Annotated in this window: 102 protein-coding genes and 2 pseudogenes (1 of these 104 cut by a window edge); 40 read left to right on the forward strand and 64 right to left on the reverse strand. The window is 61.5% G+C overall.

Annotated features, from left to right (window positions below; genetic code table 11):
* The 8 genes from CDO35_RS20400 to CDO35_RS20435 form a co-directional block, all read right to left on the reverse strand.
* Window positions 1–723, reverse strand: the 5' portion of a protein-coding gene (locus CDO35_RS20400; RefSeq protein ID WP_099526435.1) for an FAD:protein FMN transferase. Its footprint begins 201 nt before the window's first position; only the first 723 of its 924 coding nucleotides appear in the window; its start codon is at window positions 721–723; its stop codon lies off the left edge, out of view.
* Window positions 724–827: 104 nt separating this feature from the next.
* Window positions 828–2,051, reverse strand: a complete 1,224-nt coding sequence (nqrF, locus tag CDO35_RS20405; RefSeq protein WP_099526436.1) for an NADH:ubiquinone reductase (Na(+)-transporting) subunit F — start codon at window positions 2,049–2,051, stop codon at window positions 828–830.
* 15 nt (window positions 2,052–2,066) lie between these two features.
* Window positions 2,067–2,675, reverse strand: a complete 609-nt coding sequence (nqrE, locus tag CDO35_RS20410; protein ID WP_017677633.1) for an NADH:ubiquinone reductase (Na(+)-transporting) subunit E — start codon at window positions 2,673–2,675, stop codon at window positions 2,067–2,069.
* Window positions 2,675–3,349 (reverse strand): NADH:ubiquinone reductase (Na(+)-transporting) subunit D, encoded by a 675-nt coding sequence (locus tag CDO35_RS20415; RefSeq protein WP_208019980.1) that lies wholly within the window; start codon window positions 3,347–3,349, stop codon window positions 2,675–2,677. The genes nqrE and CDO35_RS20415 overlap by 1 nt, the downstream gene beginning before the upstream one ends.
* Complete coding sequence (locus tag CDO35_RS20420) at window positions 3,346–4,134, reverse strand: Na(+)-translocating NADH-quinone reductase subunit C (protein ID WP_099526438.1); 789 nt, start codon at window positions 4,132–4,134, stop codon at window positions 3,346–3,348. Before CDO35_RS20420 ends, CDO35_RS20415 begins: the two co-directional genes overlap by 4 nt.
* Window positions 4,127–5,338, reverse strand: a complete 1,212-nt coding sequence (locus CDO35_RS20425) for an NADH:ubiquinone reductase (Na(+)-transporting) subunit B (RefSeq protein ID WP_037000345.1) — start codon at window positions 5,336–5,338, stop codon at window positions 4,127–4,129. The genes CDO35_RS20420 and CDO35_RS20425 overlap by 8 nt, the downstream gene beginning before the upstream one ends.
* Before the next feature lie 3 nt (window positions 5,339–5,341).
* Window positions 5,342–6,679, reverse strand: a complete 1,338-nt coding sequence (locus tag CDO35_RS20430) for a Na(+)-translocating NADH-quinone reductase subunit A (protein WP_099526439.1) — start codon at window positions 6,677–6,679, stop codon at window positions 5,342–5,344.
* Between the two features lie 305 nt (window positions 6,680–6,984).
* Window positions 6,985–8,451 carry a glyceraldehyde-3-phosphate dehydrogenase gene (locus CDO35_RS20435; protein WP_099526440.1) on the reverse strand — a complete coding sequence of 489 codons (1,467 nt, stop codon included), beginning with the start codon at window positions 8,449–8,451 and terminating at the stop codon, window positions 6,985–6,987.
* 131 nt (window positions 8,452–8,582) lie between these two features.
* On the opposite strand from CDO35_RS20435, the gene mfd reads away from it, so the two are divergent.
* On the forward strand, window positions 8,583–12,020 hold the full coding sequence (gene mfd, locus CDO35_RS20440) for a transcription-repair coupling factor (protein WP_099526441.1): 3,438 nt from the start codon (window positions 8,583–8,585) through the stop codon (window positions 12,018–12,020).
* Between the two features lie 11 nt (window positions 12,021–12,031).
* Window positions 12,032–12,553, forward strand: a complete 522-nt coding sequence (locus tag CDO35_RS20445) for a CsiV family protein (protein ID WP_099526442.1) — start codon at window positions 12,032–12,034, stop codon at window positions 12,551–12,553.
* 53 nt (window positions 12,554–12,606) lie between these two features.
* Here CDO35_RS20445 and CDO35_RS20450 read toward each other — a convergent pair whose 3' ends face one another.
* From CDO35_RS20450 to CDO35_RS20465, 4 genes are read right to left on the reverse strand one after another with little or no spacing between them, the layout of a single operon-like run.
* Window positions 12,607–13,344 (reverse strand): S-methyl-5'-thioinosine phosphorylase, encoded by a 738-nt coding sequence (locus CDO35_RS20450; RefSeq protein WP_099526443.1) that lies wholly within the window; start codon window positions 13,342–13,344, stop codon window positions 12,607–12,609.
* 9 nt (window positions 13,345–13,353) lie between these two features.
* Window positions 13,354–14,352: a beta-N-acetylhexosaminidase gene (nagZ, locus tag CDO35_RS20455; protein WP_099526444.1), complete on the reverse strand. Its 999-nt coding sequence runs from the start codon at window positions 14,350–14,352 to the stop codon at window positions 13,354–13,356.
* Between the two features lie 11 nt (window positions 14,353–14,363).
* Window positions 14,364–14,891 carry a L,D-transpeptidase gene (locus CDO35_RS20460; RefSeq protein ID WP_099526445.1) on the reverse strand — a complete coding sequence of 176 codons (528 nt, stop codon included), beginning with the start codon at window positions 14,889–14,891 and terminating at the stop codon, window positions 14,364–14,366.
* A gap of 49 nt (window positions 14,892–14,940) precedes the next feature.
* Window positions 14,941–15,648, reverse strand: coding sequence for a TetR/AcrR family transcriptional regulator (locus tag CDO35_RS20465; RefSeq protein WP_099526446.1), 708 nt, complete (start codon window positions 15,646–15,648; stop codon window positions 14,941–14,943).
* Window positions 15,649–15,876: 228 nt separating this feature from the next.
* Between CDO35_RS20465 and lexA the strand changes: the two genes are divergently transcribed.
* Complete coding sequence (gene lexA / locus CDO35_RS20470) at window positions 15,877–16,491, forward strand: transcriptional repressor LexA (protein ID WP_099526447.1); 615 nt, start codon at window positions 15,877–15,879, stop codon at window positions 16,489–16,491.
* A 9-nt stretch (window positions 16,492–16,500) separates the two neighbouring features.
* Complete coding sequence (gene sulA / locus CDO35_RS20475) at window positions 16,501–16,974, forward strand: SOS-induced cell division inhibitor SulA (RefSeq protein WP_099526448.1); 474 nt, start codon at window positions 16,501–16,503, stop codon at window positions 16,972–16,974.
* A gap of 74 nt (window positions 16,975–17,048) precedes the next feature.
* Here the strand turns inward: sulA and CDO35_RS20480 are convergent, their stop codons facing one another.
* The 6 genes from CDO35_RS20480 to fadB all read right to left on the reverse strand — a co-directional run bounded on the left by CDO35_RS20480 (window position 17,049) and on the right by fadB (window position 24,491).
* Window positions 17,049–17,285, reverse strand: a complete 237-nt coding sequence (locus tag CDO35_RS20480) for a hypothetical protein (RefSeq protein WP_003462072.1) — start codon at window positions 17,283–17,285, stop codon at window positions 17,049–17,051.
* 80 nt (window positions 17,286–17,365) lie between these two features.
* Entirely contained in the window at window positions 17,366–17,884 is a 519-nt protein-coding gene (locus CDO35_RS20485; protein WP_099526449.1) for a DUF6586 family protein, read from the reverse strand.
* A gap of 80 nt (window positions 17,885–17,964) precedes the next feature.
* Entirely contained in the window at window positions 17,965–20,574 is a 2,610-nt protein-coding gene (topA, locus tag CDO35_RS20490) for a type I DNA topoisomerase (RefSeq protein WP_099526450.1), read from the reverse strand.
* 247 nt (window positions 20,575–20,821) lie between these two features.
* Entirely contained in the window at window positions 20,822–21,064 is a 243-nt protein-coding gene (locus CDO35_RS20495; RefSeq protein WP_099526451.1) for a DUF1653 domain-containing protein, read from the reverse strand.
* Window positions 21,065–21,137: 73 nt separating this feature from the next.
* Window positions 21,138–22,313 carry an acetyl-CoA C-acyltransferase FadA gene (gene fadA, locus CDO35_RS20500; RefSeq protein WP_099526452.1) on the reverse strand — a complete coding sequence of 392 codons (1,176 nt, stop codon included), beginning with the start codon at window positions 22,311–22,313 and terminating at the stop codon, window positions 21,138–21,140.
* Window positions 22,314–22,343: 30 nt separating this feature from the next.
* Window positions 22,344–24,491: a fatty acid oxidation complex subunit alpha FadB gene (fadB, locus tag CDO35_RS20505; RefSeq protein ID WP_099526453.1), complete on the reverse strand. Its 2,148-nt coding sequence runs from the start codon at window positions 24,489–24,491 to the stop codon at window positions 22,344–22,346.
* 468 nt (window positions 24,492–24,959) lie between these two features.
* Here fadB and CDO35_RS20510 point away from each other — a divergent pair, with 468 nt between their 5' ends.
* On the forward strand, window positions 24,960–25,781 hold the full coding sequence (locus tag CDO35_RS20510) for a hypothetical protein (protein ID WP_099526454.1): 822 nt from the start codon (window positions 24,960–24,962) through the stop codon (window positions 25,779–25,781).
* 149 nt (window positions 25,782–25,930) lie between these two features.
* Window positions 25,931–26,380 carry a universal stress protein gene (locus CDO35_RS20515; RefSeq protein ID WP_017361528.1) on the forward strand — a complete coding sequence of 150 codons (450 nt, stop codon included), beginning with the start codon at window positions 25,931–25,933 and terminating at the stop codon, window positions 26,378–26,380.
* Window positions 26,381–26,458: 78 nt separating this feature from the next.
* On the opposite strand, the gene CDO35_RS20520 is transcribed toward CDO35_RS20515, so the two are convergent.
* Entirely contained in the window at window positions 26,459–27,145 is a 687-nt protein-coding gene (locus tag CDO35_RS20520; RefSeq protein ID WP_099526455.1) for a DUF6901 family protein, read from the reverse strand.
* A gap of 18 nt (window positions 27,146–27,163) precedes the next feature.
* Window positions 27,164–29,089 (reverse strand): ATP-binding cassette domain-containing protein, encoded by a 1,926-nt coding sequence (locus tag CDO35_RS20525; RefSeq protein ID WP_099526521.1) that lies wholly within the window; start codon window positions 29,087–29,089, stop codon window positions 27,164–27,166.
* Between the two features lie 236 nt (window positions 29,090–29,325).
* On the opposite strand from CDO35_RS20525, the gene CDO35_RS20530 reads away from it, so the two are divergent.
* Window positions 29,326–31,257 carry a transglycosylase SLT domain-containing protein gene (locus tag CDO35_RS20530; RefSeq protein ID WP_099526456.1) on the forward strand — a complete coding sequence of 644 codons (1,932 nt, stop codon included), beginning with the start codon at window positions 29,326–29,328 and terminating at the stop codon, window positions 31,255–31,257.
* 139 nt (window positions 31,258–31,396) lie between these two features.
* Here CDO35_RS20530 and CDO35_RS20535 read toward each other — a convergent pair whose 3' ends face one another.
* The 3 genes from CDO35_RS20535 to yegS all read right to left on the reverse strand — a co-directional run bounded on the left by CDO35_RS20535 (window position 31,397) and on the right by yegS (window position 34,278).
* Window positions 31,397–32,203, reverse strand: coding sequence for an MOSC domain-containing protein (locus tag CDO35_RS20535; RefSeq protein ID WP_099526457.1), 807 nt, complete (start codon window positions 32,201–32,203; stop codon window positions 31,397–31,399).
* 132 nt (window positions 32,204–32,335) lie between these two features.
* Complete coding sequence (locus tag CDO35_RS20540) at window positions 32,336–33,268, reverse strand: chemotaxis protein CheV (protein ID WP_099526458.1); 933 nt, start codon at window positions 33,266–33,268, stop codon at window positions 32,336–32,338.
* A 92-nt stretch (window positions 33,269–33,360) separates the two neighbouring features.
* Window positions 33,361–34,278, reverse strand: a complete 918-nt coding sequence (gene yegS / locus CDO35_RS20545; protein ID WP_099526459.1) for a lipid kinase YegS — start codon at window positions 34,276–34,278, stop codon at window positions 33,361–33,363.
* A 176-nt stretch (window positions 34,279–34,454) separates the two neighbouring features.
* Here yegS and CDO35_RS20550 point away from each other — a divergent pair, with 176 nt between their 5' ends.
* Window positions 34,455–35,153, forward strand: coding sequence for a pirin family protein (locus tag CDO35_RS20550; RefSeq protein WP_099526460.1), 699 nt, complete (start codon window positions 34,455–34,457; stop codon window positions 35,151–35,153).
* Between the two features lie 137 nt (window positions 35,154–35,290).
* On the opposite strand, the gene CDO35_RS20555 is transcribed toward CDO35_RS20550, so the two are convergent.
* The 3 genes from CDO35_RS20555 to CDO35_RS20565 form a co-directional block, all read right to left on the reverse strand.
* Window positions 35,291–36,850 (reverse strand): FGGY-family carbohydrate kinase, encoded by a 1,560-nt coding sequence (locus CDO35_RS20555; protein WP_099526461.1) that lies wholly within the window; start codon window positions 36,848–36,850, stop codon window positions 35,291–35,293.
* 164 nt (window positions 36,851–37,014) lie between these two features.
* Window positions 37,015–38,586 carry a glycerol-3-phosphate dehydrogenase/oxidase gene (locus CDO35_RS20560; RefSeq protein ID WP_099526462.1) on the reverse strand — a complete coding sequence of 524 codons (1,572 nt, stop codon included), beginning with the start codon at window positions 38,584–38,586 and terminating at the stop codon, window positions 37,015–37,017.
* 2 nt (window positions 38,587–38,588) lie between these two features.
* Entirely contained in the window at window positions 38,589–40,184 is a 1,596-nt protein-coding gene (locus tag CDO35_RS20565) for an FAD-binding oxidoreductase (RefSeq protein ID WP_099526463.1), read from the reverse strand.
* A gap of 125 nt (window positions 40,185–40,309) precedes the next feature.
* On the opposite strand from CDO35_RS20565, the gene gliR reads away from it, so the two are divergent.
* Window positions 40,310–41,344 (forward strand): AraC family transcriptional regulator GliR, encoded by a 1,035-nt coding sequence (gene gliR, locus CDO35_RS20570; RefSeq protein ID WP_099526464.1) that lies wholly within the window; start codon window positions 40,310–40,312, stop codon window positions 41,342–41,344.
* Here gliR and CDO35_RS20575 read toward each other — a convergent pair.
* Genes CDO35_RS20575 through CDO35_RS20590 form a run of 4 tightly spaced genes read right to left on the reverse strand, consistent with a single transcriptional unit; the run spans window position 41,341 to window position 43,809 of the window.
* Window positions 41,341–41,940, reverse strand: a complete 600-nt coding sequence (locus tag CDO35_RS20575) for an HvfX family Cu-binding RiPP maturation protein (RefSeq protein WP_099526465.1) — start codon at window positions 41,938–41,940, stop codon at window positions 41,341–41,343. The genes gliR and CDO35_RS20575 overlap by 4 nt on opposite strands.
* Before the next feature lie 4 nt (window positions 41,941–41,944).
* Complete coding sequence (locus CDO35_RS20580) at window positions 41,945–42,655, reverse strand: HvfC family RiPP maturation protein (RefSeq protein ID WP_099526466.1); 711 nt, start codon at window positions 42,653–42,655, stop codon at window positions 41,945–41,947.
* Window positions 42,652–43,494 carry an HvfB family MNIO-type RiPP peptide maturase gene (locus CDO35_RS20585; RefSeq protein ID WP_099526467.1) on the reverse strand — a complete coding sequence of 281 codons (843 nt, stop codon included), beginning with the start codon at window positions 43,492–43,494 and terminating at the stop codon, window positions 42,652–42,654. The genes CDO35_RS20580 and CDO35_RS20585 overlap by 4 nt, the downstream gene beginning before the upstream one ends.
* Window positions 43,495–43,515: 21 nt before the next feature.
* On the reverse strand, window positions 43,516–43,809 hold the full coding sequence (locus CDO35_RS20590) for an HvfA family oxazolone/thioamide-modified RiPP metallophore (protein WP_013714751.1): 294 nt from the start codon (window positions 43,807–43,809) through the stop codon (window positions 43,516–43,518).
* 529 nt (window positions 43,810–44,338) lie between these two features.
* Here CDO35_RS20590 and CDO35_RS20595 point away from each other — a divergent pair.
* The 3 genes from CDO35_RS20595 to CDO35_RS22820 all read left to right on the forward strand — a co-directional run bounded on the left by CDO35_RS20595 (window position 44,339) and on the right by CDO35_RS22820 (window position 46,520).
* Window positions 44,339–44,839 (forward strand): hypothetical protein, encoded by a 501-nt coding sequence (locus tag CDO35_RS20595; RefSeq protein WP_099526468.1) that lies wholly within the window; start codon window positions 44,339–44,341, stop codon window positions 44,837–44,839.
* A 92-nt stretch (window positions 44,840–44,931) separates the two neighbouring features.
* The gene (locus tag CDO35_RS20600) at window positions 44,932–45,825 is read left to right on the forward strand and encodes a hypothetical protein (protein WP_099526469.1); all 894 of its coding nucleotides are present in this window, start codon (window positions 44,932–44,934) and stop codon (window positions 45,823–45,825) included.
* A 128-nt stretch (window positions 45,826–45,953) separates the two neighbouring features.
* Complete coding sequence (locus CDO35_RS22820) at window positions 45,954–46,520, forward strand: hypothetical protein (RefSeq protein ID WP_143507352.1); 567 nt, start codon at window positions 45,954–45,956, stop codon at window positions 46,518–46,520.
* Window positions 46,521–46,594: 74 nt separating this feature from the next.
* Here the strand turns inward: CDO35_RS22820 and CDO35_RS20605 are convergent, their stop codons facing one another.
* The 3 genes from CDO35_RS20605 to CDO35_RS20615 form a co-directional block, all read right to left on the reverse strand.
* Complete coding sequence (locus CDO35_RS20605) at window positions 46,595–46,828, reverse strand: anti-sigma factor family protein (protein WP_099526470.1); 234 nt, start codon at window positions 46,826–46,828, stop codon at window positions 46,595–46,597.
* Window positions 46,822–47,424, reverse strand: coding sequence for an RNA polymerase sigma factor (locus CDO35_RS20610; RefSeq protein WP_099526471.1), 603 nt, complete (start codon window positions 47,422–47,424; stop codon window positions 46,822–46,824). The genes CDO35_RS20605 and CDO35_RS20610 overlap by 7 nt, the downstream gene beginning before the upstream one ends.
* Before the next feature lie 215 nt (window positions 47,425–47,639).
* Complete coding sequence (locus tag CDO35_RS20615) at window positions 47,640–48,761, reverse strand: beta-ketoacyl-ACP synthase III (RefSeq protein WP_099526522.1); 1,122 nt, start codon at window positions 48,759–48,761, stop codon at window positions 47,640–47,642.
* A 237-nt stretch (window positions 48,762–48,998) separates the two neighbouring features.
* Between CDO35_RS20615 and CDO35_RS20620 the strand changes: the two genes are divergently transcribed.
* Complete coding sequence (locus CDO35_RS20620) at window positions 48,999–50,609, forward strand: FMN-binding glutamate synthase family protein (protein ID WP_099526472.1); 1,611 nt, start codon at window positions 48,999–49,001, stop codon at window positions 50,607–50,609.
* A 70-nt stretch (window positions 50,610–50,679) separates the two neighbouring features.
* Window positions 50,680–51,411, forward strand: a complete 732-nt coding sequence (locus tag CDO35_RS20625; RefSeq protein WP_099526473.1) for a substrate-binding periplasmic protein — start codon at window positions 50,680–50,682, stop codon at window positions 51,409–51,411.
* A 3-nt stretch (window positions 51,412–51,414) separates the two neighbouring features.
* Here the strand turns inward: CDO35_RS20625 and CDO35_RS20630 are convergent, their stop codons facing one another.
* From CDO35_RS20630 to pnuC, 5 genes are all read right to left on the reverse strand, one after another.
* Entirely contained in the window at window positions 51,415–52,506 is a 1,092-nt protein-coding gene (locus CDO35_RS20630; RefSeq protein WP_099526474.1) for an extracellular solute-binding protein, read from the reverse strand.
* A gap of 9 nt (window positions 52,507–52,515) precedes the next feature.
* The gene (gene aguA / locus CDO35_RS20635; RefSeq protein ID WP_099526475.1) at window positions 52,516–53,628 is read right to left on the reverse strand and encodes an agmatine deiminase; all 1,113 of its coding nucleotides are present in this window, start codon (window positions 53,626–53,628) and stop codon (window positions 52,516–52,518) included.
* Between the two features lie 97 nt (window positions 53,629–53,725).
* The gene (locus tag CDO35_RS20640) at window positions 53,726–54,613 is read right to left on the reverse strand and encodes a LysR substrate-binding domain-containing protein (protein ID WP_099526476.1); all 888 of its coding nucleotides are present in this window, start codon (window positions 54,611–54,613) and stop codon (window positions 53,726–53,728) included.
* Between the two features lie 247 nt (window positions 54,614–54,860).
* Entirely contained in the window at window positions 54,861–55,892 is a 1,032-nt protein-coding gene (locus CDO35_RS20645) for an AAA family ATPase (RefSeq protein ID WP_099526477.1), read from the reverse strand.
* A 1-nt stretch (window position 55,893) separates the two neighbouring features.
* Window positions 55,894–56,460, reverse strand: a complete 567-nt coding sequence (gene pnuC, locus CDO35_RS20650) for a nicotinamide riboside transporter PnuC (RefSeq protein ID WP_099526478.1) — start codon at window positions 56,458–56,460, stop codon at window positions 55,894–55,896.
* Between the two features lie 141 nt (window positions 56,461–56,601).
* On the opposite strand from pnuC, the gene CDO35_RS20655 reads away from it, so the two are divergent.
* The 8 genes from CDO35_RS20655 (at window position 56,602) to CDO35_RS20690 (ending at window position 62,462) form a co-directional block, all read left to right on the forward strand.
* Window positions 56,602–57,354, forward strand: a complete 753-nt coding sequence (locus CDO35_RS20655; RefSeq protein WP_099526479.1) for a tetratricopeptide repeat protein — start codon at window positions 56,602–56,604, stop codon at window positions 57,352–57,354.
* A gap of 150 nt (window positions 57,355–57,504) precedes the next feature.
* Window positions 57,505–59,022: a hypothetical protein gene (locus CDO35_RS20660; protein WP_158233730.1), complete on the forward strand. Its 1,518-nt coding sequence runs from the start codon at window positions 57,505–57,507 to the stop codon at window positions 59,020–59,022.
* 1 nt (window position 59,023) lies between these two features.
* The gene (locus tag CDO35_RS20665) at window positions 59,024–59,446 is read left to right on the forward strand and encodes a SitI3 family protein (protein WP_099526480.1); all 423 of its coding nucleotides are present in this window, start codon (window positions 59,024–59,026) and stop codon (window positions 59,444–59,446) included.
* 169 nt (window positions 59,447–59,615) lie between these two features.
* Entirely contained in the window at window positions 59,616–60,020 is a 405-nt protein-coding gene (locus CDO35_RS20670; protein WP_099526481.1) for a hypothetical protein, read from the forward strand.
* 40 nt (window positions 60,021–60,060) lie between these two features.
* The gene (locus tag CDO35_RS22885) at window positions 60,061–60,345 is read left to right on the forward strand and encodes a hypothetical protein (protein ID WP_158233731.1); all 285 of its coding nucleotides are present in this window, start codon (window positions 60,061–60,063) and stop codon (window positions 60,343–60,345) included.
* Window positions 60,346–60,353: 8 nt separating this feature from the next.
* Window positions 60,354–60,779: a hypothetical protein gene (locus tag CDO35_RS20675; protein WP_099526482.1), complete on the forward strand. Its 426-nt coding sequence runs from the start codon at window positions 60,354–60,356 to the stop codon at window positions 60,777–60,779.
* A gap of 627 nt (window positions 60,780–61,406) precedes the next feature.
* Window positions 61,407–61,712 (forward strand): hypothetical protein, encoded by a 306-nt coding sequence (locus tag CDO35_RS22975; RefSeq protein ID WP_208019981.1) that lies wholly within the window; start codon window positions 61,407–61,409, stop codon window positions 61,710–61,712.
* Window positions 61,713–61,982: 270 nt separating this feature from the next.
* Window positions 61,983–62,462, forward strand: coding sequence for a DUF2247 family protein (locus CDO35_RS20690; RefSeq protein WP_099526483.1), 480 nt, complete (start codon window positions 61,983–61,985; stop codon window positions 62,460–62,462).
* Window positions 62,463–62,689: 227 nt separating this feature from the next.
* Here the strand turns inward: CDO35_RS20690 and CDO35_RS20695 are convergent, their stop codons facing one another.
* The 3 genes from CDO35_RS20695 to CDO35_RS23120 all read right to left on the reverse strand — a co-directional run bounded on the left by CDO35_RS20695 (window position 62,690) and on the right by CDO35_RS23120 (window position 63,898).
* Window positions 62,690–63,295 carry a hypothetical protein gene (locus tag CDO35_RS20695; protein WP_099526484.1) on the reverse strand — a complete coding sequence of 202 codons (606 nt, stop codon included), beginning with the start codon at window positions 63,293–63,295 and terminating at the stop codon, window positions 62,690–62,692.
* Window positions 63,296–63,513: 218 nt separating this feature from the next.
* Window positions 63,514–63,684, reverse strand: a complete 171-nt coding sequence (locus CDO35_RS22890; protein WP_158233732.1) for a hypothetical protein — start codon at window positions 63,682–63,684, stop codon at window positions 63,514–63,516.
* 82 nt (window positions 63,685–63,766) lie between these two features.
* Window positions 63,767–63,898: a hypothetical protein gene (locus CDO35_RS23120; protein WP_279432792.1), complete on the reverse strand. Its 132-nt coding sequence runs from the start codon at window positions 63,896–63,898 to the stop codon at window positions 63,767–63,769.
* Window positions 63,899–63,986: 88 nt separating this feature from the next.
* Here CDO35_RS23120 and CDO35_RS23340 point away from each other — a divergent pair.
* Window positions 63,987–64,091 (forward strand): annotated as a pseudogene (locus tag CDO35_RS23340) (LysR family transcriptional regulator); the annotation flags it as partial.
* A 77-nt stretch (window positions 64,092–64,168) separates the two neighbouring features.
* On the opposite strand, the gene CDO35_RS20705 reads toward CDO35_RS23340, so the two are convergent.
* Together CDO35_RS20705 and CDO35_RS20710 are read right to left on the reverse strand one after the other, a co-directional pair.
* Complete coding sequence (locus CDO35_RS20705) at window positions 64,169–65,452, reverse strand: FAD-dependent oxidoreductase (RefSeq protein ID WP_099526523.1); 1,284 nt, start codon at window positions 65,450–65,452, stop codon at window positions 64,169–64,171.
* 83 nt (window positions 65,453–65,535) lie between these two features.
* Window positions 65,536–65,961: a 3-isopropylmalate dehydratase gene (locus CDO35_RS20710; protein ID WP_099526486.1), complete on the reverse strand. Its 426-nt coding sequence runs from the start codon at window positions 65,959–65,961 to the stop codon at window positions 65,536–65,538.
* Window positions 65,962–66,145: 184 nt separating this feature from the next.
* Here CDO35_RS20710 and CDO35_RS20715 point away from each other — a divergent pair, with 184 nt between their 5' ends.
* Window positions 66,146–66,412, forward strand: a complete 267-nt coding sequence (locus CDO35_RS20715; protein WP_099526487.1) for a DUF2790 domain-containing protein — start codon at window positions 66,146–66,148, stop codon at window positions 66,410–66,412.
* Between the two features lie 53 nt (window positions 66,413–66,465).
* Here CDO35_RS20715 and CDO35_RS20720 read toward each other — a convergent pair whose 3' ends face one another.
* A complete protein-coding gene (locus CDO35_RS20720) occupies window positions 66,466–66,903 on the reverse strand; it encodes an HIT family protein (RefSeq protein WP_099526488.1) in 438 nt (145 codons plus the stop codon).
* A 176-nt stretch (window positions 66,904–67,079) separates the two neighbouring features.
* On the opposite strand from CDO35_RS20720, the gene CDO35_RS20725 reads away from it, so the two are divergent.
* On the forward strand, window positions 67,080–67,781 hold the full coding sequence (locus CDO35_RS20725) for a glutathione S-transferase N-terminal domain-containing protein (RefSeq protein ID WP_099526489.1): 702 nt from the start codon (window positions 67,080–67,082) through the stop codon (window positions 67,779–67,781).
* 53 nt (window positions 67,782–67,834) lie between these two features.
* On the opposite strand, the gene CDO35_RS20730 is transcribed toward CDO35_RS20725, so the two are convergent.
* Together CDO35_RS20730 and CDO35_RS20735 are read right to left on the reverse strand one after the other, a co-directional pair.
* Complete coding sequence (locus CDO35_RS20730) at window positions 67,835–69,145, reverse strand: NTP/NDP exchange transporter (RefSeq protein ID WP_099526490.1); 1,311 nt, start codon at window positions 69,143–69,145, stop codon at window positions 67,835–67,837.
* A gap of 46 nt (window positions 69,146–69,191) precedes the next feature.
* Window positions 69,192–70,241, reverse strand: coding sequence for an SDR family oxidoreductase (locus CDO35_RS20735; RefSeq protein ID WP_099526491.1), 1,050 nt, complete (start codon window positions 70,239–70,241; stop codon window positions 69,192–69,194).
* A 294-nt stretch (window positions 70,242–70,535) separates the two neighbouring features.
* Here CDO35_RS20735 and CDO35_RS20740 point away from each other — a divergent pair, with 294 nt between their 5' ends.
* The 3 genes from CDO35_RS20740 to CDO35_RS20750 all read left to right on the forward strand — a co-directional run bounded on the left by CDO35_RS20740 (window position 70,536) and on the right by CDO35_RS20750 (window position 73,358).
* Complete coding sequence (locus CDO35_RS20740) at window positions 70,536–71,459, forward strand: LysR family transcriptional regulator (protein WP_099526492.1); 924 nt, start codon at window positions 70,536–70,538, stop codon at window positions 71,457–71,459.
* A 76-nt stretch (window positions 71,460–71,535) separates the two neighbouring features.
* The gene (locus CDO35_RS20745; RefSeq protein WP_099526493.1) at window positions 71,536–72,735 is read left to right on the forward strand and encodes an MFS transporter; all 1,200 of its coding nucleotides are present in this window, start codon (window positions 71,536–71,538) and stop codon (window positions 72,733–72,735) included.
* Window positions 72,736–72,800: 65 nt separating this feature from the next.
* Window positions 72,801–73,358: a COG3904 family protein gene (locus CDO35_RS20750; protein ID WP_099526494.1), complete on the forward strand. Its 558-nt coding sequence runs from the start codon at window positions 72,801–72,803 to the stop codon at window positions 73,356–73,358.
* 821 nt (window positions 73,359–74,179) lie between these two features.
* On the opposite strand, the gene CDO35_RS20755 is transcribed toward CDO35_RS20750, so the two are convergent.
* The gene (locus tag CDO35_RS20755; protein ID WP_041977936.1) at window positions 74,180–75,481 is read right to left on the reverse strand and encodes an SLC13 family permease; all 1,302 of its coding nucleotides are present in this window, start codon (window positions 75,479–75,481) and stop codon (window positions 74,180–74,182) included.
* A gap of 40 nt (window positions 75,482–75,521) precedes the next feature.
* Window positions 75,522–76,343 carry an amidohydrolase family protein gene (locus tag CDO35_RS20760; RefSeq protein WP_208019982.1) on the reverse strand — a complete coding sequence of 274 codons (822 nt, stop codon included), beginning with the start codon at window positions 76,341–76,343 and terminating at the stop codon, window positions 75,522–75,524.
* A 179-nt stretch (window positions 76,344–76,522) separates the two neighbouring features.
* Here CDO35_RS20760 and CDO35_RS20765 point away from each other — a divergent pair, with 179 nt between their 5' ends.
* Window positions 76,523–77,260 (forward strand): GntR family transcriptional regulator, encoded by a 738-nt coding sequence (locus CDO35_RS20765; protein ID WP_099526496.1) that lies wholly within the window; start codon window positions 76,523–76,525, stop codon window positions 77,258–77,260.
* Window positions 77,261–77,327: 67 nt separating this feature from the next.
* Here CDO35_RS20765 and CDO35_RS20770 read toward each other — a convergent pair whose 3' ends face one another.
* From CDO35_RS20770 to CDO35_RS20780, 3 genes are all read right to left on the reverse strand, one after another.
* A complete protein-coding gene (locus CDO35_RS20770; protein WP_021488506.1) occupies window positions 77,328–78,638 on the reverse strand; it encodes a CitMHS family transporter in 1,311 nt (436 codons plus the stop codon).
* Window positions 78,639–78,797: 159 nt separating this feature from the next.
* Window positions 78,798–79,541 carry an SDR family NAD(P)-dependent oxidoreductase gene (locus tag CDO35_RS20775; RefSeq protein WP_099526497.1) on the reverse strand — a complete coding sequence of 248 codons (744 nt, stop codon included), beginning with the start codon at window positions 79,539–79,541 and terminating at the stop codon, window positions 78,798–78,800.
* A 63-nt stretch (window positions 79,542–79,604) separates the two neighbouring features.
* Window positions 79,605–79,952: a hypothetical protein gene (locus CDO35_RS20780; RefSeq protein WP_099526498.1), complete on the reverse strand. Its 348-nt coding sequence runs from the start codon at window positions 79,950–79,952 to the stop codon at window positions 79,605–79,607.
* A gap of 254 nt (window positions 79,953–80,206) precedes the next feature.
* On the opposite strand from CDO35_RS20780, the gene CDO35_RS20785 reads away from it, so the two are divergent.
* A complete protein-coding gene (locus CDO35_RS20785) occupies window positions 80,207–80,968 on the forward strand; it encodes a carbon-nitrogen hydrolase family protein (RefSeq protein WP_099526499.1) in 762 nt (253 codons plus the stop codon).
* Here the strand turns inward: CDO35_RS20785 and CDO35_RS20790 are convergent, their stop codons facing one another.
* Both CDO35_RS20790 and CDO35_RS20795 read right to left on the reverse strand, forming a co-directional pair.
* Entirely contained in the window at window positions 80,969–81,499 is a 531-nt protein-coding gene (locus CDO35_RS20790; protein WP_099526500.1) for a DUF3087 domain-containing protein, read from the reverse strand. It abuts the gene before it with no gap.
* A gap of 65 nt (window positions 81,500–81,564) precedes the next feature.
* Window positions 81,565–82,179: a DJ-1/PfpI family protein gene (locus CDO35_RS20795; protein WP_099526501.1), complete on the reverse strand. Its 615-nt coding sequence runs from the start codon at window positions 82,177–82,179 to the stop codon at window positions 81,565–81,567.
* 83 nt (window positions 82,180–82,262) lie between these two features.
* On the opposite strand from CDO35_RS20795, the gene CDO35_RS20800 reads away from it, so the two are divergent.
* Window positions 82,263–83,597 (forward strand): aminotransferase-like domain-containing protein, encoded by a 1,335-nt coding sequence (locus tag CDO35_RS20800; RefSeq protein WP_099526502.1) that lies wholly within the window; start codon window positions 82,263–82,265, stop codon window positions 83,595–83,597.
* Here the strand turns inward: CDO35_RS20800 and CDO35_RS20805 are convergent.
* Window positions 83,591–84,421, reverse strand: a complete 831-nt coding sequence (locus CDO35_RS20805) for an AraC family transcriptional regulator (protein ID WP_099526503.1) — start codon at window positions 84,419–84,421, stop codon at window positions 83,591–83,593. The two genes, CDO35_RS20800 and CDO35_RS20805, sit on opposite strands and share 7 nt — an antisense overlap.
* A 122-nt stretch (window positions 84,422–84,543) precedes the next feature.
* Between CDO35_RS20805 and CDO35_RS20810 the strand changes: the two genes are divergently transcribed.
* The 4 genes and pseudogenes from CDO35_RS20810 (at window position 84,544) to CDO35_RS23350 (ending at window position 87,173) form a co-directional block, all read left to right on the forward strand.
* The gene (locus tag CDO35_RS20810; protein WP_099526504.1) at window positions 84,544–85,062 is read left to right on the forward strand and encodes a carboxymuconolactone decarboxylase family protein; all 519 of its coding nucleotides are present in this window, start codon (window positions 84,544–84,546) and stop codon (window positions 85,060–85,062) included.
* Window positions 85,063–85,080: 18 nt separating this feature from the next.
* Window positions 85,081–85,335: a glutaredoxin 3 gene (grxC, locus tag CDO35_RS20815; RefSeq protein ID WP_099526505.1), complete on the forward strand. Its 255-nt coding sequence runs from the start codon at window positions 85,081–85,083 to the stop codon at window positions 85,333–85,335.
* Between the two features lie 191 nt (window positions 85,336–85,526).
* Window positions 85,527–86,315: pseudogene (locus tag CDO35_RS23345) on the forward strand (MCP four helix bundle domain-containing protein); the annotation flags it as partial.
* 57 nt (window positions 86,316–86,372) lie between these two features.
* Window positions 86,373–87,173, forward strand: a complete 801-nt coding sequence (locus tag CDO35_RS23350) for a methyl-accepting chemotaxis protein (RefSeq protein ID WP_425048550.1) — start codon at window positions 86,373–86,375, stop codon at window positions 87,171–87,173.
* Window positions 87,174–87,176: 3 nt separating this feature from the next.
* Here CDO35_RS23350 and CDO35_RS20825 read toward each other — a convergent pair whose 3' ends face one another.
* The gene (locus CDO35_RS20825) at window positions 87,177–88,625 is read right to left on the reverse strand and encodes an alpha/beta hydrolase (protein WP_099526507.1); all 1,449 of its coding nucleotides are present in this window, start codon (window positions 88,623–88,625) and stop codon (window positions 87,177–87,179) included.
* A 296-nt stretch (window positions 88,626–88,921) separates the two neighbouring features.
* Between CDO35_RS20825 and CDO35_RS20830 the strand changes: the two genes are divergently transcribed.
* From CDO35_RS20830 to CDO35_RS20850, 5 genes are all read left to right on the forward strand, one after another.
* Entirely contained in the window at window positions 88,922–89,278 is a 357-nt protein-coding gene (locus CDO35_RS20830) for a metalloregulator ArsR/SmtB family transcription factor (RefSeq protein WP_099526508.1), read from the forward strand.
* A 9-nt stretch (window positions 89,279–89,287) separates the two neighbouring features.
* Complete coding sequence (locus tag CDO35_RS20835) at window positions 89,288–90,571, forward strand: arsenic transporter (protein WP_099526509.1); 1,284 nt, start codon at window positions 89,288–89,290, stop codon at window positions 90,569–90,571.
* Window positions 90,572–90,586: 15 nt separating this feature from the next.
* Window positions 90,587–91,057 carry an arsenate reductase ArsC gene (locus CDO35_RS20840; RefSeq protein ID WP_099526510.1) on the forward strand — a complete coding sequence of 157 codons (471 nt, stop codon included), beginning with the start codon at window positions 90,587–90,589 and terminating at the stop codon, window positions 91,055–91,057.
* Between the two features lie 10 nt (window positions 91,058–91,067).
* Complete coding sequence (arsH, locus tag CDO35_RS20845; protein WP_099526511.1) at window positions 91,068–91,757, forward strand: arsenical resistance protein ArsH; 690 nt, start codon at window positions 91,068–91,070, stop codon at window positions 91,755–91,757.
* Between the two features lie 83 nt (window positions 91,758–91,840).
* The gene (locus CDO35_RS20850) at window positions 91,841–92,395 is read left to right on the forward strand and encodes a nucleotidyltransferase family protein (RefSeq protein ID WP_099526512.1); all 555 of its coding nucleotides are present in this window, start codon (window positions 91,841–91,843) and stop codon (window positions 92,393–92,395) included.
* Window positions 92,396–92,493: 98 nt separating this feature from the next.
* Here CDO35_RS20850 and cyoE read toward each other — a convergent pair whose 3' ends face one another.
* The 9 genes from cyoE to CDO35_RS22830 all read right to left on the reverse strand — a co-directional run bounded on the left by cyoE (window position 92,494) and on the right by CDO35_RS22830 (window position 104,678).
* Window positions 92,494–93,450: a heme o synthase gene (gene cyoE / locus CDO35_RS20855; protein ID WP_099526513.1), complete on the reverse strand. Its 957-nt coding sequence runs from the start codon at window positions 93,448–93,450 to the stop codon at window positions 92,494–92,496.
* Window positions 93,450–93,785 carry a cytochrome o ubiquinol oxidase subunit IV gene (cyoD, locus tag CDO35_RS20860; RefSeq protein WP_099526514.1) on the reverse strand — a complete coding sequence of 112 codons (336 nt, stop codon included), beginning with the start codon at window positions 93,783–93,785 and terminating at the stop codon, window positions 93,450–93,452. Before cyoD ends, cyoE begins: the two co-directional genes overlap by 1 nt.
* Window positions 93,786–94,412, reverse strand: coding sequence for a cytochrome o ubiquinol oxidase subunit III (gene cyoC, locus CDO35_RS20865; protein WP_099526515.1), 627 nt, complete (start codon window positions 94,410–94,412; stop codon window positions 93,786–93,788).
* A gap of 2 nt (window positions 94,413–94,414) precedes the next feature.
* Window positions 94,415–96,403 carry a cytochrome o ubiquinol oxidase subunit I gene (gene cyoB / locus CDO35_RS20870; protein WP_059391862.1) on the reverse strand — a complete coding sequence of 663 codons (1,989 nt, stop codon included), beginning with the start codon at window positions 96,401–96,403 and terminating at the stop codon, window positions 94,415–94,417.
* Window positions 96,404–96,405: 2 nt separating this feature from the next.
* Window positions 96,406–97,323: a ubiquinol oxidase subunit II gene (gene cyoA / locus CDO35_RS20875; RefSeq protein ID WP_099526516.1), complete on the reverse strand. Its 918-nt coding sequence runs from the start codon at window positions 97,321–97,323 to the stop codon at window positions 96,406–96,408.
* Between the two features lie 607 nt (window positions 97,324–97,930).
* Window positions 97,931–98,506: a DUF6436 domain-containing protein gene (locus tag CDO35_RS20880; protein WP_099526517.1), complete on the reverse strand. Its 576-nt coding sequence runs from the start codon at window positions 98,504–98,506 to the stop codon at window positions 97,931–97,933.
* Entirely contained in the window at window positions 98,503–98,766 is a 264-nt protein-coding gene (locus CDO35_RS20885) for a hypothetical protein (protein ID WP_099526518.1), read from the reverse strand. Before CDO35_RS20885 ends, CDO35_RS20880 begins: the two co-directional genes overlap by 4 nt.
* Before the next feature lie 63 nt (window positions 98,767–98,829).
* Window positions 98,830–102,846: an ATP-dependent RNA helicase HrpA gene (gene hrpA / locus CDO35_RS20890; protein ID WP_099526519.1), complete on the reverse strand. Its 4,017-nt coding sequence runs from the start codon at window positions 102,844–102,846 to the stop codon at window positions 98,830–98,832.
* Window positions 102,847–103,028: 182 nt separating this feature from the next.
* Complete coding sequence (locus CDO35_RS22830; protein WP_143507356.1) at window positions 103,029–104,678, reverse strand: hypothetical protein; 1,650 nt, start codon at window positions 104,676–104,678, stop codon at window positions 103,029–103,031.
* Between the last annotated feature and the right edge of the window lie 470 nt (window positions 104,679–105,148).

Raw genomic sequence — 105,148 nt, forward strand, 5'->3', positions numbered from 1 at the left:
TGCCAGTTTGTGATTGACCGGTTTGCCGGTCAGCGGATCGAGCGTATGCGAGTAGCGCTGGCCGTTCTCTTCGAAGTAATTGCGATAGTCCCCCGAGGTGGAGATACCGTAACCATCGAGCTGCAAGATGCGCTGAGCGACACGCTGATCATCACGCGGCGCCTCCAGGCCGATACGCCAGTGGCTGCCATCGGGCTTGAAGCCAGCCGCCTTGAGCTCGCCGGTGGCCTCGACCAGGTAACTGGTAACGCCCAGCTCGCCCAGACGCGCGACGATCTGATCGACAGCGTAACCGGCAGCGATGCTGTTGAAGTCGACTTCCACGTCGACGTCCTTGCACAGCTGCTCGCCTTCGATGCTCAGGTGCTGCTGGCCAACCCGCTTACGCACTTCGGCCAGACGTTCGGCATCCGGTACGGTTTCGCCCTGCCCTTTGGGCCCGAAGCCCCAGAGGTCGAGCAACGGCTCCAGCGTCAGGTCGAAGTAGCCCTGGCTTTCCTCGTGCAAGCGATTGCCGGCACGCACGAGATCCAGCACGCCCTTGGGCATGGCCTGGCAGGTACCGGCCGGCGCCTGGTTGAACTGCTCGATCAGCGAATCATCGCGATAGGTGGACATCTGCAGATCGATCTCGGCGAGGATCGCCTCGGTCGCGGCCTTGAGTTCGGCTTGCGGCGCGACACCTTCACTGCGGACGTATTTGATCGAATAGGTGCTGCCCATGGTCGGGCCACCGAACTCTTCGATCCGTTCAGAATGCAAGCAGCCCGTTAGGGCTGCCGCCAGGGCGACAGCGATAACGGGCTGGAGTACAGCAGACCTCATGCTTAGCCGCCGAAGTCGTCGAGGAGGATGTTCTCCGGCTCGACACCCAGGTCGGTCAGCATCTTGATCACCGCGGCGTTCATCATGGGTGGGCCGCACATGTAGAACTCACAATCTTCCGGAGCCGGGTGGTCCTTCAGGTAGTTCTCGTACAGCACGTTGTGGATGAAGCCCTTGAGGCCGGTCCAGTTGTCTTCAGGTTGCGGATCGGACAACGCCAGATGCCACTCGAAGTTCGGGTTCTCTGCGGCGAGCTGGTCGTACTCTTCGTTGTAGAACGACTCACGCATGGAGCGCGCACCATACCAGAAGCTGATCTTGCGCGTGGATTTCAGGCGTTTGAGCTGGTCGAAGATGTGCGAACGCATCGGCGCCATGCCGGCACCACCACCGATGAAGACCATTTCGGCATCGGTGTCCTTGGCGAAGAATTCACCGAAGGGCCCGTACACGGTGATCTTGTCGCCCGGCTTGAGGCTAAACACGTAGGACGACATCTTGCCCGGCGGCAGATCGTCCTTGCCGGGGGGCGGCGAGGCGATACGGATGTTGAACTTCACCAGACCGCGCTCTTCCGGATAGTTGGCCATGGAGTAGGCACGGATCACGGTCTCGTCGACCTTGGACACGTACTTCCACTGGTTGAACTTGTCCCAGTCGCCGCGGTACTCCTCCTGGATGTCGAAGTCCTTGTAGTTCACGGTGTGCGGCGGGCATTCCAGCTGCACGTAACCACCAGCGCGGAAGTCGACGTTCTCGCCTTCCGGCAGCTTCAGCGTCAGCTCCTTGATGAAGGTCGCGACGTTGGGATTGGACTCGACGGTGCATTCCCACTTCTTCACGCCGAAGACTTCTTCTGGCACTTCGATCTTCATGTCCTGCTTGACCGCGGCCTGGCAGGACAGGCGCCAGCCTTCGCGGGCCTCACGCTTGGTGAAGTGCGACTCTTCGGTGGAGAGCATCTCGCCACCGCCGGACTCGATGATGCACTTGCACTGGGCGCAGGTACCGCCGCCACCGCAAGCGGACGACAGGAAGATGCCGTTGTCGGCCAGGGTTTGCAGCAGCTTGCCGCCAGCCGGGACCACAATGGTTTTTTCGCCGTTGATTTCGATGTTCACGTCGCCGCTGGAAACCAGCTTGGCGCGAGCAGCGAGGATGATCAGCACCAGCGCGAGAACGATGGCGGTGAACATGCCGATGGCGAGGAAGATTTCGTAATTCATCTGTTCATCCTTTCCTTACAGCTGCACGCCGGAGAAGGACATGAAGCCCAGCGACATCAGACCGATGGTGATGAAGGTGATGCCCAGACCCTGCAGACCAGCCGGTACATCGCTGTACTTGAGTTTCTCGCGGATACCGGCCAGCGCAGCAATCGCCAGCGCCCAGGACACACCCGCGCCAATACCGTAAACGGTGCTCTCGGCCAGGTTGTAGTCGCGCTCGACCATGAACAGCGAGCCACCCATGATGGCGCAGTTCACGGTGATCAGCGGCAGGAACACGCCGAGGGCGTTGTACAGCGACGGCACGTACTTATCCAGGGTCATCTCGAGGATCTGTACCAGTGCAGCGATCACCCCGATGAAGGTCAGCAGACCGAGGAACGACAGATCCACCTCAGGCAGGCCGGCCCAAGCCAGCGCACCATCCTTGAGGATATTGGTGTAGATCAGGTTGTTCACCGGCATGGTGATACCCAGCACCACGACCACGGCGATGCCGAGGCCGATGGCGGTTTCCACCTTCTTGGAGATGGCGATGAAGGTACACATGCCGAGGAAGAACGCCAGCGCCATGTTCTCGACGAACACCGCACGGACGAACAGGCTGATGTAATGTTCCATTAATAGGCCTCCTTACTGGATACCTGAGGCGCCATCTTGTAAGCATTGGCCTCGATCTGATCCTTCTTCCAGCTACGGATGGCCCAGATGAACAGACCGATCAGGAAGAATGCCGAAGGCGGCAGTAGCAGCATGCCGTTGGGCTGGTACCAGCCGCCGTCGTTGACCACCGAGAAGACCTCGTAGCCCATCAGCTTGCCCGCACCGAACAGCTCGCGAATGATGCCCAGGGCGATCAGCATGGCACTGTAGCCCAGACCGTTGCCGATACCATCGAAGAACGACAGCACCGGCGGGTTCTGCATGGCAAAGGCTTCAGCGCGGCCCATCACGATGCAGTTGGTGATGATCAGACCGACGAACACCGACAGCTGTTTGGACAGACTGAAGGCGTAGGCCTTGAGCACCTGATCGACCACGATCACCAGCGAGGCGATGATCACCATCTGCACGATCATGCGGATCGAGCTGGGGATCTGGCTGCGGATCATCGAGATGAACAGGTTGGAGAAACCGGTCACCAGGGTCAGCGCGGCAGACATCACCAGTGCGGTCTGCAGGTTCGAGGTGACCGCCAGGGCCGAACAGATCCCGAGAATCTGCAGGCCAATGGGGTTGTTGTTGAAGATCGGGTTGAGCAGGACTTCTTTAATAGTCGGCTGCGACATGATCAAGCCTCCCCTGCACGCAGGTTAGCGATAAACGGACCGAAGCCGTTCTGGCCGAGCCAGAACTTCAGCAGGTTGTCCACACCGACGCTGGTCAGCGTGGCGCCAGCCAGGCCATCGACCTGATGGGTAGCGTTCGGGCTTTGCGGATCGACACCGCCTTTGACCACCTGTACGGCCAACTTGTCGTTGTCATCGAACAGGGTCTTGCCCGGCCACTGGCCCTTCCATTTCGGGTTATCCACCTCGCCGCCAAGACCAGGGGTCTCACCGTGCTGGTAGAAGCCCATGCCCACGACAGTGTTCAGATCCCCTTTCACCGCGATAAAGCCGTGCAGGGTCGACCACAGCCCATAGCCGCGCACCGGCAGGATCAGGGTTTCGAGTTCGCCATCCTTCTCCACCATGTACACAGTGGTGTAACGCTCCTGACGCTTGATACCGGCGATGTCTTCGCTGCCCTTCAAAGCTTCGGAGGTTTTCGGATCCTTGGAGGCCTTGAGCGGATCGAAGGTGACCGGGTCGAACGCATCGGAGAAAGTGCCGCTCTCCAGATCCACCAGCTTGGCGGTGATGGTGGTGTCGAACAGTTCCTTGACCTTGGCACCGGACATGCCGGCCTCACCCAGGCCGGCAATGGCCAGGATGCTGCGCTGCTTGTCCAGCAGGCGGTTTTCAACCTGAGTCGGCTTCAGTGCGATGGCTGCGCCGGCGACGAATACCGAGCACACCAGACACACCAGCACCGCCACCGTCAGCGTACGGACGGTGGATTCTTTTTGACTAGACATTGCGTGCCAGCCTCCGCTTGATATTGGCTTGAACGACGAAGTGGTCGATCAGCGGTGCAAACAGGTTGGCGAACAGGATCGCCAGCATCATGCCCTCTGGGAAGGCCGGGTTGACCACACGGATCAACACCACCATCACGCCGATCAGAGCACCAAAGATCCACTTGCCGGTGTTGGTCATGGAGGCCGACACCGGGTCGGTGGCCATGAAGAACATGCCGAAGGCGAAGCCGCCCACTACCAGATGCCAGTACCAGGGCATGGCGAACATCGGGTTGGTGGTGGAGCCGATCAGGTTGAGCAGCAGGCTCAGGCCGATCATGCCCAGCATCACGCCGACGACGATGCGCCAGGAGGCAATGCGAGTCAGCAACAGGACCAGACCACCGATGGCGATGGCCAGCGTGCTGGTCTCACCCATCGAGCCGTGAATGGTGCCGACGAAGGCGTCCATCCAGGTGATGCCGTTGTTGATCACGTTCTCGATGCCACCGGAAGCAGCCAGGCTCAGCGAAGTAGCGCCAGCGAAGCCGTCGACCGCAGTCCATACCGCGTCACCCGACATCTGCGCCGGATAGGCGAAGAACAGGAATGCGCGGCCAGTGAGGGCCGGGTTGAGGAAGTTCTTGCCGGTACCACCGAACACTTCCTTGCCGATCACCACACCGAAGCTGATGCCCAGGGCGACCTGCCAGAGCGGAATGCTCGGCGGCAGAATCAGGGCGAACAGCACGGAAGTGACGAAGAAGCCCTCGTTGACTTCATGCTTGCGGATCGAGGCGAACAGTACTTCCCAGAAGCCGCCGACGATGAAGGTCACCGCGTAGACAGGCAGGAAATAGGCTGCGCCCTGAATGAAGTTGTCCCACAGGCTGTTCGGATCGAAACCGGCCAGCGAGCCGATCAGAGCGAAGCGCCAGCCTTCCTGGCTCGCCAGCAGCTCGGGGCTCTGGGCGAAGATCAGGTTGGCCTGGTAGCCGGTGTTCCACATGCCGAAGAACATCGCCGGGAAGGTGCACAACCACACGGTGATCATCATGCGCTTGAGGTCGATGCCATCACGCACGTGAGCAGTGGTCTTGGTCACGCTGCCAGGACGATAGAAGAAGGTGTCGATGGCCTCGTAGAGGGCATACCACTTCTCGTACTTGCCGCCCTTTTCGAAGTTGTGCTCGATCTTGTCGAGGAATGCACGAATGCCCACGGATTAACCCTCCTTCTCGATGCGGGTGAGGTTGTCCCGCAGGATCGGGCCATATTCATACTTGCCAGCGCACACGTAGGTGCACAGCGCCAGATCTTCTTCGTCGAGCTCCAGGCAACCCAGTTTCTGAGCCATCTCGGTGTCGCCAACGATCAGGTAGCGCAGCAGTTGAGTCGGCAGGATATCCAGCGGCATCACGGCTTCGTAGTTGCCCACTGGCACCATGGCACGCGGGCTGCCGTTGGTGGTGGTGGTGAAGTTGAACAGCTTGGCGCTGGCCAGCTTGGAGACGAACACGTTCAGTACCGAGTGCTTGTTAACCCCGGCACGCAGGTAATGCATCATCTCGCGGTCATTGCCTTCCACCAGGCAGGACACCTGGTTGTGGTAACGACCGAGGAAGGCGAAGGCACCCTGAGCGGTACGACCGCCGAACACCGAGCCGGAAATCACACGATTGAAACCTGGCTTGAGCTCACCGGCGGTGAGTTCTTCCAGGTTGGCGCCCAGGCGGGTGCGCAGCAGACGCGGCTGCTCGGCAACCGGGCCGCCGAGTGCGACTACGCGCTCGACGAACAGCTGACCAGTGGTGAACAGCTTGCCCACCGCGATCACGTCCTGATAACCGATCTGCCAGACGCTCTTGCCGATGCTGACCGGGTCGAGGAAGTGGATGTGAGTCCCCGGCAGACCTGCCGGGTGCGGGCCTGCAAAGGCTTCGCTCTGTACCTTGGCCAGTTTCTCGCCAGGCAGATTGGCGCCGTCGGCCTTGCACAGGAAGATCTTGGCCAGGTTACCGAGAACCTTGAGGCCGTTTTCGAAATCAGCGGCATGTTCACCGATGATCACAGCAGGATCGGCGGCGAGCGGATGCGTGTCGACTGCGGTCACGAAGATCGAACTCGGTACGGCATCGAGCGCCGGCACCTTGCTGAACGGACGGGTACGCAGGGCGGTCCAAAGGCCAGACTGCTGCAGGTTTTCGCGAATCTGTTCGTCAGTCAGCGAATCCAGCTGGTCGGCAGCATATTGAGCGAAGGTCTCCTGCTCGTCGCCATCAATGTCGATGACCACGGATTGCAGGACACGCTTCTCACCACGATGGATGGCGCTGATCACGCCGCCAGCGGGAGCGGTGTAGCGCACGCCGGGTGTCTTCTTGTCGGTAAACAGCAATTGACCGAGCTTGACCCGGTCACCGACCTGCACTTCCATCGTCGGCTTCATCCCGTGATAGTCGAAGCCGATGACAGCGACACTGCGTACGGGCCTGGCGGCCTCGATACGCTGTGCCGGCGCACCCGTTATGGGCAAATCAAGCCCATGCTTTAGTTTGATCATAGGTTTGCCTAACCACTGATTTAGAAAGCTTTTTATAGGACAGGCGGCGCTACCGAAGGTCTAATAGACCCGACCACGCCAATACGATATGGGCGTGGAGGAAGGCGCCAAACCTGGGTAAAAAATCCGCTTGATTATAAAGACGCCCCCCGGCACTGACCACCCAAGCGCTTGCTTTTTTTGGCCTTTCGGTAACAGGGCGCAACAAACTCGATACTGCTCGAGATCAACTCGACAACTTCGCCAGGCCAGATTTCAGGCATAAAAAAACGGGAGCCGAAGCTCCCGTTTTTTGACCCTGACGCTTAACGCGGGAAGGCTGGCGGATTGACCCCGGCCATGTCTTCCATCACGCGCACCACCTGGCAGCTGTAACCGAACTCGTTGTCGTACCAGACGTACAGTACAACGCGGTTATCGTTGGCGATGGTGGCTTCGGCATCCACTACACCGGCGTGACGCGAGCCGACGAAGTCGGTCGATACCACTTCCTGCGAGCTGACGAAGTCGATCTGCTTCTGCAGATCCGAGTGCATGGCCATCTGGCGCAGGTACTCGTTGATCTCTTCGCGCGTGGTGGCTTTCTCAAGGTTCAGATTGAGAATGGCCATGGACACGTTCGGCGTCGGCACGCGAATGGCATTGCCGGTCAGCTTGCCCTTGAGCACTGGCAGCGCTTTGGCAGCAGCGGTGGCGGCACCGGTTTCGGTGATGACCATGTTCAGCGCGGCACTACGACCACGACGACTGCCTTTATGGAAGTTGTCGATCAGGTTCTGGTCGTTGGTGTACGAGTGAACGGTCTCGACGTGGCCATTGACGATGCCGTACTGATCATTGACCGCCTTGAGCACCGGCACGATGGCGTTGGTGGTGCAGGACGCAGCGGAGATGATCTTGTCCTCAGCGGTGATTTCGCTGTGGTTGATGCCGTGCACGATGTTCTTCAGCGCGCCCTTGCCAGGCGCGGTGAGCACGACGCGATCGACACCCGGGCACGCAAGGTGCTGACCCAGGCCCTCGGCATCACGCCACACACCGGTGTTATCCACCAGCAGCGCGTTCTTGATGCCGTACTGGGTGTAGTCGACTTCCTTCGGGTCCTTGGCGTAGATCACCTGGATCAGGTTGCCGTTGGCCGTCAGGGTGCTGTTCTCTTCATCAATGGTGATGGTGCCGTTGAACTTGCCATGCACCGAGTCACGACGCAGCAGGCTGGCACGCTTGACCAGATCGTTACTGGCACCCTTGCGCACGACGATGGCGCGCAGACGCAGGCCATCACCACCACCGGTCTTCTCGATCAGGATGCGCGCCAGCAGGCGGCCGATACGACCGAAGCCATAGAGCACAACGTCGGTACCTTCACGACCAGCGCCGTTCTGCTTGCCTACCACATCGACCAGCTCGTCCTTGACGAACTGCTCGACGCCACGGCCAGCGCCTTCGGCCTTGAACTTGGCAACCAGCTTGCCCAGATCAACCGAGGCAGCGCCCAGCTTGAGCTCGCTCATGGCCTTGAGCATGGGGAAGGTGTCGTGCACCGACAGCTCGGCTTCTTCAGCCAGGCGATGACGGGCAAAACGGTGAGCCTTGAGGATGTCGATGACCGAACGATTGATCAGGCCACGGCCGTAGATCGAGGTCACCACATTGTTGTTGCGATAGAGCTGACCAATCAGCGGAATCATCGCTTCCGCGAGGGCTTCACGATCGATCCATTCACCGAGACACTGGTCGGGCTTCTGAGTCACGGGCAGTACCTTCCACATGTAGGGGCTGAAAAAAGGGGCTACATTATGACGGTGCGCGCGAGCATGAGCAATGCGCGCCTGTCGCGACTGACATTGACCAGCAAGCCCCGCTACAATTCCCGGCCTTTCGTCACGACCGTGAGCCGCCCGTGTCCGTACTGCGTCTTCCGTCTCTACCGGCCAGCGCCGGCAAACAACAGTGGGGCAACCTGCCCGGGGCCGCCCTGTCCCTGACCATCGCAGAAGCGGCCAGCGACGCTGGACGCTTCACCCTGGTGCTCACCGAAGGCAGCCAGAGCGCCGAGCGGCTACAGGAAGAGCTGGCGTTCTTCGCCCCCGACCTGCCAGTGCTGCACTTCCCCGACTGGGAAACCCTGCCCTACGATGTGTTTTCGCCGCACCAGGACATCATTTCGCAGCGTATCGCAGCGCTCTATCGTCTACCGCAGCTGAGCCGCGGCATCCTCGTAGTGCCGATCACCACAGCCCTACACCGCCTCGCACCGAAGCGCTTCCTGCTGGGCAGCAGCCTGGTGCTGGATGTCGGCCAGAAACTCGATGTGGAGCAGACGCGCACGCGCCTGGAGGCGGCCGGCTACCGCTGCGTGGACACGGTGTACGAGCATGGCGAGTTCGCTGTGCGCGGCGCATTGATCGATCTGTTCCCGATGGGCAGCGACACGCCCTACCGTATCGACCTGTTCGACGACGAAATCGAAACCCTGCGCACCTTCGACCCCGAAACCCAGCGCTCGGTGGACAAGGTCGAGTCGATCCGCCTGCTGCCAGCGCGTGAGTTTCCGCTGGAAAAGAAAGCCGTCACCGATTTCCGCGGGCGCTTTCGCGAGCGCTTCGACGTGGATTTCCGTCGCTGCCCGATCTATCAGGACCTTTCCACCGGCATCACCCCAGCTGGCATCGAGTACTACCTGCCGCTGTTCTTCGAAGAGACGGACACCCTGTTCGACTACCTGCCGGGCGACACCCAGGTATTTTCCCTGCCCGGTATCGAAAAAGCCGCCGAGCAATTTTGGACAGATGCGCGTAGCCGCTATGAGGATCGCCGAGTCGATCCAGAGCGACCACTACTACCGCCTGCCGACATCTTCCTGCCGGTGGAGGACTGTTTCGCCCGCCTGAAGAGCTGGCCGCGGGTGGTGGTCAATCAGGACGATATCGAGCCTGGCGTCGGCCAGACCCGCTTCGACGCCCGCGCCCTGCCCGACCTGGCGATCCAGGCCAAGGCCGGCGAGCCACTGGCAGCGCTGCGCCGCTTTATCGAGGAATATCCGGGCCGCGTGCTGTTCTGCGCCGAATCGGCCGGGCGCCGCGAAGTGCTGCTGGAGCTGCTCGCTCGCCTCAAGCTCAAGCCCAGGGAAGTCGAGGGCTGGCCAGCCTTCGTCGCCAGCAGCGAGCGCCTGAACATCTGCATCGCACCATTGGACGAAGGGCTGCTGCTCGACGACCTGGCGCTGATCGCCGAGAGCCCGCTGTTCGGCCAACGCGTCATGCAGCGCCGGCGCCGCGAGAAAGGCCGCGAAGGCGGCGACAACGTGATCAAGAACCTCACCGAGCTGCGCGAAGGCGCACCGGTGGTGCATATCGATCACGGCGTCGGCCGCTACCTGGGCCTGGTGACCATGGAGTTCGATGGCCAGGCCGCCGAATTCCTCGCCCTGCAGTACGCCGACGAAGCCAAACTCTACGTGCCGGTGGCCAGCCTGCACCTGATTGCCCGCTACACCGGCAGTGACGATGCTCTTGCGCCGCTGCATCGCCTCGGCTCGGAAGTCTGGCAGAAGGCCAAGCGCAAGGCCGCCGAGCAGGTGCGTGATGTTGCCGCCGAGCTGCTCGATATCTACGCCCGCCGCGCCGCCCGTGAAGGCTTCGCCTTCCAGGACCCGGCGCTGGATTACGCCACCTTCAGCGCCGGCTTCCCCTTCGAGGAAACCCCGGACCAGCAGGCCGCCATCGACGCCGTGCGCAGCGACATGCTGGCCGGCAAGCCGATGGATCGCCTGGTTTGCGGCGACGTCGGCTTCGGCAAGACCGAAGTGGCCATGCGCGCCGCCTTCATCGCCGTACACAGCGGCAAGCAGGTCGCCGTGCTGGTACCCACCACCCTGCTCGCCCAGCAGCACTACAACAGCTTCCGCGACCGCTTCGCCGATTGGCCGGTAAAGGTCGAGGTGATGAGCCGCTTCAAGAGCGCCAAGGAAGTTGGCGACGCCGTGCAGCAACTGGCCGAAGGCAAGGTGGATATCGTCATCGGCACGCACAAGCTGCTGCAGGATGACGTCAAGTTCCAAAACCTCGGTTTGGCCATCATCGACGAGGAACACCGCTTCGGCGTGCGCCAGAAGGAGCAGCTCAAGGCCCTGCGCAGCGAGGTGGATATTCTCACCCTGACCGCCACGCCCATCCCGCGCACCCTGAACATGGCCGTGGCTGGCATGCGCGACCTGTCGATCATCGCCACCCCGCCGGCACGGCGCCTGTCGGTGCGCACCTTCGTCATGGAAGCCAACAAGCCGACCATCAAGGAAGCGCTGCTGCGCGAACTGCTGCGCGGCGGCCAGGTGTACTACCTGCACAACGACGTGAAGACCATCGAAAAATGCGCCGCTGACCTCGCCGAGCTAGTGCCCGAAGCACGTATCGGTATCGGCCATGGACAGATGCGCGAACGCGATCTCGAACAAGTGATGAGCGACTTCTACCACAAGCGCTTCAACGTGCTGGTGGCCTCGACCATCATCGAGACCGGCATCGACGTGCCCAGCGCCAACACCATCATCATCGATCGCGCCGACAAGTTCGGTCTGGCCCAGCTGCACCAGTTGCGTGGCCGTGTCGGCCGTAGCCACCACCAAGCCTACGCCTACCTGCTCACCCCCCCGCGCAAGCAGATGACCACAGACGCCGAGAAACGCCTGGAGGCCATCGCCAACGCCCAGGACCTCGGCGCGGGCTTCGTCCTGGCAACCCACGACCTGGAAATCCGCGGCGCCGGCGAACTGCTCGGCGACGGCCAGAGCGGACAGATTCAGGCCGTCGGCTTCACCTTGTACATGGAAATGCTCGAACGCGCGGTCAAGGCCATCCAGAAAGGCGAGCAGCCGAACCTCGACCAGCCGCTGGGCGGCGGCCCGGAGATCAACCTGCGCGTACCGGCGCTGATCCCCGAAGACTACCTGCCCGACGTGCATGCCCGCCTGATTCTCTACAAGCGCATCGCCAACGCCAGCGACGAGGATGGCCTGAAGGAGTTGCAGGTTGAGATGATCGACCGCTTCGGCCTGTTGCCGGAGCCAACCAAGAGCCTGATGCGCCTGACCCTGCTCAAGCTGCAGGCAGAGAAGCTGGGTATTACCAAGGTCGACGCCGGACCACAGGGCGGCCGCATCGAATTCGCCGCAGAGACCTGCGTCGACCCGCTGACGCTGATCAAGCTGATCCAGGCCCAACCGAAACGCTACAAGTTCGAAGGCGCCACCGTCTTCAAGATCCAGGTGCCCATGGAGCGCGCGGAAGAGCGCTTCAACACCCTGGAAGCCCTGCTCGAGCGCCTCGCGCCCACCACCTGAAGGACTCCCCCATGCGCCCATTGCACTTGATCGCCCTGCTGCTCTGCCTGCTCGCCCCGAGCGCCTTCGCCGAACGCCTGTATCAGGTGGAACTGCTGGTATTCCGCCAGGCCGGTGACGCGGTGATCGCGCCGAAGATCGCCCCCGACGACTGGGCCGGCACCGCCCTGCCGATCGCCGGCAGCGAGCGCCCCACCAGCCTCGACAGCGAAGCAGCCAAGCTCAACCCGGGTAATGGCTATCAGGTTCTGCTGCACAAGGCCTGGAGCCAGACGCTGAGCACCACAGCGAGCCGCGTAGCCGTCAACAGTGGCGAGGCGCACCTCGGCCACTACCCGGTCGAAGGCACCCTTGCCTTCACCCAGGATCGCTTCGCCGATCTGGATCTGGAACTGTGGATCAACCGCTTCAGTGCCGACGGCCTGCTGGAAAGCAGCGAACACATGAAAGTCGCCCAACGCCTGAAAGACAACAGCCTGACCTACCTCGATCACGGCAGCCTCGGCGCCCTGGTGCGCATCAGCCCGCTGTAAGGGGAGGTAACGAAAAGGGCCGCTAAGCGGCCCTTTTCATTTGCTTAGAGAAGCTAGTCACTCAGCACGCGCGCCAATACCGCCTTGATCGTGCCCATGCCCTGCTCCAGCACCCGTTCGATTTCGTCCATGGTGATCAGGCCACTGGTCTTGCCCGCAGCAGGATTCACCACCAGCGCCAGACAGGCATAAGGCAACGCCAGCTCACGCGCCAGTGCAGCCTCGGGCATTGCGGTCATGCCGACCAGATCACAGCCGTCACGCTCCATCCGCACAATCTCCGCCGCCGTTTCCAGGCGCGGCCCCTGCGTGCAGCCGTACACGCCATGGCTGCTGAATGCAGCACCTTCAGCGGTCAACGCCGCGATCAGGCGCTCGCGCAATGCCGCATCGTAGGGGTAACTGAAATCCACGTGCGTCACGTGATCCAGCTCACCCTCGAAAAAGGTGTGCGCACGACCGGCCGTGTAATCAATGAGCTGATGCGGCACGCAGAAATGTCCCGCCCCCATCGCCGCATGAATGCCACCCACAGCATTGACCGCAACAATCTCGCGCGCCCCTGCATGCTTCAACGCCCACAGGTTGGCGCGGTAGTTGATCTGATGCGGAGCAATCCGATGCGGTTGGCCGTGGCGCGCCAGAAACAACACCTCGCGCCCGCCGTACTCGCCACGCAGGATATCGGCCGAGGGCGTGCCGTAGGGCGTATCCAGTGTCAGCGCCTGACGAATCACCAGGCCTTCGAGCTGCGTCAGGCCGGTACCACCGATGATTGCATAAACGGTCATGTTGAGCCCTCAGTCGAGCAGATGCGCCGCTCTGAGCGCAGCCACCGCCACAGACCAACGCGGCGCCTGACGATAATCGGTACACGCATGGGCGCGCCCACGCATGCGCTGCAGTCGCTCGGCCGGGGTGACCCGCAAGCGCTGCAATGCGCTGAGCGCCAGTTCCGCCGAGCCTCGATCATTGCACACGAGGCCCATGTCACAGCCAGCAGCGAGCGCCGCCTCGATACGCTTGCCGGCATCGCCAACCACGTGCGCACCGGCCATGGACAGGTCGTCACTGAAGATCACGCCGTCGAAGCCCAGCTCGCCGCGCAGGATGTCCTGCAGCCAGCGACGAGAAAAACCCGCCGGCTGCTCATCGACCTGCGGATAGATGACATGCGCCGGCATCACCGCATCGAGCTCGCCAGTCAGACGCTTGAACGGCTGCATGTCACAGGCGCGAATCTCATCGAGGCTGCGCTCGTCGACCGGAATGGCCACGTGAGAGTCCGCCTCGGCCCAGCCATGCCCAGGAAAATGCTTGCCGGTCGCTGCCATACCCGCCTGGTGCATGCCACTGATGAAAGCGGTCGCCAGCGTGGTCGCGCGCTGCGGGTCGCCCTCGAAAGCGCGACTGCCGACCACCGCACTGCGCTGATGGTCGAGATCGAGGACCGGAGCGAAGCTGAGATCCAGCCCGACGGCCAGCACCTCGGTCGCCATCAGCCAGCCGCAATGCTCGGCAAGCACTTCGGCATTGTCGTTATCGGTGATCGCACGCATCGCCGGCAGACGCAGAAAGCCCTGGCGCAGACGCTGCACCCGGCCGCCCTCCTGGTCCACGGCCAGCAGCAAGTCCGGGCGCACGGCACGAATGCTCTGGCACAACTCGCGCACCTGGCGTGGCGATTCGATGTTGCGGGCGAAAATGATCAAGCCGCCCACCTCGGGCTGGCGCAGCATCTGGCGATCCTCGGCGGTCAGCCAGGTGCCGGCGATGTCCATCATCAAAGAGCCTTGCATAAACCTATTCCTTACGTGAAATCTTGGCCTGCGCCCCACTGCGGGCAGGATGCTTCGTCGATACGCACCCTGCAGTGCGGCGGCACGCGATCAAAAAGCGCCAGCATGTCGGCGTTGCGCAAACGAATGCAGCCATGGGACAACGGCTCGCCCATGGGTTCCGTGTCCGGGGTGCCGTGAAGATAGATGTAGCGACGGAAGGTATCGACCTCGCCCAGGCGATTGCGCCCCGTTTCGAGACCGCTCAACCAGAGAATGCGGGTAAGGATCCAGTCACGACCAGGAAACTGCTCGTGCAGTTGCGGCGACCATACCTCACCGGTCCAGCGACGCCCGCGCAACACGGCAGCCAGAGGCAGGCCGGCGCCGATCTTCGCGCGCACTTGATGCAGCCCGCGCGGCGTGCAGCCCGAGCCATTGCGCTCACCTGCGCCGTTGCGTGCGGTGGATACGGGAAAACACACTATCAGCCGCCCAGCACTGAAGCCGTAGAGCGCCTGATCAGCAATGGAGATTTGGAGTAAATCAAGATCGGACATGGGCCGCTAGCTTAGCCGAAGGACGAAGCCAAGCCCACCTGCCGTCCGGTCAAACCTTGGGGACAGCGCTTGGCGCCTTGGTCCGGGGCTTGAGTTGTGCGCCGGCCAACGCAGGATCGTTGACCCCGGTTTCCGAACGCATACCGGCGGCGAGGAATGGCACCATCATCCGCATCACCTGCTCGATCGAGGTGTTGACGCCGAAATCGGTCTCGGCCATCGCGCGCAAGGCCTTGATACCGGACATGCTGAACGCCGCAGCACCGAGCATGAAGTGCACACGCCAGAACAGCTCCAGTGGTGGAATACGCGGCGCAGCCTCATGTACCAACAGCATGTAACGACGGAAAACCTTGCCGTAAACCTCTTCCAGGTATTTGCGCAGGTGACCCTGGCTCTGGCTGAAGGCCAAACCGAGCAGGCGCATGAAGATGGAAAGATCGTTGCCGCTGCGCGGCTTGACGGCCAGAGCCTGTTCGACCAGAAGCTCGAGCAACTCCTCCAGGGAAACCTGGGTGTCGGACTTGGCCTGACGGCGATCGAGTTCTTTTTCCAGGCTGGCACAGAAAGGCCCGAGGAAGCGCGAGAAGACCGCTTGAATCAGCGCCTTCTTCGAACCGAAGTGATAATTGACGGCAGCCAGGTTGACCCCAGCCTTGCTGGTGATCAGCCGCAATGAAGTTTCGGCGAAGCCTTTTTCCGCGAACAGCTGTTCCGCAGCATCGAGAATGCGTTCAACGGTTTCCGACTGAGCCATGAGCTATCACCTGACAAACACTTGTTTGAAACATACGTTTCATCCCACTGAATTGTCAAGCCGCATGAGCCGTCTTTTGGCCGGCTAGTCACAGCTTACAACAAGCAGAGACGCAGATTACTCGGCATGGGTAACAAGCCGGACGACAGGCACCTGCAAAATGGGCGTTGCCAAGAGTCGCTTACTGTATATAATCCCAGTCACTGTATAAAAAGACAGAGCCCAGCCATGCTGAAACTGACGCCACGCCAAGCCGAGATTCTCGCCTTCATCAAACGCTGCCTGGAAGACAACGGCTACCCACCCACCCGTGCGGAAATCGCTCAGGAACTGGGGTTCAAATCACCCAATGCAGCAGAAGAGCACCTCAAGGCCCTTGCACGCAAGGGGGCCATCGAAATGACCCCAGGCGCTTCGCGCGGCATTCGCATTCCTGGCTTCGAGGCAGGCGCGGCGAACGAGGACGAAGGCCTTCCAGTCATTGGCCGCGTTGCTGCCGGCGCACCGATCCTCGCCCAGCAACATGTCGAGGAATCCTGCCAGATCAACCCCGCGTTCTTTCAACCCAAAGCCGACTACCTGCTGCGTGTGCGCGGCATGAGCATGAAGGATATCGGCATTTTCGATGGCGATCTGCTCGCCGTGCACACCACCCGTGAAGCCCGTAACGGCCAGATCGTCGTCGCCCGTATCGACGATGAAGTGACGGTCAAACGCTTCAAGCGCGAGGGCAACAAGGTCTGGCTGATTGCCGAGAACCCCGAGTTCGCCCCGATCGAAGTGGACCTGGAAAACCAGGATCTGGTCATCGAAGGTTTGAGCGTCGGTGTAATCCGCCGCTGAGGAGACACCATGTACGTGCAGCAGTCGTTCGAGCGCCCACAACTTACCCTTTTCGACGCGTTCCTTGGCCGAACGCCGAATGAGCCACTGGTCGCAGCCCATGACATCTCTCGCAGTGAGGATGATCAGGCTTTCAGCGAATTGGCTCTACGTGGCGCTGTTGGGCACTGCCTGCACTTACTGGCGCCGATTCTGCGAGAGCTGAGCCAGAATCAGGACGCACGCTGGCTGACCTTGGTAGCGCCGCCGGCAAGCCTCACGCAAAGCTGGCTGCGCGATGCAGGGCTGAACCGTGAGCGAATCCTGCTGCTGCATCCGCGACAAGGGCAGAATGCCCTGGAATTGGCCGAAGAAGCTCTCAAGCTGGGTCGCAGCCATACCGTGATCAGTTGGTTGTATCCGGTCGAGAGCAGCACTCGTCAGCGCCTTGCACAGGCCGCCAACACAGGTGGCGCGCAGAGCCTGAACATCAGCCTGGGTTAGCTGACCACGACTTCGCTTGCGGAAATGAAAACGGGGCTCCAATGGAGCCCCGCTTTTCGTTGAGACGCAGTAACTCAGTGGAGAACGCGCGAGCCTTCTTCTTCACCACTGAAATCACCCTCAGCCATTCGACCCGCCATCTGCACGCCAACATTGAGCATGGCCTTGGCCACCTCAATGTGTTGCCCCTGCAGGAAAGCCTTGGCATCAGCGGAGAAATCCAGGGTCACCAACGCCTCTTCATCCTCTGCGCGACGCAGGGCAATGCGCCCATCGGGCAGTTCGACGATTTCCAGAAAGGATGTAGGCATGGCTCAGTCTCTGTGCAAAAACACGACATTGTAACAGCCAGCCGGGATCATCCCCAGCCCACTGGTCCAGTTAAACCCAATCAGCACTCGCTCAGGCCTTCGCGGAAACGCAGCACCAGCGCCTTGAGCTGCTGCCGCCAGGCATCGACATCATCGATGCTCAGCTCGGCCGGCTCCTCGCCAACACTGACGGCGGTGATCAACGGCATGGACGGATCGACCTTGGCCTTGCGCTCCTCACGCGGCGGCTGGAACAAGCCAGCATAGGCCGCCAGCAGTTCGGCCAGCCAGGTTTCGCGCTGCTGGGCCAACTCCACCAACTCGGCCAGCTCGGGACTGGGCGCCCCTTCGAGTACGGCCTGCTGCACGAACGCCTCGACGCGCGAAGGCGCTGCGTCGTTCATGCGGTAGTAACCGGCGATCTCATGACACACCCCAAGGAGCCCACCGTAGAGGTGAAACAGCGCAGCTTCACGCTCGGCCTGCACCAGCGCCTGCACGTTGAACGCGGTGGAAGCCTCGGCCTTGCGCCAGTTATCCAGGGCGATACCGGCGAAGAAGATCTTCTGATTGGTGCGGGTATAGATTTCTTTGGCCATTGCGGCGACCTCCACAGCAGATCGGGTCATGATACGCGCGTCGCACCAAGGCAGACGCGCTTCTCGTCAGAGCGCAGAGATCAGCGCTTGTCCTCGACCTTCCACTTGCCGCCATCGAAGAACGCGCGCCAACCGGTCGGCTTGCCATCGACCTCGGACTGCACGTACTGCTCCTTGGTCTTGCGGCTGTAGCGAATCACCGCAGGGCGGCCATCAGGGTCCTTCTGTGGAGCATCGCAAAGGAAGTGGTACTTGGGATCGATCTCATGCTTGTGCGGAACGATTTCCAGCACCAGGGGCGCACGCGTCTCGCGATTCTTGGGGAACTGGCTGGCGGCGAGGAACAGGCCCGATGCACCGTCACGCAGCACGTAGGTGTCGTCCACCTTCTCGCACTTGAGCTCGGGCATATCCACCTTGTCCATCTTCGGCGGCGCCGCTTCGCCGTTCTTGAGCAGCTTGCGGGTGTTCTTGCAGCTGGCATTGGTGCAACCGAAGAACTTGCCGAAACGGCCCGTCTTGAGCTGCATCTGGCTGCCGCACTTGTCGCACTCCAGACTTGGTCCTTCGTAGCCCTTGATGCGGTACTGGCCCTGCTCGATCTCGTAACCCGTGCAATCGGGGTTGTTGCCACAGATGTGCAGCTTGCGGGTTTCATCCAGCAGATAGGCATCCATGGCCGTGGAGCAGATCGGGCAGCGATGCTTGCCAAGCAACACGCGGGACTCGGACTCACCCTCGTCGTCGGCAGCAATCTCGTCGCCCGGCACCAGGTTGATGGTGGCCTTGCAACGTTCCTTCGGCGGCAGCGCATAACCGGAGCAACCAAGGAACACGCCGGTGGAGGCAGTGCGGATCATCATCGGCCGGCCGCACTCGCGGCAGGGGATGTCGGTCAGCGTCGGCTGGTTGGCACGCATGCCGCCCTCGCCCGCCTCGGCCACTTCTAGCTTCTTCTTGAAGTCACCGTAGAACTCATCGAGCAGATGCTTCCACTCGCGCTCACCCTGGGCCACATCGTCGAGATGCTCTTCCATGGTGGCGGTAAAGCTGTAATCCATCAGGTTGGCGAAGCTCTCGTCGAGACGCTCGGTGACGATGTCGCCCATCTTCTCGGCATAGAAACGACGGTTGTGCACCGTGACGTAGCCGCGATCCTGAATGGTGGAAATAATCGCGGCATAGGTGGACGGACGGCCGATACCGCGTTTTTCCAGCTCCTTGACCAGGCTGGCTTCCGAGTAACGCGCCGGCGGCTTGGTGAAGTGCTGGCTTGGGTCGAGCTGAATCAGCTTGAGGCCCTCGCCCTCCTTCATTTCCGGGAGGACGTCGTCCTCGCCCGGCTTGCTCTGCTGCGGCAGTACGCGGGTGTAACCGTCGAACTTGAGAATGCGGCCCTTGGCGCGCAGCTCGAAGTTGCCGGCAGCCACAGTGACGCTGGTGGACAGGTACTCGGCCGGCGGCATCTGGCAGGCCACGAACTGACGCCAGATCAGGTCATACAGGCGCTCGGCATCACGCTCCATGCCGGACAGCTGGGTCGGACGCAAGTTGACGTCGGAGGGACGAATCGCTTCGTGCGCTTCCTGAGCGCCTTCCTTGCTCGAATACAGATTGGGCTTACCCGGCAGGTACTTGTCGCCGTACTCGCTGCCGATGAAGCCACGCACCATCTCCACTGCGTCATTCGACAGGTTGGTCGAGTCGGTACGCATATAGGTGATGTAGCCGGCCTCGTAGAGACGCTGGGCCATCATCATGGTTTTCTTCACGCCGAAGCCAAGACGGTTGCTCGCAGCCTGCTGCAGGGTCGACGTAATGAAAGGTGCCGACGGCTTGCTGCTGGTCGGACGATCTTCGCGCTTGACCACGCTGTAGCTGGAAGCCTTGAGCTTCTCCAGCGCCGCCATGGCCTGCGCTTCGTTGACCGGCTTGAATGCCGAGCCGTCTTCGCGAACGACTTCGAAGCGCACCTTGGCGTTCTTCGCAGTGCCGAGATCAGCGTGCACTTCCCAGTATTCTTCCGGGACGAAGGCACGAATTTCTTTTTCACGCGCAACGACCAGCTTCACCGCCACCGACTGCACGCGACCGGCAGACAGGCCACGGGCGATCTTGGCCCACAGCAGCGGCGAAACCATGTAGCCCACCACGCGGTCGAGGAAACGGCGTGCCTGCTGGGCGTTGACGCGGTTGATGTCCAGCTCACCGGGCTTGGAGAAGGCATCCTGAATCGCCTTCTTGGTGATCTCATTGAACACCACGCGCTTGTAGCGGCTGTCATCACCACCGATGGACTCGCGCAGGTGCCAGGCGATGGCCTCCCCTTCGCGATCCAAGTCGGTTGCGAGATAGATGGTGTCAGCATCCTTGGCCAGACGGCGCAGCTCTTCGATCACCTTTTCCTTGCCAGGCAGGATCTCGTACTTGGCCTTCCAGCCATGCTCGGGGTCGACACCCATGCGGGTGAACAGCTGGCGTTTGGCCTTTTCCTTGGGCGACAGCGCAGGCGCCTCACCGGCGGTAGCCTTGCCACGCTTGGCAGGCTCCTTGGTGGCGCTTGCCGAGCCGCTGGTAGGCAGGTCACGGATGTGGCCGATGCTCGACTTCACCACGTACTGGCTGCCCAGGTACTTGTTGATGGTCTTGGCCTTGGCCGGGGATTCCACGATGACCAGCGATTTGCCCATGGATCAGAAAATTCCTGAATTGCGAAATATAGAAGGCTGGGAGCCATATGAGCCTGCTCACGAGCTCGTGAGCTAGAGTGATACAAGGCAAAAACAAGCGAGGAAGCGGAGTTTACGAGTGGTAAATGAGCATTCCGAGCTTGTTTTTAACGCAGTAGCGCCGACGCGCAACAGATCGTGAACAGGTTCTAAGGCCCCGCTATATATAGTGGTGACCGAGCGAAGGTCAAGCGCAGGGGTTGCACAGTCAGGCTTGCGAAGCGCCGATAGGGCTGACTTCGGCCTGAATCAAAGCAAAGCGTGGAACGCGCTTGCCGTCCACCTCGATCTCTTCACAGAACATGCTCAGCGGCCGCACCCACAGGCCGAACTCGCCGTACAGGGCCTGGTAAACCACAACCTCTTCCTCGTTCTCGGAATGGCGCGCCACCCCGAATACGCGGTACTGCGGGCCTTTGTAGTGGCGATAGAGTCCTGGCTGCAACTGCATGAGCGGTTCCCGAAATAAAAAGCCGTAAAAAGCAAAACCGGGGCACTAGGCCCCGGTTTCTGTCCGCTGACGCTTAAACGCGCTCGAAGACGGTGGTGATGCCTTGGCCAAGGCCCACACACATGGTGGAGACACCAAAGGTGCCGCCGTTCTGTTTCATGACGTTGAGCAGGGTACCGGAGATACGGGCACCGGAACAACCGAAGGGGTGACCCAGGGCGATCGCGCCGCCGTGCAGGTTGACCTTCTCTTCCATCTTGTCGAGCAGCTTCAGATCCTTCAGCACAGGCAAGGCCTGGGCTGCGAAGGCTTCGTTAAGCTCGACGAAGTCGATGTCAGCCATGCTCAGGCCGGCGCGCTTGAGCGCCTTCTGCGTGGACGGCACCGGACCGTAACCCATGATCGCCGGATCGACACCAGCAACGGCCATGGCACGAACCACGGCCATCGGCTGAATGCCCAGGTCCTGGGCACGCTGGGCGCTCATGACGATCATGCAGGAAGCGCCGTCGGTGATCTGCGAGGAAGTCCCTGCAGTCACGGTGCCGCCTTTCGGGTTGAACGCAGGCTTCAGCGCAGCCAGGCTTTCAAGGGTGGTTTCCGGACGAATGGTTTCGTCGAAATCGAACATCTTCAGGAAACCGTTCTCGTCGTAGCCTTGCATCGGGATGATTTCATCCTTGAACTTGCCTTCGACGGTGGCCTTGTGCGCCAGACGGTGCGAACGCTCACCGAAGGCGTCCTGCTGCTCACGGCTGATGCCATGCATCTTGCCCAGCATTTCAGCGGTCAGGCCCATCATGCCGGACGCTTTGGCGGCGTACAGCGACAGGTGCGGGTTCGGGTCGACACCGTGCATCATGCCTACGTGGCCCATGTGCTCCACACCGCCGACGACGAATACATCGCCGTTACCGGTCTGGATCGCCTGCACGGCAGTGTGCAGGGCGCTCATGGACGAACCGCACAGGCGGCTGACGGTCTGGCCGGCGCTGGTGTGCGGGATCTGGGTCATCAGCGACGCCATGCGCGCGATGTTCCAGCCCTGCTCCAGGGTCTGGTTGACACAGCCCCAGATCACGTCCTCGACTTCAGCCGGGTCGACCTTGGCGTTACGCTCCAGCAGCTTGCTGATCAGGTGCGCGGACATGGTCTCGGCGCGGGTGTTGCGGTGCATGCCGCCCTTGGAACGACCCATCGGGGTACGACCGAAGTCGACGATCACTGCATCTCTAGGATTCAGGCTCATATTTCTACTCTCGCTCTGTTCGCTGCACGGTTAACCGAAGAACTTCTGGCCCTTGGCGGCCATTTCGCGAAGTTTTGCGGTCGGGTGGTACAGGGCGCCCAGCTCGGCATACTTGTCAGCCAGGGCGACGAATTCAGCAACACCGATGGAATCGATGTAGCGCAGCGCACCGCCACGGAAGGGAGGGAAGCCGATACCGTAGATCAGGCCCATGTCGGCCTCAGCTGCGGTGTCGACGATGCCGTCTTCCAGGCAACGAACGGTTTCCATGCACAGCGGGATCATCATGAAATTGATGATGTCCTCGTCGGTGACTTCACGCTCTTCGACCACGATGGACTTGAGCAGCTCGTAAGCAGCCGGGTCAGTGACCTTCTTCGGCTTGCCGCGCTTGTCGGTCTCGTAGGCGTAGAAACCCTTACCGTTCTTCTGACCTAGGCGATTGGCGTCATACATCACGTCGACGGCAGTCTTGCCTTCCACGGCCATACGGTCCGGGAAGCCTTCAGCCATCACGTCACGGCCATGGTGGCCGGTGTCGATACCGACCACGTCGGAGAGGTAAGCCGGGCCCATGGGCCAGCCGAACTTCTCCATCACCTTGTCGATACGCACGAAGTCGACGCCGAAGCCCAGCAGCTTGGAGAAGCCGCCGAAGTACGGGAACAGTACACGGTTGACCAGGAAGCCCGGGCAGTCGTTGACCACGATCGGGTTCTTGCCCATTTTCTTGGCGTAGGCAACGGTGGTGGCCACGGCCACTTCGCTGGACTTCTCGCCACGGATGACTTCCACCAGCGGCATCATGTGCACCGGGTTGAAGAAGTGCATGCCGACGAAGTTTTCCGGACGCTTGAGCGCCTGGGCCAACAGGCTGATGGAGATGGTCGAGGTGTTGGAGGCCAGGATGGCGTCTTCACGCACCACGCCTTCCACTTCTGCCAGCACGATCTGCTTGACCTTGGGGTTCTCGACCACGGCTTCGACGACGATGTCGACGTTACCGAAATCACCGTAGGACATGGTCGGGCGGATGGCGTTGAGGGCCTCAGCCATCTTCGCAGGGGTCATGCGGCCCTTCTCGACGCGCTTGCCGAGCAGCTTGGAAGCCTCGTTCAAGCCCATCTGGATACCCTCTTCACGGATATCCTTCATCAGGATCGGCGTACCTTTGGAAGCCGACTGGTAGGCGATACCACCACCCATGATGCCGGCGCCGAGTACGGCAGCCAGTTTCACGTCGCGGGCGATTTCGTCGTGGTGCTTGGCTTTCTTTTTCAGCTCCTGATCATTCAGGAACAGGCCGATCAGGCTCTCGGCAACCGAGGTCTTGGCCAGTTTGACGAAGCCGGCAGCTTCAACTTCCAGCGCCTTGTCACGGCCGAAGTTGGCGGCTTTCTGAATGGTCTTGATCGCCTCGACCGGAGCCGGGTAGTTCGGGCCGGCCTGGCCAGCGACGAAGCCCTTGGCGGTCTCGAAGCACATCATCTGCTCGATGGCGTTGAGCTTGAGCTTTTCCAGCTTGGGCTGGCGCTTGGCCTTGTAGTCCAGCTCGCCGGAGATGGCGCGCTTGACCAGATCCAGAGCGGCGGCCTGCAGCTTGTCTGCACTGACCACAGCATCGACGGCGCCGACTTTCAGAGCGTCTTCGGCACGGTTTTCCTTGCCCGATGCGATCCACTCGACGGCGTTGTCGGTACCAATAACACGCGGCAGACGCACGGTGCCGCCAAAGCCTGGGTAGATGCCCAGTTTGACTTCTGGCAGGCCGATCTTGGCGCTATCGCTCATGACACGGTAGTCACCGGCCAGGCACATCTCGAAACCGCCACCCAGGGCGATGCCGTTGATGGCGACGACGGTCGGCACGGCGAGGTCTTCGAAATCACTGAAGATCTTGTTGGCTTCCAGGTTGCCAGCCACCAGTTCTTCGTCGGGCAGTTTGAAGTTGTCGACGAATTCGGTGATATCGGCGCCGACGATGAACACGTCTTTGCCGCTGGTGACAATCACGCCCTTGATCGAACCGTCAGCCTTGATCGCGTCGACGGAGGCGCGCAGCTCATTGAGGGTAAGACGGTTGAATTTGTTGACGGACTCACCCTTGAGGTCGAACTTCAATTCGACGATGCCGCTCTCAAGAGCCTTAACCGTGATGGCTTTACCTTCGTAAATCATCAACTGATCTCCACGGTATGGAAGCTGAACAGTACACATCGGAGCCAACCGGCAGGCTAGCCTGCGGCAGCGCCGCACGAGCATAGCCCCAATCGGTACGACACACCCACCGACGCGATATTCGGGCTGTAATGGCGCGCCTAACAAGGCAAACGCTCAATTCATACGCCCGTTTGATTTGGGTGTGCACACCTTCAGGGAAAACCCTGCGCTTGTCAATTGGCCTCTTTTCGTCGATTTCCCGACGATTTCTGCAGGCCTGGTCATTCGTGGCCTCCAGCCGATTTCGATAAACAGCGTCAATAACGCACTATTGCGAGCGTTTTCCTGCTTGATACGGGGACTCCCGGATGCCTAGCCAAATCGCTACGCTCCGGGTACAGTCGTCTCACTTTCAGCTGGCACAGCGCCACCTGAAGGCAATACAAAAACAAATCGAGCCCCACGATGGGCCATATGGAGTCACCAATGTCGAGCCGCCGTTCGCTTGCATTCCCCCTGAGCGCCCTGCTCGTTTTTCTCTTCACGCTGCTATCCCCGCCCCTGCTCAGCGCCGCGCCGGCCGATGATCTGCTGCGCTTGCACCAGTTACGCCTGGCAACGCAAAAAAGCCTGGGCGACTTCTACATGTACAACGGCATGGAAGGTGATCAACGCTACGCGCGGATGATTGGCGAATCCCTGCAGGCAGGCCAATCGCACCTGGACGGCATGGGCGAAATGCCCGGGGATGCAAGCAAGGCGCTGCGCGCGCAGCTGCAAACCAATTGGCAAAGTTACCGCAGCGGGCTCCAGACACTGATGGACGCCATGCGCAGCCAGGGCTTCACTGACCTGCAACCCGTCGCCGATCTGGCCGAGAACAACCAACGCATCATGGCCATTAGTCAGGAGCTGTATCTGAAGATTCAGCAAGAAAGCGGTTTCAGCGTACCGCAACTGACGCAGAAGAGCCGTGAGCAAAGCCTGCTGATGCAGAATATTGCGCTGGACTATGCTTCACGCAGTGCCTCGGTCGGCGCCAGCTTCTTCGGCGGCGGCGAAGAACGCGCCATCGACGAGCTGGCAGGCGAATTCGCCAGCAAGCTGGACAACCTCAGCACCGCCCAGCAGAACACTCCGGAGATCAGTGCAGCGCTGAACTCCATCGGTACCAAATGGCGTTACATCGAGAAATCCCTGCGCAACTACAACGAAAACACCGTACCTTTCCTGATCAGCAAGTATTCCGACAGCATCATCGAAGGCCTGGAAGGTGTTGCGGCCCAATACGCTGCCTCCCAACATTGATGCCCCAGATTTCCGGCCTGCCTGGCCCAACCATTGCCCGGTGCTCGCACCGGGCTTTTCTTTGCCTTATTTAACGACCAGTCGCCCTGCCCCACACAATGGGGCCATACTTGATACAGAGCCATTTGCCCCTTTGAGGAGAACTCACCATGCCCTACCAGCACATTCTGGTCGCCGTCGACCTGACCGAGGAATGCGACCCTGTAGTGGTACGCGCGCAGAAACTGGCGCAGGCCAGTGGCGCCAAGATGTCCCTGGTGCATATCGTCGAACCGATGGCCATGGCCTTTGGTGGTGACGTGCCGATGGACCTGTCGATGCTGCAGCAACAGCAGTTCGAGCAGGCCCGCGAGCGCCTGGACAGCTTTACTGGCAAGTATCCCGAACTGACCGCGGACCAGCGCCATCTGGCTTATGGCCAACCGCGCCAGGAAATTCACCGCCTGGCCGAAGAACAGGGTTGCGATCTGATCGTGGTTGGCAGCCATGGTCGCCACGGCCTGGCGCTGCTGCTGGGTTCCACCGCTAATGACGTGCTGCATGGCGCGCCCTGCGACGTGCTCGCAGTGCGCCTGAAGAAAGGCGAAAAAGGCGCTTGAGATCGCGTCGCGGCTGAAGCCCCTCCCACGGACAAAGCCTGTGGGAGGGGCTTCAGCCGCGAGTTTTTTAGCTTCAGCCTACTCGAACGACTCGCCCGCACTCATGACCAGCGGGCGAATCTTCTGCAGCTGGGTTTCCAGCGACACCGTCATGCTCGATGACATCGAGAAGAAGGTCAGGAAGGCCTTGAGGTTGGAGTCGCCTTCACAGGTGTCGTGAATACGCTGCCAGAAGGCCTGGTTGACCAGTTTCAGTTGCTGGAATAGGCGCACCAGCCCCTTCAGCTCCCAATCGGCCAGACGCCCCTCGCGCATATTGAAGTACTGCCGCGACAGGTACAGCGATACCGCACGCAGGATGAATTCCTGATTGTTGGCAAACGGCAGATGGTGCTGCGCCATCGGCTTCAGGCGCGCCAGCACTGGGCAGGCACTGGTGGCCATGATCACCCCGAGCAACGCACGCAGGCCCTCTTCCAAGCCGACGTGCTTGGTGTACTCACGCTCCGGCGTGCGCACCCAGACGCTGGCCTTCTTGAACGCTGGCAGACCACGAAAATCCTCGATCACCCGATGCAGATCGACCGCTGCCGGACAATGGCTGAACTGGTCGCGACTCAATGGGCAATTGCTGCACTGCTGATGTTCAAGGCGCGTCCAGGCGGGAGCCTGTTGCGCCTGAATGGGGTCATATTCGCGATTCAGCTCGATCCGATAGCTGAACTGATGATTGTCGTCGAGAGTAATGCGGTACTCGATGGCCATTGCCCGTTCGTTCCTTCGTCAGCCTTCCAGCTCTGCCCAGCGCTCGAGCAACGCGTCCATTTCCTTCTGCAAGCGCTCGAGACGCGCCAATACTTCCGTGGTGATCTGCACCGGCTGCTGATAGAAGGCAGGATCGGATACCTGCTCCTGTACCGCGGCCATTTCCTGCTCCAGAGCATCGATCTGCCCGGGAATCGCTTCCAGCTCGCGCTGCAGCTTGTAGCTTAGTTTCTTCTTTGCAGGCTCTGCGCTCTCTTGAGCGGGAGTCACTGCCGCCGGGGTCGGCGCTTCGACGATGGCCGTGGCCAGTTCGGCCTTGCCGGACTTGCTTTCACCCACGCCGAGCAAACGCGGCGAGCCGCCCTGGCGCAGCCAATCCTGATAGCCACCAACGTACTCGCGCACCTTGCCTTCACCCTCGAATACCAGGGTGCTGGTCACGACGTTATCGAGGAAGGCACGGTCGTGGCTGACCATCAGCACGGTGCCAGGGAAGTTGAGCAGCACTTCTTCGAGCAGTTCCAGGGTTTCTACGTCCAGATCGTTGGTCGGTTCGTCCAGCACCAAGAGGTTGGCCGGCTTGCTGAACAACTTGGCGAGCAACAGTCGTGCCCGTTCGCCACCTGATAGTGCTTTTACAGGGGTACGAGCACGTTGCGGACTGAACAGGAAGTCGCCCAGATAGCTCAGCACATGGCGGTTCTGGCCATCGATAGTGATGAAGTCGCGCCCCTCGGCGACGTTGTCGATCACCGTCTTCTCCGGTTCGAGCTGGTGACGTAATTGGTCGAAATACGCCACTTCCAGTTTGGTGCCCACCTCGATCTTGCCACTGCTCGGTTGCAGGTCGCTGAGCAGCAGCTTGAGCAGGGTCGTCTTGCCGGTACCGTTGGCGCCAAGCAGGCCGATACGGTCACCGCGCTGCAGGACCATGGAGAAATCCTTGACCAGGAAGGGACCGCCGGCGTGAGCGAAACTGACGTTCTCCGCCACCATCACCTGCTTGCCGGACTTGTCCGCCGTATCGAGCTGGATATTCGCCTTGCCCTGGCGTTCGCGGCGCTCGCTACGTTCCGCACGCATCGCCTTGAGCGCACGCACGCGCCCCTCGTTACGGGTACGGCGGGCCTTGATGCCCTGGCGAATCCACACTTCTTCCTGCGCCAGGCGCTTGTCGAACAGCGCGTTGGCGGTTTCCTCGGCAGCCAGTTGCTGCTCCTTGTGCACCAGGAAGCTGGCGTAGTCGCCGTTCCAGTCGATCAGGCCACCACGATCCAGTTCGAGGATGCGCGTAGCCAGGTTCTGCAGGAAGGAGCGGTCGTGGGTAATGAACAGCACGGCGCCGCCAAAGTCTTTCAGCGCCTCTTCCAGCCAGGCGATGGCGCCGATGTCCAGGTGGTTGGTGGGTTCGTCGAGCAGCAGCAGATCCGGCTCGGACACGAGCGCCTGGGCCAGCAGCACGCGACGGCGCCAACCGCCGGAGAGCTCGGCCAGGGTCTTGTCCGCCGGCAGCTGCAGGCGGCTCAGGGTGCTGTCGACCAGCTGCTGCAGGCGCCAGCCATCTTTGGCTTCCAGCTCCTGCTGCACGTGCATCAGTTGCTCGAGGTCGTCGTCGCCATGAATGTTCTGCGCCAGATGATGATAACGCGCCAACAATTCGCCAACGCCGGCCAGGCCTTCGGCAACCACGTCGAACACCGTACGCTCGTCGGCACGCGGCAGCTCCTGCGGCAGCTCGCCAATCTTTAGCCCAGGTGCACGCCAGATTTCACCGTCATCCGGCATCTGGTCACCCTTGACCAGGCGCAGCATGCTCGATTTGCCCGTACCGTTGCGGCCGATGATGCACACCCGCTCACCCCGCGCGATTTGCCAGGACACCCCGTCGAGCAGGGGCATGGCGCCATAGGCGAGGGATACGTCGGCAAACTTGAGCAGGGTCATGGGCATCTCCAGAAACAGGCGGCGCATTCTACCCGAGTTACAGGTTGGCTGTGGCCGTTTCCACCCCAGCAGCGGGCACCTCGGCAAACACTCGCAATAGCACTGCGCCATGCATTTTTTCTGCATGTGTCCATCTGGCGCGACGGCATTCACCGCGCCCCGCTGAAGCGCTAAGCTAAGGGCATGCAACGATATGGAACCTGTTGCCCCATTCTCTGCTTGCCCCTGGAAATGCCATGCGCGGTCGCCTTCTTTCTGTAGTTTCCTGCCTGATTTTCACCACCACTGCTGGCCTGGCCAGTGCCGAAGCCGCCACTCTGGCGCAGCAGCGCCAGTACTACGATGAAGCCAAGCGCGCCCTGGCCAAGGGCGACAGTGGCCCCTATCGCCAGTACGCCAGCGCTCTGCGCGACTACCCGCTGACGCCATATCTGGCCTATGACGAGCTGACCAACCGTCTGCGATCAGCGAGCAATGCGGAAATAGAAAAGTTTCTTGCCGAACATGGTGACCTGCCTCAGGCCAGCTGGATGAAGCTGCGCTGGCTGCGCGCGCTGGCCGAGCGTGGAGACTGGAAGCCCTTCCTCGATCACTACGATGCCAAGCTCAACTTCACTGAACTGGATTGCCTGTATGGCCAGTACCAGCTCAGCCACGGCCTGACTGCCGAAGGTAACGCTACCGCCGAGAAGCTCTGGCTGGTGGGCAAATCCCAGCCCAACGCCTGTGATCCGCTGTTCGAACGCTGGGCCGCCAATGGCCAGCTCACCGAACAGCGCCGCTGGCAGCGCACCAAACTGGCGGTGGAAAGCGGCAACTACGGCTTGGCCAACTTCCTGATCAAGGGCATGCCAACGCTTGGCGAGCGCGGCAAGCTGATGGTCGAGGTCGCACAGAAACCGCAACTGCTGAAAAACACCGCGCGTTTCGCTCCAGCCGATGACGCCATGAGCGACGTAGTCGGCCTCGGCCTGCGCCGCCTGGCCCGGCAGAACCCCGAAGACGCCCTGGCCCTGCTCGACGGCTACGCCCAGCGTATGAAGTTCTCCTCGGACGAGCAGGTCGCCATCGCCCGCCAGATCGGTCTGCGCCTGGCACAACGCTTCGACCTGCGCGGCCTGCAAGTCATGGCCAAGTACGACCCGCAACTGCGTGACAACACCGTCAGCGAATGGCGCGCGCGCCTGCTGCTGCGTCACGGCCGCTGGGAAGAAGCCTATGAGCTGACCCAGAAGATGCCGTCCGATCTGGCCAGCAGCAACCGCTGGCGCTACTGGAACGCGCGCAGCCTGCAACTGGCGCAACCCAACAGCCATCAACCGGAAGTACTGTTTCAGGCCCTGGCCAAGGAGCGCGACTTTTACGGCTTCATGGCCGCCGATCAGGTCAAGGCACCTTACTCGTTGAACAACCAGCCGCTGGCACTCGACCCGAAGGTGGTGCAGAAGGTACGCAACACCGCCGGTATCAAGCGCGCCATGGAATTCCATGCACGCGGCCAGATCGTCGATGGTCGCCGCGAGTGGTATCACGTCAGCCGTCTGTTCAGCCGCGATGAACTGGTGGCTCAGGCGCGCCTGGCCTACGAAATGGAGTGGTACTTCCCGGCCATCCGCACCATCAGCCAGGCTCAGTACTGGGACGACCTGGAAGTGCGCTTCCCCATGGCTCACCGCAGCGAACTGGTGCGTGAAGCCAAGCGCCGCGATCTGCATTCGAGTTGGGTGTTCGCCATCACCCGCCAGGAAAGCGCCTTCATGGCCGACGCCCGCTCCCACGCCGGCGCCATGGGCCTGATGCAACTAATGCCGGGCACTGCCAAGGAAACCGCACGCAAGTTCGGCATCCCCCTGGCGTCGCCGCAACAGGCGCTCAACCCGGACACCAACATCCAGTTGGGCGCCGCCTATCTGAGTCAGGTATATGGTCAGTTCAATGGCAACCGCGTACTCGCCTCGGCCGCCTACAACGCCGGGCCCGGCCGCGTACGCCAGTGGCTGCGCGGCGCCAATCACCTCAGTTATGACGTCTGGGTGGAGAACATCCCGTTCGACGAGACCCGCCAGTACGTGCAGAACGTGCTGTCCTACTCGGTAATCTACGGCCAGAAGCTCAACGCACCGCACCCGCTGGTGGCGTGGAACGAGCGCTTCTTTGAGGATCAGTAAAACAAAAGCCCCGATCGGACTGGGTGCCTGATCGGGGCTCGCTGCTCCATACGCCAGGGCCGGACCGCGCTTCGGTTCATTGCCGCGTGAGCCTCAGCCCAGCGACCTTACGCAGATCACGCGGCGCGCATGGCGCACCCTACTCCAGAATTTCAACCGGCATACCGATCTGTAGCTCACCCACACCTCGCGGCAAAAGGTTCTGCCCGAAGTACACATCGCCATCGCGTTCCCGGTAGGTCTTGAGCGTGGCCAGCGGCTCACGCTGGGCGTTGCGCTCGCCGGTCTGTGGGTCGATGGTGGTGAGGATGCAGCGCGAGCAGCCCTTGGCCACGTCGAACTCCACCTCGCCAATGCGGATGCGCTTCCAGCTGTCTTCGGCGTAAGGCTCACCGCCGGTGACGACCAGATTGGGGCGAAAACGCAGCATCGACAGCGATTGCCCGACGCGCTGAGAAAGATCGTCCAGCGACGCCTGGCCGATCAGCAGCAGCGGGAAACCGTCGGCAAAGGCCACGCGATCGCCCGGTTGCGCATAGGCGGTATCGACTTGGCGAGTGCGGCCTTCCGGCACCTGCACCAACCGACAAGACTTACCCAGCATATCGCTGAGCCAGGCAGCCGCTGCATCGCCCGCATCCGGCACGCGCAGGCTGTCACGCCAGACGATGACGCCACGCAGGTCCTGCTCGGGATCGGGCAAGGCCACGGACAGATCCTCACGCCCCGGCGCACTCAGAGTCAGCCCGCCACGCGCATCGTACAGAGCGCTCAGCTGACTCATCTGCGGTAGCAGGCGTTGGGTGATGAAGCGGCCGTTGTCGGCATCGACCAGCATCCAGCGCCGATCCCCCTGCAGGCCGAGACCGTCGACCGCACTGCGCTGCAACACTTCGCCGCGGCCGGACTTGAGCGGATAACGGTACAGCCCCGAGAGACTCAGCATGGGTCAGTTTCCTGTTGGCAAAACGCCGTTATACGAGGTGACGGCGATGCTCACAAGCAACAAAACTCGGGAAATTTTGCAGATCAGTAAGGCCATCAGCGCCAGGCGGGCTTCACCCGCCCTAAGCCAATGCTAGCGGGGCTCGTCCAACTCGAGGCGTTGACGTACCACGTCGACGAGCTTGTCCGGCTGGAATTTGGAGAGGAAGTTGTCGCAACCGACCTTCTTCACCATCGCCTCGTTGAAGCTGCCGGACAGCGACGTGTGCAGCACGACGTAGAGGTCCTTCAGGCGCGGATCGTTGCGAATCTCGCTGGTCAGGCGGTAGCCGTCCATCTCCGGCATTTCGGCATCGGTGAAGATCATCAGCAGCTTGTCGGTCATCACTTCGCCGCTATCCGCCCACTTCTTCAGCAGGTTCAGGGCTTTCAGACCATCGCCCGCCATGTGCAGGCGCATGCCCAGTTGGGTCAGGGTATCGCGCAGCTGGCTCAGCGCCACGCTGGAGTCGTCCACCAGCAGCACTTCACGACCGCGCGCCTTCTCCAGCAACGGATCGGCAAGTTTTTCTTCGGAGACCTTGGTGCTCATCGGCACGATCTCGGCCAGCACCTTTTCCACGTCGATGACCTCGACGATCTGCTCGTCGACCTTGGTGATTGCGGTCAGGTAATGCTGGCGACCGGCGCCACCGGGCGGCGGCTGGATCGACTCCCAATTGAGGTTGAGGATGCGATCGACACTGCCGACCAGGAAGGCCTGCACAGAGCGGTTGTACTCAGTGACGATGATGGTGCTGCGCTCATCCGGCACCAGCGGACGCATGCCGATGGCCTGGGACAGATCGATCACCGGCAGGGTCTGGCCACGCAGGTTGACCACACCGCAGACAAAGCGGTGACGCTGCGGCATCAGCGTCAGTTTGGGCATCTGCAGGACTTCCTGCACCTTGAACACGTTGATGGCGAACAACTGCCGACCGGCCAGGCGGAACATGAGGATTTCCAGGCGGTTCTCGCCGACCAATTGCGTGCGTTGATCTACTGAATCGAGGATGCCAGCCATCATGCGCTCCGAGGTATATAGATTGAGTCTAGTCTGCCGTTCGGGTTATCGGCGAACTGCCGGCATACTGAAGCCTTGCTGGCGCGCCGCCATCATGCCTCAGCCCCAGGCGCCTGACCAGCGAGCAAAGGCGAATGCCGGGGTAGATGCAGACGCAACGCGCCAGGTTGTGCGCTAAAGCGCAAACGCTTGCTTTCCATCGGTTCGCCATCGAGGTTCAAATCCAATCCTTCCTGCGCCTCCACTTCCAGCCACGGCAGCCGCGCGCTGACCGCGACGCTCTGCACACCATGCATGCCGCCCGAGAGCAACGTGCCCAGGGTGCTCACCACATCCTGCGCGGCAGGAACAATGCATACGTCCAGCAAGCCGTCGTCAATGGTCGCCTCGGGACAGAGCAAATGACCGCCACCGGCTTGGCGTCCGTTACCGATGCCCAATGCCAGAAATTCGCCCCGCCACTCGAAGTCCGGCCCGTGAAACCGACCGGCGGCCGCACGTACTTCGGAAAAGCGGCTGAGCCCGGTGAGCAGATAGGCGGCGCCACCGAGGACTTTCTTGAGTTCCTCCGGCGTGTTGGCGGTGATGTTGGAGCCGAAACCGCCCGTGGCCATATTGAGGAAAGCGCGTTCACCGGCCATGCCCACGTCAACGGCCACCGGTTCGACCTCCAGCAACGCCAGCGCGGCAGCCGGCGTCAGCGGAATACCGGCAGCGTGGGCGAAATCATTGGCCGTGCCCAGCGGCAGTAGAGCCAGGCTTGCATCACTCTGCGCCTTGACCAGCGCTTCGACCACATCACGCAGGGTGCCATCACCGCCACCGGCAATCAGCGTCGGGTAACCAGCGGCCAGCCCTTCCTCGACCAGCCGCTCGGCGTCCCCGCCTTCCCAGGTCAGGCGCACGGCCAAATCCCAGCCACGCTCACGCAGGCCGCTCACGGCCGTCCTCACCTCTTCGTTCAACGCCTGCTTGCCATGCAGGATCAACCAGGCTTTGCGTTCGCGCATTGCACTGCTCCTTGAAGGAATCAGCGAAAGCCTAGTGCCTGGCCTTCGCGAAAATTAATCAAATTAATAGATATTAAAGCCGTAAATATTGCGCTTTTAAATCGATTACACGGAATAGATCATAGCGCCATCGACGTTGCGCGGGACTCACCTCGCGCACGACTGGAGGATTGACCATGATCGATGTACGTCCGTTCGAACAACTCGGTGGTGCTCATCACGGCTGGCTCAACGCCCGTCACCACTTTTCCTTCGCCGAATACTACGACGCCGAGCGGATGAACTGGGGCCGCCTGCGCGTGTGGAACGACGACGAGATCGCTCCACATTCAGGCTTCCCGCCGCACCCACATCGCGACATGGAGATCATCACCTACGTTCGCGAAGGTGCCATCAGCCATGAGGACAATCTGGGCAACAAGGGACGTACCGAAGCAGGCGACGTGCAGGTAATGAGTGCCGGTACCGGTATCGCTCACAGCGAGTACAACCTGGAGGATGAAACCACCAAGATCTTCCAGATCTGGATTCAGCCGAACCAGGCTGGCCTGCCGCCCTCCTGGGGCGCCAAGCCTTTCCCCAAAGGCGACCGCTCAGGATCGTTCGTCACCCTGGCCAGCGGTTACGAGGAGGATGTCGATGCATTGCGTATCCGCACCGACGCGCGCCTGGTGGCCGCTACGGTCAAGGCCGGACAGAGCGCCGAGTACGCCCTGCAGCCGGGTCGCAAGGCCTACCTGGTGGGCGCAACGGGAGCCTTCAGCGTCAACGGCGTGAACGTCAAGGCACGTGATGGCGTGGCCATCGCCGATGAAGCGCTGATCCGCATCGAGGCCCAGGAAGACAGCGAGATCGTGCTGGTGGATGTCGCCTGATGCACACACTATCGCCCTCCACTACGGAGGGCGACTGGTTTCTGTAGGAGGGGCCGGGCGGCGCTCCGCTTTAGCCGCGACCTGGGTATTGCTCGGTCGCGGCTAAAGCCCCTCCCACAATGTTCATCAACTTCAGCCTACGCCGGATAGCCGGTGATCTTGCGAATGCGCTGGTACAGCGGCTTGAGCTGTCGGTACATGCGCTGATAGACCTGCCCGTAGAGCTGCTCGTAGGTGTGCTGCGCAGCCGGGTTAGGCTGAAACACCTGGCCAACCCGAGTCATGGCAGCGATGGCGCTCGGGTAATCCGGGTGCAAGCCCAACCCCACCGCGCAGTTGATAGCAGCCCCCAGCCCGCTGGTTTCGTAGAGGTGCGGTCGCTCTGCCGGCAGACCGAAGATATCAGCCGTCAGTTGCATCGCCGCATCGCTCTGCGAACCGCCACCGGAAACGCGCAGGCGCTCGATACGGGTGCCTGAACGTTTTTCGATACGTTCCTTGCCCTGACGCAGCGCATAGGCCAGGCCTTCGAGAATGGCACGGTAGATATGCGCGCGGGTGTGTACATCACCAAAACCGATGATCGAACCCTTGGCCTCCAGCCCCGGCTCACGGATGCCGGGCGTCCAGTACGGCTGCAACATTAGGCCCATGGAACCCGGCGGTACGGCGTTGACCAGTTCGTCGAATAGCGCCTCGGGCGACACGCCCAGCGCCTCGGCACGCTGCATCTCGCGTAGGCCGAACTCGCGTTTGAACCAGCTGACCATCCAGAAGCCGCGATAGATCATCACCTCGGTGTTGAAGTGATCCGGCAGCGCCGCCGGATAGGGCGGAATCAGGCGAACGGTTTCCAGGTAAAGGCTGCGAGTGGTGTTGATGGTCGCGGTGGTGCCGTACGAGAGGCACGCCGTGCTGGACTCCAATGCACCGGAACCCAGGACCTCGCAGGCCTTGTCAGCCCCAGCGGCAATCAGCGGCAGGCCCTCGGGAATACCGGTGTGACGGCTGGCCTCGGCACTGATCTGACCCAGTCGCTCGCCCGGCTTGAACAGCTCAGGCAGTTGCTCACGGCGTACCTTCAACGCCTGCCACTTCCAGTCGCCGGGCGCGGCCCATTGCAGGCGCTTGTAGTCGAACGGCAGGTAAGCCACGCAACTGCTGGTGGAATCGACGAAGCGGCCACACAGGCGATGGGTGAGAAAGCCCGAGAGCAACAGCACCTTGTGCGTGCGCGCTGCTATCTCCGGCTGGTACTGGGCGACCCAGTTGACCTCGGACTGGCCACGAAAGTGATCGACCGCCTCTTCGGCGCGCACCAGCTTGAACAGCCAGCCCCACAGGCCCTTTATCCGCCCGGCCACTTCGGCACGACGCTGATCGAGCCAGAGAATCGCCGGGCGCAGGGGCGTGCCCTGCTCATCGACATGAATGATGCTGCCGCGCTGAGTGGTGACGGCGACGCCCTTGATCTGGCTGCGGTCGATAGTCACCTGCTGCCACAGCAGTCGGCAGGCCTCGCCGAGACTGGCCCAGTAGTACTCGGGGTCCTGCTCGGCCCAGCCTGGCTGGCTGGAGAAATAGGGGTCGAGCTCGACCTTGCCCTTGGCCAGCAGGTTGCCCTGAGTATCGAACAGCAGCGCTCGCACGCTCTGGGTGCCGTTGTCGATGCTCAGCAGGTAGCTTGGTTCGCTCAAGGTGTGATCCTTCTTGTTATACCTATGCCCATGCGTAGCCCGGATGAAATCCGGGAGCGGCATCTTCACTCATCCCCGGATTACATCCGGGCTACAACTGGCAGACCTGAGTATCGAGGGATTGCTGATGCGCGCGGCGCACCCTACGGGAAGTGCGATCCGGGTTACGGCAGGCTGTAGCAGCGTTGCCACAGCGCCAGGTAATCGCCCTCTTCCTGCAACCAGCGCGCATCGCTCCAGCCCAGGCGCTGCTGGCACAGTGCGCGGATACGCGGCAGCTCGGCGCGGCCGCCCTCCAACAGCAGCAGACCCAGGCGCGTGCGGCGCAGAAGCAGATCGTCCAGATGCAGCACCAGCTCGCCTTCGGCAGCCCAGGCCAGTTCGGCCCACAAGGTGTCGCTACCGGCGACGCAATCAGCGCCGACTTCGTCGACCAAGCGCAGTACCTCATTCAGCTGACGACCATGGCGCCCAGCCAGACGGCGTTGCTGCGCCGGGCTCAAGGTCGGCATCGGTGTCGGCGTATTCGCAGCGAAGACCGCGCCGCCCTGATCATCCACTGGCTTGCCAACGAAACCTGCGCAGGCACGCAGCACTTCCAGCGCCAGCAGGCGGAAGGTGGTCAGCTTGCCGCCGGCCAGCGTCACGCTACCCGGCTCGATCCACAGCGCATGCTCGCGCTTCTCGTCGGAGGGTTTCAGTACGCTGCCACCATCGCTCACAACCGGACGCACGCCCGCCCAGGTCGACAGCACGTCGGCGCGGCTCACCTGCGCAGTCGGGAATTGCTGGGCACAGGCAGCCACTAAGTAGTCGACCTCCTCGACGCTGATCGCTGCCTCGGCATCCAGATCACCCGCATGATCCAGATCGGTGGTGCCGATCACCGTTGCGCCTTCCCAGGGGAAGACGAACACCGGCCTACCATCGGCGACATGCATGAAGCTGAAGGCATGCGCCACCGGCAGGCGCCAGTTCGGCAGCAGCAGATGGCTACCGCGCAGCGGACGAATGTGACCATTGCCAGGCTGGCGCAAGCGATCGGCCCAGGCACCGGTGGCCTGGGCCACGGCGCGACTGCGCAGGCGGTACTGAGTGCCCGTTTCCACATCCTCGGCGAGCACACCGACTACCTGCCCTGCCTCGCGCAACAACTCGACCACGCGCATACCATTGAGCGCCTCGCCGCCTTCGGCACGCGCCTCGCCCAGCACGCGCTGCACCAGGCGGGCATCGTCGGTCACCGCATCGAAGAAGCGCGTGCCACCGAGCAGGCCGTCCTCGCGAATGCCCGGCGCCAGGTAACGCAGTTGCTGCAGCGGATAGAACAGGTGATTGCGCTTGCCAGCCAGGGCGTCGTAGAGGCTAAGCAGGCCGCCGAATACCTTCGGCCCGGGAAAGCCGCCGCGGTAGTGCGGCATGACGAAACTCAACGGTTCCACCAGCCCCGGCGCCTCGCCGAGCAGGCGCTGGCGCTCGCGCACCGAGTCGCGAGTCAGCCCCAGTTGGCCCTTGGCGACATAACGCAGGCCACCGTGCACCATCTTCGACGAGCGGCTGGAGGTACCCCAGGCGAAATCGCGCTGCTCCAGCAGCAGGCAGCGCCAGCCACGCCGCGCCGCCTCACGCAGGATACCGGTGCCGCAGATGCCGCCGCCGATCACCAACAGATCCCAGTCGCGCGCGGCCAACTCAGGCAGCGCGCGCGTGCGCCAGGTGGCGTTCCAGGGCTCCATACTCAGTCCTGCAGCAACACGCCAGGCGCCAGGCGCTGGTCGGGGTCGAAATGCGTGGCAAGGCTGCGCAGCGTGGCCATGCCCAGCTCGCCCTTCTCTGCTGCCAGATATGGTGCGTGGTCGCGACCGACACCGTGCTGGTGGCTGATGGTGCCGCGATTCTCGGCGATGGTGTGGCTGGCAGCCGCTTTCAAGCGCTGCCAGCGCGCCATGGCCTCGGCATAGTCGACGCCGGGCCGGAACACGTAGGTGGTGTAGATGCTCGAACCTTCGCCGTAGACGTGCGACAGATGGGTGAAGACGTGCACCCGCTCGCCCTCGTCGGTCAGCTCGTCACGTAGACTGGCCTCGACCTTATTCAGCAGGTTGTCGACGTTGGACCAGTCAGTGGCGGTTTCCAAAGTGTCCACCAGGTAACCGCGCTCCCACAGACCATGACGCAGGTAAGGGAAGCGAAAGCGGTTCTGCTCCCACTTCTTGCCCAACAGGGTGCCGGTAAATACCCCACCAAAACCTTTCAGCAAGCGCCGCGCCTGTTTCAGCGAGGCGGCGTTCTGCACCCGACTGCCGGTGACGCCGAAGGTCAGCATGCACTTGCCGTCGCGGGCGCCGCGCAGGGCCATGTATTTCTCCAGCAGCGCGATCTGCTGCGGGTGACCGGCCAGTGCCAGTTGGGTACGGGTTTCGATGGCGTTGGACAGGCGCAGCATGGACAGCGGCACGCGCGCCTGGGCCAGGCTGCGGATGGCGCTCAGCGCCTGCTGCCAGTTGGGCAGGAACACCGCGTAGAAACGCTCCTGCTCGGCCAGGCGACTGATGCGCACGCGCACTTCGGAGATCACCCCGAAGCGCCCTTCCGAGCCCATCACCAGCTCGCGCAGGTCTGGCCCGGCCGCAGAGGCCGGGAAGGTTGGAATCTCCAGGGTACCGGCAAAGGTTTCCAGCTTGCCGCCGGCGAACAGTTGCTCGATGCGCCCGTAACGCAGCGACTGCTGGCCGCTGGAGCGACTGGCGACCCAACCACCGAGCGTCGACAGCTCCCAGGACTGCGGAAAGTGGCCCAGCGTATAGCCACGCGCACGCAGCTGGCTTTCTACCTGCGGCCCATTGGCGCCGGGGCCGAAGGTGGCGATCAGGCTGTCCTCGTCGATATCCAGCAGGCGCGTCATGCGCTCCAGCGACAGGGTCAGCACCGGGCGCTGGCCGGCTTGCGGGTTGATGTGGCCGGCCACCGAGGTGCCGCCGCCATAGGGGATCAGGGTGACGTCATGCTGTTGCGCCCAGGCCAGCAGCTCGCGGATCTGCTCGGCGCTTTCCGGGCAGGCGACGCCATCGGGAAACAGGCCGAAGTCACCGGAGCGCATCGCCAGCCAGTCCGGCAGGCTCTGGCCACGGGCATGGCGCACGCGCACTTCTGCATCAACGCTGATCAGTGGATGCGGCGCCAGGCGCGACGCCGGCACGCGCGCCAGCACATCCTGCAGGCTGGCGTCGGCCAGACGCTGGCCAGGCCCGACCAGTTCGGCGAGAAAGGCCTCGCCATGAGCCGGCAGTTCCACTTCGGTCGCTTCGTCACCCCATCCGTTCCAGCGTCGCATCGCATCCCCCATTCCGATCAGCACTTATGGCTGCCTATACTAGCCAGCCGCCGATTTCCGTCACTGTCGAATCGGGACAGGCGCTATCGCCAATCAAGACAGGCATCGCAGAACAAGAAGAATCCATGGAAAACCTCGGCTATACCTCGGTTCCCGCCCTACTCAAGTACCTGCGCCAGGCCGAACAGCTCGGCCTGGACATCGACCGCGCCCTGGCCGCTGCCGGCATTGCCGCGCAGGACCTGGCCGACAATGGCAAGCGCATGCCCAGCGAGGTACACGAGCGCCTGCTGGCGCATCTGATCGAGGTATCCGGCGATCCCCTGTTCGGTCTGCACTCGGCGCGTTTCGTCCAGCCCGGCTCGTGGAGCGTGCTTGGCTACATCGCCATGAACTGCGCCACCCTGGGCGAAGCCATGGGCCGCATCGTGCCTTACGAGAAACTGGTGGGCGACATGGGCACCAGCCGTATCGAGGCTGCCGAGGATCATGTGCGGCTGATCTGGAGCTGCCGCCATCAGGCACCGGACGTGCGCCGTCACATGGTCGAGAACGTGCTCGCCTCGTGGCTGCTTTACGCCCGCTGGATCGCCGACTCCGAACATTCGCCGCGTGAGGTGTGGTTCGAGCATGCGCAACCGGCAGGCACCGAACTGGCCGAATACCAGCAATTGTTCGGCTGCCCGGTGCTGTTCGAACAGCCCTGCAACGCCCTGCTGGTGCCGCTGGACTACCTTGGCGTGCCGCTGCGCCAGGCAGACGCCAACCTGCTGCGCACGTTGGAAGAACACGCCCTGACCCTGATGGCCGGGCTGGACGACAACGAGCCGCTGCCGCGCCGGGTAAAGAACGCCCTACGCCTGCTGCTCAAGGACGGCCTGCCGCGCAAGGAACGGGTGGCGGAAAAGTTCGATATGACCGTGCGCACCTTGCAGCGCCACCTGCAGCAGGCCGGCACCAGCTACCAGCAGATTCTCGACGAGCTGCGACAGGAGCTGGCCGAGCACTACCTGCTGCGTAGCGACCTGGCGATCCAGGACATCGCCTGCTACCTCGGTTTCACCGAATCACGCTCGTTCCACCGCAGTTTCAAGAGCTGGACTGGACAGACGCCGGGCGAGTTTCGCGAGAGCCGGCGCCGGGATAACCCGCTGGGTTAGCGGGAAATTCTGAAGCGCCGCGCGAGCCAGTAATCGATGCTCAACCAGCGCCCTGCCCCGCTGAAGAACAGCGCCACCAGCATCACCAGGTAGGTAGCGGCGAACTCGATGCCATTGTTCAACACCACGAACTTGCCGCTGCCGGTCAGCCAGTCGTAATTGCCGTGCTCACGCAGAATCGCCCGCGCCCGTTCGATCTTCTCCGCCGCCGCCAGCACGCGCTCGTTGGCAAAGGGTGCGGAGGGGTCGGCAATCGCCTGCCAGCCATAGGGCCAGTGCACGGCGAAGATCGCCACCAGCATGGTGATGATCAGCGGAATGCTGATCCAGCGCACGGCAAAACCGAACAACAGCAGGATGGCGCCACCGGCCTCAGTCAGCGCCGCCGCCCAGGCCAGCAGTTCGGGAAACGGCAGGCCCAGGCCCCAGTCCGGGTTACCGAACCAGGCCGCGGTGGCGTCGATATCGGACAGTTTCTGCATGCCGGCCATCCAGAACACCGGCACCAGATACAGGCGCAGCAACAGCGGGCCGAGAAAATCCAGGCGCCGGGTAGCCTCCAGCGCGTCCTGGAAGCGATTGAGCAAAGTGATCATGTGGTCAGTCCTCGGGATGCGGAAACCAGATATTGCGCGCCTGCCAGTCATCCAGCAGCGCGCGGGCGTTAGCGAAATAATTGCGATCAGCGGCCAGGCCATGGGCCGTGGCCAACTCCAGCTGCGCCTGCACAGGCGGCTCGCCGGCCTGCAGCCGCAGCGCCAGTTGATAGGCGAACGGCGCCAGTTGCATAAAGCGCACCTGATCCTGGCGATCACGCCAGACCAGCAGGCAGGTCGGCTCTGCTGGCGGCTGCGTGGGGCAATGATCGGCACCGATCCTCTGCACCGGCCAGCGATAGGCCAGCGGCCAGGCCAATGGCGACCAACCGCGCTCGGGCAACTGCGCATCGCTGACATCCAGCGCCAACTCGACCCACTCGTAATGCGCCAGCTCCAGCATGAACGCAGGGTCACCAGGCTCGGCGCGATAACCCTGCTGCAGCCAGGCAATGAACTCCTGACTGATCCCGAGAAAGTACGGCGTGCTCGCCTGATGCTCGGTGAAGAACGCGCGCAGCAACCGCTGCCAGCGCTCGGCCCCGAGAACCCGGCGCAGCACGGGGAAGGCGCCGCCCACCAGGCTGGCGACATTGTTGAAAAACAGCTCCTCGTAGACCGCCATGCGCTCGGCCGTGATGCCCGGCAGCAAGGCCTGCACCTCAGGCTGGCGAATACGTGCAGCGAAGTCGCGCTGCTGCTGAACGCCGCTCATGTACCGTACCTGCTTAGCGGTTGTGCGGCCTGCTGCAAGCTGCGGATATGCGCCAGCTCGGCATACAGCTCAGCCAGCGGCGGGAAGTTGAAGTCGCGCTCCAGCAGCGTCGGGCGCACGCCATGCTGCGCGTAAGCGCTGCTCAGCAGTGCCCACACCGGGTCGATCACCGGCGCACCGTGGGTGTCGATCTTCAGGTCTGCCGCCTGGTCGTAATGACCGGCAACGTGTAAATAGGCGATGCGTTCACTGGGCATCGCAGCGATATAGGCTTCGGCATCAAAGCCGAAGTTCAGGCTGTTGACGTAGACGTTGTTGACGTCGAGCAGCAGCTGGCAGTCGGCACGCTCCAGCACGGCGCGAACGAAATCCGCCTCGTCCAGCTCGCCGGGCAGGCGCGCGTAGGCTGAGACGTTCTCGATGATCAGCGGCCGCTCCAGCAGGTCCTGCACGATGCGCACGCGTTCGGCAATGCGCGCCACCGACTCCTCGGAAAACGGCAGCGGCATCAGGTCATACAGCTGGCCATCGTCGGCGCAGGCTGACAAATGTTCGCTGTATGCCAGCACGCCGTGCTCGTCGAGAAAGCCCTTGATGGCGTGCAGCAACTCCAGGTTCAGCGGCGCGAAGCCGCCAAGGTTGAGGGACAGACCATGGCACAGCAACGGCCGGCGCTCGCTCATGGCGCGCAACTGCTTGCCCAGCCGACCACCGACACCGATCCAGTTCTCCGGCGCCACTTCGAGAAAATCCGCGCCGCTGGCATCATCACCGATCAGCTCGGCGAGCAGCCCGCGACGCAGGCCGAGACCGGCGCCGGTGAGGTTTGCGAGGTGCATGATCCGTCCTCCCCTGCGCCCTTACTCGCTCTTCTCGCCGCCGCACTTGCCTTCGCCGCATTTACCCTCGGCATCGGCTTTTTTCTCGCCACCACACTTACCCTCGCCGCACTTGCCCTCTGCATCGCCTTTCATCTCACCACCGCATTTGCCTTCGCCACAGGAACCTTCCTGCGCCTTCTCGGCAGCGGCCAGGCTGTAGCCGCTGGCCAGCTCCTGCGCAGCGAAGGGGTTGCTGGCAGCATGGGCGGTGAACGCCATGGAAGTCAGCAGCGCAGCGCCCAGGGTGGCAGTCAGAGTATTGAGTTGTTTCATGGCATCTCTCCATCGGTTTCGAATACGACGCCAGGTTGGCGCCCTCGCAGCAATTGACGAGGCAGGGATGCGGGCGTTACAGCGAGCGAAAAAAGTTTTCGTAGCCCGGATGCAATTCGGGGGCGCCTTACCCGCTACCAGTCGCGGCTACGACTGCATGGATGCAGGAGGTAGAGCGAAGCAGGATGCCATAGCCGAAAGCCGCTCCCACAGGCACAGGAAAACCCACCGCACCGTGGGAGGCGCTTCAGCGGCGAGGTTTTCGATAGCCAGTAACCCGAACAGCCATCCAAGCGGTGGATGAGAAATGCGCCATGCTCCCTACGCGCGGTGTCCTAGGCGCGATGCTGGAGCAGAAATAGGAGGTCAAGCGAATACAGCAGACTTCCGGGCGGCAGTGGTAAGCATTTGATTGGAAAGGCTTTTTATTGCGAAGCGAAGCGGGATGGTGCGGAGTTAGATGGAAGGTTCTACTATCGGATTAGTACCGCCATCTATCTAATCACTGTCAGGCTCTAAGGAGAAACCGATGAAGGATTCAGAAATCAGAGGCGTTGTTCTAGAGAAATTTTACGATGGCCGCCACAACGACAAGTATTTTCCTAAAGAGGAAGACTTTCCTGGCATCGAAATGTCAGCAATATTTAGAGTCTGCGACCAACTACATGAACACGGCCTCTTAAAAACCTGGAAAACCGTTGGTTCCCCTGTGGTTCAGGGGTTTGGGATGATCTCAGCAAACGGCGTTGACGTCATGGAGGGAATTACCAAGCCTCCACTTTCAATCTCTATAACAAATAATCATCAAAACATATCAGTCGGTAATATTTCACAAGCATCAAATATCACAATCGGCAACAACAACTCAGTTTCCATTGAGACAAACTTAAAAGAGATCATTGAGGCACTTAAAGAAAACAGCTCCGCCTCGGAAGAAGAAAAGCAAAGTGCATTATCATTACTGAAGAAATTCATCGCGCACCCGTTGGTATCATCAATGGCTGGTGCCAGTCTGACGCTCCTTGGTTAAGCCTAACAATTGGCCCAAATCGTTCGCTATGCTCATAGGGAAGGACTAAAGCCCGCCCTTTAGCCAAACGTTAGATTTCAATAGGAGGCAACGTGCCACACGACACGGAGAAATACAGGAAAATATTCGAAAAAATGTCCCCCACCGAAATCGCAGAAATAAATCGCCTCAATAATGAAGAACACCAGAAACAGGCGAAAGCATTTAAAGAGGGGTATCAAAAAGGCATTTGCTATCTTTGCAACAAGCCATTTAAAACCATTAGCAGTGACAACCCATGCCTACACTGGCTTTTACGCCAATGCAAATTTAAGAAGAAAGACTTTCCAAAAATATATGCAAAATATAGCTATGGAAATATAGCTGCCTTTATTAGATGGTGCGCAAACCAAGAGCGCCTCCTGTCAAACATAAACGACCTAAAGGACGAAAAGCCAGATCGTAAAGTCATATCCTATACAGTGAAGTGGAAAAATATTGACTGGACATTTGATTGCTCAAAAAACGATTTCGAGGGGCATCTTGGCACGACAATAAATTACCCTCACTACCATTTTCAAATGAGAATAGACGGAAAACAATTTATTAATTTCAATGATTTTCATATCCCATTCACGGACCATGATATTTTCATATTAAAAACAAGCATAGAGCAAGGTGACTGGTTTAAGCAGGACTTCGGCGCAATAGGCTCCGGCATGCAGGATGCTGTAAGTATTGATTTAGACGACATCCTGGAACATACAACCCCATCAAAAGATGAGGACAATGCAACATACCACTTCTCCACCATGATAGACGCAAGAGATAATCCTATATCTGGTGAAGAAATTTACGAAATACAAATGGAAGCACAGCGCACAGGAAAATCTTTTGCCTTGATTGCTCAACAACGCTTAACGGGTCGCGCTCAAGTGCAAACCATAGTCAGTCCAGCCGATTCAATCCCTGATATTGCATCCAGAACAGAGCACAAGCGCAGGTAAAATCTGAAAAATGCAAAAGTGAGGACAGATTTATTTATAACACATGGCCACTAGCCTAAAAATAAATCCATCCCATTTTCGAATCATTGCCACTTATCAACGCGTTAGACTTTCATGGAGTACTTACTTTGACCCCGACGGAAACGATCACGCAACTCAAAGCAGCTCGTGATGGTTTTTGGTTTAGTCTTGGAGCGTATGCGCTTTTAACCAAAGAACCAGCAAAATCTGAGCTGAGTAGATATAACATAAACATCTATGAAGATGGAGAAATCGTTGTCTCTGAAGATAAGCTGAATGAGCGTCGCGGTACAAATTACACTATCGGATTCAACGGCGCATTGAGCAATAGCGCTGCAAGGGGCGTCGTTGACAATTCCTTTAAGCAAATGATCATCGATTCAAATCACGCCATTCGCGCATACGCTAAATTTAATAAAATCGACATCTCAGAGTCATCGTCTATTCAATTTATTCGACATTACCGAAATGCAATCGCGCATAACGGCTTATGGGATCTGCGCTCGCCCAAAGGGCTACCACTAACCTGGCGAAATAGAACTCTGACAATTGAAATGAACAATCAGCCGATTGAAGGGTTTTTAACTTGGTTCGAGGGGCTGCAATTGTGTGCGCAGCTGAACATTTTTGTTACCGAGCAAGTAGCCCGAACAACCACCGCAAACGGCGGATGAAAAAAGCGTCGGCTACGCGCCCCGATCCACCCTACGCCTGAGGACGCAACCAAGCCGTCCAGCAAGCACACGGCTCACCCCTGATTGCGCCGGTCCTGCGCCAGGCGCTCGGCCAGGGCGTCGAGTTCGGGCAATTCGTCCTCCGGCATCTGTCGGATCACCGCCTGGGTCAGTTTCATCTGGCGAATGAAACGTCGGCAGTTGCCGCACATGGCCAGGTGGGCGCGCACAGCCAGGCGCTGGCGTAGGGTCAGTTGGCCGTCGAGATAATCGCTGGAATGAGCGACCAATTCCTTGCAGGTCAGCATTGGCCTGTCTCCTCGAAATGTTCCAGGGTGGCAAAGACTTTCAGGCGTGCCCGGTGCAGCAGCACACGGGCATTGGAGAGCGAGATGTCGAGAAGATTACAGATCGCCTCCAGCTCCAGCCCCTGTCGCTCGCGCAGCACCAGCACGCTGGCCTGCAACTCGGACAGGCTGGCCAGGGTGTGTTCCAGGCAATCGCGCAGCTCGTCTTCGGTGAGCAGGGCTTCGGGGCTGTCCTGATGCCAGGCATGGGGGGCCAGCAGCCAGTGGCCGTCATCGGCGAAGCGCTCGTCGCCGACCATGCCATGCGGCGCAGCCAAGTCATCGAGCAGCACCTCACGGCGGTTGTGCTTGAGACGGGTCTTGGCGGTATTGGCGGTGATGGTCAGCAGCCAGGTCTTGAGGCTGGAGCGCCCCTGAAAGCCTGCCAGGCTGCGCACTACGGCGAGCCAGGCATCCTGCACCACTTCGTCGGCGTGACGACTGCCGACGATGGCGTAGGCCACCGCTCGCATCGCCCCCTGGTAGCGAGCGACCAGCTCGCGATAGGCCTTCTGCTCACCGGTGAGCAGACGATCCAACAGATCGGTATCGGACATAGAACTCCCATGGTAGGGCCTGGCGCACACGAGCAAACCCTGTACGAACCTGTTCACGATCTGCTGCGCGTCGGCCATGCTGCGTTGAAACCAACCTCAAAATGCTCATTTACGGCTCGTAAACTGCGCTTTTTCGGCTGCTTTCGCCTTGCCTGGCTCTAGCTCGCTAGATCGTGAAACAGGTTCTACGCGCTTCAGGCATTCCTACAGAGAGTTCAACGCTTGCGCAAAATTACACTGCCGATCGAATAACCGGCGCCAAAGGAGCTTAGAACACCCAGGCTGCCCGCCGGCAGGTCGTCCTGATTCTTGTGCAGGGCGATCACCGAGCCGGCCGAACTGGTGTTGGCGTAGGTGTCGAGAATCACCGGCGCCTCGTGCGGCTCGGCGTCGCGACCGAGCAGCTTGCGGGCGATCAGCAGGTTCATGTTGAGGTTGGCCTGGTGCAGCCAGAAGCGCTTGACGTCGCTGACGTTGAGCTGGTTTTCCGCCAGGTGTGCGGCGATCAGCTCGGCGACCATCGGGCAGACGTCCTTGAACACCTTGCGGCCTTCCTGCACGAACAGCTTGTCGCGGGCGCCCACGCCCTCTTCCGCGGCGCGGTTGAGGAAGCCGAAGTTGTTGCGGATGTTGTTGGAGAACTGGGTCAGCAGCTTGGTGCTGACTACATCGAACTGGTGCTGGGAGGTGGCCAGATCGGCACGCTCGATGATTACCGCCGTGGCGGCGTCACCGAAGATGAAGTGGCTGTCGCGGTCGCGGAAGTTGAGGTGACCGGTGCAGATTTCCGGGTTGACCATGAGGATGGCGCGGGCCTGGCCGGTCTGGATCGCGGTGGTCGCAGCCTGGATGCCGAAGGTGGCCGAGGAGCAAGCCACGTTCATGTCGTAGCCCCAACCGTTGATGCCCAGCGCGGCCTGCACTTCGATGGCCACCGCCGGGTAGGCGCGCTGCAAGTTCGAGCAGGCGACGATCACCCCATCGATATCGGCGACGGTCTTGCCGGCGCGCTCCAGCGCCTGCTTGGCAGCGCCCACGGCCATTTCGCAGAGGATGCCCCAGTCTTCGTTGGAACGCTCGGGAATGCTCGGCACCATGCGCTGCGGGTCGAGAATGCCGGCCTTGTCGATGACGAAGCGGCTCTTGATGCCCGACGCCTTCTCGATGAAGCCGCTGCTGGACTCGCTCAGCGCCTCCACCTCACCGCGGGCAATGGCCTCGGCGTTGTCGGCGTTGAACTGCTGCACATAAGCATTGAAGGATGCCACCAGCTCGTCGTTGGAAATGCTGTTGGCCGGGGTATAGAGGCCGGTACCACTGATGACGACGTTATGCACGCTCATTCCTCTTCTCGGCCGCTGGCGGCCTCAGGCAGTAGGCCGGCGACAATGGCGCAGGCCGAAAATCGGGAGACTTGGGCCAAGCTCTTGCGACGGTTGGCTCCGGGCCACTGAGTGTGCCACAGGGCGATGGGGTTCGTCCTTAGCCCTTGAGAGTGTCTAGGTGGACAGAACATGACCCAATATAGCCGTTTGGTCTAAAGTCTTATCTTGATCCGCGCACCTGGAGCTTGCATGAACCTTTCCCTGCTCAGCCGCTACGCTTTTTTCGCCTTCTGCGTGCTGTTCACCCTGGCCAGCCTGCCTTTCCTTGGTCATCAATGGCTGTGGCCGCTTACCCTGCTCACCGGCGTGCTCAGCCTGATCGGTATCGGTGACCTGCTGCAGACGCGCCATGCAGTGCGGCGCAACTACCCGATCCTGGGCAACATCCGCTACCTGGTCGAAGGTATCCGCCCGGAGATTCGCCAATACCTGCTCGAAGGTGACGCCGAGCAACTGCCCTTCTCCCGCGCCCAACGCTCGCTGGTGTATTCACGTGCCAAGAACGAAGGTGCCGACAAACCCTTCGGCACCTTGAGCGATGTGTACCAGAACGGTTTCGAATTCATCAGCCACTCCATGCGTCCGGCGCCGCTTACCGATCCGTGCAGTTTTCGCGTGGAGATCGGCGGGCCGCAATGCAGCCAGCCGTACTCGGCGTCCCTGTTCAACATCTCGGCGATGAGCTTCGGCTCGCTCAGCGCCAATGCCATTCGCGCCCTCAACGAAGGGGCGAAACTCGGCGAGTTCTACCACGACACCGGCGAGGGCAGCATCAGCCCCTATCACCGTGAGCACGGTGGCGATCTGGTCTGGGAACTGGGCAGCGGCTACTTCGGCTGCCGCGCCTCGGACGGGCGCTTCGACCCCGAGCGTTTCGCCGCACAGGCCGCCAGCCCGCAGGTGAAGATGATCGAGATCAAGCTCAGCCAGGGCGCCAAGCCGGGCCACGGCGGCATCCTGCCCAAACACAAGATCACCGAAGAGATCGCCAACACCCGCGGCATTTCCATGGGTGAGGATTGCGTTTCGCCGTCGCGCCATAGCGCCTTTTCCACTCCGGTCGAGCTGCTGCAGTTCATCGCGCAATTGCGTGAGCTGTCGGGCGGCAAGCCGGTCGGTTTCAAGTTCTGCCTGGGTCATCCCTGGGAGTTCATGGGTATCGTCAAGGCGATGCTGGAGACGGGCATCCTGCCCGACTTCATCGTCGTCGATGGCAAGGAAGGCGGCACCGGCGCGGCGCCGCTGGAGTTCACCGATCACCTGGGCGTGCCGCTGCGCGAAGGGCTGCTGTTCGTGCACAACACCCTGGTCGGCAGCAACCTGCGCGACAAGATCAAGCTCGGCGCCAGTGGCAAGATCGTCAGTGCCTTCGATATCGCCCGCGTGCTGGCCATCGGTGCCGACTGGGCCAACTCGGCGCGCGGTTTCATGTTCGCCATCGGCTGCATCCAGAGCCAAAGCTGCCACACCAACAAGTGCCCAACCGGCGTGGCGACCCAGGACCCGCTGCGCCAGCGTGCTCTGGTGGTCGAGGACAAAGCCCAGCGCGTCTTCAACTTCCACCGCAACACGCTCAAGGCACTGGCCGAGATGCTCGCCGCCGCCGGCCTCGACCATCCGGCGCAGATCGATGCCAAGCACCTGGTGCAACGTATGTCCGCCACCGAGATAAAACTGTTCTCGCAGCAGCATGTGTTCCTCGCGCCGGGCGAGTTGCTCAGCGGCCAGATCGAAGGCGAGTTCTATGAGCGCATGTGGCGCATGGCGCGCGCCGACAGCTTCGAGTCGGCGCCGGCCTGAGCGGCCATCGTCCAGTCCGTTACGGCCAAGCTCGGCGCGACCTCGCTTAACGTCTTGAACCGGTAACCGCATGCGCCTTTCGCTATCCGCTCTGCTGTTTCCGCTGTGCCTCGCAGCCTCGGCCGAGGAGCAGCGCCCACTGCGCTTCTCGGTGACCGAGAGCTGGGCCATGCCGATGATAAAGATCGTCGATGGCCAGGCCGCGGGCGGGATTCTCTACGATCTGCAAATGCGCCTGGCACAGAAGGTCGGACGCCGCGCAGAGATGCTGGTGCTACCACGCCTGCGCGTTCAACGTTTGCTGGTCAGCGGCGGAATCGACGTGCGCTGCTACGTCAATCCTGACTGGCTCGTCGAATCCCATCACCAGTACATCTGGAGCCTGCCCTTCATGGTGCAGCGCGACCTGATCGTCGCGCGCAACGCCGACCCCCACTTCAAACTGGAACAGTTGCGAGATGAGCGCGTGGGTACGGTACTGGGCTTCAGCTATCCAAATCTGGAGCCGCTGCTGGCCAGTGGCGCAATACACCGCGAAGACGCCCGCACCCAGGAACTGGCCCTGGAGAAACTCGAGGCCGGTCGCTACCGCTATGCCGTCAGCAATCAGCTGGCGTTGGACTGGTTCAATCGCGACCTGCCACCCGACCAACGCTTGCATGCGCTCGGTGAAATCAGCGCTGACCTGATCGCCTGCATTGTCCGCGACGAGCCGGATGTACCGACCCAGGCGCTGCTGCGTGCCCTGGTGCAGATGAGGCAGGATGGCGAGTTCGAGGCCATCCTTGCTCGCTATCGCTGATAGCTACCGACCCGACTTCAGCCGGCTGAACGCACGGGTCAGGGCCCGGTTGAACTCACGACTGTTGTCATTCTTGGTGTACAGCGTGGCGCGCAGCTCGGCCGGCGGATAGGTGCCGGGGTCGGCGAGAATCGCAGGATCGACGAAGGCGTCGGCCGCTGGCACCGCATTGGCGTAGTAGATGCTGTTGCTGATGGCGCCGATCACCTCTGGCGTCATCAGATGGTCCATCAACGCCAGCCCGGCTCCCGGGTGCGGCGCATCACGCGGGATGACCATGGCATCGAACCACAACAGAGCCCCTTCACGCGGGATGCGGTAGCTCAGCTGGAAATCCTTGTTGGCCTGCTCGGCCTGTGCCGCGGCGATGGCAACGTTGCCATTCCAGGCCATGGCCAGGCAGGTGTTGCCGTTGGCCAGGTCGCTGATGTTGCGGTCATTGTCGAAGTAGCGAATGAACGGTCGCACCTTGGCCAGATGGGCCTCGGCCTGTTTCAGGTCATCGAGATTCTGCCGGTTGATATCCAGCCCCAGGTAGCGGAACGCAGCGGCGAACACCTCGTTGGGATCATTGAGCAAACTCACCCCGCAATCGGCAAAACGCGCCACCACCTGCGGGTCCATCAGCATCGCCCAGCTATCGGTCGGGGCATCGGCCATGCGCTGAGCGATGGCCTGCTCCTGGTAGCCGAAACCGGTGGTGCCCCAGACGTAGAGTCCGGCGTAGCGATTGCCCGGGTCGAACTTGGCCATGTGCTGAGTGAACTCGTCATCCAGCCCGGAAAAATGCGGCAGCTGCGTCTTGTCCAGCTCGCGCAATGCACCGCTGGCGATGGCCCGGCTCAGGTGCTGGCCAGCAGTCAGCACCAGGTCGTAACCACTGCCGCCGGTGAGCAGTTTGGTTTCCACGGTTTCCAGCGAATCGAAGTGATCGACCACCACCCGGATACCGGTCTTCTCTTCGAATGAAGCCAGGGTGTCCGGAGCCAAGTATTCGCTCCAGATATACAGGTTGACCTGCTTCGGCGCCGCACCGGCCTGCGCGTGTGCGCAGGCGGCAAGGGCCACGGCCAGCAGACTGGCGGGCAGTTTCATCCGGGCCTCCTAGGCGCGCTGGGGCGCGGCGTATTGCGGCATGGTGATGCAGGCGACGTTACCGCCACCCAGCAAGATTTCCCGCGAGTTCTCGATACCGAGGATGCGATGCTGCGGGAACAACTCGGCCAGGGTGGCCTGGGCCACACGGTCGTTGGCGTCGCCGAACAGCGGCAGGACGATGGCCGAGTTGCCGGCGTAGTAATTGATGTACGAAGCGCAGATCTGCGTGCCGGCCTGTCGGGTATGGGTGGCATCGTCCTGATCTAGGCCTTCGGCCTCTTCAGCCGTCCACTCCAGCACGCGCGGTTGCGGCAGCTTGTGCACCTCCAGCGCACGGCCACGGGCATCGCGCACGCTGCGCAGGATGTCGTAAGCCTCCTGGTAGATTTCCCATTGCGGGTCGGTGCGATCATCGGTCCACTGCATCACCACCACGCCGGGGCGGACGAAGCAAGCCAGGTCATCGATATGACCGTCGGTTTCGTCGAACTTGCAGCCGCGCGGCAGCCAGATCACCTGCTCGGCACCGAGGTAATCCGACAGCCTGCGGGTCATCTCGTCCTTGCCCAGGTGGGCATTGCGATTGCGGTTGAGCAGGCACTGCTCGGTGGTCAGCAGAGTGCGCTGACCGTCACTCTGGATACCGCCCATTTCGGCAATGAAAGGCGCGCGATAACGATCGAAGCCTTCGATCTCGAGAATCTTCTGCGCGATCTGATCGTCCTTGTCCCATGGGTAGTAAAGCCCGCCATCGAGCCCGCCATAGGCGTTGAATTCGAAGTCCACGCCGCGCACTTCGGCCGTCTCGTCATGCACCAGAAACGCCGGGCCGCTGTCGCGGAACCAGGTGTCGTTGCAGGTCATTTCCACCACCCGCACATGCGCCGGCAGCAGGCGCCGAGCGTTGCCATACTGCGCCGCCGAGGCGCAGACGGTGACCGGCTCGCTGCTGGCGATGGCCGCAACGATCTCGACCCAGACCTTCTGCGCCGGCTTACCACCGTTGCGCCAGACGTCCGGGCGCTCCGGCCAGCCGAGCCAGCAGCGGCTCTTGGTTTCGAATTCGCCGGGCAGACGAAAGCCGTCGACCTTGGGCAGGGAAGTCAGGGTACGGGCCATCTCGCGGCTCCTCGTCAGTGGCTGGAAGTAGCCCGACAGTACGCCCGTCGATGGCGCCTCGACCAATGACGATAATCGCGGAACCCTTGAATTCAATTCACAGATCGACCAGTTGATCAGTGAGCCATTCGATGAAATGAGCGACTGCCGGCTTATCCAGACGCAGGCGCTCGCACACCAGCGCGTACTGCCCTAGCGACGGCACCTGAGCTGCGAAGGGGCGCACCAGGCGACCACTGGCCAGGTCCTCGGCACTGGTCAGGTTGTCGCCGATGGCCACGCCCTGGCCGCGTGCAGCGGCCTCCATGGTCAGGCCGGCATGGCCCAGATACAGATGCCGAGTCGGCTGGATATCGCCAGCATGAGTGGTCAGCCAGGCGGTCCAGGTCTTGCCGTCCTGATCGTCATGCAGCAGGCAATGACGCGCCAGGTCGCGCGGGTGCTTGAGCGGCGACTGGTTGAACAGGCCTGGGCTGCACACCGGGAAGAATTGCAGGGTCGGCAGCGGCCGTACGAAGAAGGCGCTGGCATCGTCCGGGCCGGTGCCATAGGTGATGGCGATATCGATCTCGCTGCCCGGCAGCGTCGCCTCCAGCGGCTGTTCGTGCAGATGCAGGGTGATCTGCGGGTGGCGCTCGGCGAAGTCGGCCAGGCGCCCGACCAGCCACTTCTGCGCCAACTCTGCGGTAACCGCGACGCGCAGTTGCGCCTGCGAACCGGGATCGCGCAGCTCGTCGCAGGCCTCGCCAATCAGCTCGAAGGCCTGCTGCAGGCTGTGCAGCAGGCGCCTGGCCTGTGGTGTCGGGCGTACCTGACGGCCGTCGCGCTCGAACAGCGTGCTGCCGAGTTGCTCTTCGAGCTGGCGAATCTGGTGACTGACGGCGCTGTCGGTAACGCACAGCTCAGCGGCCGCGCGGCCGAAGTGGGCATGCCGTGCGGCCGCTTCGAAGGTGCGCAGGGCGGTGAGCGAAGGCAGACGACGCATGACGATTCCGGTTCGGTCGAAAACGCGCATCCTCGCCCAGCCATGGATGGCCGACAAGTCTCGTAGCGTGTCGCAAGGCCGACCAGACGTTGCGCGCCGCTGATTGCAGTTATGGCTGGCTGAACTCCAGGCGTGCTCCACAAGCCGCTGCGCGCAGCGCACCCTACGCAACGCCACCTGCGGCTATCCCGGCAAGTGCTTCGCTCGTTCGAACCTGGGGTGCGCCGTGCGCACCAACTGCCTCCGACTAGGTTCCGCTCAGGCTATGCAGCACCTGCTCGATGCGCTGTTGCAGAGAGCCGGTCAGCCCTGTGAATGGCCAGCCGCGCCGCGTCAGCTCCTGCTCGTACCACTGGTTCTGCCGGCGGCGAAAGGTCTGGTCCTGACGGGTGCCGTCCTGCACGAAGGGGAAGTCATCGGCGCACAGAAACAGGTGGTGATAGTGCCGCTCGGCCAACTGCTCCAGCTCGGCCTCGGCCCGCTCGAACAGCTCGCGGCAATAGAACAGCGTGGTCAGCGGCGTGGTGTCGCAAACCAGGTAGCGCTGACACTGCCCAGCCAGGCTCTGCTCACGGGCGACCTGGATACGGCCGATGCGCAGCAGGTCGTCATAGGCGAGCACACCGCCCTGCTCTTCCCAGAGTTCGCGGCCATATTCGGCGGCATGGCGCGTACCCAAGGCCTCGGCCAATGCCAGGGCGAGGCTACTCTTGCCGGTGGACTCACCGCCGAGCAAGGCGATGCGTGCGACGAAATCGCCATACACCTGCGGCGCCAGGTAGTGGCGCAAGCCATGGATATCGGCGCGCAGACGCGTACCGGACACCGGTACCTGAATGCGCGCGCGGTCGATCTCGACGTGCTCCACCGGCCGGCCGAAACACCGGCTCAAATGCGCGGCAAAACCATCGCCGTAAGCCTCGCTGGTAAAGACCGCGTCGACCGGATGGCCCAACACTGCCAGGCAGAAATCGGCCACGAACTGGCGCTGCGCGGCATCGGGCTCGGATTCGTGGGGAAGCTCTGGTAACGCCAGGCCGCGTGCGCGTTGCTGGGCAACCCACTCGGGCGTAGCCACCCAGCTGCGCAGTTCGGGAAAGCACACCTGCAGCCAGTTCGCCCGTCGCTCCGGCTCGCAACCGGCAAGCTCCGGGTAGGCCCAACTGAGCAATACCAGCTGTTCGCATTGCTCTCGCGCCTGGCGGATCAAACATTCATGCCCCAGGTGCAACGGCGCGAACTTGCCGACCACCAGCCCGCAGGCGAATCGCTTGCTCATGTCAGGCAGCCTGCGCGTTCAGCTCACGGCGCCAGCGATACAGGCCGTACCAGGCATTGCACCAGAACAGCAGGTAGATGAACGCTGTCAGATACAACTCGCGCGAGGCGAACAGCGGCACTGCCAGCGTGTTCACCAGCAGCCAGCCGTACCAGGTTTCCAGCTTGCGGCGCATCAGCAGCAATTGCGCCAACACGCTGAAGGTCAGCACCAGCGAATCGATGAAGGGCGCGTAGGCGTCGGTGAAATGGTGCAGCAAGGCGCCGTATGCGCCCGCCACGGCCACCGCGAGCAGCAGCGCAAGGCCCAGTCCGATCGCGCTGGCACGGCTGATCGGCAGCGCCTCGCCCTGGCGACCGCGCCGCCAGCTCCACCAACCCAGCAGGCTGGTGGCGATGAAGAAGGCCTGCAAGGTGACATCGGCATACAGCTGCACGCTGAAGAACAGCCAGCCGAACAGCACACAGCCGACCAGGCCAACGGCCCAGGTGTGCACCGAATTGCGCGCCGCCAGCACGACCGAAACCAGATAAAAGAGGTTGGCGAAAATCTCCAGCGACGACGGCATGCACGCATCCTTATGAACATGGAATCAGCCGCGCAGCCTATCACGTGACACAAGCCACAGCCGTGCATGCGTCACCTGACAACGGGGCCGATCCGTGCTCTGATAAGCCTCCCCTCGCACTCCAAAGGACTGGATCGCCCTATGCCTCTGCTCGCTCTGTTAGTCATCGCCTGCCAAGTCACCTGTGGCCTCCACGTGGTGCGCAGTGGCCAAGAACGCTACTGGCTGTACCTGATCATCGCCCTGCCCGGCCTCGGTTGCCTGATCTACTTCCTCGGCATCATGCTGCCGGATCTGCTCGGTAGTCGACGCGGCCGGCAGACACTCAACCGCCTGCACGACAGCATCGACCCAGAGCGTCACCTGCGCGCCCTGCGCGATGAGCTGGATATTCGCGACACCCGCGATACCCGCGTCAACCTGGCCGATGAGCTACTGCGCATGGGCCACGCCGAAGAAGCGGCCACGCACTACCAGACAGCCCTGCGCGGTATCCACAGCGACGCCCCGGACATCCTCCTCGGCCTGGCCAGGGCCCGTTTCGCCCAGGGCGACTTCGCCGGTTGCCAGGCAAGCCTCGACCAGTTGATCGCCCACAACCCCGACTTCCGTTCCAGCGACGGCCACTTGCTGTATGCCCGCGCGCTGGAAGGCCAGGGCAACGACCTCAAGGCCGAAGAGGAATACCGCGCCCTCGGCAGCTACTGCGCCAGCCCCGAGGCTAATTACCGCTACGCCCTGCTGCTGCAGCGACTAGGACGTCAGCGCGAGGCCATCGAACTGCTGCAGCAGATCCAGACCCACGCCCGCCGCTCTGCGCGGCACTACCGCACCCTGCACAAGGAGTGGCTGGACCTGAGCCAAAAGGCGCTGCTCGAACTGCAGCGCGGCTGAGCTTCAAGCACTATTATTTGCGTGCATCGTTCACAAAACAGAGGCGAAGCACGCCACTGCGCAAGACTTTGCTCATAGGTCATTGGTTAGCATCGGACGCTGAAGAAGACACCTGCCGGCAGCCGCCGGCCGCAGCATGGATGCCACAGGATGAGCGGCTACGTCCCCAACAACCGTAATGATCGTCCGGCGCCAACTCCGGAGCCCTATAACGGCGATTTCCACCGCCAGACTCCCAGACCATTGGAAGGCGGCAGTACGCAGACCTCCAGTTGCCTGGTCGGGCTGCGTTTCGTCTGGGACAACGGCGAATGCCTTGGCGCCAACCTGCCCTACAGCCTCTCTCCTGCCAGCGGCAATGCTGTACGCGGTAGCCTGGACTCTCGTGGTGGTCTGATCCAGACCATTCCCAGCGGTGAGTACCAGGCACAGTTGCTCGCCGACGCTGATGTCGATACCGACATCAGCAATGCCCGCGCCGAGCTACAGGCCGTACTGGACGAAATTCTCGCCGCCGAACGCGCAGAAGCTGCCCGGTTGCAGGCCATTCAGGATCAGCGCAGCGCCCTCTCCAACTACGTGCATCGCCGACTCGCGGTGGGTAAAGGTTTCTTCCTCGGCGCCTGGGGCCTGCTCAAGACCGCCAAGGAATTCTCCGACCTGGTCAATCCTTTCACCGCCTTCTCCAATGCCCTACGCAGCGCCTGGCAGGCACGCGCCAGCGAGGGAGAAACCTGGCTGGCCGCATACAATCGCCAGTTCAGCGCTGAACAGCATCGTGAACTAGTCGAAGCCCTAGGCTTCGACCCCAGCAGCATCACCCGCGAACAGCTGGCCGAAGCCTACGAACTGGCCTGTTTCATCTACGAAGACGGCCCCAGCAAAGCCATGCTCGGCCGCTTCGCCATCGACTACGCCAAGGCGCAGAACGTCGAGGAGGTCGCCGAGTTCAGCGGCGGCGCACTGTTCGAAATCGTACTGGCAGCCCTGCTGATCGTCTTCACCGGCGGCGTCGGTCTGGCCGCGCGCGGTGCGGCTTCGGTAAGCTATCTGGACAAGCTTGCACGTCTGGGCAACGCCCTGAAGCGCCTGAGCGCGGCCTTTAAACGCTCAAGGATCAGGCGCGGTGGCAGAACGAGAGGGAGCGGGACTGGGGCGCGGACGGTTGAGGTGGAACGCCCGAAAGCAGTTGAGCCAAGTAGTGCTCAACGACCGATCAAAGAGCCGGGCACACTGTCCGGCTCCAGGACTCAGATTCCCAAGAAGGCAGATGAGGCAACTAGGCGATCCTTGCTGCTGGAAAACGACGCAGCAGACATACTGGTAAAGAACGGGCTGGATGTAGAACAGAACCCCAAGGTCCCAGGTACAACGAGAAATCCCGACCTGCTCATCCTAAGAGGAGAAATAGATGGCAAAAACCTCAACAACGAGGTTGCCGACGTTTTCTCTCCAGGGGCGAAAACCTCTGCTCGAAACATACGCAAGACGATTGACGAAAAAGTGAATGTAAAGCAACAGGCAGACACCATCGTCATCAACCTGAACGGCAGCGAAAGGAGCGCAAAAGAACTTGCCGACGCGTTAAAAGCCGAGCCTGTACCAAACCTAAAAAACCTGATCGTGGTCCAAGATCAGTCCATCTCCTTGCTATTCACAGGCCAATGACATGTCGATCGACTACCAGTTCTATCTAGCCCCCCTACCGTATACGTCCGTCATGACATCAATTGATTTCAGGACACGTGAAGATAGGGAACATGTCGTTCAGGGCGAGATAGGCAACAGCGGCCTGACGGCATGCCTGGTGAAAAACCCAGCGCCCGATGAGTTCAGCAGGGAGGAATTGCAGTTCAGCCCCACCTGCCAGCTCATTCTGTCTCCCGACCTGGGCAACTACGAGCAGAGCATGAGCGCTCTGATAGCGACCATCAACCAATTGGTGCCCATGGCCAAAGCCTCGGCGCTGTACATGAACAACGAGTTGCTGCTACTCGACAAGCTGGACAACCAGACCACTCTGTACACATCGGATAAGGACTGGTGGGACGAGCACATTGAAAACATCAGGTTCCCGCACAGTCAACGCTGAGCCCCCTGATAGGGACATGGCGCTGATCTCCTGGAGAATCGACGGCACCACCCCCAGTGCCAGGGACCAACTCAGGCGGACTGGCAAGCGCTGATGTCGACACGCTCGCCTGCCTGGAGACAGCCAACGGCGAACAGCCTCACTCCCCTCAAGACGCCCACACTGCGCAATGAGCCGTTCGATCAATCTTTTCATCAAAAGAACAGTCCCCGAGCGCGAGATCGTCACGCGGCTCAACCGAGAAATCCCCGATGGGATCGAGTCGCTCGAATATCCCAAGGCGCGCGCAGCTGTCTTTCTTCAGTACGCTGACCACGAGGCCGAATTCCAGCAAAGCCTGGGACTCTCCTGGGCGTCGGATGAGCTGAGCCTTGACGACGTACAACTGGCCATCCATCTGGCCAATTTACTGTCCACAGACGTCTTGCTGGAACCTGAGCATCTGGCTCTGCCTGATGGCTACACCTGGTGTCTCGCGACGATGAACAACCAACTGTATGCAGTCGACACCACTGATGTAGAAGATGGGATCGCTCTAAGACCACATACCCAGAAAATTCTGCTCACCATTTGAAAGCCGCCACCCTCACTGCTCGAGCCACAATCATTCAATCATGACAACCTTCGAAAAAGAACTATCAATAACACTTCTCGAACGGTATAGCAGTGAATCACAGGACATGGGCAGGCATTTAGACAACATTGGATTTCCAGACACTCCTGAGAATAACGAAGCACTGATAAAACATCTTCTCGACGTTGGAAACAAAGTCACCCCTGAACAGCGTACCTGGGTACACAGCACGCTAACGGGCCCTGAGGGAACCTTGAAAGTAGAAATACTCGACGACCAACGGGCCTATCTCACGACCTTGAAGCTCATCCCAACCTCTCTATGACAAAACCGATGACAACCACCGAGCAAGCCTTGGAAAAAGAGATTATCGAGCTCAGCGACTACGACACAGCGGCAGAAGCACTGCGCCAACTGAAACACCTGAACAAAGCCGTAGCAGAGCAATTGGCAGTAGACATTCTGCGCAGCAACAAGGGTGACGAATATTTCCAGGCATCGGCTTTCGAGACGCTTTACTCAGTCAATCTCCATAAAGGCATCGAGCTAATAAAAAACCCACCCATGCCCCTGAACACAGCGACACTGAGTGCCATGATCGAGTGCATCACCGAAGACTCCGGCGTTGTGGTGGATCACCCTGAAATACTCGAAGTGGCAAAGGTGTTGAAAGAGACAATCAGGAATCTGAATTCACAGGAAATCCATCGAATCCAGGACACCCTCGAATGGTTTCTGGAAACCTATCCGGATATCTAATTCTTTCAGCATTATCATTACAAAAAACAGAGCACCAGCAAAACCTTAACTCTTGAAAGAACAGAAACAGTCAATGAGCGCATGTGAATTTCCCGCACTAGCAATTCAAGATTAGCTACATATGTTCTGCTATGACAGCTATTGCGCGGATGCCATGACCAGTGGACTGACAAACAGCAAGGGCACTTCTCTGCGTTGGCAGCTGGCGGTAGAAACGCTCTATCGCCTTTTCGCTAGTAACCTCCTCCATATTCCATCCTTGAAAGCTGACGACTTTTCGACGCAGAAGTCCGTTGCACTCGATTACATAAAGTCACTTGCCCGTCATGACCCTTTCAGCTCGGACATAGAGGAAACCTCACATGGTATCTATGGGATATCAGTGCCGCAGACAGATGCCATAGACCTATCGAGAAGCTTGGAATTCGCGATCTTCCTCAAGGGGAGCTAAGTCGGGGGCTTGTCGCAGCGCGACACAGCATATTCGCTGAAAACCAGGCTGCCTGGAGTAACCAGCCCCCGGTAGTCATAAACACGGATCAATGATACCTACGCACGTTCTTCACCGCTAATTCAGCGTACCGTTGCCGGCCTGCGTCAGGAAAATCTTAGGCGAGAACAACACACATGCATAATGATCAACTATTCAGCTTTACTGATTTCAAGAAAGCCAACAACGATCCAGCTACTTCCGGCATCGACTACGTGCAAGCTGTATATGCCACTACTCCCCTGCACTTCGATTTCCTCCTCCACTACGCACAACTAATGTCTCCCGCAATAGAAATTGTCGACGACCGGGCATTCATTGGCGAGCTTTTCGATACGAATCGTTACCTAGATCTCATAAAAACAACACAAGATATGGATCGCACTCAGTACTGGATGAATTTACTGGAAATCACAGGACTGTCTGACAACTTGACAACTTGACAACCGAGCAGGCTATCGCTCTAGCGCAAATAATTTCCCAATGCTGGAACAGTAATCTACTTGCCAAACATGGCAATTCATGCGGAGAAGCTCGTTATATTTACGACACCGATAGCGGTGAAGTCTTCGTCACCATAGCCAGATGGTCTCTCGCAGATACAGAAGAGCAATGAGTAAATCCATCACCAGCGAGTTACGCATCGACGCTTCATTCCTGGCGGGAAAGTGACAGGCCTCCCCAACCAAGTTGCCAGACCTTAAGGGGTAGTAATGAACGAATATTTTCCCGAGCTTGCTAAGCGCAACCTGGTTGACTGGCCGACCCTGGCGATCGGCTTGAATAACGGCTGGATAAACAAGGATGCAGTATCCGAGCATGCCTTCAAGCTACTGTCTGCCGGTCAGCAGGACAGTGATATTGCCGTTCTGGCCGGCAGCGACGCCCTGAGTGATGACGAAGTAGTCGCCTTGCTGGCAACCCTGTGCAAGAAAGAGGGTATCGATATTCAGGAAAAACGGTCGCATGCTCTGGAGAAATGGCGGCTAGCCATGCTCTCGGAACTGCAACACTCCTCGCTTGCCGATGAGGACAAGATCGAACGGTTGCAGGAACTCTATGCGGAGTTCAGCTACCCGGACGATATGGCCTCATGCAGCATCTACGCGCAAAACGATGTCGATCCGATCGATGCGTTATATCAAGTCGTCGCCGCTCTGGAACAGCGCTTTGTCAGCGACAGCGGCAGTTAGGCTACTCCCAGGCCTCCCGCTCACCCGTCCAGGCATGCAACTCGCGCTTCTGCGCCCCCCCAATGCGGTGCACTCAGCAAGCAGGTCCAGGCGCTCCAGGGCAGCTAGTCCCGAAGGTCGAAAGCGCTTTGCCCCCTCTCCGAGAACCGGGGAACAAGGGCGCAGGATCGCGGGCAAGAAAAAACCCGTGAGAGCCAATCTGCACGGGTTTCGATTTAACAGCGCGGTTACTGCACAGATGATAGCGCGTCATTAGCTGCAGAGGTCGGCACCAGAATTGCAGCCTCGGCTTGGCAGGCGCGGTTAATACGGTAACTCAGCTCTTCAAACAGGTCATCAGCATCAAGGCCTTTCCCGTCAGCATCGCGCAAGTTTCCATAACGGAAGACAACGACATGTTTACGAAAGCCCCTCCCTCTGGCCGCGCCCGGCCTTAAGAAAAGACCATCAAGCCGGCTATATTGGAAGGCAGGCAGCGTATCGACTTTTTCCAACGGAATATGAAAAGTGCTATTAAACTGGAAGTCCTTGTGCGTGCAGTAAGTCTCGATTTCCATATCGTCAATAGAAGTGTACGGCAACAGACCGTTTGCATTGAAAAACCAGATGCCCTCATCTTTCAGAATCATCAGCGGCTTTGATCCTGCGCCCCGATTGATCCAAGCCGACGCCAGCAGCCAGACCGCAACCAAAAGCAGCAAGCCCGCAATGGGGCTTGCACCCATGCGGAAAGCCTGAAAGGACAGGCCCATCAAAAGAAGCCCAATCCCTCCCCCCATAAACAGAACTCGACGCCCCTCTTTAAATTCTACGTCGCTCGCCGTTATTTCCATGTTGACTCCTTTTTATTTATCGATTTCCATTCGGTCAATTCCTGCCGGTCGGACAGGCTTTGTGCATTTTCGCCCACGCGAAAAATTAGTTTCTTGCGGCAGCGCCCACTGCCCCCCAATGCCAGCTTTCCTTGCTTGTAGACACGCCGCACCAGATGCGGCGCAGTCAGGGCGAGAATATGTACCTTATCGGCCACCCGACACGAAAATTGGGGATGTTAGTTTTGCGAGCGTGGGTGCTTTAAGAATCCTTTCTTGAAGTTCAGAACGGAAAGGCTGTCCTTGAAGTCGCTGCCAAATACGTACGGCAAAAACCTGTGGGCCAAGCCGATGGCGCTGGCCAGACAGGCTGTGCCGGCTTTCACGATGCCAATCGGCGATTCCTTCAAAACAGCTCTCCTGTTGGCTACCGCGCAGTCTACCTAGGCTGCGCAGCCTGGGCTGAGAACTACCGCGCAACGCCAGCGGACGTCAGAGGAACATGCAACCGGAAGCCTCGATGCGCTGACCGGTGACCCAACGCCCGCCCTTGCCTCGCTCCGATATCGTCAGGTTGGTGCAGCCCAGTGCCTGCGCCTGGCCGACCTGGCGCTGTATAGTCACGTCCGCGAGTTGCTAGGGCAGATAGACGAGTTGGAAAACCTTTTCCGTCAGGATGCTCACCGCCCTGAGTGGACCGTTACGCGTGGACATGCCCGCGGAAATCGCCGGGCGCCTTGTCACGCCGCGTCTCGATGAATTTCGTGCCCGACATCTGGAAATCGAGCTTGGTTGCAGCGACCGGCGTATCGATCCGCTGCGGGAAGGGTTCGACTGCGTATTGCGCATCGGCGCTATCGATGACGACAGCCTAGCACGCGGCCAATACAAGCCTCACTCCCAGGCCTCCCGCTCGCCCGTCCAGGCATGCAACTCGCGTTTCTGCGCCCCCGACCACAGCCAGCCGCCGCGTGCCCCAACCAGGGTGCTGACGGCATGCTGGCGGCCGAAGCGGTTGTGCCGAGCCAACATCAGGGCGATATCGCGTAACACCGCCAGGATGTTGCTGTTGGACTGGAACAGCGGCGTCAGCAAGCGGCTGGCCTGGCGGTAGTAGCGCAGGTGATCACGGCGGGTATCACCGTAGCGAGTGAAGATGGCATTCCAGTCAAGCGCTTGCTGCTGTTCGTCACCGGCATTACCGAGCGCATCGGCCAGTGCAGCGGCATCGACCAAGGCCATATTGGCGCCCTGCCCCAATTGCGGGCTCATGGCGTGGGCGCAATCACCGATGGCCAGCACGCGACCATCGTTCCAGCGCTGCATGCGCACGTCCGCATAGGCCGCCAGGGTCAGTTGTGCGGGGTCATCGATCTGCTGCAGATAGGCTTCCGAAGCCTCGCCGGCGAGGTTGCGCACGCGGGTTTTCCAGGCCTCCAGCCCGCTGCTGCGCCAGCTCTCGTGCTCGCTCAGTGGCAGGCTCCAGAACAGGCTGGTCAGCGATTTCTCTCGGGCTTGGTGGGTGCAGCCAGTCGGCATCAGGCCGAACATCTCGCGGCAACCGCGGTACCACTGGCGCAGCTCGCCGGACTCGGTCGCCGGTGAGGTCGGCAACATGCTCCACAGCGCACCCCACGGATAGGGCCGAGACCACTGCCGCACCTGCATCTGCGCGCGCAGAGTCGAGCGTGTGCCATCGGCCAGGATCAGTGCGGCGAAATCGCCCAGGGGTTGTTCACTGCCACCCTCGTCCTGGCGCAGCAAGCGAATATGGCCGCTGGCCTGCTCGAAGCGGCTCACTACCACACCGGTGTCCACCTGCACACCGGCACGCTGCGCGGCCTTGAGCAACGCCGTCATCAGCACACCGCGGTGAATGCCAAGGCCGAAACTGCCTGGCTGCCAGTCGTGATAACGAGTGTCGAGGATCACCCGACCCTGGCAACTGGTGCCGTACAGACGGCTGACCGGAGCCCCTAGTGCGGTGCATTCGGCGAGCAGACCCAAGCGTTGCAGCACAGCCAGACCGGAAGGCTGCAAGAGGATACCGGCGCCCACCGGCTGTAGTTGCTCGACCCGCTCCAGTACGCGCACCGCATAACCCTGACGGGCGAGAAATATCGCCGTGGCGAGACCTGCGGTACCCGCCCCTACGATGGCTATCGGCAATCCATTCACGTCCATGCTCCCTGTTTTGATGCAGGGAATACTAACCGCCTGGCGTCACGCTCGATATGACCGCTCGCACAGCGGCAACGCGGTCAGGGCTTGTCCGGGCGAATATCGAAGCCGCCCTTGTTCTGGCTGACGATGCGCAGGTGCTGGGTTTCCCCGGCTTTCACCGGCACCGCCACTTCGCGCAGCAAGCGGCCCATGCCGCACAGGGTGTCGTCCATGCGATCCGGCGTGATGCCAACCACGCGCGTGCCTGTCGGCACCTGAAAGGTGGCGACCTCGCCGACGCCGATGCGCGCTGCGACCTTGCGATCCACCTCGATGGCCACGAAGCAGCCGCCCCCCATCATCCCGAAATCGCGGTTGACCACGATCTGCGCGCCGTTCGCCTGCGCCTCCTGAAACGCCAGCAGGCGGTCTTCCGGTACCGGTTTGACGTTCTCGGGGTCACCCCGATATGACGAACAACCGGCCAACAGCAACAGCGGTAGAGCGATGAGGATCGAACGCATGAAGCCCTCCATGGGCAGATAAGTGCTGCCTGAGTATTGGGGTTGGCGAGCCCGCGGGCAAGGTATCGATAACATCGATGCCCAAAAGCAAAAGCATCGATTTCTGTAATGATCGGTGCAATGTTTTCATCTCTCTCGACCCCAGCGCCAACTTCTTCGGCGCAACTGATCGGAGATTACTCAGATGAAATTCACAGCGCTCAACGCCACCCTCCTCGCCGCTTTCACCCCTATCGCATTCGCCAGCGAGAAAGCGCCAGACAGCACCAAAGTGAACGTACAGGAATACCAGTACGGCATGCAGCTGGACATCGACACCGTCCTGCAGCGCACCGACAACAGCCGCAAGAGCGGTGTAGTGCCCAGCGTCATCGTTTACCGTGACAGCCAGGGCGAAGTGCACGCCGTGCGTTTCGTGGAATGGGGCGGCCTGAGCAACCAGAACGGCTAAACCACAGGTTGCCTGATGCCCCGGCCGAGTCACTCGTCCGGGGCAATGCCATTTCAGCCTTGCAGACGCTTGACCAGTCGTGCCTGCAGCGCTTCCAGCTCGGCCGGGTCGGCCTTGCTCGCTGCGTGAACACCTAGGCCTTCGCCCTCGAAACGCGGAATCACATGCATGTGGATGTGGAACACCGTCTGCCCGGCAGGCGCGCCGTTGAACTGCGCGACTTGCACGCCAGCCGGCTGCAACTCATCGACCACGGCCTGGGTGACCTTCTTCACCACGGCCATGACCTTGGCCAGGCTGGCGTCGTCGATTTCCAGGATATTGCGCGCGGCCGCGCGCTTGGGAATGACCAGACTGTGGCCCCTGGATTGCGGGAACAGATCGAGGAAGGCCAGTACATCGTCGTCCTCGTAGAGTGTGTAGCAGGGCAAGTCGCCACGAATGATCTGGGCGAAGATGTTCTGGGAGTCGTAAGTACCGTGCAGGCTCATGCCGATGGGCTCCGGGCCGGGTGGATGAAAACCGCACCATACCGCCTCGTTCACGTACAGGGAACCGGGCAGGATTGCTCGAGTCGATGACTACTAGCAGCTGGATCGATTTCCGGCGCTCAGGCTACTCGTGTTCTGATCGCTCCTTCTTCGCCCCATTCGACATGGAACTCCACATGACCGACCTCAGCCCATTCCACATCACCCGCAAATGGCCTGCCCAGCATCCCGAGCACCTGCAGCTGTATTCGCTGCCCACCCCCAATGGGGTCAAGGTCTCGATCATGCTGGAAGAAATCGGCCTGCCCTACGAACCGCACCTGGTCGACTTCGGCAGCGATGACCAATTCAGCCCCGAGTTTCTCTCCCTGGCGCCGAACAACAAGATTCCCGCCATCCTCGATCCCGACGGCCCCAATGGCCATCCGCTGCCGCTGTTCGAGTCCGGCGCGATTCTGATCTACCTGGCGGAAAAGACCGGCAAGCTGCTGCCCCAGGATGCCGCTGCACACTACGAGACGATTCAATGGCTGATGTGGCAGATGGGCGGCCTGGGGCCGATGTTTGGCCAACTCGGTTTCTTCGTCAAATTCGCCGGCAGCCAGTTTGAAGACAAGCGTCCACGCGACCGTTACGCCGCTGAATCGGCACGCCTGCTGGGCGTACTCGACCAACACCTGCAAGGCCGTGACTGGATCGCTGGCGAATACAGCATCGCCGATATCGCCGTATTCCCCTGGATTCGCACCCTGGCGGATTTCTACCAGGCCGGTGATCTGGTGCAGTTCGAGCGCTTCACCAACGTGCGCCGCGTGCTCGATGCCTTCCTCGCTCGCCCGGCGGTGCAGCGCGGCCTGAACATCCCCGCACGAGGCTGATGCAGTTGTGGGAGTCGGCCGCCGACTCCCACATCGTTTCTCTCGCACTTGCCTTAGGTAGTCGCAGCCACCTTTTTCTCGGCACTGCGCTGATCGGCCTGCCCGCCCAGGTACCAACCCAGCAGTCCCCACAGCGCCGCACTGGCAGCCCCTACCAACGCCACCAGCCAGGCGCCCTGGGCCAGCATGTCCAGCAGGCTCTTGAGCCAACCACTCATGGCGTCGCCCGCGCGATAGATCACGGTGTCGATGAAGTTCTTCGCCTTGTACTTGCTCTCGGCATCCAGCGGCGCGAAGAGCATCTCTCGCCCAGGCCGCACGAAGGCATATTCACCGATACGCCGGACGATCATCAGCGCCGCCAGCATGGCGAAGGTCGGCATCAACGCCAGGCCGATGAAACCGACACACACCATTAGCGGCACACAGGCCAACAACACTCGCACGCCCATACGCCGCGCGATACGCCCGGTGATGAACAGCTGGGCAATCAATGCGCCAGCCTGCACCACGAAATCGATCACGCCGAACACCCGCACCTGCGCCGCGCGATCCGGGAACAGCTCGGCCACCAGACGTGCCTGCTCGAAGTAGAGAAAGGTGCTGGCCGTGGCCAGAAGAATCACGAAGCCGGCGATACCCAGCAGGTAGGGCGAAGCCAGTACCCGGGTCAACCCGCTGAACGGATTACCCGGCACGGGTCGACGTGGGCTCTCGGCCTGAACCGCACCGGCACGTCCCGCACCACCCTGCTCTCGCCAGCGCATCAGCACCTGCTTGAGCGTCAGCGCGACAGCCAGCAATACAGCGGCCAGCAGAATCAACCCGGCCTGACCAAGAGTGCCGATCAACAGTGTACTGAGCGCGGGTCCTGCCAACCCGCCGACACTGGCTCCCGCGGCGATGAAAGCGAAGAGCCGCTTGGCCTGTTCGCTGTCGAATACATCCGCCATCAGGCTCCAGGCCACCGACACGACGAACAGGTTGTAGACCGAGATCCACACGTAAAAGCTACGCGCCAGCCATACACTTTCATCAGCGCTGAAAAACAACAGGGCGAACAGCGCGAGGTTCAGGGTGAAGAAACCGTACACCCAGTCGATGAAATGAATCCGCGGCACCCGCGAACTGAGCCAGGCGAACAAGGGCACCGCGATCAGCATCACCACGAAGGTGGCGGTGAACAACCATTGCAGGTTCTCCACCCCCGAGACGATGCCCATCGCCTCGCGGATCGGTCGCAGCATGAAGTAGCCCGAGAACAGGCAAAAGAACAGGGCAAAGCCGGCCAGCGCCGGCCACAACTCGTTGCGCTGCGCGTTGATGGCCAGAGCCACGCGCTGCGCCATCTTTGACGATGACATGCGAAATTCCTCGAACGGGCGCGCCAGCTCGGCGCGCCGGCATCACTCAGCCGTATCTGACGCCAGTCAGACGCTCGGCTACCCACCACAGGCGCGCCGCAGCATCAGCATCGGCTGCCGCATCCGGCACCTTGGCCAGACCTAAGGGGCCGCGTTTTTCCTCTTCGCCGGTCGGGCCGTAATAACGACCGCCCTCGGCTTCGGCCGCCGTCGCCGCGAACAGCGATGACAGCGCACCTTGCGCTGCCGAGTGATACACGTCGCGGTCCTTCGCCCACTCGCGGGCGAACTCGCTTTCCAGTCCAGGCCCGCGTTCGACCAGTTCGGTGACAGCCACGCCAGGATGCGCAGCCACGCTGCGGATGCCCCAGTCATTGGCCAAACTGCGCCGCTGCAACTCGAAGGCCATCATAAGACAGGCCAGCTTCGACTGGGCGTAGGCGGCATAGGGGTTGTAGTTGTTCTGCGACTGCAGATCATCGAAATTGATGCTGCCGCGGTTCACGGCGATGCTCGCCAGGGTCACCACACGCGGGTCGGCCGACTTGCGCAGCGACGGCAGGAGCAAACCGGTCAGGGCGAAATGGCCGAGGAAGTTGGTCGCCAACTGCATCTCGAAACCATCGCGGGACACGCCACGCTGTGGTGGCGCCATGATCGCCGCGTTGTTGATCAGTACGTCCAGCACCTCACCCTCGGCATTCAGGCGCTGAGCCAGGCTGCGCACCGAGGCCAGGTCGGCCAGGTCCAGCTGTTCGAAACGCAGACGCGCATCCGGCACCTGCGCACGAATACGCTCGATGCTCTCGGCGCCGCGCTGTGAATTGCGCGCGGCGATGATCACCTGAGCACCCGCGCGGCTCAGGGCCAGGGCATCCTCGAAGCCCATGCCGCTGCTGCCACCGGTGACCAGCATGCGCTTGCCGGTCAGCGATGGCATGTCGCTCGCCTGCCACCCCGATGAGGTACTGGCCCAGGCGAATGTCGGTACACCGCCCAACACCCCATGCAAGGCCAGGCTGCCGCCCACCATGCCGAACAGTTTCAGGGCATCACGACGCGAATGGCCTCGCCCCACAGCATTCTTCTTGTCCATCGACTGATTCCTCGTGTCCGTTGACTCAATGCGCCAGACCCGGCGCACGTACAGGACATAGGGTGCAGGCAGATGGCACGTACGATAAGCCGGCCAAAACCGAACAACGCATACGGTCAGGCGGACAGTTACCAGGTGTTTCGCGGACGCGAGGCGTAATTCGAGAGTGAGTGTTGCCACGGCAAAGATCGCGGCTGAAGCCCCTCCCACGCGCTCTCCAGTCTCCACTCAGGATTGGCAAAGTGGCCGCTGCGCCGCATTATCGGACCCTTCGTAATAATCCAGCCGCCACCCATGCGCCAACCGAACCTATCCGATGTTGCCCTGTTCGCTGCCGTGGTCGAGGCCGGCGGCTTTCGCGTCGCCGCGCAACGCCGCGGCATGTCGGCTTCGTCGCTGAGCGATTGCGTGCGCCGCCTGGAAAAGGAGCTGGACGTGCGCCTGCTCAACCGCACCACGCGCGGCCTGACGCCGACGGAAATCGGCGCGCGCCTGCTTGAACGTCTGCGCCCCGCGCTGGACGAGATCAACACGGCGCTCAACGACCTGCAGGAAGATCCGCAGAACCCGGTCGGTTCACTGCGCCTGCATGTGCCCGGCGTGATCGCGCGGCACATCCTGCCGCAACTGCTGGATGGCTTTCTCGCTCGCTACCCCGGCATCGCGTTGGAGGTGAACATGGACAACACCTTCATCGACGTCATCGGCGCCGGTTATGACGCCGGCATCCGTTACGAGGAAAGCCTGGCCAAGGACATGATCGCCATCCCCATCGGGCCGCGCCGGCAATGTTTCATGGTAGTGGCAGCACCCAGCTACCTGCAGCGCCATGGCACGCCACAACACCCCAGCGAACTGAGCGAACATCGCCTGCTCGGCTACCGTTTCGCCAGCGGCAAGCTCGGCGTATGGGAGTTCGAGCAGGATGGACGCACCCTGCGCATCAGCCCCGAGGGTCGCCTGGTCAGCTCGTCGCAGGACCTACTGATCGCTGCAGCCTGCGCCGGCCACGGCATTCTCTACACCTTCGAGGAATACATCGCGGCGCCCCTGGCCAGCGGCCAGTTGCAACCCTTCATGCAGGACTGGTGGCAGCACTTCAACGGCCCGTATCTGTACTACCACAGCAGGCGCCAGGTGCCGGCGCCGCTGCGTGCCTTCGTCGACTACGTGAAGGCCTTGAACAACGCCGACCATTCGTCTCAAAGCCCGATATAGAGCGGCCGCCAATACCCAAGCAAGACGCTGGGAGATTATAATTGCGCGCTTGCTTCCCCCCTCCTCCAGGTCACTCATGAACAGCTCTGCATCAGGCTTCGCGACCACTCTGTCGCCGGGCGCGATCCTTCTCATTCAACTCGCCCTGGCCCTTGGCGGCTTCGCCATCGGCACCGGCGAGTTCGCCATCATGGGCCTGATGCCCAACGTCGCCGCCGACCTTGGCGTCAGCGAGCCGCAAGTCGGCCACGTGATCAGCGCCTACGCCCTAGGCGTGGTGGTCGGTGCACCGGTGCTGGCCCTGCTCGGTGCGCGCCTGCCACGGCGCATCCTGCTTCTGCTGCTGATGGGTTGCTTCGCCCTCGGCAACTTCGCCAGCGCCCTGGCACCCAGTTATGAGCCGCTGCTGATTTTCCGCTTCATCGCCGGCCTGCCACATGGTGCCTACTTCGGTATCGCCATGTTGGTGGCGGCCTCCATGGCGCCGCCGCACAAACGCGCCAAGGCGGTGAGCCGGGTGCTGGCCGGCCTGACAGTGGCCATCCTGATCGGCAACCCGCTGGCCACCTGGCTCGGCCAATTCATGAGCTGGCGCTACGCCTTTGCCCTGGTCGGCATCATCGCCATCACCACCATCGCCATGGTCGCGATCTTCCTTCCGGCCGCCCCCAACGAGCAGCGCAGCAGTCCCTTGGGCGAGCTGCGCGCCTTCAACCGCGCGCCGATCTGGCTGGCACTGGGCATCGGCTCGATTGGTTTCGCCGGGATGTTCTGCGTGTTCAGCTACATGGCGCCGACCCTGCTTCACGTCACCCAGGTCGGCCCCGGCTGGATTCCGCTGGCCATGGGTGTGTTCGGTGCCGGATGCATCGTCGGCAACAGTGCCGGCGGCTGGCTGTTCGACCGCCTGCGCCTACGCGCCGTGGCCTGGATTCTGGCCTGGAGCACGCTGGTGCTGCTGGTCTTCCCGTTCGCCGCACACAGCCTGTGGACGATCCTGCCGGCGATCTTCGCCCTCGGCACCATGATCGCCCTCGGCCCGGCGCTGCAGACCCATTTGATGGACGTTGCCACGGGCGCGCAGACACTCGCTGCCGCGTCCAACCACGCCGCGTTCAACGTCGCCAACGCGCTCGGTCCCTGGCTCGGCGGCATGGCCATCAGCGCCGGTATGGGCTGGACGGTGACCGGCTACATCGGCGCTGCCACTGCCATCGGCGGCCTGCTGTTGTTTGTCTGGGCGTGGCAGGTGCAGCAGAAAAACGCAGCGATCTGAACAGGTGCGTGAGGCGACTCGGGCAAGGTATCTTCTACCTCCCGAGCCACCAACGAACCCGCCCGATGATTGTTCAGCGTTTACGCGTCGCCCTGATCGCTACCACCTTGTTCACCGCCCTGAACGTCCAGGCGCAGGTCGAAGTCGAGGCCAACGCCGGCCTGCTGGCAGCGAAAATTTCCGAAGAGATCGTTCCCGGCGACTACGAAAAACTGCTGCAGGGTTTGCGCGCCAACCCAGGTAAGCACACGCGCAAGATCGTGCTGCTCGACAGCATCGGCGGCAGCGCGCCGGAGGCCATCCGCATGGGTCGCCTGCTGCGCGAAACCGGCTTCGAGGCGCTGGTACCTTCAGGCGGCATGTGTCAGGGCAGTTGCATCTATTTGCTGGCGGCTGGCAGCAAACGCACGGTCAACGGCCACGTTGCCTTGCGCCGCCCACCCTTCCCCGCCGGTGACTCGGCATTGGCGCAGGCCGCCCATGGCAGCCAGGCCTTCAGCCCGGCCAAGTACTTTCGCGACATGGGCGTCGACGTAAGCCTGGCCGAAGCGATCTACCAGGCCCCGCCAGGTCGCTTGCGCCTGCTGAGTCAGGATGATTTGCGACGCTATCGGCTGAAATAGCGATACGGACTTGCGGGGATAAAGCCCCTGCATCACTCGATGCCGGTTTTTTTCAGGTTCTTCGCATTCTCGCGGGGAGGATACGCTTGATACCGGACTGGCAATTACGTGTTAGCTGTCCATGGCTTGGCACTATCCGTTAGCGTGTCGTCTGATCTGATGGGTTTCGCCCCTTACGGGCGACTCACTTTCTTTGCTTGTGCAAAGAAAGTAAGCAAAGAAACACACCCCTGCATACGGCCCCGGCTGCGCCGGGGTTCCCTCGCTCCATCACCGTTACAGGGGCACGCTGCGAAGGGCCATCCCTGGCCCATCGCAGCTCTCGCGACATCCATGTCGCTCACCCCCTTCCACGGCGATTCCACTCGGCCTCCTGAAGGGGACTTGGGCGTCGTCTGTACCATCGCAGTTGAAGAGCAAAGGCAAAGCTCAGACGCCGCTAATTTCAATTTTGCGAAGATTACGCAAGCTCGCGACCTGGTCCCCTTCAGGAGGCCGAACGTAGGTGTTGCGTAGGGGAATGAGCCGCATGGATGCGGCGAAAGGCTTAATGGGCCAAGGATGGCCCATGTAAGCCGGCCCCCGGAGCGGCACCGGAGCGAGGGAAGTTTCGCGTAGCGAAACCCGGATGTCGGGGTGCCCTTCTTTGGCACACCTTTCTTGGGCAAGCAAGAAAGGTGTGGCGCCCGTAAGGGGCGCAACCCAAACGTTCAGTGGGCTCGGTAATGGATAGTGCTAAGCCCGTGAGCAATACGCACACAAACTTAGCAGTCCAGTATCAACTCGCACTTTCCCCAAACTAGGCAAAGAACCTCTTCTCATCAGAACAGGAACGTCAGCGCCAGGTTGAACAGCATCGCTGCAACGAAGCCAATGGGCGCGGCGCGCAGCAGCAGTTGCGAGAACAGGGTCGAGCGAACCTTGTCGTCCGTGCAGGAGCCCAGCAGTAGACTGCCGCCGGAGGAGAACGGCGAGATCGAGGTAGCCTGAGCACCGACCACGATGGCGATGAAGAGGATCATCGGATCGATCGACATCGACGCCGAAAGCGGCAGCACCATGGGAAACAACGCCGGCGTCACTACGCCGAGCGTACTGGCGAAGATCGACATCAGCGCAGCCACCACGCCGAAGGCCACCGGAATCATCAACGGCGGGATATTGCCGCCGATCCAGGACGCCAGGGCATCGATGGTGCCGGCCTTGATCGCGACGGTAATCAGCATGCCGACGCCGCAGATCATGATCAGCGTGGCCCAGGGCACGGAGGCGATGGCCTTGCGCTCGTCACCCAGCTTGAGCAACAGGGCGATCACCGAGAAGACGCTGGCGATCAGGCCGATATCCACCTTGCTGTTGATGAACTTGATCGTGGCATTGTCCGGGAAGGCCAGCAGCGCCAGTGGTGCAGCGAGCACCAGCACCATCATCAGCACAGTCAGCAGCAGGGTCAGCTTCTGCTCACGATTGAAGGCCTCCGGCAGATCGGCGGCGAGCACGGCATTCTTCAGGTTGCGGCCGTGGCCACCGAGGAAGACGAAGGCGGAAATCACCAGCACCGGGATGATCGCCGTGCTGGCGAAGATCGCCAGGGCATTCACGAAAGCCTCGCTCTCGGGCATGCCGGCGCCGGTCATCAGGCCGCGGAAGATGATGCCACTCTGGCTGGAGACGAAGTTCGCCCCGGCCAGCGCACCGTAGTTCACTGCCATGCCACCAAGAATCAGGCTCATGCCGGTGCGCTGGCACAGCAGCAGGGTCAGCGGCGCCATGAAGGCCAGCACGGTGTAGTAACCGGCGCCCATGGCAGCGATCACCCCCGAGGTCAGCAAAATGGCATAGGGCAGCAGGTGCGGCACGCCACGGCAGCGGTACAGCAGATGCCCGGCGAGTTTTTCCAGGGTGCCGTTGACAGTGGCGAAGCTATAGAACAGGCAGACCGAGAAGATCACGAAGAAGATCTTCAGCGGCCACATGTTGATGATATCGCCCGGGCTCATGCCCATGCCGAAGCAGCCCAGCAGGTAGGCGAAGGCAATGGCGAACAGGCCGATGTTGATCTTGGTGGTGTAACCCAGCGCGACGGCGAGGACGATCGCGGCGACGACGAGCAAGCTCATCATGATGGTTTGACTCCTTTTGTTGTTCTGATGTGAGCAGTGGTTACGCTGAGGCGAAACCGAACAGGGTTGCGGGGTTGTCCACCAGAACGCGACGGCGCTCCTCGGGGTTGGGCAGCAGAGCCTCGAGCAGCGCGAATTGCTGATCGTAGCGGGTCTGCGACTCGAACTGGGTGTTGGGCCAATCGCTGCCCCAGAGGAAGCGACCGACGCCGCCACAAGCCTCACGCAGACGCACCTCGATGGCCTGGGTACGGCTCAGATCGGACTGGCTGCGGTAGGCTGCCGACAGCTTGATCCATACCGGCGCCTGGCCCAGCAGGTCGAAGAACACGTCATGCTGCGCAGCATCCAGTTGCACGCTCGGCGCGGGCAGGCCGAAGTGATCGATCACCACGGTGACGCCGGATTCGAGAATCGCCGGCACGATCAGCGCCAGGTCGTCGAAGCCGCGCTGAATTTCCACCTGCCAGCCACGGCGCGCCAGACGGCGGAACAGGCCACTCCAGGTTGGGCCGGTGTAATCCTCCAGCGCCTTGCCGATCAGGTTCAGGCGCACGCCCACCACGCCGGCAGCGGCCAACTCGTCCAGCTCGGCATCGCTGACCTGCGCATCCACCACCGCCACACCACGCAGGCGCTCAGGGAAGCGTTGCAACGCCTCGACCATGTAGTGGTTGTCGGTGCCGAGAAAGCTGGGCTGGATCAGCACCCCCTGGGACAGGCCGCAGGCGTCCAGGTGGGCCAGGTACTGCTCCACGGTGGCGTCATAGCTGGGGCTGTAGCGGCGGCCGGGAACCATGGGCAGGTCCTGGCGAAAGATGTGCGCGTGGGTGTCGATGCCGGTGATAGCGGCATAAGGCATGGGCGTCACGAAGCGATACCTCTGTCGATTCTTGTACGAGCCGCCGGTACGAGCGACTCCTTCTTGTAAGTCATATATTCATATATATGATTAGATGACTGTATCTACAGAGATCGAGTGCTGTCAATCTGCAGGCCAGTGGTAAAGTGACGGCCGGTCGACTTTTGGATTTGAGGTTTATGAGCACCACGACTCTGGGACAGGACGAGCGCCTGCCGCTGTACCAGCGGTTACGCGACGAAATGCTGGGGAAAATTGCCGCAGGCGAATGGTTGCCGGGTGAAGCCATCCCTACCGAAGCGGAGTTGACCCGCCACTACGGCGTGGCCGTTGGTACGGTGCGCAAGGCAGTGGAAACCCTGGTCGCAGAAGGCCTGCTGCTGCGTGCTCAGGGACGCGGCACCTTCGTACGCCGGCCGAACTTCGACGGCTCGCTGTTTCGTTTTTTCCGCCAGGTCAGCGTCAGTGGCCAGTCTCAGGTGCCGCAGGGTCGCATCCTCGACTGCCGCCAGGTAGCTGCCGATGCCGCCGTCAGCCAGGCACTGCAGCTGAGCGAAGGCGAGCCCTGCGTATTCCTCCAACGCCTGCGTCTGATCGACGGCCGCCCGCTGTTCCATGAACGTATCTGGCTGCCGGCTTCACGCTTCGACGCTCTGCTGGAGCTCGCGCCGGACGACTTTCCACAATTGCTCTACCCCTTCTACGAGCAGCATTGCGGCCAGCGCATCGCATCCGCCCGGGAAACCCTGACGGTCTCCTCCGCCGATGCCGAACTCGCCGCCATTCTGGATGTGGCCGAAGCCAGCCCAAGCGTGGTGATTGAACGTACCGCCTTGGGCTACGATCGCACGCCGCTGGAATATCGCCTGTCACGCGCGGCGGCGGAGAACTTCCGCTATCAGGTGGAAATCAGCTAAACACCCGCCTCCAGATGCAACACGCCCGGGCAAGCCCGGGCGTGAGGTGCGATACAAGCTGGGTTTGTCAGAACAACCCGAGTGCCCAGGCCGCACCGAACAGCACCAGCGAGAAGCCCCACATCCACCACAGCGAGTAGCGAATGTGCCGGCCCAGATCCAGCCCGGCCAGACCCAGCGCCAGCCACAGCGCCGGCGAGAACGGGCTGATGAAGGTGCCGATGATGTTGCCGATGGTCAGCGCATAGACCACGCTGGCCGGCTCGACGCCCTGGGCACCGACCACTTCCAGCGTTACCGGCAGCAGGCCGAAGTAGTAGGCGTCGGTGCTCAGCATCAGCTCCATCGGCAGGCCGAACAGCCCCAGCACGATATGCATCTGCCCCACCAGCGGTGCCGGCAGCACCTGCGCCAGGTCCTGGGCAATGGACGTGAGCATGCCGGTGCCAGTGAAGATGCCGAGCATCGAGCCCGCCGCCAGGATAATCATGCCCATACTCAGCGCAGCCGGAGCGTGGGCGGAGATACGCTGCATCTGCGCCTTGCCGCCGGGGTAGTTGATCAGCAGCGCCAGGCACAGACCGATCATGAAGATATAGCCAGCCGGCAGCACGCCAGAGAACAGCGATACCAGCACCGCCAGGAACAACGCGGAGTTGGCCCACAGCAGACGCGGGCGCTCCAGTGCAAGCTCCTCGGCGCTTGGCTCATGCAAATCAGTGCTGGTTTCCACCAGTACCCCTTCGTCCCCGCTCTTGCCGGCGGCGATACGGCGCTGCTCACGCCAACCCAGCAGCGCCGCCAGGGCTACCAACAACACCACACCGATACCCTGGATGGCGATCAGCGGACGCCACAGCTCGGTGACCTCGATGCCGGTCACGGCCGAGGCACGGCCCAGCGGTCCGGCCCAGGGCAGCATGTTGAAGATACCGGCGCCGATCGCCAGCAACAGCAGCATCAGGTACGGGCTCATGCGCAACTGCTTGTACAGCGGCAGCAAGGCGGGAACGGTGAGCAGGAAGGTGGTGGCGCCGGCGCCGTCCAGGTGCGCCAGCATGCCGATCACCGCAGTGGCCACGGTCACCGCGATCACGTTGCCGCGGGTGAGCCGGACCATGCCGCCGATCAGCGGGCGGAACAGCCCGGTGTCCTGCAGCACGCCAAAAAAGGTGATGGCAAACACGAACATGGTGGCAATCGCCGTCACGCGGCCGATGCCATCGGTGAAGAAACCGGAAATCGCCTCCGGGCCAAAGCCCGCGGCCAGAGCGCCGAGCAACGGCACCACGATCAATGGCAGAACAGGCGACATGCGCCCGATAAGCAGCAGCACAACCAGGCTGCAGATGGTCAACAGGCCAATCAAGGTCAACAAACCGCTTTCTCCTCTTTTTCTTGTAAAGCACGCGAAAGGCGCGTGCGGAGGCTAAGAGGCGAACCTTTCAAAAACCTTTAAGCGGCGAACATGCGCCTCGCTAAATGTCAGTGGATATGTCGCGAAATCGGGGCGGCAGCCCTGCCGCCCCGACTTCATTTATTGCAGGGTGTAGCCCTTGTCTACCACCCAATCCTGGCCGTGGACACCACGTGCACCATTGCTCAGCTGGAACAACACCACCTCGGCAATCGCCTGCGGATCTAGGAACTCACCGTCGACCAGGCGCTTGCCGACCTCACTGGCAACCCCCGCCAAGGCATCGTCAGCCAGACCCAGGCTGTTCCAGATCGGAGTCGCCGTCGGCCCTGGTGAAACCAGATTGAGCCGCAATCCTTCGCTGGCATGCTCCAGCGCAAGGCTACGTACCAGCGCAGATAGCGCCGCCTTGCTGGCGATATAACCGCCGAGCCCGGCAAACCCCAGTTGACGCAGAAAGGTACTGATGAAAACCACCGACGCGGGCCGCGCCAGATGAGGCCTAAGCACGTGAAAGGTATTGATTGCACCGGCGCCATTGACCCGCCACTGCTGTTCGAATGCCTGCATGTCGCAGCCCGGCGCCAACCGCGCGATTCCAGCGTTGGGCACCAGATAATCGACTGCACCGAGCCGCCCCGCCCGCTCGGCCAGCCCATGCAGCGCGTCGATATCGGTGACGTCACCCGCACACCAATGCAGCTGTTCGGGATGCAACGCCTGCAACGCCTCCAACGCGCCCAGACGCCGTGAAAAAGCCAGTACCCGCGCGCCGCGCTGCAGCAACAGATCACACACTGCCAGGCCAATACCTGAACTGGCCCCGGTGACGACAGCCAGACGACCCTGAAAATTCGTATTCATGAAGTTCCTCGAAGCGATAAGAGCATGAGTACCGCGGCTTCCACGAGCCGCGCTGAGATCGACTTACTGCGCTTGCAGGCGGATACCGTTCATCTTCACCTGCTGACCCAGCTCGAAGCGCTCCTTGGGCGAACGCACCCACTGCTCACGACCATCTTCGTGGCGCACCACATAGGCGGTGCCGCTATTGCCAGTGGCGGCCTGCACCTGCGCGCCGGACCAGAGCCCAGCGGCGCCGCCAATCAGCGCACCAACAGGGCCACCCGCGGCGGCACCCAGCATCAGGCCGGACAAACCTCCAAAACCGGCACCTACAGAGTTTTCTTCACGTCCGGCCACCACTTCGGCAGCCTGCACAACATTGACGGCCGCAAGGCCGAGGGAAAGGGCAAGCAAGGCAATGGATTTCATCTGATTTCTCCTTTAATGGGCATTGCACCTGGAGCAAATCAGTTTCCGTGCCATATATTTTTTACTTAAAAAACAACAAGATAAAATCAGATAAGTTTTAATGACTACGCCATAAAGAAGTCATAAAGACTAAATAAAGGTCATGATGACTCTTCGCATCGATGCCGACGTGAGCCTTGCGCTTGCCAGCACACGCAAGGTCTTCAACAGCAATCCATGCTCTACTGTCGCAACCCAAAGTGACAGCAAGCCCCATGACCGACCTCGATCTCTGCGCCGCCCAATACTGCGCCATCGCCGGCGACCTCCACGCCAACCTCCAGCGCCACCTGCAGGTCATGCGACTCGCCGCCGAGCAGCGCATCGATTTTCTGCTGTTCCCCGAACTGTCGTTGACCGGCTACGAGCCCTCGCTGGCACGCGAACTGGCGCAGGCGACGGACACTGCCCTGCTGCAACCTTTGCGCACATTGGCCAAGCAGCTGCGCATGACCACGGCGGTCGGCCTGCCGCTGCGAACAGCCGAAAGCGACGCCGTCCTGATCGGCTCAGTGCTATGCGGCGCCGATGGCTCGCAGGCCATCTACACCAAGCAGCACCTGCATGCGGGTGAAGAGCGAGTGTTCAGCCCAGGCACCGGCGGTGCGCCGCAGCACCTCGGCGACGAGCGCATCGCCCTGTCGATCTGTGCGGACTTCGCCCACGCCAGCCATGCCAGGGCTGCCGTCGAGCGCGGCGCCGGGATCTACGCGACCAGTGTGCTGATCAGCGAAAACGGTTACCCGCATGACAGCGAATTGCTCGAAGGCTATGCCCGTGACTTGTCCCTCGGGGTGTTGATGGCCAACCACGGCGGTCCTTCCGGCGGCTGGGCCTGCGCCGGGCGCAGCGCGTTCTGGGCGCCCGGTGGGCGACAGGTGGTAAATGCAGTCGGCACGGGTGACTGCCTCGTGATTGCGCGCCGCCGCCAGGGCATCTGGCAAGGTCAGACGCTGGAGTTGTCGCTGGACAACTGATCAGGCCGCTTTGAACGCCTTCACCTGCTCCAGCCAGGCCAGGTCGAGCCACGTCTGCTCGATATCCAGCCCCTGCTGCTCCATCGCCTCACGATGGCTATCGATCTCGCGCACCATCTGGCTCAGCTCGCTGGAGTTGCCGTCGAGCTGGTGCATCTGGGTTACCCCCAAATGATAGAAACGCAGCAACTTCATCGCGCCGTCATCCCCTTGCGCCACGCCCGCCTTGACGTGATGCATGACATTGGTGACGCGCATCAGGCTGCGCTTGAGCCGCCAGCCGTAGACGGCCGGCGCCATGAACGGTCTTGACCAGAGTTGCTGGCGCACCAGGACGATGGTCAGGCCGAGCCCCACCACCACACCGAGCAGGTTCCATTTGAAGTTGTCGCCACCGAGCGTGCCGAACACCTGCGTACTCAGCGTGGCGCAGAGCATGGCCAGCGCCACGAAGATGACCGCGATAACCGCAGTACTGCGACGGGTCTGCTGGCGGTAGTAGGCGGGGTCAATGGGCTGGATTTCGAACATGCGCGAAGGCTCGTGGCGGGGTCAGTCGGCGATGGTACGACAGCTTGCCACGATGCACGAACTCGTCACGCCTCTGTACGGCCTTGAAGATAAGGGCCGATCGCCGCCAACGCCCCCGCCAGGTACTGCGCCTTCTCACCAACCGGCGCCACGTAGTGCAGCGCCTGGCACGCCTCGTCGAGGCCGACCAGACGGGCGATAACCCAGGCGGCGAGATAAGTGGACGCGAGGCAGCCGCCCGCCGTGGCGACATTGCCACGGGCGAACAGCGGCTGATCGAGCACCTGCACACCTGCCTCCTGCACCCAGGGTTTGCTGGTCAGGTCGGTGCAGGCGGCAACGCCGTCGAGCAAGCCGAGCTTGGCCAGTACCAACGTACCGGAACACTGCGCCGCCAGCAGTTGGCGCGCCGGGTCGAGGCGCAGTTGCGCCATCAGCGCTTCATCCGCCACCACCTCACGGGTGCGCATGCCACTGCCGACGATAACCGCATCAGCCGCGCATGCCTGCTGCACGTCGATCTGGCTATCGATCACCAGCCCGTTCATGGATGTCACGCGCGCAGCCGGACTGGCGATGCTGACGCACCAGTCCGGCTGGCGGATGCGGTTGAGAATGGCGTAAGCGATCAGCGAGTCGAGTTCGTTGAACCCTTCGAAGGTCAGAATGGCGATGTGCATGGCGGCTCCTGTCATGAAACGGGTTGCCACGCAGCTTCGGGGCAATGACCATGACAATCAAATAATTGTCATGGATACAACCCATGCCCCGCACGCGCTACAAGCAACTGGTCGATCAGTTGGCCGCCGACATCCGCTGTGGCGCGCTCGCGCCCGGCACACGCCTGCCCACGCACCGCGAACTGGCCGCACAGCACGGCATCGCCCTGGTCACCGCGTCCAGGGTCTACACCGAGCTGCACGCCATGGGCCTGGTGAGTGGAGAAACCGGACGCGGCACCTTCGTGCGTGAGACCAGCCTGGCGCCTGGCCACGGTATCGACCAGCCGGCGACCGAGGGTGGCATGCTCGACCTCAACTTCAACTACCCCACGTTGCCGGGCCAGGCCGACCTGCTGCGCCAGGCCCTGCGCCAGCTGGCATTGTCCGGGGATCTGGAAGCACTGCTGCGCTACCAGCCGCATGCCGGGCGCCCCCATGAGCGGGCATTGCTGGCCAGGCACCTGACGGATCAGGGGCTCCCGGTCACGGCGCAACAGGTGCTGATCGTCAACGGCGCCCAACACGGTCTGGCGCTGACCCTGCAGACCCTGCTCAAACCCGGTGACGTGGTCGCGGTCGATGCGCTTACCTACCCCGGTTTCAAGGCGGCCGCCGCCGCGCGCGGCGTGGAGTTGCTGGCACTGCCCTGCGACGCCAGCGGCCCCGATTTCGCTGCCCTGGCGGCGCGGTGCAGAACGCGCCGGGTACGAGCGATCTACAGCATGCCGACCCTGCATAACCCACTGGGCTGGGTACTCGACCGGTCGCAGCGCGAGCGCCTGATCGATATCGCCCGCGAGCACGACCTGCTGATCATCGAGGATGCCGCCTACGCCTTCCTGGCCAGCTCGGCGCCAGCACCACTGGCCGCCCTGGCGCCCGAACGCACAGTTCATGTATCTGGCTTCTCGAAGAACATCTCCACCGGCTTGCGGGTTGGCTACCTGACTGCGCCTGCCGTCTGGGTCGCCGCACTGGAGCGCAGCATCCGCGCCAGCACCTGGAACACCCCGGGCATCATGACGGCGCTGGTCTGCGCCTGGATCGAAGACGGCACACTGGCCCGCCTGCAAGCGCAGAAACGCGAGGACGCCCGCTGTCGGCAAGCACTGGCTCGGCGCGTGCTGGACGGCCTGCAACCGATCGGCCATGAGGCCGGCTATTTCCTCTGGCTGCCGTTGCCGGCCGAGGTGCGCGCCGATCAGGTCGTGGCGCGCCTGCTGCACGAGCAGGTGGCGGTCTCCACCGCTGAGCCGTTCAGCACTTCGGAGCAGGTGCCCCATGCGCTGCGCCTGGCCCTTGGCTCGGTCACCCTGGCGCAACTGGAAGACGCGCTGAACAGAGTCAGGCAAGCCATCGCCCACTTCGCCTATTGAGCGACCTGACGCAGCCACTCGCTGGGACTCGCCCCCACCTTGCGGCGAAACGCGCGCGCCAGCGCCGAAGGGCTTTCGTAACCAACCTCATCGGCGATCAGCGCCATGGGCCGGCCTTCTCGCAAGCGCTTCTGCGCCAGGCTGACACGCCAGCCCACCAGATAATCGGCCGGCGTAGCACCCACCACCTGGTGAAAGTGCGCAGCGAAACTGGCGCGCGACATACCGGCCAACGCCGCCAGTTCGGCCACCGACCAGCCATGCTGCGGTTTCTCGTGCAGCTGATTGAGCGCGCGTGCCAGGCGCGGTTCGGCCAGGCCGGCCATCATCCCCGAGGCCAGCTCGCGGCTGTTCATCAAGTGCCGCAGCAGCTGGATAACCATCAGCTCGAATAGGCGGTTGAGCACCAGTTCGCGCCCACAATCCTCCCCTGCCGCTTCGGCGAACAGCCAGTCCAGGCAGCCGCTCAGGCTCGGCAGTTCACGCAACGGTTTGACGATGGCGCCGGGCAATGCCCGCGACAGCGGATTGTCGATACCGCCATCGAAGGCCAAGGTGGCGCAGACCAACTCGGCGCCATCGGCCTCGCTGGCCGTCATCTGGTGCAGGCGCGGCCTGGCCACCAGCATCAGGCTCGGCTCCTGCAGACGCAGCTCGCGGCCGTCGCCTTCGCGAAAGCTCATGCGCCCGGCACGCAGCAGGTGAATGTAGCCATGCGGCTCATGCTTGCCATGGCTGCTGGTGCCGTAGAAGCCACCGCGGTGGAAGGTGCTGGCGTGCAGATTGAAGTGATGCAGCAGGCTGGACAGGCGATCCATGGTCATCTCGCACTCTTGGACGATCTGTCGCATAACATCGACGATCTGAATCCGAAAGGCCAGCTCATTTCACTAATCTGGCTCCAGGCTTGAACGACAAGCTCCCCACCCAAGACTGGAGAATCACCATGACTCGTATCGCCACACTGCCCTTCGAACAAACCGCCGCCAGCGCCCAGGCGCAACTGGAAGGTATCCGCAAGGGCCTCGGTTTCATCCCCAACACCTTCGCTACCCTGGCCAATGCCCCAGCCGCGCTGAGCGGCTACCTGGCGCTGTCCCAGGCCCTAGGCAAGGGCACGCTGAATGCCAAGGCGCGCGAAGTGGTCGCGCTGGCAAGCTCGCAGGTCAACGGCTGCGAGTATTGCCTGGCCGCACACACCCTGTTCGCCGGCAAGGCCGGTTTGAGCGAGGCGGACATTCGCAGCGCCCGCGACGGCGAGTTCGATGCCGTGGCGCGCCTGACCCGACAGATCATCGACAGCAGCGGCCGCATCAGCGATGCGCAACTGCAGGCTGCACGCGAAGCTGGGCTGAGTGACGCCGCTATCGTCGAAGTGGTAGCCAACGTCGCCTTGATGACGCTGACCAACTACCTCAACAACCTGGCCGAAACCGTTGTCGACTTTCCGCCCGTAGCCGTCTGACGAGACAGGAGGTGCACCATGCAAGCCGTCACTCTTTACACAACCGGCCACTGCCCCTACTGCGTAAATGCCAAGGCGCTGCTGTCCCGCAAGGGCGTGGCCTACGAGGAAATCGACGTGGGCAGCTCACCGCAGCGTCTGGCGGAAATGCTACAGCGCAGCAAGCGCCGCAGCGTGCCGCAGATCTTCATCGGCGCGCAGCATGTCGGTGGCTTCGATGATCTCGCCGCGCTGGAGCGTGGCGGCAAGCTGGATGCGCTGCTGCAAGCCTGAGTCTGAATGCGCCGCAAGCCCTCTCTTGCGGCGCATGGCTTATCGAGCACCGAACTCGACAAGCTCCAGTCCATGCACCAGATTTAAGCGAGTTTGCCCCTCATGCTCCGGGCCGGTGCTGCCGATATAGCAAAGGCGGCGCCAAACCGGCATGCTGCGCGCCGCTTATGCCCTCGAACCGGAGCCTTTCCATGAGCCTCGATGCCCTGTCCCTGAAGTCCCGCCTGATCATCGCGGTGGCCATCCCCTGCATTGCCCTGTTGCTGGTAGCGCTGACCAGCCTGAGCAGCATGTCCAGCATGCACCGGGATACGGAGGTGCTCTACCTCAATACCGCCGCGCCGATGCGCGCCATGGCTGAAGCCGCCTCGCGCATCCCGCGCATGCGCGTGGGCATCGACATGATGCTGCTGCAGGACACCCCGTTGCGCGACGAGCGCGGCGTCAAATCCCGTGTGCAGGACGCCCGCAACGAAGACATCCCCGGCATGCGCGAAGCCATGCGCCAGGCCGTGGCCGCCCAGGTCAATCCGGAACGCAAGGCGCAGGCGCAGCAACTGCTCGATCAGTTCGAGACCATGGTCAGCAACGAGCTGAATCCGATGCTCGCCGCCTTCGACGCGGGCGACATGGCCAAGGCGCAACAGATCTATCGCGACCAGTACGCCAAGACCTACGGCGTGATGCGTCAGGGCGCCAACGACCTGCTCGATGCCCTGCTCAAACAGGCCGAGCAACAGAACGAACACAGCAGCAAAAGCTATGAAGAAGGCCTGACCCGCCAGATCGGTATCATCGCCACCGGCCTGCTGGTGTCGATCATCATTTCCTGGCTGATCGTCATCCAGTTGCGCCGCCGCGTCGCCGTACTGCAGAACAGCCTGGGCCAGGCCGCCGACAACCTGGCACTGGACACCCGCATCGACCTGCCCGGCCAGGACGAGCTGGCGGAGATCGCCCGCAGCTTCAACCAGTTCATCGACAAGGTGCACGGCGCCATGCGCCAGCTCGCCGACAACTCGCGCCAGCTGTCCGGTATGGCCCGCGACGTGGCCGAGCGCGCGCGTCTGACCCAGAGCAACTGCACGGCGCAGAGCGACCGCACGGTGCAGGTGGCCACCGCCATCAACGAACTGGGCTCGACCGTCAACGAAATCGCCCTTAATGCCGAGAATGCCGCCGATGTGGCACGCGAAGCGACCCAGCATGCCCGTGACGGCGGCGCGGTGGTCAGCCAGGCGCAGCAGCAGGTCGATGCGCTCAACGGTGAGCTGGAGCAGGCCGCCAGGGTCATCGGCGCGCTGGCGGCGCAGACCGACGCCATCAGCACCACGCTCAACACCATTCGCAGCATTTCCGAACAGACCAACCTGCTCGCCCTCAACGCCGCCATCGAAGCCGCGCGTGCAGGCGAACAGGGCCGTGGCTTTGCCGTGGTAGCCGATGAGGTGCGCACCCTGGCCAGCCGTTCCGGCGCCTCCACCGAGGAAATCCAGCAGGTCATCGACCGTCTGCAGAACGAATCCCGCTCGGCCGTCGAGGCCATGGCCAAGGGGCAACGGCAGAGCGCGCTGGTGGTGGAGTACGCGAGCAAGGCATCGGTGGCGCTGGAGCAGATCAACAGCCATATCGGCCAGATCAGCGATCAGAACATTCAGGTCGCCACCGCCACCGAGGAGCAGTCCAGCGTGGTCGAGGACATCAACCGCAATATCGTCGACATCAACGAGCTGACCGTCGGCACCACCCATATCGCCGACCAGCTCAACCAGGCCAGCAGCGACCTGCAGGCGCTGTCGAGCCAACTGGACGGGCTGGTGGGCCGTTTCCGCCTGTAAGGCTCAGCGCAGATCCTCGTCGATACGCTGCAGCAGGTAATCGTAGAAGGGGTTGGACGTCGCCCGCTGCAGGCTGTCCAGCCCCACCACCAGCACGCCGTGCTCACCGCGCGGCGCCAGCGTACCCAGCGCCACGCCATAGTCCTCGCCCGCTACCGGATCACTGCCATACAGCGGATCACTGGGCGGAAACGGCAAGGCCACGTGCGACAGCGAAAACAGCTGACTCGGGTAGTCCACCCCCAGCGACATGCGCTGCATCTGCTGGCTGCCTGCGGCGATACGACGAGCCTCCACCGCACGCCCCTGATCCGGCGCCACGCCAACCACGGTCAGATCAAAGTCACGTGCGGCCGGTGGCAGCAATTGCTCCAGCAACCCGCTCATATCCGTGCGCAGCAGCGAACTGGCCGCCTGCGAGCGATTGATATCGAACACCACCAACTCGCTGCCGTTGGCCGGCAAGCGTTCGAACAACTGGTGCACCACCGCTGGCGTGCTCACGGTGTTGTCGGCCAGTGATTGCAGGGCCAGCACCGGCGGCAGTCGAGCCAGACGGCCATCGGCCTCGGCGGCGTCGAAAGCACTCTGCACCTCGCGGGTCAGCTCGTAGGTCTGCCGCGCCGCGTGCACCGGGAAGGAGTTGTACTTGAACGGATTGAACTCCGGCAGCACGTTCATCCACGCCGACTTGGCGAAGGCCGGCAGAACCGCCGGCAAGGCCGCCAGCCCGGCATAGCGAGCGTAGCTGGTGACGCCGATCATCGGCGAGATCAGCACCAGGCGTTGCGGCATGGCTAGGCGCTCGTCCGCCAATGCCGCCAGGCTGTAGCGCAGTGCCAACGCCCCGCCATTGGAATAGCCAACGAGATACAGCGGCCCGCCCGGCACCTGGCGCCGCGCTTCGCGTACAGCCAGGCGCGTGGTGGCCAGCCATTGTTCCCAGTGCGCAGCAGTAAGCGCCGCCGGCACCGTGCCATGGCCGGGCATGCGTGGCACCACAGCGAGCAGGCCCTGCTCGCTCAGGTGCTGGGCGATATGGCGCAGGCTGTAGGGCGAGTCGGTCAGACCGTGCAGCAACACCACCACGCCACGCGCCGAGCCCAGCGGCGGCAGGATGAAGGAACGGTTCCAGTCACGCGGCAGATTGCCGGGGTAGACCGGGCTGTTGCTGGCATAGCGACTATAGGCCGCCGTGCCGGAGGCCGTGACCGGCTCGATCAGCTCACGCTGCAAACGCTCGAACAGCGCCGCCTCGGCAGCCACGTAGGTCTGCCAGTCGCCCTCGTCCAGCTCGCTGACCTCAAGCTCCTGCGGCACCAGGCGGTGCCAGGGTTCCAGTTCGGGCAATGACGATAGCCCGGCGATACGAATGCCGAGCAAGGCCACCACGATCAACAACAGCACTACCAGCGTCCAGGCCATCACGTTGCGCATGCGCGGTAAACGCATCCAGCGCCTCCCTTGAAAATCTCTGGCCGGGAAAGTCCGTCCCGGCGACCGGAGGGCGCCTCTAAAAACGTAGGCGAGGCAGTCAGCGCAAGGCAAAAACAGGCGAAAAAGCGCAGTTTACGAGTTGTAAATGAGCATTTTGAGCCTGTTTTTAACGCAGCGATGGCAACGCAGGTAGTTTTTAGAGGTGCCCTGACTCGGGGACTGTAGTGCAAAGCCGCCCAAAACCACCACCAGCTTGCCTAGAACATATGGATTTCCGTATATTCGACAACCCGCATATAAAGACCTGCCCAATGTCCGACCACCTTTCCCCACCCGCGCTGTTCAAATCCCTGGCCGATGAAACCCGCGCCCGCGCCGTGCTGCTGATCGCCGAGCAGAGCGAGCTGTGCGTGTGCGAGCTGGTCTGCGCGCTGGGCGACAGCCAGCCGAAGATCTCCCGCCACCTGGCGCAACTGCGCAGCAGCGGCCTGCTGCAGGATCGTCGCCAGGGCCAATGGGTTTACTACCGTCTTGCGCCCGATCTGCCGCAATGGGTGCGCGATGTACTGGCCGCCACCCTGGCCGCCAACCGCACCTGGCTGGAGCAGGACGCCAGCCGCCTCGCCAACATGGGCGACCGCCCTGCTCGCCTCGCCACCTGCTGCTGAGTACACCGCATGCTGATCGCCGTCGCCATCTTCCTGTTCACCCTGATTCTGGTCATCTGGCAACCCAGAGGCCTCGGCGTTGGCTGGAGCGCCTCGCTCGGCGCCGTGCTGGCCCTGGCCGCCGGCGTGGTCAGCTTGGCCGACATTCCCACGGTGTGGGACATCGTGTGGAATGCCACGGCGACCTTCATCGCCGTGATCATCATCAGCCTGCTGCTCGATGAGGCCGGCTTCTTCGAATGGGCGGCGCTGCACGTGGCGCGCTGGGCCAACGGCAGCGGCGCGCGCCTGTTCGCCTTCAGCATCCTGCTTGGCGCGGCGGTGTCGGCACTGTTCGCCAACGATGGCGCGGCGCTGATCCTCACTCCCATCGTGATTTCCATGTTGCTGGCGCTGCGCTTCTCGCCGGCTTCGACCCTGGCCTTCGTCATGGCCGCCGGCTTTATCGCCGACACAGCCAGTCTGCCGCTGGTGGTGTCCAACCTGGTCAACATCGTCTCGGCTGACTACTTCGACATCGGCTTCGGCGCCTACGCCGCGGTGATGGTGCCGGTGAACCTGGTCAGCGTCGCCGCCACGCTGCTGGTGCTGTGGCTGTTCTTCCGCCGCGACATTCCGGCGCGCTATGAAGTGACGGCGCTGCAGGCGCCGAGCCAGGCGATCCGCGACCTCAGCACCTTCAAGGTCGGCTGGGCGGTGCTGCTCGCGCTGCTGTTCGGGCTGTTCGCCCTGGAGCCGCTGGGCATCCCCATCAGCGCCGTGGCGGCAGCCTGTGCCGCGCTGCTGTTCGCGGTCGCCGCGCGTGGCAAACGCATCGCCACCGGCAAGGTCCTGCGCGAGGCCCCCTGGCAGGTGGTGATCTTCTCCCTCGGCATGTACCTGGTGGTGTACGGCCTGAGCAATGCCGGCCTGACCGCCGAGCTGACCCACCTGCTCGACACCTTCGCCGGCTACGGCATCTGGGGCGCGGCGCTGGGCACCGGCCTGCTCAGCGCGTTGCTGTCATCCTTGATGAACAACATGCCCAGCGTGCTGATCGGGGCGCTGGCCATCGACGCCAGCCAGGCCAGTGGCGCGGTGCGTGAGGCGATGATCTACGCCAACGTGATCGGCTGCGACCTGGGGCCGAAGATCACCCCCATCGGCAGCCTGGCCACCCTGCTCTGGCTGCACGTATTGGCGCGCAAGGGCATCCGTGTGACCTGGGGTTACTACTTCAAGGTCGGCATCGTGCTCACCCTGCCGGTACTACTGCTTACCCTTTCGGCCCTGGCCCTGCGCCTGAGCCTCTGACCTGGAGCCTTCAAGATGAAAGTCCTGTTCATGTGCACGGCCAACAGCTGCCGCAGCATCCTTTCCGAAGCCATGTTCAACCACCTGGCGCCGAGCGAGCACCAGGCAGTCAGCTCCGGCAGTTTCCCGCGCGGCGAGGTGCTGCCGCGTACGCTGGTAACGCTGCGCGACGCCGGCATCGACACCGAGGGCCTGAGCAGCAAGGGCAACGACGCCTTCGAAGATTGCCCGCCGGATATCGTCATCACCGTCTGCGACAAGGCGGCCGGCGAAGCCTGCCCGGTGTACTTCGGCCCGGCGCTGAAAGCCCACTGGGGCCTGGAAGATCCGTCCCATGTGGAAGGCGACGAGGCCAGCATCGACGCCGCCTTTCAAGCCACCCTGGCACATATCGAACGACGCTGCCGCGCCTTCCTCGCCCTGCCCCTGGCGGACATGAGCCGCGACGAGCTGCAGCAGGCGCTCAACCGTATCGGCCAGGAGTGAGGACGCGCGCATGAACGACGAACTACCCAATCTCGACCTAGGCCTGCTGCCGGCCCAACGCAGCGACTCGGCACCAGCACCGCGCATTCTGCTGCTGTACGGCTCCACCCGGCCGCGCTCGTTCAGCCGCCTGCTGGTGCAGGAAGCGGCGCGCCTGCTGCAGCATCTGGGCTGCGAGACGCGCATCTTCGACCCGTCCGGCCTGCCACTGCCGGACGACGCCCCGGTCGAGCATCCCAAGGTGCAGGAACTGCGCGACCTGATGCAGTGGTCTGAAGGCCAGGTGTGGTGCTCGCCGGAACGCCACGGTGCCATGTCGGCGGTATTCAAGGCGCAGATCGACTGGGTGCCGCTGGCCGTGGGCGCGGTACGCCCGACGCAGGGCAAGACCCTCGCGGTGATGCAGGTCTGTGGCGGCTCGCAGTCGTTCAACGTGGTCAATCAATTGCGTGTACTCGGCCGCTGGATGCGCATGTTCACCATCCCCAACCAGTCCTCGGTGCCCAAGGCCTTTCTCGAATTCGGCGATGACGACCGCATGCAGCCATCGCCCTACTACGACCGCCTGGTGGACGTGATGGAAGAGCTGGTGCGTTTCACCTGGCTACTGCGCGACCACCCCGAATTGGTGGACCGTTACTCCGAGCGCAAGGAGTCGGCCGAGGCGCTATCGCAGCGGGTCAATCAGCGCAGTATCTGAAGCGCTTCAGTACGGCGACAATCGCGACTGAAGCCGCTCCTTCGTTGTGGAGCGGCAACAGGCACCACTGATAGGCTGCGCGCATGAACCTCGTTGCTCGCCTCCAGACCCTGATTGCCGAAGACCCTCGGCGCCTGCGCATCCTGCAGCAGGTGCGCGGGCTCGACTTGCCCGATTGCTGGGTGGCCGCCGGTTTCGTGCGCAGTGCGGTCTGGGACCATCTGCACCAACGCACGCCCTCGCCGCTACCAGAAGATATCGACGTAATCTGGTTCGACCGTCGTCAGCCCTCCCCTACTCGCGATGCTGAGCTGGAGACGATCCTGCGCCACCGGGACGAATCGCTGCAGTGGTCGGTGAAGAATCAGGCACGCATGCACCTGCGCAATGATGATGCGCCTTACGCCTCGGCGACCGAGGCGATGCGGTACTGGCCGGAGACCGCGACTGCGGTGGGCGTCAGGCTCGATGGCCAGGACAGGCTGGAGGTCGCTGCACCGCTGGGCCTCGATGACCTGTTCGACCTCGTGGTGCGACCGGCGGGGAGATTCAAGGATGAAAAGCAGCCGATTTACCAGCAAAGACTGCGCGACAAGAACTGGCTGGCGACTTGGCCGAAGCTTAAGGTGCTGCCTTAGGGTGGATGTAAAGAGCGACCGCCAACCTGCGACAGAAACCCGTGGGAGGCGCTTCAGCGGCGACAGTCGCGGCTCAAGCCCCACCCACGGAGCCAAGATCAGATACCGGCGACCACCGCACAGATGCCCTGCGCGCTGCCGGCGAACTGGCTGCACAGGTGATTGATGGAGGTCACCAATACCTGTTCGGGCGAGGAGATGAAATCCACCGACATCATGACGCTGAGCATGGTGATGGTGACGATGGAGAAGGTGAACAGCTTGCGCGCCCACACTCGATCATCGGCGGCCTTGTAGCCCGACACGCCCATCCACAGCCAGTAGACACCGCTCAGTGCGGCGACCACGAAGTAGCTGTAGCCGGCATAGCCGCTGAGCGTCAGCATCAGGGTCGCGACCACGAAGGCAGCGATGTACAGCACGATCTGCCGCTTGGCAGCCGAGATCCCCTTGATGACGGGCAGCACCGGGATGTTCGCGGCCTGGTAGTCATTGAAACGGAAGATGGCGATGGCATAGGAATGCGGCATCTGCCACAGGCTGAAGATCAACAACAGGATGGCGGCGCCGGCATCGAACTCGTTGCTCACCGCGCAGTAGCCGACCACGGGCGGAGCCGCCCCGGACAGGCTGCCGACCAGGGTGCCGTACACCGAGCCACGCTTGAGCCACAGGCTGTAGAGGCCGACGTAGACCACGAAGCCCATCAGCACCAGCATCACCGCCAGGGTATTGGTGGCGGCGTACAGCACGGCCACCCCGGCTACCCCGAGCGCGAACGCATAGACGATGGCGTGCGCAGGAGATACCAGCCCCTGCGCCAGGACTCGATTGCGCGTGCGCTCCATCTTCTGGTCGATGTCCCTATCGATGTAGTTGTTGAACACGCAGCCTGAGGCGATCACCAGGGAAACCCCCAGCGCTGTCGCGAAGTACAGCGCCAGGTTTGCATCGCCGCGCGAAGCCAGGAAGAAACCGCCCGTCACGGAAATCAGATTCCCGAAGACGATGCCCGGCTTGGCGAGGTTGAGGTACTGCTTCAGGAGCGCCAGCATCAGTTGATCATCATGTGATAGTGCATGCTCCACATGATCCAGACCGACAGGCCGACCACGAACGCGATGATCAGCACGGTGAAGATCATCGAAACGACGTTCCAGCGGCCTTCCGCGTCAGTCTTCATGTGCAGGAAGTACACGAGGTGCACGAGCACCTGCGCCAGGCCGAAGAGCACCACGGTGATCAGGGTCGCGCCACGGCTCAGGCCCAGCACTTCAGGATGCATGACCAGCATGAAAGGGATCACGGTGAGGATCACCGACAGGACGAAACCGGTCAGGTAATCCTTGAAGCCCACGGCGTGGGCGGCGTGATTGTCTTGGTGAGCCATTTACAGCACCCCCAGCAGATAGACGACGGTAAACACGCAGATCCACACCACATCGAGGAAGTGCCAGAACAGGCTGAGCAGCCCGACGCGGGTCTTGTTGGTGTCGGTCAGGCCACGGCTGCCAACCTGGAACATCAGCACCAGCATCCACAGCAGACCGGCACTGACGTGCAGGCCGTGGGTGCCGACCAGGGTGAAGAACGCCGACCAGTAGGCGCTGACCTGCGGCCCGGCACCTTCATGGATCAGGTGGCGGAACTCGTACAGTTCGATGCTGATGAAGGCTACGCCGAACAGGAAGGTGATGCCCAGCCAGCGCAGCACCGCGCCCTTGTCGCCACGGTAGGTGGCGAGCATGGCCATGCCGTAGGTGATACTGGAAAACAGCAGTGCGAAGGTTTCCACCAGCACCAGATGCAGGCCGCCGCCGAGCATTTCCTTGGCGGTGGGGCCACCGGCGAAGGAGTTGCTGAGTACCGCGAAGGTGGCGAACACCGTGGCGAAGATCAGCAGGTCGGTCATCAGGTAGACCCAGAAGCCGAACAGCTTGATCCCACTGGTGTCGTGGTGGTGCTCATGGCCGTGGCCATGAGCGTCATGTGGAAAATGGGGTTCGTAAGCGGTCATGGTTAGGCCTGTACGACTGCGTTGGCTTTGGTTTGGTGGTGCGCCTGCTCGATTCGCGCGATCTCTTCGGGCTGCACGTAGTAGTCGATGTCTTCGTCGTAGGAACGCACGATGAAGCTGACCACGGCGCCGACCAGACCGACGATGGCGAGCCACCAGATGTGCCAGATCATGGCGAAGCCGAAGGCGATGACGAACGCCGACACCACCAGGCCGTTGCCGGTGTTCTTCGGCATGTGGATCGGCTCGTAGTGCTCTGGCGCAGGCATCAGCTCGACACCGTTCTTCTTCGCCTCATAGAAGGCGTCGATCTTGTCCGCAGTCGGGATGACCGCGAAGTTGTAGAACGGTGGTGGCGAGGAAGTCGCCCACTCCAGGGTGCGGCCATCCCAGGGGTCGCCGCTCACGTCGACGTTTTCCTTGCGCTTGATGTAGCTGGTGACGAACTGCACCACGGTGAACACGATGCCGATACCGATCAGCACAGCGCCGACCACGGCCACCTGCACCCACGGCACCCAGGCCGGGTTGTCGAAGTGGTTGAGGCGACGGGTCATGCCCATGAAGCCCAGCACGTACAGCGGCATGAAGGCGAAGTAGAAGCCGATCAGCCAGCACCAGAACGAGTAGCGGCCGAAACGATCGAGCAACTTGAAGCCGAAGGCTTTCGGGAACCAGTAGATTATGCCGGCCAGGTAGCCGAACACCGCACCGCCGATGATCACGTTGTGGAAGTGGGCGATCAGGAACAGGCTGTTGTGCAGCACGAAGTCCGCCGCCGGTACCGCCATCAGTACGCCGGTCATGCCGCCGATGGAGAAGGTCACGAGGAAGCCCAGGGTCATCCAGGTCATGGCGTTCAGTTGCAGACGGCCACGGAAGATGGTGAACAGCCAGGTGAAGATCTTCACCCCGGTGGGGATGGCGATGATCGAGGTCATGATGCCGAAGAAAGCGTTGACGCTGGCCCCAGAGCCCATGGTGAAGAAGTGGTGCAGCCACACCACGAACGACAGCACGCCGATGGCCGCGGTCGCCCAGACCATCGAGGCATAACCGAACAGGGTCTTGCGCGAGAAGGTCGCCACCACTTCGGAGAACACACCGAACGCCGGCAGGATGAGGATGTACACCTCCGGGTGACCCCAGATCCAGAACAGGTTGGCGTACATCATCGGGTTGCCGCCCAGTTCATTGGTGAAGAAGTGGAAATCCAGGTAGCGGTCCAGCGACAGCATCGCCAGGGTCGCGGTCAGCGGAGGGAAGGCGCCGCAGATCAGCACGCAGGTCACCAGGATGGTCCAGGTGAAGATCGGCATCTTCATCAGGCTCATACCCGGTGCACGCATCTTGAGGATGGTGGCGATGAAGTTGACCCCGGTCAGCGTCGTGCCCAAGCCGGATAACTGCATGCTCCAGATGTAGTAATCCATCCCCACGCCGGGACTGTACTGAATCCCTGACAACGGCGGATAAGCCACCCAGCCGGTCTTGGCGAATTCGCCCAGGCCCAGCGACAGGTTGATCAGCAGCGCGCCACCGACGAACAGCCAGAAGCTCAGCGAGTTCAGGTAGGGGAAGGCCACGTCACGCGCGCCGATCTGCAGCGGCACGACGATGTTCATCAGGCCGGTGACCAGTGGCATGGCCACGAAGATCAGCATGATGATGCCGTGCGCGGTGAAGATCTGGTCGTAGTGCTCGGGCGGCAGGTAGCCCTGGCCGTCACCGTGGGCCATCGCCAGGTGGGTGCGCATCATGATCGCGTCAGCGAAGCCACGCACCAGCATGACCAGCGCGACGAGGATGTACATCACGCCGATTTTCTTGTGGTCCACCGAGGTGAGCCACTCTTTCCACAGGTAGCCCCACTTCTTGAAGTAGGTGACCGCCGCGAACAGCCCCAGACCGCCCAGCGCCACGATGGCCAGGGTGATCATGATGATTGGCTCGTGGTACGGAATCGCGTCCAGAGTCAGTTTTCCAAACATATTCACTCCTGCACCTCCGCTGCTTCGTGCATGGCCGTGCTGTGGGAATCTTTCAGGGTCACGTACTGCCCGATCACCTTGTTGAACAGGTTCGCCTCGACCTGGCCGAAGTAGCGGATCGGGTAGATCGGATAGCGGTGGTTGATCATCTCGCCCGGCTCACCCACCTGCTTGAAGGCGGCGAAGTCCATGACCTCGGGCGATTGCTTGACCTTGTCGACCCACTGCGCGAACGCGTCGTCGCTGACCGAGTGGGTGGTGAAGCGCATGGCCGAGAAGCCTTCGCCACTGAAGTTGCCGGACTGGCCGAAGAACTCGCCCTGTTCGTTGGCGATCAGGTTGAGCTGGGTGCGCTGGCCGCCCATGGCGTAGATCATCCCGCCGAGCTGCGGGATCGACAGCGCGTTCATCACCGTGTCGGAGGTGATGTGGAAGGTCACCGGGGTCTTCTCCGGAATCACCAGCTCATTGACCACGGCCACGCCCTGATCCGGGTAGATGAACAGCCATTTCCAGTCGAGCGAGACCACCTCGATGTTCAGCGCCGGCTTGTCCGATTCGATCGGGCGATAGGGGTCGAGCGAATGCGAGGTTTGCCAAATGATGACCGCCAGAACGGCGACGATGATCAGGGGAACGCCCCAGACGACCAGCTCGATCTTGTGCGAATGTGCCCAGTCGGGCATGTAGGTGGCCTTCTCGTTCGACTCGCGATAACGCCAGCCAAACAGGAAGGTCATGATGATCACGGGTACCACCACGATCAGCATGAGTCCGATGGAGATCAGGATCAGATTGCCCTGCTCGACACCGATCTGCCCTTTCGAGTTGAACAGTGCCCAGTCACATCCACCGAGCGCCGAGAAGGCAATCGCCATCACCAGCCAGCGCACACAACGATGGTATTTCTCTTCTTTCATGTCACGACCTTCAACTGAGTGAGCCCCACAATCGGCTTCAGTTGCCGTGCGGCCCATCGAGCAAAGGCCGGCAGCGAGAACTCAGAGCTTGAGCATCCGTGCAAGCGAAGCGGTAAACCGTGGGATTCGACGATGTTGCCGGCTAAAAAGGCCTCATTCAATTCGTTAGCGGCCTACTTATGAGCGAACTTACAGCACCTCTGCGACATATTTCGAAACATTTACGCAAAGATTTGAAACACTTTGCAGCAAGAAGCCAGCAAAGAATCGCAGGGGTGCGACAAATGATCACAGGCCCGTTTTAGAGCTGTTTGTCAGCAAATTGACAGGAATCATTGCAAGGAAAGATGCCGTCAGCTGACCGCACGGCCAGCCTTGACATTGAGGAGATTTCGAGGTTTTCGAATGCGCAGGTGATGAGCGTCAGCCTCGCGAAAGGCTGAGCGCAGAGCGGGGTCAAGTAGAGGCCGAAGGCGGCTGGTGTTGTAGCCCGGATGCAATCCGGGGCAATTGAGCGCGGCCAAAAGCATCGCGGCTGAAGCCGCTCCTACCCCCTATTCCGTAGGAGCGGCTTCAGCCGCGATTGCTTTACCTACTGCCTAAGCCACTACTTCCAGGCGCAATAACACCCCACCGCCAACCCACTGGCCAGCGACACATGGCGCCCCTGGGTCAGCGCATCCAGCACGGGCTCGACGAAGCTGTTGCTGGAGTTGCACACCAACCCTTCGCTGTAGGGGCCGGCATAGGCCAGCTTGCCGTCGCGATCCCAGATCGCCAGGGCCGGGCTGGCCGGCAGCGATTCCATGCCCTCGATACCCGGCAGAGGCTTCATCCGCCCACGCAGAAACGGCGCTATCTCGCCTGTGCTGCCCGGCTTCTGCACGCTGTAGAACTCGACATCAGCGTTACGATGCAGTCCGATCAGGTAACGCAGGTGCGCGTCGGTTTCCCCGTTGCAGGGGCAATCCGGGTCCCAGAAGTGCACCACACGAATGGGGCCAGGGCCAGCCAGTTCAGGCGGCAGCTTCAACTCGCCCTGACCGAAGATCACCGTCTGCTCGGCGTAGGGCCGCAGATAGGCCGCGCCGCTAAGCCACCAGATCAGTACCACGCTCCCCAGCGCCAGCACGCAGAAGCCCACCACCAGATGCTTGAAGCGCAGGCGTTGCAGCAGATTCATGGCTGATGGCCGAACTTGCGCAGGAACTGCTTCTCCATCTCCTGGCAACTTTCCTCGGTGAAGCTGCGCTCGGTGGCCTGTGCGCTCTTCCAGCAGGCCTCGATGGCTGCGCGTTCGCCGGCTTCGATCTCGCTGTCCTGCGGGCGAGTCATGATGTAGATCAGCCCGGCGAAAATCAGTACGACAAAGGCCAGGCCGACCAGTAACAGACCGAGGCAGCCACGGCGCCCCAGCCCGGAATTATCTTCACTTGCGCTCATCTTTCTCGGTTTCCGCATTTATCAGTGGTTGGCTCGCCCCTGCACCGGGGCGAGCGCCGATCATCAACCTTCAACCAGCGTCCACTGCTTGCTCAGGCGCTTGTCCGACACCGCCATCTTCGTGCCCAGTTGCTGGGCGAACAGCGACACGCGGTATTCCTCCAGCATCCAGCGATACAGCGTGAGCTGCGGGTCACGCTTGCCTTCCTGGGCATGTTTAGCCGCACGCGCCTTGTACTGTTCCCAATAGCCTGTGAGCTCGCCCGTCCACACGCGGTCACGCTGTACCTGCGCGCCCACCTTGTCCAGGCGCTGCTCGATGGCCTTCAGATAACGCGGAATTTCCTTGAGCCACTCGCCCGGCGTCTCGCGCACGAAGCCGGCATAGACCAGATTGGCCAACTGCTGCTTGATGTCGTTGAGCGCCATGGCCTGGGCCAGGTCGATCTTGCCCTTGAAGCGTTTCTGCAGGCCGTGGTTGAGCTTGAGAACTTCCAGCACCTGGCGAGCGATGCGTTCGGCATGCGCCGTCCAGTCGCCACGCTTGCGCTCGGCCAGTTGCGCCAGGGCCGCACCGTCGCGCGGCAACGTCGCTTCGCATTCAAGGATGCAGGCATCCAGGCTGGCGAGCAGGATGTCTTCGACCAGCGCCTCGACGCGGCCGATATCGCGATACAGCAGGCCCAACTCGGTCAGCCCCGGCAGCTTGCCGCGCAGAAACTTCGCCTGCTCGGCCAGTTGCTGCAACAGCAGTCTTTGCAATGCACGGCGATGCTGGAAGTCGGCCTCGGCCTGGGTAGGGAAGCGCCCTTCCTTGACCACTCCGCCTTCTTCCACCAATGCTGGGTAAACGGTCATGGAAAGCCCGGCGATCTTCTGCTGGGCCTTCTCGGCCACTTCGGCAAAGGCCTTGGCCTCCACCGCTTTCGGCTTGTCGCTCTGCTGCGGGATGGCCAACGCAGCCTGGCTGGCTTCGGCAAAACGCGCAGTCAGCTCGGCCAGGTCGCGGCCTTCGCCAAGAAACTTGCCCTGAGCGTCGACCACCTCGATATTCATCTTCAGGTGGTTTTCGATGCTTTCAGCTGCTTCCGCCCAGGCCTCGTCGGACACCCGCGCGCCGGTCATGCGCAAAAGCTCCTGGCCCAGAGCCTGCGGCAACGAGCCCTGGCCGAACACTAACTTGCCCAGCGCTGCGCCGACAAAATCCGGCACCGGCACGAAGTTCTTGCGCAGCGCCTTGGGCAGGCCGCGCACCAGGGCGATGCACTTGGCTTCCAACAGTCCCGGCACCAGCCATTCCAGACGCTCGGGCTGCAGTTGCGGCAACAGCGGCGCCGGCACGCGCAGGGTCACACCGTCACGTGGATGGTTGGGCTCGAAGTGATAGCTCAGCGGCAGTTGCAGCTCGCCGATGCGCAAGGTGTCCGGGTACTGCGCGGCGGTGACTTCCTTGGCATCGCGGGCCAGGGCGTCTTCCTCGCGCATGATCAGCAGTTGCGGGTCGGCGGCGCTGCCCTTCTTGTACCAGCTCTCGAAACTAGCGGCCTGGTAGATGTCCTGCGGGATGCGCGCGTCGTAGTAGCCGAACAGGGTTTCCTCGTCGGCGAGAATATCGCGGCGGCGCGATTTGGCCTCCAGCTCGTCGAGGCGTTCGAGCAACTGGCGGTTGGCGGTCAGGCAGCGTACGCGGCTGTTGATCTCGCCACGCACCAGCCCCTCGCGAATGAACATCTCGCGCGCCACCGGCGGGTCGATGGGGCCGTAATGCACCGGGCGGCGACCGACGATGATCATGCCGTACAGGGTGACCTGCTCGAACGCCACCACCTGGCCGCGCTTCTTCTCCCAGTGCGGCTCCAGATGGTTCTTCTTCACCAGATGCGCGGCCAGCGGCTCGATCCAGTCCGGTTCGATCTTCGCCACCATGCGGGCGAACAGCTTGGTGGTTTCCACCAGCTCGGCGGCCATGATCCAGTTGGGCTTCTTGCGCCCGATCACGCTGGACGGGTGAATCCAGAAACGCCGCTGGCGCGCGCCGAGGTAGTCGCCCTCCTCGGTCTTCTGGCCGATCTGGCTGAGCAGGCCGGCGAGAATCGCCTTGTGCACGGCGGCGTAGTTCTTCGCCCGCACCGCTGCCTCACTGGCCTCGGCCTGCTGACGGGCGATGGCGTTGACGCGGGTGTCCTTGGTCGGCTGCGGCGTGTTCGCTGTTTGCTCGCCCTGCGCTTCTGAGCGGTTCTGCCCGCCCTTGCCCATCAACTGCAGATCACGGGCGATCAGCACCAGTTGCCGGTGCGCGTCGCGCCACTCGCGCAGGCGCATGTAGTTGAGGAAGTTCTTCTTGCACCAGGTACGCAGCGGGTTGCTGCCCAGCTCCTGGCGTTTTTCCTCGAAGCCGCGCCACAGGCTGATCAGCGCGGCGAAGTCCGAGTCCACATCCTTCCACTGCGCATGGGCCTGGTCGGCGGCCTGCTGGCGATCCATCGGTCGCTCGCGTGGGTCCTGCACCGACAGCGCGGCAGCGACGATGAGGATTTCCTCCAGGCTGCCCTGCTTGGCACCTTCCAGCACCATGCGCCCCAGGCGCGGGTCGATGGGCAGGCGCGCCAGTTGCCGGCCGATGGGCGTGAGCTGGCTTTCGCGGTTGACCGCCGACAGCTCCTGCAACAGGTTGAAGCCGTCGCTGATCGCCTTGCCGTCTGGCGGCTCGATAAAGGGGAAGTCCTCGATGCTGCCAAGGCGCAGGTGCAGCATCTGCAGGATCACCGCCGCCAGGTTGGTGCGCAGAATCTCTGGGTCGGTAAATTCCGGGCGCCCGAGAAAATCCTCCTCGCTATACAAACGAATGCAGATGCCCGGCTCGACCCGGCCGCAACGGCCCTTGCGCTGGTTGGCGCTGGCCTGCGACACCGGCTCGATGGGCAGGCGCTGCACCTTGGCGCGGTAGCTGTAGCGGCTGATGCGCGCCGTGCCGCTGTCGATCACATAGCGGATGCCCGGCACGGTCAGCGAGGTTTCGGCGACGTTGGTGGCCAGCACGATCTTGCGCCCCGGCATGGGCGCGAAAATCTTCTGCTGCTCAGCCGGCGTCAGCCGCGCATACAACGGCAACACCTCGGTAAAACGCAGATTGGCCTTGCGCAGCACCTCCGCCGCCTCACGAATCTCGCGCTCACCGGGCAGGAACACCAGCACATCGCCTGGGCGCTGGCCCACGCTGCGCTCGTGCTCGGTGATCTCGTCCAGCGCGGCGAGGATGCCCTGGTCGATGGACAGGTCATCGAGCAGACGCTCGCCCTCCTCGTCCACCTCGGCGGCCAGCGGGCGGTACCAGGTTTCCACCGGATAGGTGCGGCCAGATACCTCGATGATCGGCGCGTCGTTGAAATGCTTGGAAAAGCGCTCCAGATCGATGGTCGCCGAGGTGATGATCAGCTTCAGATCTGGGCGGCGCGGCAGTAGGGTCTTCAGGTAGCCGAGCAGAAAGTCGATGTTGAGGCTACGTTCGTGCGCCTCGTCGACGATGATGGTGTCGTACTTTTCCAGAAAGCGGTCGTGCTGGGTTTCGGCGAGCAGAATACCGTCGGTCATCAGCTTGATCAGCGTGCCGTCCTTGCTCTGATCCTCGAAGCGCACCTGATAACCGACCAGCTCGCCCAGCGGCGTACCGATCTCTTCCGCCACCCGTGTCGCCACGCTACGCGCCGCTAGCCGTCGCGGCTGGGTATGACCAATCAGGCCATGCACGCCCCGGCCGATCTCCAGGCAGATCTTCGGCAACTGCGTGGTCTTGCCCGAGCCGGTCTCACCGGCGATCACCACCACCTGGCTCTTCTCCAGCGCGGCCTTGATTTCGTCACGCTTGGCGGCAATCGGCAGCGCATCGTCGTAGCGCATCGCCGGGATGCTGCTGCGCCGCGCCGCCACCTTGTCGCTGGACGCCTGAAAACGCTCCAACCACTGCGCCAGCTTGGCCTCGTCGGGGTGCTTCTGCAGCTCATGCAACTGCCGGCGCAAGCGATGCCGCTCGGCGATCATGACGTGGTCGAGGTTGTTCTGCAGCGTGGCGAGGTCAGTCATCTGGATCGGGCAATCAGGGCAAAGGCGAGATTGTCGCAGATTCGAGCCCTGCCCGCTGCCGGGAGAGCACGCGTAGGGTGGATCGGAACGCCGACCGCTCGTAGCGCCAGCGAACAGTCCACCAGCCAGAAAAAAGGCGTACTGCTTCGCGAGTACGCCTTCCAATGCTAAAGAAGTACAAATTACTCTCTTTGTACTTTATTAGCGATCCATATAGGAAGAGCAAAAAAACCAACTACAGATGATGCAAGAGCGAATGCAGACAGTCCAGTGAGCCAATCGGCCCAATCAGGATAGGCCGATTTCAGTAACGGCTGCATGAATAAGTCAGCCAGACCTGCGGCGCCTACGAACCCGAAAACAGCGGCCAACCAGCGATCCATACGAGACCGACGCATCTCGTTTCTAAAGCGACGCTCATCTAAATGCCACCTTGCCTGCTCCTTGCCGGAGGAAATTAGTCTCATTGTCCCTGCTGCATCAATTAAGTATTCAAGTGCATCAGTAATTTCTCCAGCTTGGCTTGACTGATGGATCGTAGAATCAGCTAAAGCCAGAGTCTCGTAAGCATAAACAAGATATTCATCAGATGGAGGGGAGCTAGCCGTTGCACACGCCCGAGAAATAAGCATATTGTGATATTCAAAATGTTCCGCCCTAGCTTGGTTCTCCAACAGCCTCGCTGTAGTATTTTCATCATCCCAAGCGTCTTCAGGGTCATTAGACCGCCTCAACCAAGTCCAAAGCAATAACGATCTATTCCCATGAAAACAATAATCTTCAAAAGGGCGTAAGTCAGGCGGCAGCGGTGGCGGATTATCCATCTCCGAAGAACGCATCAAAATTCTGGATATTGATGCACTATATCTGTCAAACAGATCCATCTTGACTTGAGGCTGATCTAAAAATCGCATTAAAGATATTGATGGCCTCCCCTGCCATAACTGAACACCTACACCTTCAGCACTCCCCCTACCTCCGGCGACTACTTGCGATTTAATTGCATTTACATAAATAGATCGACAGAGGTCTATTGTCGCCTCCCACCCATCCTGCCCCTCGGAACCAGCAATCTGATGAAGAACCCATGTTTCTCCGTGCAGTTCAAAACGCCGCCCCTCTTTCCCAAGGGACTCCTCAAGGACTACCCGCGCTTTTTTACGCATATCCTTGATAATTTTTCGGCTGTTTTTATCGGATATCTTTTGGCCACCAATTGAAACCACCCCTTCAAAGGCAGAAGGTAAAAGTTGCTCACCATCTATCCGCTGGAGCTTCGCCTGAACCCATATCTTTTCAAAGTAGCATTGAAATAAATTAACTACGCTTTTGATAAATTCATTTTCCGCGAGGTCAGCCCACACTGCATCAAGCTGAAAAGAAATAGACATAATGCCATTCGAATGAATCTTGAGCCATGGATAAATCGGTAGACTTAAACCTTCACGCTCCAGAACGAACGGAGCCAGAGCAGCGCGTAAGTACGGCGAAACCTGAGCAGACTCAGAACCACTAATCCGCAGCTCATGAAAGGAAAGTTCCAAACAGAAAACTAGATCACCAGCAACGCATTCCGGCAAAGCATCGCTAAATTTTATACTCCAACAACTATCCCATTGGCGACCTTGTGGCTGAATCAATTCAAGCTGGATCTCACCATGCTCATCAATATAAATAGCTTTCAAATCCGAGAAACATACAGTTCTGACGATACCAGACCTAATCATCTTCTTGGCTGTCTTAATAAGATCTACATCAGCAACATCCAGTCCTACCGTGTAGTTATAGAAACAGTTCGCCTGTTGTACCTGCAGGCCTCTCGAACAAGTCATCATCAAAATCCTTCTTTACAAGATGCATAGAAATAGCACACAAAACCAATATAGCCGAAAGTTAAAAAAAACCCGACAAATTGGAAGACGCACCAGAAGATCAATTAAAATCTTAATAAAAAATAACGACCAGAGACACCACTATATCAGCTCACCCATACATTAATTCGCACGCTTCCTACCGATATCGCCCAAATTCCCCACCTTGCCCTCTCCCCCTCACCCGCGCTACAGTCCGCCCTGTCACGGTAAATCCCGTGACCGGGTGTGGTAGCCCGATTCACACGAAGGCGCGGTAGCGCCATAGTCGAGAGCAGGCGCTTTTTTTGTGCCTGCTGTTTTCTCGCGCATTTATGGCGGGCCGTGTGAGGCAGGCTTCGGCCTGGCCGGCGTCCTTCGTGGGTCGGTCTACCACCCTTGCACGGTCCGCCTCCATATCGTGTGGTAGCGAATGGAACGCGGCTCCTTAA

This window comes from Pseudomonas sediminis, assembly GCF_002741105.1.
GTDB lineage: Bacteria > Pseudomonadota > Gammaproteobacteria > Pseudomonadales > Pseudomonadaceae > Aquipseudomonas > Aquipseudomonas sediminis.

Bases quoted from the DNA above. Each gene is read 5' to 3' on its own strand.
- nqrF (WP_099526436.1), bottom strand. From the start codon at position 2,051: ATGAATTACGAAATCTTCCTCGCCATCGGCATGTTCACCGCCATCGTT.
- nqrE (WP_017677633.1), bottom strand. From the start codon at position 2,675: ATGGAACATTACATCAGCCTGTTCGTCCGTGCGGTGTTCGTCGAGAAC.
- CDO35_RS20420 (WP_099526438.1), bottom strand. From the start codon at position 4,134: ATGTCTAGTCAAAAAGAATCCACCGTCCGTACGCTGACGGTGGCGGTG.
- CDO35_RS20430 (WP_099526439.1), bottom strand. From the start codon at position 6,679: ATGATCAAACTAAAGCATGGGCTTGATTTGCCCATAACGGGTGCGCCG.
- CDO35_RS20435 (WP_099526440.1), bottom strand. From the start codon at position 8,451: ATGTGGAAGGTACTGCCCGTGACTCAGAAGCCCGACCAGTGTCTCGGT.
- CDO35_RS20445 (WP_099526442.1), top strand. From the start codon at position 12,032: ATGCGCCCATTGCACTTGATCGCCCTGCTGCTCTGCCTGCTCGCCCCG.
- CDO35_RS20450 (WP_099526443.1), bottom strand. From the start codon at position 13,344: ATGACCGTTTATGCAATCATCGGTGGTACCGGCCTGACGCAGCTCGAA.
- nagZ (WP_099526444.1), bottom strand. From the start codon at position 14,352: ATGCAAGGCTCTTTGATGATGGACATCGCCGGCACCTGGCTGACCGCC.
- CDO35_RS20460 (WP_099526445.1), bottom strand. From the start codon at position 14,891: ATGTCCGATCTTGATTTACTCCAAATCTCCATTGCTGATCAGGCGCTC.
- CDO35_RS20465 (WP_099526446.1), bottom strand. From the start codon at position 15,648: ATGGCTCAGTCGGAAACCGTTGAACGCATTCTCGATGCTGCGGAACAG.
- lexA (WP_099526447.1), top strand. From the start codon at position 15,877: ATGCTGAAACTGACGCCACGCCAAGCCGAGATTCTCGCCTTCATCAAA.
- sulA (WP_099526448.1), top strand. From the start codon at position 16,501: ATGTACGTGCAGCAGTCGTTCGAGCGCCCACAACTTACCCTTTTCGAC.
- CDO35_RS20480 (WP_003462072.1), bottom strand. From the start codon at position 17,285: ATGCCTACATCCTTTCTGGAAATCGTCGAACTGCCCGATGGGCGCATT.
- CDO35_RS20485 (WP_099526449.1), bottom strand. From the start codon at position 17,884: ATGGCCAAAGAAATCTATACCCGCACCAATCAGAAGATCTTCTTCGCC.
- topA (WP_099526450.1), bottom strand. From the start codon at position 20,574: ATGGGCAAATCGCTGGTCATCGTGGAATCCCCGGCCAAGGCCAAGACC.
- CDO35_RS20495 (WP_099526451.1), bottom strand. From the start codon at position 21,064: ATGCAGTTGCAGCCAGGACTCTATCGCCACTACAAAGGCCCGCAGTAC.
- fadA (WP_099526452.1), bottom strand. From the start codon at position 22,313: ATGAGCCTGAATCCTAGAGATGCAGTGATCGTCGACTTCGGTCGTACC.
- fadB (WP_099526453.1), bottom strand. From the start codon at position 24,491: ATGATTTACGAAGGTAAAGCCATCACGGTTAAGGCTCTTGAGAGCGGC.
- CDO35_RS20510 (WP_099526454.1), top strand. From the start codon at position 24,960: ATGTCGAGCCGCCGTTCGCTTGCATTCCCCCTGAGCGCCCTGCTCGTT.
- CDO35_RS20515 (WP_017361528.1), top strand. From the start codon at position 25,931: ATGCCCTACCAGCACATTCTGGTCGCCGTCGACCTGACCGAGGAATGC.
- CDO35_RS20520 (WP_099526455.1), bottom strand. From the start codon at position 27,145: ATGGCCATCGAGTACCGCATTACTCTCGACGACAATCATCAGTTCAGC.
- CDO35_RS20525 (WP_099526521.1), bottom strand. From the start codon at position 29,089: ATGACCCTGCTCAAGTTTGCCGACGTATCCCTCGCCTATGGCGCCATG.
- CDO35_RS20530 (WP_099526456.1), top strand. From the start codon at position 29,326: ATGCGCGGTCGCCTTCTTTCTGTAGTTTCCTGCCTGATTTTCACCACC.
- CDO35_RS20535 (WP_099526457.1), bottom strand. From the start codon at position 32,203: ATGCTGAGTCTCTCGGGGCTGTACCGTTATCCGCTCAAGTCCGGCCGC.
- CDO35_RS20540 (WP_099526458.1), bottom strand. From the start codon at position 33,268: ATGGCTGGCATCCTCGATTCAGTAGATCAACGCACGCAATTGGTCGGC.
- yegS (WP_099526459.1), bottom strand. From the start codon at position 34,278: ATGCGCGAACGCAAAGCCTGGTTGATCCTGCATGGCAAGCAGGCGTTG.
- CDO35_RS20550 (WP_099526460.1), top strand. From the start codon at position 34,455: ATGATCGATGTACGTCCGTTCGAACAACTCGGTGGTGCTCATCACGGC.
- CDO35_RS20560 (WP_099526462.1), bottom strand. From the start codon at position 38,586: ATGGAGCCCTGGAACGCCACCTGGCGCACGCGCGCGCTGCCTGAGTTG.
- CDO35_RS20565 (WP_099526463.1), bottom strand. From the start codon at position 40,184: ATGCGACGCTGGAACGGATGGGGTGACGAAGCGACCGAAGTGGAACTG.
- gliR (WP_099526464.1), top strand. From the start codon at position 40,310: ATGGAAAACCTCGGCTATACCTCGGTTCCCGCCCTACTCAAGTACCTG.
- CDO35_RS20575 (WP_099526465.1), bottom strand. From the start codon at position 41,940: ATGATCACTTTGCTCAATCGCTTCCAGGACGCGCTGGAGGCTACCCGG.
- CDO35_RS20580 (WP_099526466.1), bottom strand. From the start codon at position 42,655: ATGAGCGGCGTTCAGCAGCAGCGCGACTTCGCTGCACGTATTCGCCAG.
- CDO35_RS20585 (WP_099526467.1), bottom strand. From the start codon at position 43,494: ATGCACCTCGCAAACCTCACCGGCGCCGGTCTCGGCCTGCGTCGCGGG.
- CDO35_RS20590 (WP_013714751.1), bottom strand. From the start codon at position 43,809: ATGAAACAACTCAATACTCTGACTGCCACCCTGGGCGCTGCGCTGCTG.
- CDO35_RS20595 (WP_099526468.1), top strand. From the start codon at position 44,339: ATGAAGGATTCAGAAATCAGAGGCGTTGTTCTAGAGAAATTTTACGAT.
- CDO35_RS20605 (WP_099526470.1), bottom strand. From the start codon at position 46,828: ATGCTGACCTGCAAGGAATTGGTCGCTCATTCCAGCGATTATCTCGAC.
- CDO35_RS20610 (WP_099526471.1), bottom strand. From the start codon at position 47,424: ATGTCCGATACCGATCTGTTGGATCGTCTGCTCACCGGTGAGCAGAAG.
- CDO35_RS20620 (WP_099526472.1), top strand. From the start codon at position 48,999: ATGAACCTTTCCCTGCTCAGCCGCTACGCTTTTTTCGCCTTCTGCGTG.
- CDO35_RS20625 (WP_099526473.1), top strand. From the start codon at position 50,680: ATGCGCCTTTCGCTATCCGCTCTGCTGTTTCCGCTGTGCCTCGCAGCC.
- CDO35_RS20630 (WP_099526474.1), bottom strand. From the start codon at position 52,506: ATGAAACTGCCCGCCAGTCTGCTGGCCGTGGCCCTTGCCGCCTGCGCA.
- aguA (WP_099526475.1), bottom strand. From the start codon at position 53,628: ATGGCCCGTACCCTGACTTCCCTGCCCAAGGTCGACGGCTTTCGTCTG.
- CDO35_RS20640 (WP_099526476.1), bottom strand. From the start codon at position 54,613: ATGCGTCGTCTGCCTTCGCTCACCGCCCTGCGCACCTTCGAAGCGGCC.
- CDO35_RS20645 (WP_099526477.1), bottom strand. From the start codon at position 55,892: ATGAGCAAGCGATTCGCCTGCGGGCTGGTGGTCGGCAAGTTCGCGCCG.
- pnuC (WP_099526478.1), bottom strand. From the start codon at position 56,460: ATGCCGTCGTCGCTGGAGATTTTCGCCAACCTCTTTTATCTGGTTTCG.
- CDO35_RS20655 (WP_099526479.1), top strand. From the start codon at position 56,602: ATGCCTCTGCTCGCTCTGTTAGTCATCGCCTGCCAAGTCACCTGTGGC.
- CDO35_RS20660 (WP_158233730.1), top strand. From the start codon at position 57,505: ATGAGCGGCTACGTCCCCAACAACCGTAATGATCGTCCGGCGCCAACT.
- CDO35_RS20665 (WP_099526480.1), top strand. From the start codon at position 59,024: ATGTCGATCGACTACCAGTTCTATCTAGCCCCCCTACCGTATACGTCC.
- CDO35_RS20670 (WP_099526481.1), top strand. From the start codon at position 59,616: ATGAGCCGTTCGATCAATCTTTTCATCAAAAGAACAGTCCCCGAGCGC.
- CDO35_RS22885 (WP_158233731.1), top strand. From the start codon at position 60,061: ATGACAACCTTCGAAAAAGAACTATCAATAACACTTCTCGAACGGTAT.
- CDO35_RS20675 (WP_099526482.1), top strand. From the start codon at position 60,354: ATGACAACCACCGAGCAAGCCTTGGAAAAAGAGATTATCGAGCTCAGC.
- CDO35_RS22975 (WP_208019981.1), top strand. From the start codon at position 61,407: ATGCATAATGATCAACTATTCAGCTTTACTGATTTCAAGAAAGCCAAC.
- CDO35_RS20690 (WP_099526483.1), top strand. From the start codon at position 61,983: ATGAACGAATATTTTCCCGAGCTTGCTAAGCGCAACCTGGTTGACTGG.
- CDO35_RS20695 (WP_099526484.1), bottom strand. From the start codon at position 63,295: ATGGAAATAACGGCGAGCGACGTAGAATTTAAAGAGGGGCGTCGAGTT.
- CDO35_RS20710 (WP_099526486.1), bottom strand. From the start codon at position 65,961: ATGCGTTCGATCCTCATCGCTCTACCGCTGTTGCTGTTGGCCGGTTGT.
- CDO35_RS20715 (WP_099526487.1), top strand. From the start codon at position 66,146: ATGAAATTCACAGCGCTCAACGCCACCCTCCTCGCCGCTTTCACCCCT.
- CDO35_RS20720 (WP_099526488.1), bottom strand. From the start codon at position 66,903: ATGAGCCTGCACGGTACTTACGACTCCCAGAACATCTTCGCCCAGATC.
- CDO35_RS20725 (WP_099526489.1), top strand. From the start codon at position 67,080: ATGACCGACCTCAGCCCATTCCACATCACCCGCAAATGGCCTGCCCAG.
- CDO35_RS20730 (WP_099526490.1), bottom strand. From the start codon at position 69,145: ATGTCATCGTCAAAGATGGCGCAGCGCGTGGCTCTGGCCATCAACGCG.
- CDO35_RS20735 (WP_099526491.1), bottom strand. From the start codon at position 70,241: ATGGACAAGAAGAATGCTGTGGGGCGAGGCCATTCGCGTCGTGATGCC.
- CDO35_RS20740 (WP_099526492.1), top strand. From the start codon at position 70,536: ATGCGCCAACCGAACCTATCCGATGTTGCCCTGTTCGCTGCCGTGGTC.
- CDO35_RS20745 (WP_099526493.1), top strand. From the start codon at position 71,536: ATGAACAGCTCTGCATCAGGCTTCGCGACCACTCTGTCGCCGGGCGCG.
- CDO35_RS20750 (WP_099526494.1), top strand. From the start codon at position 72,801: ATGATTGTTCAGCGTTTACGCGTCGCCCTGATCGCTACCACCTTGTTC.
- CDO35_RS20755 (WP_041977936.1), bottom strand. From the start codon at position 75,481: ATGATGAGCTTGCTCGTCGTCGCCGCGATCGTCCTCGCCGTCGCGCTG.
- CDO35_RS20760 (WP_208019982.1), bottom strand. From the start codon at position 76,343: ATGCCTTATGCCGCTATCACCGGCATCGACACCCACGCGCACATCTTT.
- CDO35_RS20765 (WP_099526496.1), top strand. From the start codon at position 76,523: ATGAGCACCACGACTCTGGGACAGGACGAGCGCCTGCCGCTGTACCAG.
- CDO35_RS20775 (WP_099526497.1), bottom strand. From the start codon at position 79,541: ATGAATACGAATTTTCAGGGTCGTCTGGCTGTCGTCACCGGGGCCAGT.
- CDO35_RS20780 (WP_099526498.1), bottom strand. From the start codon at position 79,952: ATGAAATCCATTGCCTTGCTTGCCCTTTCCCTCGGCCTTGCGGCCGTC.
- CDO35_RS20785 (WP_099526499.1), top strand. From the start codon at position 80,207: ATGACCGACCTCGATCTCTGCGCCGCCCAATACTGCGCCATCGCCGGC.
- CDO35_RS20790 (WP_099526500.1), bottom strand. From the start codon at position 81,499: ATGTTCGAAATCCAGCCCATTGACCCCGCCTACTACCGCCAGCAGACC.
- CDO35_RS20795 (WP_099526501.1), bottom strand. From the start codon at position 82,179: ATGCACATCGCCATTCTGACCTTCGAAGGGTTCAACGAACTCGACTCG.
- CDO35_RS20800 (WP_099526502.1), top strand. From the start codon at position 82,263: ATGCCCCGCACGCGCTACAAGCAACTGGTCGATCAGTTGGCCGCCGAC.
- CDO35_RS20805 (WP_099526503.1), bottom strand. From the start codon at position 84,421: ATGACCATGGATCGCCTGTCCAGCCTGCTGCATCACTTCAATCTGCAC.
- CDO35_RS20810 (WP_099526504.1), top strand. From the start codon at position 84,544: ATGACTCGTATCGCCACACTGCCCTTCGAACAAACCGCCGCCAGCGCC.
- grxC (WP_099526505.1), top strand. From the start codon at position 85,081: ATGCAAGCCGTCACTCTTTACACAACCGGCCACTGCCCCTACTGCGTA.
- CDO35_RS23350 (WP_425048550.1), top strand. From the start codon at position 86,373: ATGGCCCGCGACGTGGCCGAGCGCGCGCGTCTGACCCAGAGCAACTGC.
- CDO35_RS20825 (WP_099526507.1), bottom strand. From the start codon at position 88,625: ATGCGTTTACCGCGCATGCGCAACGTGATGGCCTGGACGCTGGTAGTG.
- CDO35_RS20830 (WP_099526508.1), top strand. From the start codon at position 88,922: ATGTCCGACCACCTTTCCCCACCCGCGCTGTTCAAATCCCTGGCCGAT.
- CDO35_RS20835 (WP_099526509.1), top strand. From the start codon at position 89,288: ATGCTGATCGCCGTCGCCATCTTCCTGTTCACCCTGATTCTGGTCATC.
- CDO35_RS20840 (WP_099526510.1), top strand. From the start codon at position 90,587: ATGAAAGTCCTGTTCATGTGCACGGCCAACAGCTGCCGCAGCATCCTT.
- arsH (WP_099526511.1), top strand. From the start codon at position 91,068: ATGAACGACGAACTACCCAATCTCGACCTAGGCCTGCTGCCGGCCCAA.
- CDO35_RS20850 (WP_099526512.1), top strand. From the start codon at position 91,841: ATGAACCTCGTTGCTCGCCTCCAGACCCTGATTGCCGAAGACCCTCGG.
- cyoE (WP_099526513.1), bottom strand. From the start codon at position 93,450: ATGCTGGCGCTCCTGAAGCAGTACCTCAACCTCGCCAAGCCGGGCATC.
- cyoD (WP_099526514.1), bottom strand. From the start codon at position 93,785: ATGGCTCACCAAGACAATCACGCCGCCCACGCCGTGGGCTTCAAGGAT.
- cyoC (WP_099526515.1), bottom strand. From the start codon at position 94,412: ATGACCGCTTACGAACCCCATTTTCCACATGACGCTCATGGCCACGGC.
- cyoB (WP_059391862.1), bottom strand. From the start codon at position 96,403: ATGTTTGGAAAACTGACTCTGGACGCGATTCCGTACCACGAGCCAATC.
- cyoA (WP_099526516.1), bottom strand. From the start codon at position 97,323: ATGAAAGAAGAGAAATACCATCGTTGTGTGCGCTGGCTGGTGATGGCG.
- CDO35_RS20880 (WP_099526517.1), bottom strand. From the start codon at position 98,506: ATGAATCTGCTGCAACGCCTGCGCTTCAAGCATCTGGTGGTGGGCTTC.
- CDO35_RS20885 (WP_099526518.1), bottom strand. From the start codon at position 98,766: ATGAGCGCAAGTGAAGATAATTCCGGGCTGGGGCGCCGTGGCTGCCTC.
- hrpA (WP_099526519.1), bottom strand. From the start codon at position 102,846: ATGACTGACCTCGCCACGCTGCAGAACAACCTCGACCACGTCATGATC.
- CDO35_RS22830 (WP_143507356.1), bottom strand. From the start codon at position 104,678: ATGACTTGTTCGAGAGGCCTGCAGGTACAACAGGCGAACTGTTTCTAT.